Genomic DNA, 115343 nt, shown 5'->3' with positions numbered 1-115343 from the left:
AGGGACAACAATTGATAATTTTTTCATAATATTACTTCTTATTCTTAACTTTAAAAACTAATTTTCGAACCCAGTAAATAATTAGTATTAGCCAACTTATTATAGTCAACCCAAATAATACTTTAAAATTTACTGGCCACTTAAAACTTAAAATTGCGACATTATTACCGACTTTTTGATTAACAGTTGGAGCGCAAATTATACTATACTTAACTGGTTTTGTTATTTTTCCATTTAAAACAAGCTGAGACTCTTTGTACATAACAATCGGCAGCCGTAAATTTTTACTATCTTTTGCCTTCCAACTAATTTGTAAACTACCATTTGATAAAACTTTTTTATTAAATTGTTCATTCTTATCAATAATTTGTTTCTCAAAAGCATAATTAACCTTACTATAATCTACGTGAGCTTTAGAAACTGGTAAATAATCAGGATTTACTTTAATAATTAAATTAAACAAATTTCCTTTATACGCTCTTTTTCTTATTGCCTTTTTTAAGGAATAAAAATCATTTGAATTACGGTAAAAGGTATTATCAGTTGTAAACGTACGCATGTAATGATAACCCACATTAGAAGGTTTCATTCCTTGGATATGATATGTTTTTCCAATCCCTTTAATATATTGATAATAGTTTTTACGTTCTTCATCACTAATTGCTGTATAGTATTTTTTATTAGTAATTTTATAAATAGGCATATAATTATTACTTGAAATTTCAAACAACCTAGTATAAGCAGATGTTAAGTTTTGAGCTAATACCAATCCTAAAACAATTACACCTGCATAAAAAGCAACTTTGTTAGTTTGAAGCGTAACTTTTCTTAAAGATATTCCTACTCCCAACAATAAAAGACAATATGCAACTACGGTAAAACGATAAGGAAACTGTAAATAGTTACGTAAGAATGGTAATTGGCCCTGTATCATAGACCATGGTAAAAAATCACTGCTAATTAATAAAAAACATGCCCCTACCAATGTAACAATATCATTAAGTATAGATTTTTTTAAAGTAAATAACACATAAATAATCTGAGCTATAAATACTATCACTACTAACATTAACACAGAATCACGAATAGTTTCTATATTACTTACACTAATAGCATTAGAAGCTAAATTGTGCTGCCTAATGGGCGCAATTTTATTAGTTGATGAAATAGTTAAAAGTGCTCCCCAAACATTAGCAGTAAGACATAGACAACCAGCAATAGCTTTGAGCAAATCAAAAATCATTTGCTTCTTAAATTTAGTTCTAATGAATCCTACAATTGCAAAAGGAACTAAAGCAAGAACAATAATTACAGTTGTTAGCACATGCGTTTGAGCAATTATAGCCATAATTAACATTAACTTGATCCAACGGATCGGCTTTTTAGGATCTTGAACCATATTAACTGCTTCAATAAAAGCAAATGGTGCCAACGCTGCACCCCATCCAGCAAAGTTACTATGATCTAGCCATCCCTGAATAGGACTGATATTAATATAAATGGCAGCTAAAAAGACACTCCAAATTTGTGAAATATTAACCTTTTTAGCTAACCTATACATCCCAATTCCACCCAATAGGGAAATGATAAAGTAGGTAGTGATTTGAAAACTATACCAAGTTCCTGTTATTAAAACCAATAATCCCATAAAATAAGCAAATAAAGGACCATAGAATGCATTAATAATCCGTCCACTTTGGCTAAAACTATAGTTCATTTGAAAATAATTAAATGAATGATTTCTTATCTGCTGACTAATATCATAGAAGCGGTCATAATGAAACCAGGTATCTATACTCATTACAAATCCATGATGTCCCAATTGACCTTGAATCATCACATATGTCATTAATAAAAGAACTAAATAAGGCCAAAATTTAATAAAAAATTTTTCAAACTGTGACTTAAATTTATTTTTTATAATCTTCATTAGTACTATTTTTTAAAAGTAATAACTTTATTCACCACAAATTGAATTAATGTAGCTATCAGCGTAGCTACAACTTTAACAATAATCTGATTTTGATGTAATTGATTAACAAAAATAAATAAGCAGACAGTTGTAAACAATGTAGTAATCTGTCCAATTAGGTAGTACTCTATAAATCTTTTTAATAAATGATCATGAACTTTAAAATTCGCATAACTATTCCAAAAAAAGTTATTAATTAACCCACAGGTGGAAGAAATAAAATTAGCTAATTCTGCATTCCAATGTAAAAAAACACTTAAAAATGTGAATATGCCAAAATCAACTACCAACCCCAAAATACCAATCAATCCATACTTGATTAATTGAATAAAAGCTTCTTGTTTTACAAGCTGTCCCAAATTTCTTCTATTCATTATTACCTCATGCATCATAACTTGCTAACTTTTAATATATTAACAAATTTTCTAGTATTATTTTTTAATCACAAAAGGGAAAAGATATAGAAATCTTTTCCCTTTTAATTATATCTTATATATTTCTAAATTAATCAGTTAATGGACTGCTTTCTAATAATTCAGGTCTTTGTGCTAAGTTGACATATAAGCGGTTATTAGAAACAGAAATTCCCTCAATTTCACGTCCTGTATTAAAAGTATATGATGTCTTGTAGGTACCATCACGTCCTACTTTAACAATTAAATCATTAAACGCAATATAGAAGTTTTGATGTTTAGAATCATATGCAAAACCTTGTACTGGAGCATCTCCGCTTACAAAATTACCATCAGTAGCACCTATTTCGGTTGGATACCAATTAGATCCTGTACGCTTAAACATCCAATATTCGTATGTCTTGTTTTTAGTATTATGATACAAAGCATACATAGTATTATCATCTACAATAACTGCATTATGGAAATAGCGTGGATTACTACTATCTCCAACCCAAGCTTTAAAAGTCCAAATTTTATTAATCGTTAAATCACTTTTATTAATTTGAACCAAAGTTTCAGAATCAGCTGGATCATACCGACCGTGTTCATTTGCTACAACATAAATATACTTATCACTTGCTCCCATACCTTGACCGTGTCCAGTATAAATGTATGGGCTAACTTTCATATTTTTAACATAACTAGTAAAGCTCTTCGTAGTTAAATCAGCTAAACTTTGACTAGCATATGGATCTGTTAATTCATTTAAATTATATGCAACAATATGACCAGATGTTGAATTACTATGAGCAAGTAAACTTGTGTAAAGCCACCCATCACTCATCACCATACCTTCTGGAATATGACCGACTGCATTAATTTGTGGAGTATCAGTTTCCGGCTCTTGATTTAAGTAAAGGGGTTGATAGAATTTAGTATTAAAAGTTAAGCCGTTGGTGTTATAGATATGTACATCAGTTTCTGGCGCATAGGTAGTGTAATCTACATAGTTTTCTGAATGACCATAGTGCTTACTCCAACTAGTCAAGCTATTCGTACCAGGCATTATAGGCGCATTAGCTTCAGTAATTCCTTCTTTATTACTCTTTCTAATTTTGAAAGTCACAGTCGCCTTGGCTGTCTTGCCTACAGTATAAGTAACTTTCTTAGTACCTGAATTAGTTGTATCTACATTCTGAGTGGAGACATTTACATCCCAATTACCTACAACATCACCATATTCATCAGTCGCATAAGAAATTGCATTTCTAGTATAAAAACTAGTATCAGCATTTTTCACTAAACTAACAACTTTAGGAACTTCAATCTTATTGCGTGCAAAAAAGTTTTCATTTACCCAGCCAGTACGCACACCATCTACATAAAGCAACCAGTAACGATATTTAGTACCTTGGTATATTTCAGTTGACTCTAAGTGATTGTTAGCATAGTTAATTGCATTACCAATTTTTTTGCCTAACTTACCATTTTTATCAATGGATGCATAAATTTTATAATCTTTACTTCCAGCTCTCTTCACTACAGCTTTAAAAGTTATATGACGTTCAAAGTTTTTGTTAACTGTTGTAGAAGTACTTGTCTTAGACTTTGTAGTACTAGATTTTGAAGTAGTAGTCTTCGTGTTATTATTAGTAGTTTTTTTTGGGGCAGCCTGAACAGCCTTATTTTGTTGATCTAGCTTAGCTACCGCGGTTTGAACGGATTTTAAATTATTACTATAAATATCCTCTTCATCAACACTGGCTAAGTCACTATCTTCATCCTTATTGGCTGGATCAGTGTCAGTAACTACATTGCTACTAGATGATGAAGAAGATGAAGTGGTAGCTTCAGTCTTAGCAGTACTTGCAGAAGTAGCACTGTCAGTACTTTTCGCGCTAGTAGAAGTAGTAGTTTGATTATCTTTAGTTTGTTGATTAGCAGTATCATTTTCTTGTGATGAAGAAACTGCAGTACTAGAACTTTGAGTAGTATTAACAGTTTGATTTTGAGATGAAACTTCATCAGCCTTTACAGGATTGGAAATTAAAACAAATCCCAAAGCGGCAGCTGATACAAATGATACTAATACTTTAGCGTGTTGGTTTCTATTATTTTTCAAAATAACCCTTCTTCTAAATAATAAATAATATTTTCACTGTGTGTTTGATAACATCTATGTATTATTCTAACTGATTAAAAAATTTTTTAAAGTCTTTTGAGCTTCTTTGTTTGACAGTTTTATTAATACGTGTTTTAATTAGCACTGTGCATTATAGAGTGCTAATTTTTATAAGGAGGTAAGATTAATGCTCGTACCTACAGTTATTGAACAAACTGCACGTGGTGAACGTGCATACGACATTTATTCTCGACTATTAAAAGACCGTATTATTATGCTTAGTGGTGAAATTAATGACCAAATGGCTAATAGTATTATTGCTCAACTTTTATTTTTAGATGCTCAAGATAATACTAAAGACATTTCCTTGTACATCAATTCACCTGGTGGTGTTATTACCTCTGGTTTAGCAATTATGGATACTATGAACTTCATTAAATCTGATGTTTCTACTATTGCGATTGGTATGGCAGCATCTATGGCTTCTATTCTTTTAACTAGTGGTACCAAGGGTAAGCGTTTTGCTCTTCCTAACTCCACTGTGTTGATTCACCAACCTTTGGGTGGTGCACAAGGTCAACAAACTGAAATTGAAATTGCTGCTAAAGAAATTTTAAAGAGTCGTAAGAAATTAAATAATATCTTACACGAAACTACTGGTCAATCTCTTGAAAAGATTCAAAAAGATACTGAGCGTGATAACTACCTAACTGCTCAAGAAGCCAAAGATTATGGTCTAATTGATGAAATCTTAGTTAACAAGCAAAAATAATTTTATAAAAAAAGAGGTGTTGTGATATCAACACCTCTTTTTTTATGCATTATTTCTAATCTTTTCAGCAAACTCATGTATCTTATGAAATCGATGATTTACTCCTGATTTAGACAATGGACCATCAGGAACTTTGGCCGCTACTTCTTTTAAAGATAGTTCTGGATTTTCTAATCGAAAACGTGCCAAAACCGAAAGCTTTTCTGGTAAGTCATCTAATCCTACATTTGACTTAATCAACTGAATATCTTCAACCTGCTTTGCAGCTGCATTCGCAGTCTTTCTAAGATTTGCTGTATCACAATTTACTAAGCGGTTAACTGAATTACGCATATCACGCATAATTCGCAAGTCTTCAAAAGAAAGCATAGCATTAACAGCTCCTACAATATGTAAAAAGTCACCAATTTTTTCAGCTTCTTTTAAATAAACAATATATCCATTACGCCGCTTGGTTTTTTTAGCATTTAAATAAAAATATTTATTCATTAACTCAGCTAATTCATCATTATGATTTTGATAAAGTGAATAAATTTCTAGGTGATAACGGCTAGTTTCAGGATTATTCACACTACCAGCTGCTAGAAAAGCTCCACGTAAATATGACATAGCTCTTTGACGAGAATTCATAATTTTTTCTGGAATGCCTGTTATAAATCCTTTTTCCTTATTAAATACATTTAAGTCTTCTAAAATTTCATAAATATCTTTTTGAAGTCGCACTAAATACTGATAGTTCTTCTTCAATTTCATCTTTTTAGAAACAATTAGTAATGGTTCAATATTATAAGCTGTTTTAATTAGAGAAAAAATTCGCCGCGCAATTGCTGGATTTTCAGTTGTAATATCCAAACTAAACTGTTTATTATGTAAACTTAAAACACCATTCATACGTAAAAAAGCAGCCAACTCTGCCTTAGCATGCTCTGGATGCACTGGCAAACTAGTTAGCTCCTTTTTTACCTCACTTGCATAAGACCCCATTTAATCCTCCTGCTGACGACGAGCATAAGCTTCAAAGGCAATGTTTAAAATTTCCTTAGCTACTTTTTTACCATCATGGAAAACTAAACCGCTGCGTTGGTCAATGAAATCATCAGTAATTACGCGACAATCTTGCTCTTTTAAGCCTTTAAAATCACTTCTTACCGGAACAAGATATTCATCATAATCTTCAGGATGAAACTTATCCATGTCAATTTTAGCTCCATTAACCAAAGCTGTATCTACATAATGTCCGCCTAAATGATCATTAATAACTTTAACGTGATCTGCCGCAGAAAAATTATCTGTTTCACCACGTTGAGTCATAATATTACAAATATAGATAACTTCAGCCTTAGTTTTGCGAACAGCTTCTCCTAAGTTAGAAATCATCAAATTAGGTAAAATAGAAGTAAATAAACTACCTGGTCCCAAAACAACTGCATCAGCCTGCATAATTGCAGCTAAAACAGGCATAACTGCTTGAGGTTCTTCATTTGAATCACTATCAGTTACCCAAACTCGTTTGATCCGCTTGTTTTTTGAAGTAATCTCCGTTTCACCAGATTCTACCGTTCCATCTATAAATTCCGCATTTAAAGTTAAAGGTTCATTGGATGCAGGAAAAATATGCCCATCAACTTTCATCATTTTTGATAATGATTGGACTGCATCAAATATATTTCCCTTCATTTCATCTAAAGCCGCAATTATTAAATTACCGATTGCGTGTCCAGCAAAAAACGAATCCTTTGAATCAAAGCGATACTGGAAGATATCTTTTTCTTGTTTAGGGATATCTGAAAGAGAAACCAAAACATTTCGGATATCTCCTGGTGGAACGACATTTATATAATCTCTAATTACACCAGATGATCCACCATCATCTGCAACAGTTACAATAGCAGTAATGTCCGCATTTTGCTCTTTTAATGCACTTAAAATAACTGGCAGCCCTGTTCCTCCACCAATCACTGCGATTTTAGGGCGGCGGCCTTTAATTACGCGCACAATACGGTTTTCTCCGTAGGCCATAACCTCTTCCTCTCTACTTACGAATATAGCGACTAATTTCACGGTGAGAAATATCTATCGGATACTTCTTTGCTAAATCAACCGCTAATTGTCGTGCAATGGATACACTACGATGCTGTCCACCAGTACAACCAATTGCAATTGTTAATTTTTCTTTACCTTCTTTAATATAACCAGGAATAGCTACTTCAAGCATATCTAAAAATTTAGAATAAAATACTTTAGTCTCTTCTTTACTCATTACATACTCAAAAACCTTACGGTCTAATCCCGTAAATGGTTTTAATTGAGGTATATAAAATGGATTAGGTAAAAACCGAACATCCATGACGATATCCGCATCAATCGGAATACCATATTTAAAACCAAAACTCATAACTTCAATTGAAAATTGAGTAGTATGATTATCACTAAATTTATCTACTAATTTTGCTTTTAACTCTTTTGTAGAAAGATTCGAAGTATCAATAATTATATTAGATACATTCTTAACACTACCAAGAATTGCCCTTTCCTGCTGAATACCATCTAATAATCTTCCCTTATTTGCTAAAGGAGGAAGACGTCTAGTCTCTTTATAGCGAGATACTAGAGCATCATCAGATGCATCAAGAAAGACAACAGTTGACTGAACATTTTGACTATCTTCAAGTGAATTTATTTCATCCACTAAATCTTTATAAAAACTCTTAACTCTTAAATCTATTACTACAGCAGCTTTAGTAAAGTCATCAGAATTATTAATCAATTCCCAAAAGCTTCCAAGTAATTCCGGAGGTAAGTTATCTACTACGAGATACCCCATATCTTCTAGCGATTTAATGGCAACTGTTTTGCCAGCACCACTCATACCAGTTACTATTAAAAGTTGTTTTTTTTGATCAGCCATTTGTACTGCCTCCTTAATCTACATCATTATAACATACCGGGTGTTCCATTTTGAGAGCAAAAAAATAGCAACCTTTTGTAAGGTTGCTATTTTTAAATATTAACGGTGCATAAATGCTACAAAGATTTCATTGAAACCAAATACCATTAACCAAAATGCTACAAGGTAAACTAAAGTAATTGCAGCCAATACAGGGTTAAACATCAACGCAATGGCAATTAATAAACTGATAATATTCAAAATTAAACTTAAAATAAAGTAACCAGTTGAATAATCACGTAAGTGCCATGAGAAGATAATTCCTACTACAGAATCAACAAAGAACCAAACAGCAAATAAAATTGCAATGGTAATACCACCAATTTCATGTGAAAGTAAGAAAAGTATACCAACAATAATATCTAAAATACCAGAAACTAAAGTTACCCAACTACGTGCAAAGAATTCACGGAACTTAGAGTACATATAAATCCAAATGATACCTTGCATAATAGATAAGATACCAAAAATAAATACAAATGCTGTTAATCCTTTTCCTGGATATCTTAATAAAATAAATGAAGCGATTACTAATAAGACGCCACCTAAAAGTGCGCCCCAATCAAATCCATGTGGACGATCGGAATTTGAAAAATTATTCATATTGTATCCTCCCTTAGTCCTATTTTACATGTAACTAAAAGAGATTCAAAGATATTTCTTTACAAAAACTTAAAGAACTATTGTTTTTCTTTAGAAAGTTGTTGATGCGTTATTTTAGTATCACGTTCTAAAACAGGCTTTAGATATTTTCCAGTATAACTTTTTTCAACTTTGGTAACCTCCTCAGGGGTACCAGTAGCAACTACTTGTCCTCCACCTTCACCACCTTCAGGGCCTAGGTCAATTAACCAATCAGCGCTCTTAATTACATCTAGATTATGCTCAATAATCAATACAGTATTGCCTTCATCGACTAAACGCTGTAAAACTTCCAAAAGACGTTTAATATCGTCAGTATGAAGACCAGTAGTTGGCTCATCAAGAATATAGAAATTATTACCCGTAGAAATTTTCTGTAATTCAGCAGCTAATTTCATTCTCTGAGCTTCTCCACCAGAAAGTGTAGTTGCTGATTGACCTAATTTTACATAGCCTAGACCTACATCAACAATTGTTTGTAACTTGCGGTGAATTTTAGGAATATTTTCAAAAAATTGGCAAGCATCATTAATTGTCATATCTAGAACTTGCGCAATATTTTTACCACGATAAGTAACTTCTAGAGTTTCTGAATTATACCGCTTACCATGGCATACTTCACATGGCACATAAACATCTGGTAAAAAATTCATCTCAATTTTAATAATTCCATCGCCATGACAAGCTTCACACCGACCACCTTTAACATTAAAGGAAAAACGTGCTTTAGTATAACCCCGCATTTTTGCTTCATTTGTTTGAGCAAATAAAGTTCTTATATCATCAAACACACTAGTATAAGTAGCTGGATTACTCCGAGGGGTTCTGCCGATTGGACTTTGATCAATATCAATTACTTTATCAATATTTTTATAACCAACAATTGATTTATATTTACCAGGTTTAGCTGAATTATGGTTTAATTTCTGTGCTAAAGCACGCTTTAAAATCATATTAACTAAAGTAGACTTACCAGAACCAGAAACACCTGATACAACTACAAATTTTCCTAATGGAAAATCAACATTGATATCCTTTAAATTATTTTCACTCGCTCCTTTAATAGTAATCTTTTTACCATTACCTTTACGTCTAGTTAAAGGAACAGGAATTAATTTTTTACCAGCTAGATATTGACCAGTTAATGACTTAGGATTTTTCATTACTTCGTCTGGTGTCCCTGCAGCCATTACTTCTCCACCATAACTTCCGGCACCTGGTCCCATATCAATTAAATAATCTGCCTGACGCATCGTTTCATCATCATGTTCAACAACAATCAAAGAATTACCTAAGTCTCGCATTCTCTTTAAAGAAGAAATTAATCGATCATTATCTCTTTGATGAAGACCAATTGAAGGTTCATCCAAAATATACATGACACCAGAAAGATTTGAACCAATTTGAGTAGCTAAACGAATGCGCTGCGCTTCACCACCAGATAAAGTTCCAGCAGAACGAGAAAGACTTAGATAATCAAGCCCGACATTGATTAAAAAGGTTAATCTATCACGTACTTCTTTCAAGATTGGCTTAGCAATTATAGATTTTTGTTCATTCAACTTAATTGAATTAAAGAAATCAAGTGATTTACCAATTGCTAAATCTGAAGCTTCTGCAATATCTTTTCCATTAACTTTAACAGACAAAGCTTTTTCATTAAGACGTTTGCCGTGGCAAGTGGTACACATTAATTCAGTCATGTACTTGCCCATTGCATCCCTCATAAATTTAGACATTGGATGATGATAACGGCGATCAATATTATTAATAACCCCCTCAAATTCTTGAACAGTGTCATTAACTCCAAAATCTCCTTCTAAATGGAACTTTATTTTCTTTCCCTTCGATCCATATAGAATTATCTCCTGTTGACGTTTAGTAAGTTTTTTAAATGGTTTATCCATTGGAATCTTTAATGCCTCACACGCTTGCTGAAGCATTGCTGAATAATACTTTGAATTATTCCAAGGCACAAGTGCCCCCTCTGCAAGACTTTTATCTCGATCCGGAATAACTAAGTCTACATCTACTGCTAATTTCATCCCTAAACCATCACAATCAGGGCAAGCACCAAACGGCGCATTAAATGAAAATAAACGCGGTTCCATTTCTCCTACTGTAAAGCCACAAATTGGACACGCATAGTACTCAGAAAAATTTAGTTCTTCCCCACCAATGACATCTACATTCATATAACCTTCAGATAACCGTAGAGCAGCTTCAATAGAATCAAATAAACGACTCTTGATGCTATCTTTAACCACTAATCGGTCAACTACAATATCAATGGAATGACGTTTATTTTTATCAAGATTAAAGTCATCTGTAACATCGTGCATCTCACCATCTACAATTACACGAACATAACCTGCTCTTTGGATTCGTTTAAATACTTCCTTATGTTCACCACGTTTTTGACGAATAATTGGTGAAAGAATTTGAATCTTAGTTCTCTCTGGAAGAGACATAATTCGCTCCCCCATTTGATCAACACTTTGTCTCTCAATTACAGTCCCGTCATTAGGACAAATAGGTTGCCCAACACGCGCCCAAAGTAAACGTAAATAATCATTAATTTCTGTTACAGTTCCCACTGTCGAACGTGGATTATGAGAAGTAGTCTTTTGGTCAATAGAAATTGCTGGGTTAAGACCATCAATAGAATCAACATCAGCTTTATCCATCTGACCTAAAAATTGTCTTGCATAACTGGATAAAGATTCTACATATCTTCTACGTCCTTCAGCATATAAAGTATCAAAAGCTAACGAACTCTTTCCGGACCCCGATAATCCTGTAACAACAACCAACTGATCTTTAGGAATTGTTAAATCAATATCTTTTAAATTATGTTCACGTGCACCGTGAATAATAATTTTATTGCTTGCCATATTTTCCTCCCTAAGCATGGATTTGCTTTTGTAAATCCATGATTGCATCCCTCAAACTAGCGGCTTCTTCAAAATCTAACTTTTTGGCTGCCTCTTGCATTTGAGATGTTAAATTCTTAATCATATTCTTCTTTTGCTTAATGGTTAGTTCATCAAAATTAAGATCTGCAAAACTCTCATTCTCTTCGGTCTCATTACTTTCCTTAGTAACAGAAATTACATCTCTAATCGGCTTTATAATTGTCTTTGGAGTGACACCGTGTTCTTTATTGAAGTCCATTTGTAAATGACGTCGACGCTCAGTAGCATCAATTGCTTCACGCATTGAATCTGTAATTCGATCAGCATACATAATTACTTCACCATGAGAATTTCTAGCAGCTCGTCCAATTGTTTGAACTAAAGGTCTAGTTGAACGTAAAAAACCTTCTTTATCCGCATCTAAAATTGCTACTAACGAAACTTCAGGAACATCGATACCTTCACGCAAAAGATTAATACCAATTAAAACATCAAATTTACCTAAACGTAAATCACGGATAATCTGCATTCTTTCTAATGTTTTAATATCAGAATGTAAATAACGAACTTTGATTCCTAAATCTTTTAGGTAATCAGTTAAATCTTCTGCCATCTTTTTAGTCAAGGTGGTGACAAATACACGTTCATCTCGCTCAATACGAGCATTAATCTCTCCTACTAAATCATCAATTTGACCATCAATTGGTCTAACATCAATTTTAGGATCAAGCAAACCAGTAGGACGAATAATTTGCTCTACCTTATTATCAGTACGATTTAATTCATAATCTCCAGGCGTTGCGGAAACATACATAATTTGATTAACATGTTTTTCAAATTCATCAATTTTTAGAGGACGATTATCCAAAGCTGATGGTAACCTAAATCCATAATCAATGAGAGTTTCTTTACGTTTACGATCACCATTATACATTGCTTTAAGTTCTGGCATTGTAGCATGGGATTCATCAATTAAAATCAAAAAATCATCCGGAAAGAAATCTAATAAAGTATATGGTGGCTGGCCTGGCTTTCTACCATCCATATGACGCGAATAATTTTCAATCCCATTTGTATAACCAACTTCGCTCATCATTTCAATATCGTAATTAGTTCTTTGTTTGATACGTTGAGCTTCAAGTAATTTTCCTTTCCCTTCAAATTCTTTAACTTGAATATTAAGCTCATCTTTAATTGAACCTAGTGCTTTTTGAAGTTGTTCTTCATTAGTCATAAAGTGGGTTGCCGGAAAAAGAGATACTTGTTCTCGTTCACCAATTACTTCTCCAGTAAGAGAATCTACTTCTACAATCCTATCTATTTCATCCCCAAAGAATTCTACTCGATATGCATGATCCGAATTTCCTGCCGGAAAGATTTCAACAATATCTCCTCTTACCCTAAAACGTCCACGTTGAAAGTCGATATCATTACGATCATATTGAATATTTACTAAATCCCGTAATAAAACATCGCGCCCATATTCTTGTCCTTCTCTCAAAGAAATTACACTTTTAGCATATTCCTTCGGATCACCTAATCCAAAAATACAAGAAACTGATGCCACCACAATTACATCGTTTCTTTCCATTAAAGCAGAGGTTGCTGCATGACGAAGTTGATCAATTTCGTCATTAATAGAGGCATCCTTTTCAATATAGGTATCAGAGCTAGGGACATATGCTTCAGGTTGATAATAATCATAATATGAAACAAAATACTCCACAGCATTTTTAGGAAAAAATTGTTTAAATTCCCCATACAGCTGTCCTACTAAAGTTTTATTATGAGAAATAACTAAAGTTGGCTTATTTAACTTAGCAATAACATTAGCCATTGTAAAAGTTTTACCTGTACCAGTAGCACCCTCTAAAATTTGTTCTTTATCACCATTTTTAAAGCCGGCAGTTAACTTATCAATCGCTTGTTGTTGATCCCCTGCTGGCTTAAAGTCAGAAACTAATTCAAATTTTCGATCTTTTTGTCTTCTAATCATATTCTCACTCTTATCTTTAGCATTTTTCTCCGGCAAAAAAAGTTGGACAAAATGCCCAACTTTTATTTAACATATAAATTCTACTACAGCCTTAAAAATTTCTCACGAATATTGCTCTACTTCAACAATTTGGCTAATGCATCTTGATACTCTTCAGCAGATTTTTCAGCAGTTTCAATATCCGGTTTATTAACTCCTACATATGCCTTAATAACAGGTTCAGTACCTGAAGGACGTAAAGCTACCCAAGTTTCATCTGCTAATAAATACTTCAAAACATTCGATTTTGGAAAACCAGTTAATGGTTTCTTTTCGCCATCTTTAATAAATTCTTGAGTTTCAAAATCTTGAATTTCAATGACTTTTTCATCGTTGATTTCAGTTAGGTGGTCATTACGTAACTTAGTCATTAATTCCGCCATTTTCTTTTGACCACCAATACCTGGCATTTCAATTGCTCGTGTAATTTCATAAGAAACACCATATTTTTGCCAAATTTCCTTTAATCCATCAAAGACTGTCATATTCTTTGAAGCATAATAAGCTGCAACTTCAGCAAACATAATAGCTCCTTGCATGGCATCCTTATCACGGGCAAATGGCTTGAAAAGATAACCGTAACTTTCTTCAAAGCCCATCAAGAATTTACCATCATTCTCCTTATTCATACGGTCAACTTCTTCACCGATATACTTAAAACCAGTCAATACATGTTTAGTTTTAATACCAAAATCCTTAGCAATCTTAAATGGTAAAGCACTAGAAACAACTGAAGTTACAATTTCGTAATCTGGCGTTAACTTACCAGAATCCTTTAGGTTTTGAAGTAAATAATAAGCCATTAAAGTGGCAATTTGATTACCAGTTAAAACTTGAAAATCACCATTTTCAGTTCTAACTGCAGCTCCCATTCGGTCTGCATCAGGATCCGTAGCAACAATTAAATCAGCGTTTTCTTTATTAGCTAATTCAATACCGGGAATAAACACATCACGATACTCAGGATTGGGTTTGATAGTAGTAGGAAATTCTGGATCAATAATCGATTGACTAGGAACCGGAATAACATTAGTAAACCCACCTTGACGAAAGGCACGATCGTATAGCATTTTACCAGTACCATGCAAAGGAGTATAGATAATCTTTAACTTATCAGCATTCTGTTTGACCATCTCTCGGTTAACAGTTACCTTAGAAAGTTCTGATAAATAAGCTTCATCAACATCTTCACCAATTAATTGTAAAGTATTAGTGGCACGTAACTTTTCTACAGGAGCAACTGGAACACTAAAAATATTATTTACTTTCTGAGCAAAAGCAAATAAACGATCGGCATTCTCTGGTGCCATTTGAGCACCATCTTCTCCATAAATCTTATAACCATTATATTGTTTAGCATTGTGAGAAGCAGTAATGTTAATACCAGCATAAGTATGTAAATGTCTTACAGCATAAGAAAGTTCTGGAGTAGGTCTTAAATCATCAAATAAGTAAACATGAATTCCATGAGCACCTAAAATTCGAGCCGCATGTTTAGCAAAATCACGTGAATGATATCTAGAATCATATGAAATAACTACACCACGGTCTTTAGCTTCCTGGCCCTCTTCTTCAATCAAACGAGCTAAACCCTCGGTTACTCGTCCAATAGTAAATAAATTAATTCTATTAGTACCTGGTTCAAGCTTACCTCTCATCCCAGCAGTACCAAAATTAATATCTTGACCAAAAGCATCTTCAATCCATTTAGGATTTTCTCCTAAAGTATCTAATTGTTCTTGTAAATAATCAGGTAAATTTTTAGCATTTTTCCATTGTTCAAAAATTTCTTCTGCGTTCATAAAAACCTCTGTAAATTCTTTCTTTAGCTTCCTAAATTACACTTAAAATATATCTTACTGTTCTTAACAAAAATCTTTACTGTATTTCCGTTAAATACTTTACTTTTTGATTATACCAAATATCTTCCCACTGTTATCTAAGTTGTCTTGTGCTTATTATAACTCATATTCAGTAATTATTTATATCTTCAAAGAAAAAACGTTTACCGAAAATTATTCGATAAACGTCTAAGATATCTCATTAATCATTTAAACTTTGGATGTAGTTAAATGCTTCTTGACCTGCAATACTACCTTCGCCTACAGCTGTAGCAATTTGACGTAAGTCTTTTTGACGAACATCCCCTAAAGCTAAAATTCCAGGAATTTTAGTCTTCATATGATCATCAGTAATGATCCAGCCATATTCATCAGTAATTCCTAAATCTTTAAATACTTCGGTCTGTGGTTGAACCCCCACGTAAATAAACACACCAGCCACAGATAAAATTTTTTCTTCACCCGTTACTTTATTTTTATACTTAACACCAGTTATTTTATTTCCATTACCAATTATTTCTTCAGTTTGCGCATCCCAGATAAAATCAATTTTATTATTTGCAAAGGCACGCTTTTGAAGAAGAGGTTGAGCACGTAATTCATCGCGACGATGAATGATAGTTACCTTTTTAGCAGTTTGTGCTAAGTAAATCCCCTCTTCCACCGCAGAGTCTCCTCCACCAATGACGGCAATGTTTTCATCTTTAAAAAATGCTGCATCACATACAGCACAATATGAAACACCTCTACCTTGATACTCTTCTTCGCCTGGTACTCCTAAATGTTTATGCTCTGCACCAGTAGCAATTAAAACAACGGATGCAACATATTCATCATTATCAGTAACCACAATTCTGTCTTTACCATCAAGTCTAATTTCTTTAACTTCACCATATGCAAATTTTGGTCCAAATTTCATGGTTCCTTGATACATTTTTTCACTTAATTCAGGCCCAGTAACATCTGGTAAACCAGGATAATTATCAATTGCACCTGTATTATTCATTTGACCACCATAAATGCCACGATCTAGCATCAAAACAGACAAGTTAGCTCTTGCAGCATATAAAGCAGCCGTCATCCCACCAGGACCAGCACCAATTATAATCACATCGTATCTTTCCGCCATAGTCAATTCCTCATCTTATTTTTATCAGTTATATTAATTCTACAATGTATTTATTTTTGCTACAAACTGTTTGTTTAGCAAAAAAAGATGTAAGTTTAAACTCACATCTTTTAATAATTTATAAACTAATTTCAGGTTTAGGTTCACGACCCATCATTTGTTTGATTTCTTCATCAACATCTACATTTTCGTACATTACACGATAAACAGCTTCACTAATTGGCATATCAATGTTCTTTTCTTGCGCTAATTCATGAACAGCTTTAACAGTAGTTGCTCCTTCGACAGTTTGTCCCATATTGTCGATAATATAATCTAAACTCTTTCCTTCACCTAATTGCTTACCTGCACGCCAATTCCGTGAGTTGACTGATGTACAAGTAACAATTAAATCACCAATTCCAGCTAAACCACTAAAGGTCATTGGTTCTGCACCAAAGTAATTGACACCTAAACGAGTAATTTCTGCTAAACCTCTTGTCATTAAAGCAGCCTTAGCATCGTCACCATATTTTTTACCTGCTAAAATACCAGCCGCAATGGCAATAACATTCTTAACTGCACCTCCGACTTCAACACCAGCCACATCAGAGTTAGTGTACAAACGTAGATAACTATTTGAAAAAAGCTTTTGTACCTTTTTGGCATTTTCTTCATCAGTTGATGCACAAGCAATTGCAGTTAAATCTTTTTGAGCAACATTTTCTGCATGACTTGGTCCAGAAATTGCTACAATCTTATCTTGATCTTCAGGATAAATTTCTTCAGCCAAAATTTCAGTAGTTAATTTCTTAGTACCGGGTTCAATACCTTTAGTAGCAGTGATTAATAAAGGCTTAATACCGGTTTTATCTAAAACCTTACGAACATTTTTAGAAACAATTCTAAAGGCCTTAGTTGGTAAAACAAATAAGACTACATCTACTCCTTCAAGAGCCTCTTCTAAATTCCCTGTTGCTGGAACGTTAGGATTGACTTTCCAATCCTTGATATAGTGAGAATTAGTATGGTACTTGTTAATTTCTTCATTAACACTTTCGATGTTTCCATAGAGAACTACATCATTACCATTATCGGCTAATAATGATCCTAATACTGACCCCCATGAGCCATTACCTAAAACTGCAATTTTTGTCATTTTTCTACTCAAACTTTCTATTAGAATAAAATTCTATCAATTTCTATTATACGGGTATTTTAGTCCACTACCAGCTAAATACCACTTTGGTTTTACAACTTTTCGTCGGTAAATCCATAAAACAATTGCACCAATAAACAAAATCAAGCTTAAAGCTTGTGATACGCGAATTGTATTAGCAATATATAGACTATCTGTTCTCATTCCTTCAACAAAAAACCTAACTGCAGAATACCAAATTACGTAAGACAAAAAAACTTCACCTTGTTTAAATAAATGTTTTTTATGTCGTAAAGATAAAATCAATATCAAACCAATTAAATTTCCCAATGATTCATAAAGATAAGTTGGTTGATAATACGCACCATTAATATACATCTGTTGAATTATAAAATTCGGTAAATGTAAACTTTGTAAAAAAGCTAGTGTTGTCTTTGCGCCGTGAGCTTCTTGATTCATAAAATTACCCCAACGTGCAATAACTTGAGCAGCCATCACTCCTGGGGCAATGATATCAAGCATTAGAAAAGGCGGTAACATACGTCTATGACAAAATACTAACAATACAGCTAAACCTGCTAATAATCCACCATAAATAGCTATTCCACCATTCCAAATTGCTATTATTTGATCGGGATGCTGAGAAAAATACCCCCATTCAAATATAACATAATAAATTCTAGCACCAATAAACCCAATTGGAACAGCCCAAAGTAAGAAATCAATAAAATCGTCTGGCATAATCTGACGTTTTTTTCCTTCTTCAATAGCCATTAAAGTCGCAACTAACACGCCCGTTGCCATTAAAATACCATACCATCTAACAGACAAGCCTCCAATTTTAAAAGCAATTGGACTCAATGATAGATACATTAGTTCTTCTCCTCCTTATCAGAGGATAATTTTGAATTATCAGAAATTAATTCAGTTAAGTTATGTTCAAACTTTTTACTAGCATCATAACCCATCTTCTTAGCTCTGAAGTTCATCGCTGCTACTTCAATAATAATAGCTAAGTTACGCCCCACTTTCACGGGAACAGTAATTTGAGGAACCTCTACTTCAAAAATTTGACGAGTATCTTCTTCAAATCCTAACCGATCATAATTGGCATCTGGATTCCAATTTTGTAATTTAATAATTAATTGAATCTCTGAGCTATCTTTTACTGCACCAGCCCCAAATAAATTCATTACATCAATAATACCAATACCACGAATTTCCATTAGATGCTTCAAAATTTTAGGTGCTTCACCAATAACTGTTGATTCATCTTGTTGATAGACATCTACACGATCATCTGCAATTAATCGGTGACCACGTTTAATCAAGTCTAACGCTGTTTCCGACTTTCCTACACCAGAACTACCAATAAGCAGTACGCCCATACCATAAATTTCTACCAATACTCCATGAATACTCTTTCTTGGAGCTAATTTCTCATCTAAATATTGCATCAACACACTCGAAAGATGTGTTGTTGCCATGTCACTGGTAAGGACAGGAATATGGGCTTTTTCAGCAGCTGCAATTAACTCTTTAGGAATTGGTAAACCTCTAGAAACAATAAAGCAGGGGGTTTCAGGAGTACACATTCTGGTAAAGACACGCTTTCTTAAATCATGATCAAGCCGTGCACTATAAGAAATTTCTGTTCTCCCAAATAACTGAATTCTTTCTTTAGGATAAAAATCAAAATATCCCGTTAATTCTACTCCTGGTCGTGAAATATCAGAAACAGAGATAGAGCGTTTATCTAGAAATTCTTCACCTTCTACTACTCTTAAGGAAGGAATATCTTTGACTAATTGACTAACTTTAACTGCATCAACCATTGTCTTTTCCTCTTTTATCTTCTTTTTTATCTACATCTTTAACTGTAACATTCTTGGCTCTCTTACGCTTCATCTGACTTTCAGAGTTATTAGGAGGATTATTATTCGATTTTGGATAACTACTTCTCCCACTCGTATTTGGAGTATTAAATTTATAAATAAGCCATATAATCAATGCAACAACAATTGCGGTAGGTAACAGTGCAATAAAAAATTTAAATATTGCAAATAGTATACTCAAAATTACCAAAGCAATGATCACTAAAACTAAAATAGTTCCTAAATCCATTTCTATACCTCATATTAATCAGGATTTTTTTGACTCAATAACCATTGTAAGTAGGCATAGATAAAGTCATCTAACTTACCATCTATTACACCATTTACATCGCTAGTCTCATGGCTCGTACGATGATCCTTTACCATATTATAGGGATGAAAAACATATGATCTGATTTGTGAACCAAATCCTATTTCCTTTTGATTTCCCTTCAAAGCTTCTGTTTGCTTACGCTTCTTTTCCTCCTCTAACTGAAAAAGCTTAGCACGCAACATATTCATGGCAGTTTCTCTATTTTGAATTTGAGATCTCTGGGCTTGTGAAGATGTAACTATTCCAGTCGGTAAATGAGTAATTCGAACTGCACTAGATGTTTTATTAATGTGCTGGCCACCTGCACCACTAGAACGAAAAACATCAATACGCAAATCATCAGGATTAATATCAACATTAATACTTTGATCAATTTCTGGAATAACTTCTACAGATGCAAATGAGGTATGTCGCCGTTTAGCTGAATCAAATGGTGATATTCTAACTAATCGATGAACACCATTTTCTGATTTTAAAAGACCAAAAGCATTTTTTCCTTGAATACGAATACTTACACTCTTTACTCCAGCTTCATCACCGGGTTCATAGTCTTCAATCTCAAATTTAAAACCGCGACTATCACTATAACGTTGATACATTCTTAAAAGCATATCGGCCCAATCCATAGCTTCAGTACCACCGGCGCCCGGATGAATTTCCATTAAGGCATTATGATCATCATATTTCTCAGACAAGAGCAATGATAATTCATAATTATTAAAACTTTCACTCAACTCAGTGATTTGTTGATCAAGCTCTCTTTGTAAATCTAAATCAAAATCCTCTCTTAACAGCTCTAAAGCAGTTTGAGTATCATCAAAATCATTTACAAGTTTTTTAAAGTTTTCACTTTTTTCTTTAAGTATATTTGTTTGACTAATTAAATTTTGAGCATCATTTTGATTATCCCAAAATCCAGGTTCAGCCATTTTTTGCTCGTTGATAGCAATTGCTTCATTCAATGAATCAAAGTCAAAGAGACCTCCTAAAGTGAGCTAATTTCACTTCTAATTCATCAAGTTTATTTTGAATTTCACTAATTTCCATTTTTACCTCATCATGAACAAAAAAAGGAAGGCTTATGCCTCCCTTTTTAATTAACGACTAAGATTTTGTCTAATTTGAGCTTTCATAAACAAACGGGTGGCATCATATTCGATGTTGCTTACCATTTCCTCAAACATACGGTACCCTGCTTCTTGATATTCAACAAGTGGATTCAATTGTCCGTAACCACGAAGACTGATAGATTGACGCAATTGATCCATTGCATCAATATGATCAGTCCAACGATCATCCACTACTCGCAAAATAACTACTTTTTCAAATTCAAGCATTTCGGCAGGATCTGCAAGCTGCTTTTTCTTTTCATCAAAGTTTGCTTGGGCAATTTCATGAAGTTTTTTCTTCAAATCATCAGCCGTTAGATTTTTCAAATCAATTTTTTTAGCAGTCTCTTCATCAGTTAAGCAAGAAGTAATAAAATCACGCAATTGATCATTACGCCAGTCTTTCTTTTCTCCTTGAGTATACATATCAACTTGGTGATCAATAGTACGTTGAATCATTGGCTTAAGTACATAATCTAATGAATGATCCTCGGAGATAACCTGCATTCTTTCACCATAGATAATCTCACGTTGTGTACGCATAACATCATCATATTGTAAAGTTTGCTTACGAGTATCATAGTTGTTACCTTCAACACGCTTTTGAGCAGATTCAACTTGCTTAGTAATCATCTTACTTTCAATAACTTTATCATCATCATTATCAGAAACACGATCCAAAAAGGCCTTTACTCTTTCTGAACCAAAACGTTTCATCAAATCATCTTCAAGCGAGAGATAGAAACGAGTTACACCAGGGTCTCCTTGTCTACCAGAACGACCACGTAGCTGGTTATCAATACGACGGGATTCATGACGTTCCGTACCAATAACTGCCAAACCACCTAATTCTTTTACACCAGGTCCAAGCTTAATATCTGTACCACGACCGGCCATATTAGTAGCAATTGTTACTGCGCCACGTTGACCAGCATTCATAACAATTTCAGCTTCCTTAGCATGGTTTTTAGCATTCAAGACAGCATGTGGAATCCCAGCTTTATCAAGCATATGACTTAATCTTTCAGAACTTTCAATCGCTACAGTACCTACTAAAACGGGTTGTCCTTTTGCATGACGTTGTTTAATATCTTCAACGACAGCTTCAAATTTAGAATCTAAAGATGGATAAAGCAAATCAGCTTTATCTACTCTAGCTTTAGGACGATTAGTAGGTATCGTGATAACTTGCATGTTATAAATTTCACGAAACTCTTCTTCTTCTGTCTTTGCAGTACCTGTCATCCCAGAAAGCTTTTTATACATTCTAAAGAAATTCTGGTAAGTAATCGTAGCCTGTGTCTTAGATTCTTCTTGAATCTTAACACCTTCTTTAGCTTCGATAGCCTGATGTAAACCATCAGAGTAACGTCTACCATCCATTACACGTCCCGTAAAGGAATCAACAATCATAACTTCACCATCTTGAACAACATAGTCAATGTCTTTCAACATAATGTAGTTAGCACGTAAAGATTGATCAATATGGTGGACTAGTACCTGATTATCAATATCATATAAGTTCTTTAAACCAAAATGTTTACATGCCTTTTGAATACCTTGATTAGTTAAGCTAATTGTCTTAGTTGGCCAGTCGATCTTGTAATCACCATGATCTTCATTATCATCCACATCATCATCACTTTTATCTTCAACTAAAGTTTTTACAAAGCGATCCGCACGAATGTACTCACTATTAGCTTGTTGAGCTTGACCAGAAATAATTAAAGGAGTTCTTGCTTCATCAATTAAGATTGAGTCAACCTCATCAATAATTGCATAGTTCAATGGTCTTTGTACCATTTGATCTTTATATACAACCATATTATCTCTCAAATAGTCAAAACCAAGCTCTGAGTTAGTGGAATAAGTAACATCACAGTTATAGGCTTCGCGTTTTTCATCAGCTGATAGTGAATTCAAATTCAATCCCACAGTCAAACCTAACCACTTATATAACTGGCCCATTTCACTTTCATCACGACTAGAAAGATACTCGTTAACAGTAATAACATGAACACCATCACCAGTTAAGGCATTTAAATATACAGGCATTGTAGCTGTCAACGTTTTACCTTCACCAGTCATCATTTCAGCAATGTTACCAAAGTGAAGCGCAATACCACCAATAATTTGTACTCGATAAGGATATAAACCTAAAACACGCTTTGCTCCTTCACGAGCAGTAGCAAACGCTTCAGGTAAAAGATCATCCAAATTTTCATTATTGGCTAGGCGTTTCCGGAATTCCGGTGTTTTTGCCTTAAGCTCTTCATCACTTAACTTACTATACTCATCAGATAAAGCTTCTACTTTATCTGCTAATTTTTCAAATTGTTTTAATTCACGTTTATCGTTATCATAAAGTTTTTTCAGAATATTTGCCATTAAATAATCGGTCCTTAAGTTTAAATTTTGTGCACAAATCTAAAGATACTAAGTAATTTTACCATTATTTTGCAAAAATTAGAAATTACTTGAATACAAAAAATACCCTCCCCATGCATAACATTAGGAGGGAAAAGGTTAAAAATAAATTATTCGTTAGTTTCAATCAAGCCATAGCGACCATCATTTCTCTTGTAAACGATGCTAGTTCCATTAGTGTCAGCATCTTCAAAAATAAAGAAATCATGACCTAAAAGATCCATTTGCAAAACAGCTTCCTCTGCGTTCATTGGTTTTAAGTCTAAGTGCTTATTACGAACGATATCAAACTTCTTTGGTGCTTCCTCAACAGTTTCTTCTTCAAAGAAGTAATCCTTCAAGCCTTTTTCACGGTTTCTACGGTTGATACGTGTCTTGTACTTTCTAATTTGACGTTCCAATTTTTCAGAAACAAAGTCGATACTCTTATACATATCATCAGTAGTATCTTCTGCACGTAACAAGAGGTAAGGAAGTGGAATAGTAACTTCTACTTTTGAGCTTTCATCCTTGTAGACTTTCAAGTTTACGTGTGCAATAACGTCAGAATCCATTTCAAAGTACTTTTCAAGCTTTGATAGTCTCTTTTCAACGTAGCTTCTTAAAGCATCAGTAACTTCAATATTTTCTCCGCGAACATTGTATTTTAACATAAAAGATTCTCCTTTCAACGTTGTTACTCAACGTCTTTATTTACAATATATAGTATAGCAGATATGTAAGCGCTTAGTCCACTAATTTACCTAGCAATTGTAAAACTTTTTATAGATGCATCGGGACATACTGCAGCCAAGGCATCCCGGGCATGATACAAGGTACGTCCAGTAGTATAAATATCATCTAAAATTAAAATATTTCCTTTTAAATTTAGCTTTTCATTTACATAAAAACTTTGTAGGGTTTCTAATCTCTGTTGCCGATTCTTTTCACCTTGAGCTAGACCATCATCATGTTTTTCTAAAACTTGTATTAAGGGTACCAAAGACTTATAAATTTCACTAACGGTATCAAACTGCCGCCTTTTAAAATGTGATTCTGAGGTTGGAACTGGTACATAATAATCGGCTAATGGTAGACTTTCCCGAATTAATTCCACCAAAACTTGATACAAAATGTAATCACCATATCTTTTATAATTGACCATTACATCATGTAATGCTTGATTATACTTAAAAAGAGAGCGATTTTCTAATAATTCGCCCTTATATTCTCTTTTCCACCGCTGACAATCAACACATAAATCCACTTTTTTACCGGGGCGACTACAATTAAAACAACAATTAACTGTAATTTTTTCGAAAGTGTTCAAACAATTTGGACATACTACTTTATCATTTTGCTTTTTCATTAAAAAAAGCTTTTCAAAATTTAATTTGGGTTTGTAATTAGTATTACACAACAAACAATAACTCATTTATTCATCATTCTAATTTGCTTTTTAGCTTCTTTAATTTCTGGAGTATAGTGATGATAACAAAATATTACTTTACCTGTTTGATCATCTTGACTGCGTCCTACACGTCCAGCAATTTGTACAAGACTAGGAGTACTATAAATTTGATCATCTGCCGCTACTACAATTACTTGAACATGCTTAAAAGTTACTCCTCTTTCTAAAATTGTCGTTGTTAATAATATTTCAAATTCATTATTTCTAAAAGCTAAGACTTTTTCTTGACGATAAGAATCCTGGGCATGAACTGAAGCTATTTTTAAATTTGGAAAATATTTTTCAATAGCTTTTTGATAAAGCTCTAGTTCAAGAATTTTAGGAATAAAAATTAAAAGTGGTTTATTACTAACAATAATCTTTCTAATTTCTCTTAACAATTTTGGATGTAATTTTCCCTTTTTTAAAAAAGGACGTGTAAACATCAACTCTTGTGGTACCGGTAATAAACCACCATGAAAACGACGATTGAGAATCGAATAATCAATTATCTTCTTTTTAGCATCATTAACTAAATCTTCATCTGGGGTAGCTGATAAGTAAAAGATTGACCCATCTTCCTTAACAGCATTTTGAACTCCATAATTTAAAACCGGATTATCCCTAAAAGGAAAAGAATCTACCTCGTCAATTACTAATAAATCAAAAGCCCTAAAAAATTTAAGTAATTGATGTGTGGTACAAATTATTAATTGTTCATCTTTTGGTTCAGAATATTCACGGCCATGGTACTTACCAATTTCTACATTACCAAAAGCTATTTGTAATCTTGGAAAAAGTTCATCAACTACATCAATTCGTGGAGTAGCAATACAACATCGCCTTCCTTGTGCAAGACATTTTGCAACGACTTGAAACAACATTTCTGTTTTACCTGCCCCAGTTACAGCATGAACAAGGTGATTTCTTTTTTTCAAAAAGGATTCTATTAAATTATCAGCTACCTTTTGCTGATCTGGAGTGAGGTGTCCATTCCAAGTTAGACCCCCATCTTTAATCTTGGCATATTTTACATTTTCACAACTACGTATCAGTTCATCTCCTTCACAAATTCTGCCTAGCCCAATACAAAAACGACAGTATTTTTTACCATTAGGTAATTTATAAGTTACTAAGCTATTACATCTTACACAACGCCCCTTTTTTATGGCAGTAACTTTTTTCACTTTCAACTTTGTGGTATCGTTATTTTGATTTAGGAGCCATTGACGACCACATAATTTAATATCGTTCAATCCTCTCACCTCAATCATTAATACGCCAAGGAGGTAATTTTTTGTCAGAAAAAAAAGAATATTTAACTCTTAAAGAAAATGGTGACCATGAATTAATCATAAAAAAAAGTCGTTTCATTTGTACCATGAAACGAACCGAAAGCATTGAAGAAGCTCAAAACTTTATTACCGAAATTAGCAAGAAATACCGCGATGCTACTCACAATACATTTGCTTATACTATCGGCTTAAATGATGATCAAGTAAAAGCCAGCGACAATGGTGAACCATCTGGAACAGCTGGTATTCCTGAATTAAAAGCATTACAATTAATGAACCTCAAAAACGTCACAGCAGTTGTAACTCGCTATTTTGGGGGCATCAAACTAGGTGCTGGTGGTTTAATTCGAGCATATTCTAATTCGGTTACTGAAGCTGCTGAAGCAATTGGCGTTGTACGTTGTGTACTTCAACAAGATGTTAGCTTCGATATCCCTTATAACCGCATCGATGAAATTCATCACTATTTAGAAACTAATAATATCTTTGTCGCTAGTCAAGATTATACAACTGCTGTTACAATCACCGTTTCATTAGATTTAGGTGATATTAAAAATTTCGAACAAGATTTAACTAATTTATTAGCAGGACAAATCCAATTTACTCATGGCAAAAAACATTTTAATGAAATTCCAGTTAATACATTTAATTTTCACGAACAATGAAAAAGGAAAGTCACATTAACACGACTTTCCTTTTTATTTATCTTTTTTATTTTTATCTTTACTTTCATCACTTAAATGATGAACCTCAACCTTAGGATCCTCCTGCCCCATCTTATTAATCATCTTTTGGAAAAAGTGCATCAATGGTTTATATCTTTCACCTAATAAACCGATTGTCTCAACAAAAAGTTCTAAACCCAAAAATAACCCTAACATTAAGGGTATAATACCCCATTTAGGAGCTAAAATTGATAATAATGATACAAAAGAAAAAATTAATGATAGACCATATATCGCTAAAACAGTTTGTCGATGACTCAATCCCATCTTCATTAACTGATGGTGTAAGTGATGTTTATCAGCTTCTGAAATTGGTTGTTTATTCAATCTTCGGCGAATCATAGCATATATGGTATCTGTAATTGGTACACCCAATATTATAATTGGTACTAAAAGTGAAATAAAGGTAACGTCCTTTAGTCCTTTTAAAGAAAGTATGGCAATCATAAAGCCAATGTACAATGCACCTGTATCGCCTAAGAATATCTTAGCCGGATGAAAATTATAAGGTAAAAAACCAATTAAACATGCTGCGAGCATAATGCACATTATAGGTACATAATGTTGCCACGTATATAAAAAGAAAAAACCAACAATTCCCATCGTAATTAAGGAAATAATCGACACACCTGTTGCTAACCCATCCAAGCCATCAATTAAATTAATCGCATTGGTTAAAGCCAATATCCAAAAGATAGTAATTGGGAAGCTCCACCAGCCTAACTGAATAGTCCCTAGCCATGGAAGAGTAACTTCACTCATTTTTATTCCCGCTAAGAAATAAATTACTAAAGATGCAATGAAAATACCAAACATCTTTTGCCGAGGCTTTAATTCTAAAATATCATCGATTAAACCTGTTAAAATGATAACGCTCGAAGCTAATAAAACAGAAAATAGTTCGTGCGTAGGAAATTCATCTCTTAATAAAACAAACTGACCAATGCTAAAGGAAACAAAAATTCCCAAGCCACCAATCGTGGGCATTGGCTTTTTATTAACTCTACGTGCATTAGGATTGTCAACTGCACCTAATACAAAAGCTAATCTTCTAATAAATGGCGTAATTGCCGCAGATATTATTACTAATAAAAATATCTTTACTATTATTTGAAACATATAAAGCTACTTTCTTAATCTTCTGCTTTCAATTATACAAATAGCTTTCCGTAAAGACAATTAGACTTTTTAACTTATCATTTTTTTATAAAAAAAAGCTAGATTTCTTAGTCAACGTCTCACTTAAAGACATTAACTTTTAATCTAGCTTTTTGTTATTTAGCAATTGCAACTGCACGCTTTTCACGAATTACAGTTACCTTGATGTTACCTGGATATTCCATATCATCTTCAATTTGATTTTTGATATCACGAGCCAGAATAACAGTTCGATCATCAGAAATCTTATTAGGTTCAACCATAACTCTAATTTCACGCCCCGCTTGAATTGCATATGCTTGTGCCACTCCCTGATGACTCTTAGCGATTGTTTCTAATTGTTCTAATCGTCTAATATAATTCTCCAGTGATTCACTACGAGCACCTGGACGAGCTGAAGAAATAGTATCTGCAGCCACAACCAATTCCGCAATGAATGATAACTTAGGGACATCATCATGGTGAGCAGCGATTGCATTAACAACAATATCAGGTTCATGATACTTGCGTGCGAGTTCAACACCAATCTCAACATGGGAGCCTTCAATTTCATGATCGATAGCTTTCCCAATATCGTGTAATAATCCCGCGCGTACCGCTATTTTTTCATCTAAACCGAGCTCAGCAGCCATAACACCTGTTAATTTTCCAACTTCAATTGAGTGAGCCAAAACATTTTGCCCATACGAAGTACGATATTTTAGACGGCCAAGAATTTTAACCAATTCTGGATGCATCTTATGAATTCCAAGTTCCATCAAGGCACTCTCCCCAGCTTCATAAATATCATCATTTACTTCTTTACGTGCTTTATCAACTAACTCTTCAATTCTAGCAGGGTGAATTCGACCATCCTTAATTAAACGTTCTAAGGCTCTTTTAGCCACTTCACGCCTAATCGGATCAAATCCACTTAAAACTACTACATCAGGAGTATCATCAATAATTACATCTACACCAGTTAAAGCTTCAAACGAACGAATATTACGTCCCTCACGGCCGATAATTCGTCCTTTCATATCATCACTAGGCAAATTAACAACAGAAACTGTCTTTTCAGCAACAGTATCTGCTGCACTGCTTTGAATTGCATCAACAATAACTTGGCGCGCAAAATAATCTGCCTTGGCCTGAACTTGCTCATTACTTTCTCTAATTAAAGTAGCTCTCTCAGAAACCAATTCATCTGATAATTTATCTAGAACAATTTTTTTAGCAGCTTCTGGTTCTAATTGAGAAACTTCATAAAGTTTTTGTTCACGTTGAGCAATTAGTTCATCTGCTTTTTGATTCTTTTGCTCGACTTGAGATTGTAGTTGCTTTACACGGTTTTCCTTTTGCGTGATTTGAGCATCTTTTTTATCCAACAAATCATCTTTATGGTCAATGGCATCTTCTCTTTGTAACAAACGATTTTCTTGCCGAGAAAGCTCCTGGCGACGTTGATTTAATTCATCTTCTATTCTTTCACGATAATGATGAATTTCTTCTTGTGCCTCTAAAATTTTCTCTTTTTTAGTATCTGCAGCTTTTTTCTTCAAGTCCTCAATTGCACTTCTTTCCTTGGCAATTTCTAACTTAACTGCTTCAGCTTTATCATTAGCATCCTTTAAAATGTGCTGTGCATCATTAGCTGCATTCTTTGCCTGCTTTTCCCATTTGTTTTTACGGATTGAATAACCACCATAACCACCGATAAGAAGAGAAACAATAGCGATAGTAGCAGGAATTAAAATTGTATTTATCATTTACTATCGCCTTTTTTATAGAATTATTTACACATTAATAATAATAAAAGTATACCGTAACTATGTCAATCAAACAAAAAAGCCTAAGTTTAAAAACTGAGGCCTAATTGATTATTTTTTTGGTTTATCTTTAGTTTCTTTTTTATCTGTAGAATTTTCTTTAGTTTCTTTTATTTTTTCAGGATTTTCTCGTTCTTCAATGGAGTCTTCATCAATCCCATATGCTTTACGAACACGTACTTTAATTTCTTCATAAATATCAGGATGTTCTTCAAGATATTGTTTAGCATTCTCACGACCTTGACCAATTCGATCTTCACCATAAGAATACCAAGCACCGGCTTTGTCAACAATATCTTTTTCAACTGCCATATCGAGTAATTCACCAGTTTGGGAAATTCCTTTCCCATACATAATATCAACTTCAGCTACTCTAAATGGAGGAGCAACTTTATTCTTAACCACTTTTAATTTCGCACGATTACCAACTACTTCACTACTTTGTTTAATTTGTTCAGCACGACGAACCTCTAAGCGAATAGTTGAATAAAACTTTAAGGCACGACCTCCAGGAGTAGTCTCAGGATTACCAAACATTACTCCTACTTTTTCACGAATTTGATTAATAAAAAGTGCAATTGTCTTAGTTTTAGAAATAGTACCAGATAATTTACGTAAAGCTTGACTCATTAAACGAGCTTGCAACCCAACATGGGAATCACCCATATCTCCTTCAATTTCAGCACGAGGTACTAACGCAGCTACTGAATCCACTACAACAATATCAATAGCTCCACTAGAAATTAAAGTATCTGCAATTTGCAAACCTTCTTCACCTGTATTAGGCTGAGACAAGATTAGCGCATCAATATCTACACCTAATGCTTGAGCATAAGCAGGATCCATTGCATTTTCTGCATCAATATAAGCAGCAGTACCACCACGCTTTTGAACTTCAGCTACCGCATGAAGAGCAACTGTCGTTTTACCTGAACTTTCAGGACCATATATTTCAATAATTCTACCACGAGGATACCCACCCACACCTAAAGCGGCATCTAAAGCTAATGATCCAGTAGGAACAGTTGAAATCTGGGTATCTACTTTATCACCCATACGCATAACTGCACCCTTACCAAAGTTTTTCTCAATTTTTTTTAGCGCAGCATCCAAAGCTGCCTTTTTTTCGTCTTTAGCCACAGCAATACCTCCTTAAAAATCACCTAACAATTATACTTTGTCTAACTAGCAAAAAGCAAGAAAGGCAAATATAACTTTTGCCTTCATTTTTATATACGCATTTTAATTACCCATTCATTAAAAAAAGAGACGAAAATTTTCGCCTCTTTTAAAGCTTTACATTGAACCTTTAAACACACTCCAGGAGCCACGGAAATAATCAACTCCAGAATATACTGCAAAAATTAATGCAATATAAAGCAAAACAGTTCCAATGTAGAATGGATCACCTAAAAGTAAAAAGATAATCGACAACATTTGTGCTGTGGTTTTAATTTTACCAGGCATCTTTGCCGCAATAACTTCCCCATCATTTTCAACTACGATTAAACGTAATCCAGTAACAGCAAGTTCACGACAAACAATAATTGCAACAACCCAAGCTGGAGCTAACTTAAGACTAACTAGGAAAATAAAGGCAGTCATAGTTAACATCTTATCAGCAAGAGGATCAGCGAATTTACCGAAATTAGTAACTAATCCATTGGCACGAGCAATATGGCCATCAAGCCAATCAGTAGCAGAAGCCACTGCAAAGACAACCACAGCAGTTACTTGTAGCCACGAAATAGTTGTTCCTTGAACTATTCCTACTGGCGCAACATAGCCTCCAGTAGCACTTCTAAAAATAAGAAGTAGCATAAATACAGGAATCATAAAGATTCTGAACATTGTTAATTTATTTGGTAAATTCATTATTGGTTACTTTGACCTCCGTTAGTTTGAGAACTCGTACCAGTCTGAGTTCCAGATTGGGTGGTAGTTACCTGACTACTTTGTTGAACTTGATTGTTACTACTTTGAGTGGCAGATGATTGGCTTGTTGAAGTAGCGCTAGATGATTGCGTAGTGCTACTACTTGAACTAGCTGTAGTACTCTTAGCATTACCAAAAGCTAATTGGAGTGTTACTGGTGATGATGACTTAGCAGTAGGCACTTTTTTACCTGCAATTGTCACTGTAGTAGTTTGAGTATTACCCAATTGAAGACTCACAGTCTTTACATTTTTAGGTAACTTAATCTGATGATTCTTGTTTGCTTGTAAAGTGCCTTGCCATGATGTTTGACCATCAACATTAATTAAAGCCCACACAGTAGTTGTACCAGTACTTAACTTTAAAGTACGATTAGTTGTTAATCCAGTGATTCTAAAGGAATTAGTAGCCAACTTCTTAACTTTAACAGCACTAGTATTAGTGGCTGTCTTAGTTGAGGACTTTTTAGCAGCACTACTCTTTTTAGAACTAGAAGAAGTAACATGTGACGACACTGTTACACTTTCTGATTCACTTGCAGATTGCTGATTTGATCCTGAAAAGAAATGAGCATATACAAGATACACTACTAAAATCACAAGTAAGATACCTACTACCGTTGCAGCCTTAGGAAGATAACTCTTCCATAGTCCTTTCTTGCTATTAGTAGCCTTTTTAATCTCCTCACTCTTATTATCAATTGAATTTTCAACGTACTCCTCAGGCTTGGCCTCAGGTACTTCTGATTGAAAATCTTCTAATAATTCTTTTCCATCAAGACCTACAACATCTGCGTATTGTCTGATGAAAGCACGTACATAAAAATCGCCTGGCAGTTGATCAAATTCATCATTTTCGATAGCTGCAAGATAACGTCTTTGAATCTTGGTTATCTTTTCGACATCCTCGATCGACATACCTTTTGCTTTTCTGGCACTACGTAATTTATCTCCAATATCTGCCATAATAACCTCTCATTTTTTTCATATTCAAATATGAGTATACCAAAACTAACAGTAGTTAAACAAGCCACCCACCATCAACATATATTGTTTGCCCAGTTAAGTAATCAGCTTGGGGTGCTAATAGATTTTTTACCCAAAAAGAAATATCTTCTGGTTCAGCTAACCTACCTGCAGGAATCTCACCTTTTACTTGTTCCAAAGTCTCTTGTGAAAAAATAGCATTCATCTGTGTTGCTACTGCCCCTGGAGCAATAACATTTACTGTTAACTGGCTGGATGCAACTTCTCTACCGTACCCCTGTGCAAAACTTGTTAATCCACCTTTAGTTGCACTATAAATTGTTTCCATTGCACTAGCCTGTTCCCCATATACCGAGCCAAGAAAAATAATTCTTCCATGATCTGCTTTTAATAGCATTGGCTCAAGTAAAGATACTATCTTCAATGGCGTAGTTAAATTAACTTTTATTACTTGGTCAATTGTACTCAAATCTTGACTTCCTAAAAAGTTAAAATTAGTTATTCCATGTGCAAATATAACAGCATTAACAGGTAATAAACTGCTAATTAGTTTTTTTAAATGTTCATCACTACTACAAAAATCAAGCTTTAAAGTTAGAAAATCCTGCTTAGGATATTTATGAATTAACTCCTCACTTAAGTGAAAAACTTTTTGATGATGTTTAAAATAATGTAAATACAGTGACCAACCATCTGCAGCTAATTCATTAGCAATTGCTTGTCCAATTCCGCCAGTAGCTCCAAAAATTATTGCTCTTTTCACTTATCCGTATCCTTATCATCTAAACTATCTTCATCTGCAAAAAAATCTTTCCATAAAGATCCACTAACTGAATCTGAGGTAGGACTTGTTAGAGTCGATGTAAATATATCACTTTTAGAAATTATTTTTTTGTAGTAGTTACAAAATTCATTAAAACTTAAATTTTGAAAACGTCTTACAACTGAATCTAATCTTTCATGTTCTAACATCATTTCTCCAGCTTCAATAGCCAAATCGCTGATACTATCACGTTCACGAATCATATCGGCAAGATACTCTTTCTTTTGTAAAGTAAAAAGTTGTTCATTGCCATGAGCATTCTTAATTTGTCCTTTAATAGATTCAATTAACTTTTGATAATCAGGAGCAAAACCTGCTATAGTGGCAAAATTTCCTTGACGAGTATAGGAAACAGAAATATCCAAAGGACTTGTTACTAAGTTATCCATCTGTGCTTTTTTGAACCAATCACTCATTGTACCCAAGTTTTCTTCAAGCATGGATTCTACAACTGATTGCATTAGATTTTTACTTCTATCAAATTGCTTAAAATCAGGTAACTTAATTCCAACTATTACACGACTTGTTTCCACATCACCAGCAATAACTGCATCATGTTTTTGCTCAGGTAAAGAATTAATTTCACCTTCTGTATTTTTTTGTCCATCAGAAATATATTTATTCTCAAGTTTTCCAACTTCACGTAAAATTTCTTTAGCTTGATTTTGACTAAAACCACCACAAGCAATGAACTTCATATTTTTTGCAAAATAATTAGCATGATAAATTTCTTCTAAGCTTTCTGGTGTCATCGTCAAGATTGAAGTATGAGTACCAGCTAAGTCAACAGCTAAATTACTATTAGGAAACATCATTTCTAACAATTTATGGCGCGCTTCCCATAAAACATCATCTTGATACATACTTAGTTCCTGATTAATAATATGTGCCTCCTTAGCAATATTTTTTTCAGTAAAACCTGTTATACCAACTAATTTAAAAAGCAATGGTATTACTTTACGCCAATGATCAGTCATTTCTGCATAAAACATTGTTTCATTTTCAGATGTAAAAGCATTAGTTACCGCTCCCACTTCTTCAAATTGATGTGCAATATCATTATCTTTTTTATTAAACAACATATGCTCTAAAAAATGTGCACCACCAGGTACTTTTTGCGGATCGGCTCCACCAAAATCCACAATAATTCCCATAAATTGCTTGAAAAACTGTGGACGGATAATGATTTGTGCCTCAAATCCCGAAGGATAAGTTCTTTTTAAAATATCTAATTCTCTCATAGTAAGCAGTATCTTTCATTTAAAAATAATTCTTGACTAAATTTCACCATATCATCTATGGTAAATTTTTTAACATAATTTATTCTTTTTTCGAATGTCATATCGCGACCACGCAAATTATTAGCTAACATTTGAATCAGATCAACACTTTGGTCATCTTGAGAGATTTGATATTGTCGCACCAAGCTGCGCTTAGCTCGCTTAAATAAATCTGTATCCACTTTACCATTTTGTAAATTTTCAATTGAATGAGTAATAATTTTATTTACTTGGTTAATTTTTGATTTATCCACGGCAGTACTAATAACAAACATAGAATTATTAAGATAATCATCTGCAGCAACTGAATAAGCAGCCCCTAAATCTTCTCTTATTTTTCTAAAAAGTTCTGAATATTCATCTCCTGCTAAATAATTGCTTAATATTAATCCACCAAACTGATTCAAGACAATTGATTTATTAATATCAAATCCATATCCGGTTATAATATGAGCTTGTAAATTATCAAAATTTTCTGTATTTTTATGAAAATCTTTTACTGCTGGAATAGCAACTTGCTTAACTTCAAATTCCTGTGAAAAGCCAGTCCAGTCAAGATAAGGCTGAACTAAATCCGTTAAAGTATCTGCATCCCTAGCCTGCCCCAAGCAAATTGCGGGGCTATGAGTTAATTCCTTATAAAATTGACGAATATCATCTAACTGAGCGCCAATAAATTCTTCTTCATCCCCCCACATCATATCCTTAAAGTCAGGCTCATTACGATACCAATTCGAAAGAAAATGTTGCATCGCCATTCGTCCTGGTAAATCATAATATCTTTCCATCATGTTATGAAGTCTACTCTTTGAAATTTCGAGGAGTCGTTCTTCAAAAAGTGGTTTTTTTACAATATCAAAAAATGTATCAATTATCTTTCCATAGGTATAATCGGGATTCAGAATCTCCCTTGGCTCAATAAAATTTGCCACATAAGACATCACAATTTGATTACCAAACACCTCAGGCATAATATCTAAACTCATATCATATAAGTTAGATAATGAACGAGACTGCATTTCAACAGAAGGATAAGTTCTAGTAGCACTACTTTGCATTGTAGCTAAAATATTTGCTAAAGCTAAATTTTTAGGAGTTAGTGGTATACGCAAAAAACAGCCCAAAGAGGCTGTTGTAAATTTTAAATTGTATTCAATTTCAAGATTTGTCATTATTAATTATCCTCATCTTTTTTAGGAGGTGGAACTAACACCTGTCGGGGCTTAGAGCCTTCTGATGGTCCCACTATTCCCTTTGATTCCATTTCGTCTACAATTCTAGCAGCACGATTATAACCAATTCTAAAACGTCTCTGCAGCATTGATACACTAGCTGATTGCTGCCGCCGAACTAAATCAACTGCTTGACTATAAAATTCATCTTCAGGCTCATCATCTGATAGTGCGGTACTTTCGTCATCCTTTTTTGAAGGAATCATATCTTCATTATACTGCGCTTCTTGTTGATTTTTGACCCATTCAACTACCTTTTCCACTTCATCAACTGAAATGTAGGCCCCTTGAACACGCTCCGGCTTAGGAGCTCCAATTGGTAAAAAGAGCATATCTCCTCGACCAAGTAACTTTTCCGCTCCTACTTGATCTAAAATAGTTCTTGAATCTACCCCACTAGAAACTGTAAATGAGATTCTAGAAGGAACATTAGCTTTAATCAAACCAGTAATAACGTCTACACTCGGGCGCTGAGTAGCTAAAATCATATGAATCCCTGCTGCACGAGCCATTTGGGCTAAACGTACAATTGCATCTTCTACTTCACGTCCGGCTACCATCATTAAATCACTTAACTCATCAACGATCACCACAATATACGGTAACTTTTCCATAACTGAATTTTCAGTATTAGCGTTATTCTCGGCAACCTTTTGATTATATTCTGTGATATTTCTAACGCCCCCAGCTGCAAAAAGTTTATATCTTCTTTCCATTTCTTTAACAGTTTTTCTAAGAGCATTAGCAGCTAATTTCGCATCTGTCACTACAGGTATCAGTAAGTGAGGTACACCATTATACACAGAAAGTTCTACCATTTTAGGATCTATTAAAACAAGCTTAACATCTTCTGGACGAGACTTCATCAAAATACTGGTAATAATTGTATTGATAGCAACCGACTTACCAGAGCCAGTAGAACCTGCAATTAAGAGGTGTGGCATTTTACGTAAATCGGCTGAAATAGTTAGTCCCTCCACATCTTTACCTAAAGGCACCGACAAAGATATTTCTTTTGATTTTTTATCCTGATGAAGCATAACATCTTTAAATGCTACTGCCGAAGTTGAACGATTTGGAACTTCTATACCCACTAGAGGTTTGCCTGGAATCGGTGCTTCAATTCTAATATCTTTTGCAGCTAAAGCCAAAGCTAGGTCATCTGCTAAATTAACAATTTTACTTACTTTTACACCTACTGCAGGTTGTACTTCATAACGTGTAACTGTTGGACCTAGCACAGCTTTCTTAACAATTACTTTTACACCAAAACTTTTAAAAGTTGATTCTAAAATTTGTGTATTTTTCTGTATTAATTCCTTATCTTGAGTCTGATCAATTGGTTTTATTGGACTTAATAAACTCAAGGGTGGCATAACGTAGTTTTTGCTAGGAGCATGAGAAGATTTAACACTATCAGAGGTAGCTGTTTCAACGTCTTTCTTCTTGGCTTCAAAATCAATTTTTTTATCTTCTTCTATGTGTCCATGAGAAGGAGGTAAATTATTACTTTCATCATCTAAATGAGTGATGATTGGCGTTGTTTCGATAGCCTCCGTCTCAGGAGTTTGATTTTCTTGAGCTATCTCAATTTTAGGTTCTACTATTTCATCCTTTAAATTTTGTGATTTATCCTCCTGAATCGGATCATTAGGGGAAAAATCACTTAAGTCTGGAAAAGTATCATCATGATTATTAATTGGATCTTTTAATTTTTCACGATTATCCGGTTCTGCTCTCATTTCTCGCTTTTTATCAACGAAATCGACATATTTATTTTTTATCTTATCCCCAGCATCTTTATTCTTTTCAATCAATAATTGTGAAGAATTTTGAAAACTGTGTAATAAGCTTAAAAACTTAACATTAAAAATCATTAAAATGCCAATTAACATTGCTAAGAATGCAATAACTTTGCTTCCAATATCTCCAAATAGCGGAAATAATCCTTGATAAATAAAGGCGCCAACAAGTCCTCCTCCAACACTAGTAGTATTTTGACCTCGAGAAAATTCATTTCCTATATCATGTAAAAAAGTGTTGATAAATCCATGATTAACCATTAAATTTTCAAAATAAATACTGCTTTGGAAAAAAGTTAAACCTAAATAAAATAAAATCAAACCATAAGTCTTACGCTTACCCCACTTAGGTGGTTTATTGTAAATAATCATTACTAAACCAAAAATCCCCATAATCAGACTAGCTAAATAATGACTATCTCCCACAAAAAAACGCAAGCAATTTGTTAATTGTCGACTAAAAAGTCCAAAATGAACACAACTTAAGATTGCAATTAAAAGTAAGACTATTCCAGTAAAAGCCCAGGTATAATCTTGCTTTTTTTGTTTTTTAGGACGTTTAGAAATTTTCTTTTTGGTGCGCTTATTTTTTTGCGCCATTATACATCTTCCTAATCGTTGTCAGTTTTCAAATTATCGTCATCTTTCACATCAATAGTACTGATAGAATCATTTTCTTTATCAAAATTAGATTCAAAACTTAAATTTACTGGCTGCTCCATAGTTACTTGAGTTACCTCGTAAGTTAAAGTTTCAATTTCTTCAACTAAAGGACGAGATATTAATTGATATTCTTGTGGACTCAAATCAGTTCCATCACCAAAGTAGCCTTCAAATTGTACAATTCTAGTGATTAAACCACTAACAGTAAATTGTCCAGGCGCTGGTGCTACTTCAAAGGGAACAGCAATTTCAAAATATCTACCATCTTTTCCTTCATCTTGTGTACCATCATCTCGAGTTTGTACTACTTGCCGTAAAGATACATTAACTTCATTTTTCACCACTGGTTCTTCATTAATATCGTAGTGAAAATTACGCACTAAAACTGGGGTCATATTCTTAAATTCCATTATTTATCTTCTCCTAAATTTCTTTCATATCTTTCGGGACGACTGTAACTGTCCTTTAATTTATCATTTTCATAATGGTGACTTTTTTCCATATTTGGAAAGCCTTGCTGACGCAATGCCTCAAGTAAAACCATCGCTACTGAGTTAGATAAATTATAACACCGAATATTATCAGACATCGGTATTCTTAAATTACGATCGTAATATTCTCTCATAAAAGTTTCTGGTAAACCCGTAGTTTCTTTACCAAAAACAAAATAATAATCTTTATCAGGATCAGTATAATCAACTTGGGCATAATTTTTAGATGAAAACTTTGAAATTAAATACATTTCATCTTTTGGACCTAAACTTTCTAAAAAAGTATTCAAGTCATCATGCCGGCGAATATCAACTTTATCCCAATAATCTAAACCTGCACGTTTCATCTTTTTATCATCAAGTTGAAAACCTAAAGGTTCAATCAAATCTAAAACAGTATTTGTACCCGCACATGTACGAGCAATATTTCCTGTATTAGCTGGCATTACTGGTTCATATAATACAACATGATTAGTCATTATTACGTCTCCTTAAAAAAAACGTAGCACCCATTGAAATCTAAGTACCACGTTAAAACTACAATTTTTATTTTACTATTTACTTGTTAGCTTATCATCATTCTTTACTACTTTTTTTGGTGCAGGTTCTACTTCATCGTACAAACTAGACACTTGCTTATAGTAGTTAAAAAGACGGGTAACGATAATTTTTACAACTGCATAAATAGGAATAGCGAAAATAACCCCTCCTAGTCCAGCCACTGCACTAGCACCAATTAATAAAAGAATAGTTGTAACAGGATTCATATCCATTTTACTTCCCATTACTAATGGCGAAATGACACGGCCTTCAATAGTCTGTTCAATTGCAAAAACAATGATAACCTTGACCAACATCATTGGTGAATTCATAATTCCCAAAATTAAAGCTGGAATAATAGCAATAAAAGTTCCAAAATATGGAATCATATTCAAAATACCCGCTGCAATTGCCAATACTACTCCATATTGGAGACCAATAACTGAATAACCAATTGCAAACATTACCCCTACCCAGAAAGCTACCGTAATTTGTCCTCGAATATACGAAGAAATAGCTTGGTTAATATCATGCAATAATTCACTAAAGCTTGCTTGCATTTTCTTTGGAGCAACCCGAGCAATGTATGGCTTCAAATTATGACCGTCTTTTAGCATAAAGAATAATACAAACGGAGCTGTTAACACCGTCATGAAAATCATTGTTAAGACGTTCACAGCCGAAGAAATATTATTAATAGCAATTGTTATACTTTGCTGCCCCGCCTTAATTATCTTATCTTGAGCATTAGAAATAGATTTATTAATATTTCCTCTTACTTCACTTAAACGGGGATCATGTAATGCAGATTCAACTGTTTTTTGTGCATCATTCCAGTATTTTGGCCAATTTTTTATTAATGAATTAGTTTGTTGTTGAAGCACCGGAACAATTGAAACAATTATCCAAATGAATAGAATAACTACAATAACATATAAGATTGCGATGCTTAAAATACGAGGAAAATGAGCTTTTTTTTCTAAAAAATCAACCACTGGATTCATTAAATAATACTGAACCATGGCTAACAAGACAGGTGGCAAGATAGCATTAAAAAATGTCCAAAACGGATTTAAAACAAATGAAATCTTGTTGAATACAAAAATTATCAAGAAAAAAAGCAATAAATTTAATAAAACAACACTAAATTTATTATCTAAAAACCAACGTATAAAAACATCGTTTTTACGTTTTTCATGGTTTTCCATAAAAATTACATCCTTAACTTTCTATTCTTACAGTAAAATATTTTATCTATGTTCATAACTAATCCAGTCTCCAACTGCTACCATTGGTAGTGGATCTTCTTCATCTTTTTCAAGATAAATAGCGTTTTTAAGTGGTTTTTTTGGAACTTCATCAGTAAAAACTAATGTTGCATGACCAATAGCCTTTATATTCATTTCAACCATTAGCCCTACATATAAAATCAAAAACGTTTTACCATCAATTGTAATAGTATCATCTTTTTTCAAAATAAAGTTGTTCGGTGCACTAGCTTTATCAAATTTCTGAATAACAGATACTCTCTTTAAATTATCAGTTGCTGTCTCATTAAATAAAATAATTATATTTTCATTAGGACTAATGGCTTCAGGCCCAACTGCTTCAATCGTTGAATTCCACTTCATCATTCTCCTCCTTACATTAAGATTTTATCATAACTTCTTCTTCAAAAAAGCCTTATCTACTGCACCAAAGTAAGTCTTTTCATGATATACTCAAAATCGGTCATAATAAAAGGAGGAATTAAATTATGAAGATTTGGTTCGGTGGCTATACAAGTCACGATTCAAAAGGTATTTATCAAGGCCAAGTCAAATCTACTGACTCAGATGTTAAAATTGAAAACATTAAAAATGTCATTCAAACTAGAAAACCATCTTATTTTCAAATTAATGACAAATTAATTTTCACTATTGCTCAAGAAATTGACAATCAAGCTGGAATAGCCAGTTATTCAAGAGATTTTTCTCAACTAGATAGCTATATACATCCTGGTGCTGCTCCATGTTACATAGGCATTAATAACAAAAAGAAATTGCTTTATACGGCTAACTATCATCTAGCTACACTTAATGTTTTTTCTTTCAATTCAAACGGAAAAATTACTTTAGTAGCTTCAACTAAACATGATGGTTCTGGTCCACGTCCGGAACAGGATTCTGCTCATCCTCATTTTTTTGATGAAACTCCAGCAGGCAATTTAGTTTCCTGTGATTTAGGAACAGATAGCGTAGACTTTTATAAGTTGGAAAATAACAAGCTAATTCATCTAGCTCAATATCAAATGGAAAAAGGCTTCGGTACTCGTCATATTACCTTTTCTCCAGATGGTAAAATGATGTATATTGTTGGAGAGTTATCTAGCCAAGTGAACGTTGCATCCCTTAATGAAAATACTTGGGAATTTAAAAACTTAGGTACTTATAAAACTATTCCTGAAGATTTTGAAAATTATAATGGTGCGGCTGCAATTCGTCTCTCTAAAGATGGAAAGTTTTTATATATTTCTAATCGTGGTGACGATTCACTTGTTGTTTTTAAAGTCTTAGATAATGGCCACTTAGAAAAGATTCAGCGAATTTCTACCTTTGGCTCATTTCCACGCGACTTTAACTGGGATGAAAATCAAGAGTACTTAGTAGCTGCTAACCAAAATACTAATAATGCAACTCTATATCGTCGTAATCCTCGTAGTGGTACCCTTACTCCTATTCAAAAAGATATTTCTGCTCCAGAAGCTACTCGAGTTTTATTTACTAATAATTAACTTAGAAAGGAAAAACAATGCTCGAATTTTTAAAAGCAATTATTTTAGGAATTATTGAAGGGGTTACAGAATTCCTTCCTATTTCCTCAACCGGTCACCTTTACCTAGCTAACTACTTTATTCATTTAGACCAGCCAAAAGCTTTCATTGATATGTTTATGGTAGTTATCCAACTAGGTGCCATTCTTAGTGTTATTGTCCTATACTTTAAAAAACTGAATCCTTTTTCACCCTCTAAAACGCCTGTCGAACGTAAAAACACGTGGACTCTATGGTTTAAAGTTATTGTAGCCGTGATTCCATCAATTATTGTTGGCTTGCCATTAGATGATTGGTTAGACGCTCATATGACTACTTGGCAAGTAATTTCTGCTACTTTGATTATTTATGGTATTTTATTCATTGTCTTAGAAAACTATTACGAAAAAAAGAAACCTACTACTACAACATTAGGTGAATTAAGTTATCAAATGGCTTTAATTATCGGTTGTTTCCAGGTTCTTTCTTTAATTCCTGGTACATCTCGCTCTGGTGCAACAATTCTAGGTGCAATGCTCATTGGAGCTTCTCGTTATGTAGCAACTGAATTTTCATTCTTCTTGGGAATTCCAACAATGTTTGGTGCTTCAATTTTGAAAATCTTTAAATATTTCCATGAAGGAAATGTATTTGTTGGTAATCAGTTAGCCGTCTTACTTATCGGAATGATTGTCTCATTTATTGTTGCTTACCTTTCAATCAAGTTCTTACTTAACTATGTCAAGACTCATAACTTTAAACCATTTGGTTGGTACAGAATTGCTTTAGGTATTATAATCATTATTGTCGGTACTCTCTTTGCAAGATAACAAAAAAGATTACGATTAAATTCGTAATCTTTTTTTATGCATTTTTATCCAAAGATTTTTTTCTGGCTAAATAAGTTTTTCTAATATATTTTCCAGCCTGAGAGAGATCCTTAGTAGTCCAGTTTGAGGTTTGCGTAGTAGATGAATTAAGCAAAGCTGACGTTTCATTCTTATTACTCAAACTCCAGCAGAAGTAACTAATATCGTACTTATTCAATAACTTCATCCACTTGTTAGCTTGAGTAGTATTAATTGTGCCATTCCCGCTAGCTGGAGAAAGGCCAAATTCAGAAACGATTACCGGCAATTTTTTCTTTCTAGCATAAACTAACTTAGCAGGTAAATATTGATTATGACTTGCTTCACCAGCATAAAAATGTAAAGCATACATCAAATTCTTATAGCCTTTAATTGGACTATTGGCAACCTCATTAGAAGTTCCAGTGGTCCCTAATTGTGACCAAGTCGGTGTACCGACAATAATAATTGAGTTTTTATTATACTTACGAATGGTTTTTATAATTGTTTTTGAGTATGATTTAATGCTGCTCCAACTACAATTATTTGGCTCATTACAAATTTCATAAATTACATGATTATTATTTTTGTATTTTTTAGCCATCGTAGTAAAAAACTTCTTGGCCTGACTCCCACAATTATTAGGATTTTGATTAAGAACGTGCCAATCAATGACGACATACATCCCTAAATTAGTAGCTGCACTAACACCTTTGTAAACTAAAGAACGTAATTGAGCTTGATTACCACCAGTACAATAACCATTATATTGATCTGGATATAAGGCCAATCTAACCGCATTTACACCCCAGTTATCACGTATAGTCTTAAAAGCAGCTTGATTGAGATAAGAATAACCAACATCCCAATTAATTCCGTGAGTACTTATACCACGTAATTGGAACTTTTTGCCGCGTTTGTCAACTAAATCTGCTCCCCTCACCTGCAAGCGACCATGCTCTGAATATGGCGTTGTTGCTTGAACTAAATTAGGAGTTTTGAAATAAACTATACTAATACAGGTGATTAAAGCTATTAAAAGAAGTTTTATCTTTTTATTCTTCATTCTCCCCATCTTTTCTTACAACTATGGTTACAGATTTTTCCATAAATTATTCATATCAGTTGGATCTGAGATAGTTATCTTTTTATTTTTTTTAGTAAAAGGATCTTCATACTCTAATAACCAGCAATTTAATGCTTGTCTACCAAATTCATCGTCTAAACCGTATAGAGGATCACCATATAAGGGATGACCAATTGATTGCATGTGTACCCTTATTTGATGCGTCCGACCTGTAAGTAGTCTTAATTCAACTAAAGCTGCATCATCTTTTTGATCGATTACACGATAATCAGTAATTGATTTTTGCCCTCCAGAAATAATATAACGTTTCACAGTATCATCTTTTTTACCAATCGGTTTATCAATTCTGCCCTGCAATTTATCTTTAGAAAAATTACCATGAACTATTGCATGATACTTTTTTACCATATTGTCTTTTCCCAGACTACTAAATCTTGCTTGTGCAACTGGGTTTTTGCCAATCAAGACCAAGCCAGAAGTATCTCGATCTAGACGAGTGATAATATGTGGCTTTAAATCATTAAAATTTTGCTTTCTAAAATAATATAAGACCCTATTAACTAACGCATCATTATCTTCATAACGTGATGGAATTGATAACACACCCGCTGACTTATTTACTATTAAATAGTCATGCTCCTCTAAAATTATATCAATCGGTCTACTAGAAGGCTTTAACCATTGATTTTCTTTTTCTTTTCCGAGTAAAAATATCACTTCGTCATTTTTATGTAAAGTATAACTAGTATAACGGCGCTTATGATTAACTAAAATCATCCCACCATGATGATTGCTATTGGTAATTACTCTTTTTGAAAAACCGTTCTTCAATAAAAAACGCCCCAATTTTTGGGGAGTTGTATTAGTAAACTTAAGCTTAAAATATTGCATCATACTTCTTTATCGTGGCCAATGAAGGCATCTTCTACTCTATTCCAAAAGTGAGTGTGTTGATATTTATCAAACCTAATTACATGTTGAGAAATACGATACTCAATTTTTTGAATATGCTTATGATTAAATTTATAACCATCATAAGTTACAACATAATGACCGCCAGCTTCAGGTTTGAGAGTAATCCATTCATCTGGTGCAATTACAATCGGTGAAGAAAGTGTTCTAAATACACGATTATTAATCGACGCAATTTCAGTCATTTGAAGTGCTTTTAATCTAGGATGAATAACAGCTCCACCTAAAGATTTACTATAGGCTGTTGAACCTGTCGGAGTTGAAACACATAATCCATCTCCTTTAAAACTTTCAAAAAATTGATCTCTAATATATACATCAGCTGTTAAAGTTTTAGAGACTCGCTTAATTGTAGCCTCATTTAGAGCCAAAAATTTTGTCTTTTCTCCATCACCAGTGGTAATCATTAATTCCAACAACGGATAAGAAGCCGTAGAGGGTTGCTTTTTAGTTAAATTATCTACTAATTTACCAATTTCAAAATTACGCCAATCTGTATAAAAACCTAAGTGTCCAGTGTGAACTCCTAAAAATCTTACTTTATCTACAATATTTACATATTTATGAAAAGCTGATAATAATGTACCATCACCACCAACAGTAATTACAACATCTGGATTTTCTGGATCAATTTCAATTTTTTTAGCAGCAAGCATCTTTTCTAAATTTTTAACTACTGCTTGAGTCTCTACTCGATCATTAGCAACAATTGCTACTTTCATTGTTCTTTTCCTTTTGTCTTAGTAAAAATTTTTTGTGCTTCTTGAACTTCATCTTTAATTGACGACATTTCTTCATCTAACTTATAAGCTGCTTCAGCTGTAGATTTTAAACGTTTAGAAATATCATCGGGATACTTACCTTGATATTTATAATTCAAGGTATGTTCAACCGTGGCCCAAAAATTCATTGCCAATGTCCTAATTTGAATTTCTGCAATAATTTTTTTAGGACCTTCAGGTAGAAAAATAGAATATTCAATTACCATGTGGTAAGAACGATAACCTGACGGCTTAGCATTTTTTATATAATCACGTTCTTCAACTACTTGCATATCCTGTCTTTCATGAATCAAGTCAACAACTCTATAAATATCATCAACAAATTGACACATGATTCGAATACCAGCTATGTCTTGCATATCTACTTCGATTACTTCTGGTGCAATGACACGTCTTTGCATTTTTTCTTGAATTGAATCAACAGTTTTTACTCGTCCAACTACAAATTCAATTGGAGAGTGCTCACCCTTATTCAAAAAACTTTGTCTTAAAGAGCGAAATTTAACTTTTAGCTCTGAAACCGCTTGTTGATAAGGCCATAAAAATAAATCCCAATCTTGCATCAATTTTTCCTTTCCGTTTTAAACAAAATTATTCTAACATATAATATGGATAAGACGATTATAAGGAGGACAAAATTATGTCAAAAAATGTCGAAATTGAATCCAAAACTCTACTAGACAGAGAAACTTATGAAAAAATGAGTGCAGCTTTTACAGCAATCTCTGACTACAATCAACAAAACTTTTACTTTGATACCCCTGATCTTGATTTAGCAAATAATGAATCTAGTGTCAGAATTAGAGTATTCGTTGAAAGAGCTGAACAAACTCTTAAAACCAAGGATCAAAATCCTAAACAAGATACTTATCATGAAGTTGTTGAAATTAATGACTTGCTTTCATTAGCACAAGCTGAACAAATGGTACATGCTGCACAAGCTGGCGAACATTTCAGTTTTGGTGGTGACGTTGGTGAATATCTAGAAAAACACTTCGATAAGAGAATTGCGGATACCTTAGAGCTAAAGACTTGGAGCAAAACCCATCGTTTAATCATCCGTGGACCAAAAGAATGTGAATTAACTTTAGATGTTACTTTATATGAAGATGGCTTAGCAGATTATGAATTAGAAATTGAAAATGACAATCCTGCTTTGATTAAAGAAGTGTTGGCAGAATTAGAAAAGCAATTTAACTTTAAATCTACTAAAGAAAATACTAATCAAAATAAAGTTCAACGCGCTTTTGAACATAGAAAATAATAAACTATGAAGCATATCCTTTCTCATTCTTTAGCAATTTTGATACAGTAGGGTTGAAATTACAGAGGAGGACGAAGAATATGTATGAGGTTTTTTTCTTTGTAAATCCTATCGGAATTAATTGTTATGAAAGTGAACAAGAAATTATTGCAGCTATTAATGAATCTAAAAATAAAGTTGTTTATCATTTTGTTCCAATGGCAAATTTACATACAATTCGCAATGATATACGTGCAAGAAACCTAGGAACTAAAAATTTAGATTTATTCAATAGATTCAGCTCACATACTTTTAATGCAATTAAAGATTATCATGCTTTAAAATTAATTAAGGGTAATAAAATAGCGCGCCAATTTTTATTGCAACTTCAAAAAGCAATTAATGATGATAAACAGAATTATTCTTTGGAAATAGTAAAAAATATTTTAAGTAATTTAAATATTTCAGTTGATAAATTTTTGGAAACACGTAAAAGTGCTTATACCCAACTTTCTATTGACAAAGACTTAAAACTCGCTAAAGAATTACAGGTTGAAACTACACCCACTACCTTTGTCTTTAATTATGACTGCGATAACTGCGGCTTAATGATTGAGGGCAATATTACTCGTGATAAAATGGCTACGGCTTTAGCAAATACATCAGACACTTCAGACAAAAAGTGTAATCACGGTGGGTTACATCTAATTTAAAAATATAAAGGGGATACATTAACTTGTATCCCTTTTATTTTGTAAAAATTTTATAACCGTTAACTTTTCATTAGGTAATCTTACCTGATCAAAAACTTGCGATGGAAAATCATCAATTGTTACATGCGACTCATACATTAATGTAGCAATTTTTCTTCCTAAGTTAGTTTTTTGTCGTAATTGACGAATCAAGTAATTTCTCTGCTTTTGACCATCAACATAAGTAATAACTGTACCATTTCCACGAAAACTAAATAATTCTTTGAGGCCATTTTCACTTAGTGAAAAAGTTTTTTTACGATACATCACATTATCCCTTAACGGCTCCAGACGAATTTGATATTTTAAATAAATTTCCTCTTTAAATGGATCAATTTCTAAGTAGTACCAATCCCATATTTTGCTATATCTTAAAAAAATTCGCTGTGATTTTCTAAGTTTCTTTTTAAGGTAGTGTCGCTGACCTACAATCCAAACATCTTTGACTTTAATTTTTTTATAAATTGAATGGCGATGCTGAAATTCTTCTTTACTTAATGGTGCACATTGAACTTCAAAGGCTAAATTAGGAAAAGCCATTATATCAGCTCGTAACTGTTGGTTAGCTAAAGGTACTTCCATTTCAGCTTTTATCCCATTAGCAACTAAACTTGCACACAATAATTGTTTAGCTTGTTGATGCTCATCTTTTTCTCCCTCTCCTTTTATTAATCTGATATGTTTAAAAAAAGGCATCTTTTCTTGAGAAATAACCAGCATCACTCTTTTTTTACAATTAGGACAATAATATTTTTCACAATTTAATATCTTAGTCCCTTCATAAATTAAATTAGCTTCACTGATTGCCAATACTAATCTCTTCTTTAATAATGCTGCATACATTTTTTCACCCAGTATACAGTACGAAAAAAAGAGTAAGTTTTTACTTACTCTTTTAATTAATTAGTCAAAATAATGTCTTAAATTACCTAATGCATCTTGCATAATTAAACATTTAGCTTGATTTTTGATTCTACGAAATTTTTTTTCAGTCATCCCAGTACCAAATTCATTAGCAATTACCCAAGCATCACTTGGCGTCATTTCTACTAAACCATGGTCTAAAAATGCTAAATCCAAATAGTAATTATGCCGATATACATATAAACTAGATGCTAAACCATCTACCTTCAAACTATCAGCCAATCCAATAACCAAATCAATATTTTTAATCTTAAAAATTCTACGGCTATCTATGACCTCTTCAGTTGAATTCTTAGGTTGTTGGTTATTTATTTCATCATTCGATGCATCTTGACCTAAGCCTTCTAACAATTGCCGTAATTGATCTTGTTGAGAATTATCTCCCTCATCTTGATCATCTGGAACTTTAGAAATCAGTAATTCTAAACCCGAGCTACTTGGCATCACCTGAAACGTTACTGGATCATTTTTAGCAAAAGTATGGTCGGTATCGACTTCGCCTAAAATATCATAGAAGAAATGCTGAATTTGACTTTTATTACCAAGTAAATCCAACATAGTAATTCCACGTTCTTTTAATTCATCAGCATCCATAGTTACCCGGATAGTATTCTTACTAATACGATGTACTTGCATTTCATTCACCTCGAAGTCTTTAATATTATCTCTATTGTACCTTATTTATAAAAATAAACAAAAACGTCAGTCACTAAGACTAACGTTTTTGACAAAATAATTACTAGCTTACATGCTTATCATTGCTTGTGCTTGTTCTAATTCTAAACGACGAACTTTTCTAGGTAAGAATCTTCTAATTTCATCTTCATTGTAACCTACTTGAAGACGACGATCATCCATCATAATAGGACGACGAAGTAAACTAGGATTCTTTTCAACAAGGTCTAAAAGTTGATCAATTGATAAGTCATCTAAATTAATTTTTAAACTTTGGAAAGTACGTGATCTCGTAGAAATAATTTCTTCAGTACCATTTTCAGTCATTCGAAGAATTTGTAGAATTTCATCTTTTGATAGTGGATTTGCAAAAATATTTCTTTCCTTGAAAGGAATATCGTGCTCATTCAACCAAGCTTTTGCCTTACGACATGAAGTACAACTAGGTGATGTATATAAATTTACCAATGAAATCCAGCTCCTTTTATTTATAGCTATTAACTACATAATATAAATCTATTATATACTTACTTAAAATAAGTTCAATATATTTTTTCTTTTATTTCTTAACTATCTATACTTTAACAGCCAATCATGAATAAACTGTGAATTTTTGGAAATAATTTATAAATAATTACAAAAAAAGAGAACACCCACGTGCTCTCTTTTTAGAACTAAGCTTCAATACCAAGCTTCTTCAAAGTTTCTTTAACAAGCTTTTCATTATCTTCAAAAGTTTCAGAAACATAACATGCTTCATTAGCTAATTCTTTGATAGCTTTGGTATTGATCTTCTTCATCAAACTTCTGATACGTAAAATTGAAGTTGCACTCATTGAATATTCATCAAGTCCCATTGAAAGTAAAATTGGGAACATGATATCATCACCAGCAGCTTCACCACACATACCAACCCAAATTCCATTTTCATGGGCACCGTCAATAGTATGCTTAATTAAGCGTAATACGGATGGGTTATATGGTTGATAAAGGTAAGAAAGACCATCATTACCACGGTCAGCAGCCATAGTATATTGAATTAAGTCGTTAGTACCAATTGAGAAGAAGTCAACTTCTTTAGCAAATTGATCAGCAAGTACTGCAGCTGCAGGTACTTCAATCATCATACCAACTTGTAAATCTTCACCAATCTTAACGCCTTTTTCGGTTAATTCTGCCTTTTCTTCTGCTAAAATTTTCTTTGCCTTACGTAATTCACCCAGAGTACCAATCATTGGGAACATAATTCCAAGTGGACCATAAGCAGAGGCACGTAGAAGTGCTCTTAACTGTGTACGGAAAATTTCTTTATTTTGAAGTGAAAGACGGATAGCACGAACACCTAAAAATGGATTCATTTCATCAGGTAATTCCCAATAATCAAGGTGTTTATCCCCACCGATATCCATAGTTCTGATGATAGTTTGCTTACCATCCATGCCTTCGATAACTTCCTTATAAGCCTTAAATTGTTCATCTTCGGTTGGGAAGTCAGAAGAATCCATGTATAAGAACTCAGTTCTGTAAAGACCTATAGCTTCAGCACCGTTTTCCTTTACACCTGTCATATCACTTGGAGTACCAATATTAGCTGCAATAGTAAAGTGCTTACCGTCAGCAGTCACTGAAGGTTCATTCTTTAACTTTTGCCATTCAGCCTTTTGCTTAGCAAAGGCTTCTCCCTTTTCATTGTACTCCTTAATTTGAGCTTCAGTCGGTTCAATAATTACATTACCGTCTAATCCATCAGCAATAACCATTTGTCCTGCTGCAATATCTTCAGTAATTGTATTAGTACCAACAACTGCAGGAATTTCTAAGGAGCGAGCCATAATTGCTGAGTGAGCAGTTCTACCACCAATATCAGTAATAAAACCCTTAACATACTTTTTATTAAGTTGAGCAGTATCACTAGGAGTTAAATCATGAGCAATTACAACAACTTCATGATCAATAGTAGCTGGGTCTGGAAGAGATACACCAAGTAAGTGTGCCATAATACGTTTAGAAACATCACGCACATCGGCAGCACGTTCTTGCATGTATGCATTATCAGTCATACCTTCAAAAATAGCAATATACTTTTGAGCAGTTTCATCTAATGCAGCTTCAGCATTAATTTTTTGATCTTTGATTTCTTGTTCAATAGCCCCAGTAAATTCTGGGTCGCTTAAGAATAAAAGGTGAGCATCGAAGACTTGTGCTTCATCCTCACCTAAATTTTCCTTAGCTTTATCACGAACTTGTTCAAGTTCTTTAGTTGATTCTTCAACTGCCTTCTTAAAACGAGCAACTTCTGAATCAACATCGCTAACTGAATCTTTTGAAAACGAAAGGTCAGGTTCTACCAAAAGGTAGGCTGGTGCAACAGCAATACCGTCGCTGGCTGCAATACCTTTTAAAGTTTTCGTCATTATTCAGCTAAGCCTTCCTTTTTCATTGTATCAGCAATTGCTTCAATTGCTTCCTTTTCGTCATCACCTTCAGCAGTGATAGTTACATCAGCACCTTGGCCAACACCTAAAGACATAACACCCATGATTGACTTCAAGTTTACAGACTTGCCATTGTATTCCAAGTTAACGTCTGAACCGAACTTTGAAGCAGCTTGTACTAATAAAGTTGCTGGACGTGCATGGATACCAGTTTCTGCAATAATATGAAATTCACGTTTTTCCATTTTTGGATCTCCTTTAAAATCAAAATTAACTGGGAGCTAAATCCCATTCGTTTATTAGATTATCATTTTTTTGATGTTAAAACAACAGTAATGTAATGGTTTTCAAAAATTATAAAATTATTTGTCACCGCCCACTACTTTATATATTATACTACCACCTCTTTGAGCTACACCGGTAATATCTTGTCTTTTACCAAATTGACGTAATGCTTTTTGAAACTCAAAAGCATTTGTTGTATCAACTTTGTATTCTTTAATTTTTCCTTCTACCAAATCATTCAGTATTTGTTCGTAATCCATTATTTTACCTTTCAAAATTTATTTCACTACTCATTCTAAAAATTTAATGATTTATTTGCAAAAAAATTAAGTTTTTCTTACGAAAAGTAAGTTTTAATCTTTAGCACTTGACTATATTGAGTGCTAACTATTACAATAGTCTCAGTATTTATTAATCTCATTATAGGGGAAACGGAGGTCTTCCAAATGCTATGTGATAACTGTCATGAGCGGCCTGCTTCCATTCATTTACATACTAATATTAATGGACAAACCCGCGAAATTTCTTTATGTCAAAATTGCTATCAAGAATTACAAAATTTACAAGGACAAAATAATATGAATAATAATGAATTTTTTGGTAACTTTGATGATTTGTTTAATGCCTTTAATTCCAGCAATCAAAATTCAGATAACCAAAATCAAAATCCTAGAATGAATATGGGTGGTGGTCGTCGTGGTGGTGGTCGCCATAAGAGACCATCTTTATTAGATCAATATGGGACTGATTTAACTGATCTAGCTAAAAAAGGAAAGATTGACCCAGTAATTGGTCGTGATAAAGAAATTGCTCGTGTAATCGAAATTTTAAACCGAAGAACAAAAAATAATCCAGTCTTAATCGGTGAAGCTGGGGTCGGTAAAACTGCTGTTGCTGAAGGTTTAGCTCAACAAATCGTAGATGGCTCAGTTCCAGCTAAATTACAAGATAAACGGATCATTTCTTTAAATATGGTATCTCTAGTTCAAGGAACTGGCGTTCGGGGTCAATTTGAACAAAGAATGGAACAATTAATTAAAGAACTAGAAAGTAATGATAATATCATCCTTTTCATTGATGAAATTCATGAAATTGTTGGTGCAGGGAATGCCGAAGGTGGTATGGATGCTGGTAATATCATTAAGCCTGCTTTAGCACGTGGAGAATTCCAATTAATCGGTGCTACTACTATTAAAGAGTATCGTAATATTGAAAAGGATTCTGCTTTAGCTCGACGTTTCCAACCAGTTCAAGTTAAAGAACCTTCTATTGAAGAAACAATTAAAATTTTACAAGGTATTAAACGTCGTTATGAAGATTACCACCATGTAAATTATAACGATGAAGCCATTGATGCGGCAGTAAAACTATCTTCTCGTTACATTCAGGATCGTTTTTTACCAGATAAAGCTATTGATTTATTAGATGAAGCTGGTTCACGAATGAATTTAACTATCCCTTACGTGGATAGCGAAAAACTTAAAGAAAGAATGGACGCTGCCGAACAACTTAAGCAAGATGCCTTAAAAAATGAAGATTACGAAAAAGCAGCTTACTATCGTGATCAAATTGAGAAGTATGATAAATTAAAAGATCAAAAAGTTGATCCAGATAAAACGCCTGTAATCACTGATAAAATTATGAATAAAATTGTTGAAGAAAAAACAGGTATTCCTGTTGGTGATTTACAGAAACAAGAACAAACTCAATTAAAGAACTTAGCTCATGACCTACAAGAAAACGTTATCGGTCAAGATGAAGCTGTTAAAACTGTTGCCCGTGCCATTCGTCGCAATCGTGTTGGTTTCAACAAATCTGGTCGACCAATTGGTTCATTTCTATTTGTCGGCCCAACCGGTGTGGGTAAAACTGAACTAGCTAAGCAACTTGCTAAGCAAATCTTCGGCACTGAGGATGCTATGATTCGCTTTGATATGAGTGAATATATGGAACAATATTCCGTATCTAAATTAATTGGTTCAGCTCCTGGCTATGTTGGTTACGAAGAAGCTGGTCAATTAACAGAAAGAGTTCGTCATAATCCATACAGTTTGATTTTATTCGATGAAATTGAAAAAGCCCACCCAGACGTTCTCCATCTTTTCTTACAAATTTTAGATGACGGTCGTCTAACTGATTCTCAAGGTCACACAGTTTCATTTAAAGATACAATTATCATTATGACTTCTAATGCTGGTCAAGGTATCAAAGAAGCAAGTGTTGGATTTGCAGCACAAAGCAGTAAACAAGAACAATTCAAGCGTGTAATGGGCCAGTACTTCAAACCTGAATTTTTAAACCGGTTGGATGATATTGTTGAGTTTAAATCCCTTGAAAAAGAAAACTTAGTTAAAATTGTTGACTTAATGCTTCAAGACACTAATGAAATGGTCAAGGATGAAGGCTTACATATCACAGTAAACCCAGATGTTAAAGAAATTTTAGTTGATAAAGGGTACGATCCAGCAATGGGAGCACGACCACTTCGTCGTGTAATTCAAGAGCAAATTGAAGATAAAGTTGCCGATTATAAACTTGATCATCCAGAAGCTAAAGAATTATTTGCCTCAACTCAAGACAACGAAGTTAAAATCAGTGAAAACATCTAATCATCAGTAGTTCACAACTAAAATTTTCTTCTATTCTCCACAAAAAGCGTATACTATAAAGAGAATACATGATAATAAAGGATGTGAAATTATGCATTTAATTGATGTAACCAATACATACAGAGATTTAGTAGAGAAGCAACTTGCTGCTACCAATAGTCAATACGTAAAAGTTTATTCATTAGGTAATACTACTGTAGTATACAGTGAAACAACTGATAAAATTGAAATCGTAATGGAAAATCATAAGCGTGCAATCCGTCAAGATGAAATTGAATTCGTGATTGACCGACTAATCCATGAAGATAAGATTTACGATATCACAATTGATAAAAGTAGAAAGATTATTTCTATTACTTGTGAGAAATAAAAAAACTAGAGCGTCAAAGCGCTCTAGTTTTTTTATTTTATAATCTTGAAGTTAATTCAACATCAGGATACTTGTCTTTAAACCATCTCTCAGCAAAAGCATTTTCAAATAAGAATAATGGTTCATCTTCACGGTCCTTAACAAGCAAGTTACGTGATGAAGACATTTTAGTATCAAGTTGATCTGGATTAATCCAACGTGCTACACGGTTACCCAAACTATGAAGTTCTACCTCCGAATTATATTCATTCTTCATTCGATAAGCAAACACTTCAAATTGCAACTGACCTACAGCCCCCAAAATATAATCATCAGTAGTATAACCACGATAAAGTTGAATTGCACCTTCTTGGACTAATTGCGTCATTCCCTTGTGGAATGATTTTTGCTTCATCACATTTTTAGCTGTTACACGCATAAAGATTTCTGGTGTAAACTGTGGTAATTCAGGATAAACTATTTTCTTTTTACCCGCATAGATGCTATCACCAATTTGGAAGTTACCTGTATCATATAAACCAACGATGTCACCCGCAACAGCTTCAGAAACTTGGACACGTGCACTAGACATAAATTCAGTTGCACCATTTAAACGAACGGGCTTGTTAGTCCTAGCTAAGGTAACATCCATTCCCTTTTTAAATTCTCCAGAACCAATACGCACGAAAGCAATACGATCACGGTGGTTAGGATTCATGTTAGCTTGAATTTTAAATACAAAGCCAGAGAATTCAGAATTATCCGGTTCTAATTTTTCATTTTCATTAACCTCATGATCTTGAGGTGCAGGAGCTAATTGTACAAAACTATCTAAGAAAGTCTCTACTCCAAAATTAGTTAAAGCTGATCCAAAGAATACAGGAGTTTGGTCACCCTTTAGGATTTTTTCTTTATCAAACTGATTACCTGCTTCTTTAAGAAGATCAATGTCACCTAAAGTACTTTCAAATAAACTATCTTGAGCAAGAGGTTGACTAGGATCTAATTTACCATCTTTATCTAAAGGAATAAAACGCTCTTCATCATCTTTACGATATAGTTCTACCCGATTATTGGCAATATCATACAGACCCTTTAGTTGCTTGCCCATACCAATTGGCCAGTTCATAGCTACGCCTTCAACACCAAGTAAATCTTCTAATTCAGCAATCAAATCAAGTGGTTCACGTCCATCACGATCAAGCTTGTTCATAAAAGTAAAAATTGGGATACCACGTTGTTTTACAACTTTGAACAATTTTTTAGTTTGAGGTTCAATACCCTTAGCTGAATCGATAACCATTACAGCAGCATCAACAGCCATCAAAGTACGATATGTATCTTCCGAAAAATCTTGGTGTCCCGGTGTATCCAAAATATTAATCCGTTTACCTTGATATTCAAATTGCATTACAGAACTAGTAACTGAGATACCACGCTTTTTTTCAATATCCATCCAGTCACTGGTAGCGTAGTGACCTGTTTTTCTTGCCTTAACGGTACCAGCACTGCGAATTACACCACCAAATAAAAGCATCTGCTCAGTAATTGTCGTCTTACCAGCATCTGGGTGGGAAATAATAGCGAATGTACGACGCTTATTTACTTCATCTGTTAACTTTGTCATTTATTCTCCTACCTTATCATCTTTAGTCATTATCTTTTCATCTGGAATAGAAAGAAGAAGCGTCAATAATCTTGATCCTTTCATTCTCCGCGTAGTTAGTGTCATACCATTAGCTAACTTTACGCTTAGTTTTTCACCCTTAGCTGGAATTAAGCCCAACCTAGTGATAACATACCCCGCAATTGTATCAACATCTTCCATCTCTAAATCAGTACCAAATTCTTCATTAAAATCAGTTAATAACATCTTGCCATAGATAATATAATGTTGGTCGTCAACTTTTCTAAATAAAACTTGTGCATGATCAGCTTCATCATCAATATCACCAACAATTTCTTCAATTAAGTCTTCGATGGTAGTTAGTCCGACAACACCACCAAACTCATCAGTTAAAATCACTAATTGTCGTTGGGTCTGCTGTATTTCAACCAATAATTCTCCTAAATCAATTGTTTCAGGGGCAAATAAAGGTTCAAACATTACATCTTCATAATTTATTTTATCAAAACCGTTTTCCCAAGCTTTACGTAAAACAGTTCTAATATGAATTACACCCACAATTTTATCTCTTTCACCGTCATAAACGGGAATTCGAGAATATGGCTTTTTAAGAATTTCGGCAAGGTTCTTTTTAAACTCTTTATTGATATCAACCATGAAGGCATCTGTTCGTGGAACCATTACTTCACGAGCCATCTTGGTTTGAAAATTGATAATTCCCTCCATCATGCCATATTCATGATCATTAAGCAGATGGTTTTTATGCAAAGTAGCAATTTCTTTAGCTAGTCGGTCAGGAGCATCTAACTTTTCTTCATTACGAAAACGTGCTTTTAATCGACTAAATAAGTCACCCGCATTAGGGTCAGTACTCATAGTTGCTTCTCACTTTCTATTTGGTATTATTCAATTCTGTCGCTATGCTTTCTATGATAGAATAAAAAGCAAGAAATGAGGTCAAATTATGAAAAGAGAACGAATCTATTTAGTTTTTATCTTTTTACTTTTAATTCCCTATCTTTGTAGTTTAACAATCGTTGGTATTTGCTATAATGCGCTAGTACGCCATTCAAGCAATGTATGGCGTACCCTAGTAGGAGCCTTCGTAGGAGCTTTAATTATGTTTGCTATTAAAGCAACTATTCAAAGACCGCTAGATTTACTCTCGGAACAAATCCCTTACAGTTTTTTTAAACAATTACTTCGTTTTTTTAGTATCAGACGACGTAAACTATTTCTAGTAGGAAATTTTATATTAGATTTTATTCTATGCACAGTTGCAACAATTTTAGTAAGACAATTTTTATCACTAAAAATTATTGTCGGCACAGCCGTTGGTTGGACATTACTAGTAATGCTCATTTCCACATGCATTGGTGCCTACCTAGAATACGACAATCTTTCAATTGACCCACAACAACACTAATTAATTTTTACTGGCTCTAATGTAATAAATTTGAGTCAGTTTTTTTGTAGATAAATTCAAATCAGATAAAATATATGGTGTTTCACTATCACCCATATTTTCATAAATAGTTACATTTTCTTTGGTCAATTTATCTAAAAATGTTGGTACAGTGATATTGACCGGTTGACTAAAGTAAATCAGTCCCATATTATCAGTTTCAACCTCTGCAACCTCAGCTTCTGGTAGTTGATATCGATTTAAACCAGTAGGAGCAGCTACATTAGCATCAGTTAGAACACCATAAACAAACATGAAAGTACCTTCACCAAAAACAATTAAGCCTGCACGATCATTAGTATAACCATTTTTTTCAATAAACTTTTTAAACTTTGGGTCATTTTCCGTTGCTTGTACCGAAGCAGCAAATGTTCTTCTTTCATCAATTTGACTAGGCATAAAAATCTTACCGATCACGTTCTTTGCTGAAATAATTTCTTTCTTCATTTTCTCTTCCTTTAAAATAACCATATTTTTCATCTGGACGAAGTTGATTGTACCGTTCATACCATATTTTGGCAAAATTATCGGCAAAAGGTCCAGTTTTATTATCAATCCACTTTAATAATTCTAAACTAGAATAGCGTAAAATCGTATCTATTTTTTCACCATACTGCCAATACTTTTTATGCATCGCATATTCATCCACATCTAGCAGCCTTTTTTCACCATCAGGAAAAACTTTAATATCTAAATCATAATCAATATACTTCAAAGCTTCTCTATCTAAAACAAAAGGACTCGCTAAATTACTATAATATGCAATTCCATCTGGTCGCATCATTACAATGACATTAAACCAATATTTAGTATGAAAATAAACAATCGCTGGTTCACGACTATACCACTTACGTCCATCACTTTCAGTGATTAAAGTACGATCATTAACACCAATCAAAATATTTTGCTCAGTTTTAACAACCATTGTGTCGCGCCATGTGCGGTGTAGCGTGCCATTATGTTTATAACTTTTAATAGCAATATAGTCGCCTTCCTTTGGTGCTATCAAATAATCACCTTCTCACAAAAACATCACTATTATTATAACAGCTTATTAATAATCATTAAGTTCTTCTAAATCACACACGTCACCATTTAAGAAAGAATTAACTTCATCACTAGAGAAGCCATGTTGTAAAAGATAGCGTCGCACTTTTTGTCTTCTCGAAAAATCATCCTGATTCCGATACCGACGATAAGCTTTAATACCTTGCGTTCTTAAAGCTTCAAGTTGTTCATCTTCATCTTCAGACAAGTTCAGATTTTCAATTATCATATCTGCAATTTCACCCATAAAACCATGGCTCATTAATTTTGTCTTTGCCTTACGTTTAATTTCCTTTAAAGAAAGTTTACCAGACTGATATACAAGCGAATGGACCACTCGTAAGCCAGGATCTTGCCACTCCTCTATTTCAACCTCAGCTAAGCTTTGCATAATAATTTGAGAGTCAACACCTTTTTGAGCAAGTTTTCTCTCTAAAGTTCTAGGACCATCCTTGCCAACTCGAATATTATTTTTAATAAAAAGTTCAACAAATTTTTTATCATCCAAGTACCCTAAATCAGTAAGTTGAGTAATTGCATTTTGAGCAGCTATCTCACTAACTTCATGCTTTTTTAAGTACCGTAAAACTTCATAAATACTACGAGGTTGATAACTCAAATAATTTATTGCTATCTCAACAGCCTTAGCATCTGATTCAAAGTTCTTTATTTCTCTAATCTGTTCTGTAGTTAATTCATTACCGGGCAATAAACGAAAATTTGCTAAAGTTCTTTCACTAACCCCAAACGCAAACTCTCCATCTAAGTAAATATTATAGTACCCTTTTCTTTTTTGGGTTGTAACCTTAGTAATTACTGACAATTGTATCCCTCTTTTCTTTATAATAATAAATACGTAATTAATTTGCTTGTGCTAAAAATAAATAGCGCTTATGATAATTGTGACACTTTTTTTAGGTTTAATCGAAATGAGGACTTAATTTTGACAAAATTTACAAAAAATAAAACTGAAAAAGACATCATTGTTACTATTAAACGTTTAGGCATCAATGGTGAAGGCATTGGCTATTACAAAAAGAAAATTATTTTTATTCCTGGTGCTTTACCTGATGAAGTTGTAGTAGCTAAAATTACTAAACGCTTCCCACACTATCTTGAAGGAGAATTAGTAAGAATTAAAGAAAAATCTCCCGACCGAGTTACTTTTCCAAAAGGTGTTGACCCTCGCGTAGGTGGATTAGAACTCGCTCACTTATCTTATCCTAAACAACTTGAATTTAAAAAACATTTGATACTAGAATCCTTGCGTAAATTTCATCCACGTAACTACCAAAAAATTAAAGTTAAAAATACTCTCCCAGCCCCAGAAGAATGGCACTACCGCAATAAGGCACAATACCAAATTGAATTTTTGAAGGGCAAAAGTAAGCTTGGTTTATACGCACCAAATTCACGTGATTTGATAGATTTACCAGAAATGCCTACCCAATCTAAAGCTACGCAAAAAACTGAGCGGGATATTAAAAAGTTAATTTCTAAATTTAGAGTTCCTGTTGCAAACTATCGTAGAAAATCTGATGGTATTAAAACAATTGTAGTAAGAGAATCCTTTTCTACTAAGGAAATTCAAGTAACTTTAATTACAATTGGTAAAAAAATAAAAAATCTAATTCCTTTAGCTAAAGAAATTATGAAACTTCCTAATGTAGTTAGCGTTTTTCAAAATGAAACTCAATGGAATAATCCACAAGTTTGGGGTAATAAAACAACTAAGCTATTTGGTAAAAACGAAATTACTGAAGAAATCTTAGGCAAAAAATTTAAGCTTTCTCCTCGCGCTTTCTTCCAATTAAATCCTAAACAAACCACAAACCTTTATAGCGAAGCATTAAAATATCTTGATTTAACTCCAGATCAGGTCCTAATTGATGCTTATAGTGGTGTTGGAACTTTAGGTATTTTAGCAAGTGACCGTGCTCATCAAGTTATCGGAATCGAGAGCATCCCTGAAGCAGTAACTGATGCACAACATAATACGGAATTAAATCATATTAAGAATGCAGAATATATTCAGGGTAATGTCGAAAAAGTACTACCTGACCTTAAAAAACAAGGTGTACCAATTGATGCTGTTATTGTTGATCCTCCAAGAACCGGTTTAAACAAGAAACTAATTAAGACACTTCTTGAAGTTAAACCAGAAACTTTTGTTTATATCTCATGTAATCCTTCAACCCTAGCAAAAGATCTGATTTTACTTAGTGAAGCATATGACGTTCGGGTAATTAAACCAGTAGATATGATGCCTCAAACTCCACGTTGGGAAGGTATCGCAAAGCTTGTTTTAAGAAAAGATAAATAGTTTTAAAAGCAACTCAATTGAGTTGCTTTTTTTATAAATAAAAACAGACTGACTAGAACAGTCAGTCTGCGCGGGTGGTTAAGGTAATTTAACTATCTAGCGCTGTAAGCAAAGAGAAGCTCAAAAACAGCTTACAGCATAATCAACATCACTTATCATTGTGAATTGAATAACGACTATTGATTTACTAAAAGAATCTGTCTTTAAAATACTACGATCTGGAGATAAAAATTAATTATATATTACCTCATCCACACTTCTTATTATATCAGTATTTGAAAACGATTTCAAAATTATTGCACTTCTCTATATTGTCGAATATCATTTTTAACACCTGCAAAGTACCAAGTGCCAGTTTTTTCATCACTAGAAAATTCTACACCATCTTCTGGATCTTCCAATGCTTCAGTAAAAATTTTTTCATATTCATTAATTGAGAGTTTTTGTCGGTTATTAATTAAAGCTTCATCATTGATTTTATCTAATTGCTTCTCATAACCATCAACAACATTGCCTGAGTAAAATTCAGCCATTGCGCCCGAACCATAAGAAAATAATCCTACAAGATCACCAGCTTGAAGATTACCATTTTCAAGTAAACTTAATAAACTTAAGTATAAAGATCCAGTATAAATATTTCCTACCAAACTACTCCATTTTTTTGCAGCTTCAAACTTATTCATTAAGCGCTGACTAGTTTCTTCATTTTGATTTTCAACAGCAATACGATTAGCCTTAAGTGCCATCTTAGTGAAAGGCATATGATAAGTAATTGCTGTAAAGTCTTGATTATCAAGGCCCTTTTGCTTTTTATAATCTTCAAAAGTCTTGGTAAAGAAATCTAAATATACTTGCGTAGAATATTTACCATCCACTTTAGCTAACTTAGAATTATTAGGTCGCCAAAAATCATTAATATCTTCACTGTAGTCACTATGACCATCATTTAATTCTAAAATACTTGGGTTACTCTTAACAAGCAAACTAATACTCCCCGCACCCTGAGTAACTTCTCCAGCAGTATTAATACCGTACCGTGCAATATCACTACCAATTACAATTGCGGTTTTATCTGGATGAGCGCGAACAAAATCACGTGCCATCATTAAACCAGCAGTCAAACCAAAGCAAGCTTCTTTTACTTCAAATGCACGCATACTAGGAGGTAGTTTTAATGCATTTTTTACAAAAAGTGATGCTGACTTAGATTGATCAACACTACTTTCAGTACCAAAAATTAATAAACCAACTTTATCTTTATCAATTTCATCCAAATAACGCAAAGTTGCATTAATTCCCATGGATACTGCATCTTGAGTCTTATCAGCTACACTCATTGTAGTTTGACCGATACCGATTAAGAACTTATTAGGATCCTGATTTCTTGCATGAGCTAAGTCAACCATATCTACATACTTATTTGGCGTAAAAAATCCTATCTTATCAATTCCGATACTCATTATATTCCTCTTCTTTTCTTAATTTTAATAATAGCTCTTGGGCACTGCTTTGAGAAAATTCCTTGCTAGTAATCATTTCAGTCAAAACTTTTTCTCGCTCGATATCCGTAGCGTTTAAAGTTGCAACAATATTTCTAGCCTGTAACTTCATGTGGCCAGCTTGAATACCCTTAGTAGAAATTGCCAGTAAAGCTGCGAAATTATTAGCTAGTCCAATTGCAGTTATAATATTAGCTAATTCGGTACTATTAACATTTTTTAAAATTGAAAAGCTTTGTTGGATATCTTCCCTTACAGAAATTGATCCACCAACAGTACCAATAGCTAAAGGTAAAGTTAATTTACCAAGTAAATAACTTCCCTCCACTTTCCAAGAACTTAAACTACGATACTGTCCTGATTGGCTAGCTAAAACAGCTGTAGCTGCTTCAACACCACGGTAATCATTTCCTGTAGCAATCAGTACACTGTCTACCCCATTCATAATACCTTTATTATTCGTAGCAGCTCTATAAGGATCATCATAACCAATCTTTGCCAGTAAAGCGATTTTTTTAGCCACTTCAAGGCCACCAATCGTATCAACAGATAATTTAACTTTAGCTGTTGTTAATTGGCTAGGATAGTTAGACAGAATTGCAAATAATTTTTCTTCTACACCTGCTAACTTAGTCATTTTTTGACTTAAAAACTCTAAGATACTATTAGTCTTATTAGCTCCCATTGCTTCCGCCGGATCAACTAGAACTTTTAAATATACTAAATTTTCTTTTTGACTAGCTTCAATACTTCTCACACCACCACCATGATGGACTAAACTAGCAAATTCATTATTAGCTAAAGCAATATATTCAGAAAAATTGTCATTTAATTCATTAAGTGAAAAACTATTATTTACCCTTAAAACAATCTGACCATAGATGCCATCTCGCTGACTATCAGCCACTACACCACTATTTTGAGCAAAAATACTAGCTCCATGATTAGCAGCCGCCACTACTGATGGTTCTTCAACAGACATTGGGACCCAATAACTTTTTCCATTAACAATTAAATTTTCAACTACTCCTAGAGGTAAACTAACCTGACCAACTACATTTTCACTAAGATTATTTAATTTAGCCAATTCTTTTTCATTAATATCTGCTAAATTAATATTTTCTTCAGCTAAGACTTCTCGACGTTGTTGCGGAGTTAATTTATAAAACTTCATTAGAAATTCCGCTCAATTTCATAAGCAATTGCCTGTCCACCACCAATACATAATGATACAATTGCCCGTTTACCATTAATTTTTTCTAAACTATTGATTGCACCCATTACTAAACGTGAACCAGTTGCTCCTAGCGGATGTCCTAGACTAATTGCACCACCAGCGATATTCAATTTAGACTGAGGGATATTTAAATCACGTGCTACTGCATAAGCCTGAGCTGCAAAAGCTTCATTAATTTCCACTAAGTCATAATCATCAATAGTTGTATTACGCTTTTCCAAAAGCTTCTTAATTGCAAAGTAAGGTGCATAACCCATGTAAGCTGGATCAAACCCTACTTCACTAAAATCTCCTAAACGAGCAAGTGGTTGTAAATTTAACTCTTCTACTTTTTCTTCCGTAGCAATCAAAAGCATACTTGCTCCATCATTTAATGGGGAAGAATTACCTGCAGTAACAAGTCCGTCTTCTTTAAAAACAGGTTTTAAGTTACTTAGAGCTTCAACACTAGTATCAGGACGAATGGACTCATCTGTAGATAAAGTTTGGCCAGCAATTGTAACTGGAATAATTTCTTTTTCAAACCAGTTATTTTTTACTGCCGCATAAGCTTTTTCATGAGACTTGTAGGCAAATTCATCCATTTCTTTGCGTGTTACTTTATACTTAGTAGCAACATTTTCAGCAGTTAATCCCATTGGCTTTTGTGAATATGCATCCCCAATTCCATCAATTTGTAAACTATCACGGAAATGTTGATTATCACTATGCTTTTCACTTTTATCTAAAAGTAATGGTGCATTGGTCATACTTTCTGTACCACCAACTACAGCAAGCCCTAAGTCATTCATTTCCATTTGTCCCTGCGCAAACCGTAATGCCTTTAAACTAGAACCACATACATCATCAACTACACTAGCAACAATCTTTTCAGGTAAGCCAGCTCCTAAGGCAATTTGGCGTGCAATATTTTGACCCAAGCCTGCACTCAAAACATTTCCAATTAAGACTCCATCGATTTGGTCTGGGGACACCTTACTTTCAGCCAGCAATCCCTTTAATGCTATAACACCCAAGTCGACTGCAGACTTGTCCTTGAAAAATCCACGATATTTACCAAATGGAGTTCTTTTAGCTCCAACAACATAAATATTTTTCATTTTTTACTTCCTTAAACTTAGTCTTTAATAAAATAATACCTGAAACACAAACAGAAAACACTTTTTCAACTCTATATTAAAAAAAAAAGCAAAAAATGCCAGCTCACGCTGACATTTTCTAAACATATTTATTCAAAAATTGGCCAATTTTCTTTTGATATTCTTTAGGATTAGTTTGAAATGACTTAGCATGTTTAGCCCCCTTAACAATCCAAAGCTCTTTCGGCCCTTTAGTAGCCTTATAGTTTTCATAAACCATTGAAGTTGGCACAAATGTGTCTTCCGAGCCATGAATAAACATCATTGGTCGCTTATTTTTAGCTAATTGCTTAACTGAACTTGCATCTCCTAAGAAATATCCTGCACGCACACGTGTAATACCACTTAAAATTTCTACTAATGGAAATCTTGGAAATGCTGGCATATTGTATAAATCTTGTGCTTCGTGTTCAATCTCTGCTTTAGCATTTGTATAACCACAATCTTCAACAAATGCCTTTACTTGACTTGGTAGTTTAAGCCCACTAGTCATCATTGTGGTTGCTCCACCCATGCTAACGCCAAAAATCACAATTTTACTATCTTTCCCATTATGTTGAATAACCTTTTGGACCCATTTTCTAACGTCAACTTTTTCACGCCACCCATAACCAACATAATTTCCTTGACTATCACCATGACCGCGCGCATCTGGCAGTAAAGTATTATAACCTAATTGATGAAACATGGCTGCATATGGTCCCATAGTATCTTTATTATTCATATAACCATGTAAGATGATGACAGTCTTTTTCGAATGACCAGCTGGTATATAATTTGCATCAAGTTTCAAATTATCATCAGCAGATGTCATAGTCCATTTTTGTTTTTTAACGTTTTGATACCATTTAGTTTGTGCATAGAGTGGATCAGTTTTTGTTAAATTCTTTTTCTGGCTAAGAAAACTCTTTTGTCCTGGAACAATTGCTACATTGTAAAAGTACATGCCTGCCCCAACAAAAATTGCCCCTACAACTGCTATAATAGATATAATTATTATCCAAGCTTTTTTATGTTTTTTGAACATTATTATCCTTCTTTTTATAAAGTATAATAACTATATTAATTCTATTTTTTATAGTATTCAACATTATTTTTATAGATATGCAATTAAATTTATTCTTACAATTAACTAAAGATTTAAATCCCAATTATTCTCTTTATTATCGCCCATCCAAAAAAGGAAAATCTTATCCAATTACCAAAGCTACCATTTCTGGTCAAGAATGTATCTTTGAAACTAAAAATAGCTATGCAAAAACATTAGCTGATATTCAAAAAATTCTTCACCATATTCATCAAACTAACATTAATTTGTTAATTGATTACAAAAAAGAAAAAAGTACTATCTATGGTATTCAAATCGATTTAAGCAAAAATATAATTTACTTGCTATGAAGCAGAAAAAAAGAGAGACAAATGTCTCTCTTTTTTGAGCTAAAACTCAATTATTTATTTTGTTTTTTGTTTTTAATATCTTCTTGAGATAATTGTTGCCCTAAATTAATGATATATTGACGCAATTCATCCTTTGTTTCTGGGTGGGTAAGACCATATTCAATTGATGTTTCAAGATAACCTTCCTTGTTACCTACATCATGACGTGCACCCTTAAATTCATGAGCAAAAACTCGTTGAGTTTTGTTCATAGTATCAATTGCATCAGTTAATTGAATTTCGCCACCACGACCAGGTTTTTGACTTGCTAAAATATCAAAAATTTCTGGAGTAAGTAAGTAACGACCAATAATAGCTAAGTCACTAGGAGCATCTTCAACTGCTGGTTTTTCAACAAATGATTCAACATTAATTAAACCTGGTTCAATTTCACCAGCTGGCTTAATTACACCATACTTAGAAACTTCTTCATGTGGCACTTGCATAACCGCAATAGTTGATGCATGAGTCTTATCATAGCGATTAATTAATTGTTTTGTCAATGGAGTTTTGTCAACCATTAAGTCATCACCAAGCATAACAACAAATGGTTCATTACCAACAAAACTACGGGCACGAGAAATTGCATCTCCCAAACCTGCTGGATGGGGTTGACGAGTATAGTATAAGTTAACACCCAAGTCTGTAATTGATTGAGTTAACTTTAATAACTTATTCTTATGCTTTTCTTCCAAGTCTTGTTCCAATTCAGGATTAGCATCAAAATGATCTTCAATCGAACGTTTATTTTTACCAGTAACAATTAAAATATCTTCGATACCAGACTTTTTAGCCTCTTCAACTATAAATTGAATAGTTGGCTTATCAACAATAGGTAACATTTCTTTAGGCATGGCCTTAGTAGCAGGTAAAAATCTTGTACCTAAACCTGCAGCAGGAATAACTGCTTTTCTTACTTTCATTATCTTTATCTCTTTCCTCAAAAAATAAAATCTTCCCTTAACTTTTATATTATCAAAAAGAACACCTTAAGTCATTCTTAATATATTATTTATTTCTTTGCCTTTGACGTAATGCCGATAATACCGATGCCTTAGTATAATGGGCTGTTCCATATTTAATTGTGTTTAGGCTAGAATTAATACAAATACCAATTAAAAAAATAAGTGAACTAATATTCATCCAGAGCATAAATACAATAAAAGTTCCAACGATACCATAGTTTTGCCACTTTGTACCAAAGGATTTTAAATATAAACCAAAGAAATAAGATAATGCACTCCAACCTATTGTAGTCCAAATTGCCCCTGGAAAAACAACTCGCTTAACACCACTAATATTTGGCAAAAAATAATTTAAATATATATTAACAATTAGCATCATTGTAATAATTAATGGCCATTTATAACTCTCAATTTTATAGATCCAATCTAAATGTAATTGAAAAATTGGCGCTAAAAATTCTACTATTTGACGTCCAAAAGTTAAAACTAAAGTTAACAGGGTCCACAAAAAAATCATTAAAGCCGTGATCGCTAATGTAAGTATCCGACTTACAATTGCATTCCACCAAGGTTCATGCTTTTCTTGTAAATGAACACCATAAATTTTATTCATTGCAATTCTAACAGAGTTGATCAAGCCAGAAAAAGACCAAATCGCTACAATAATACCAAACGACAAAATGCCACCTGAATGTTTACTCAACAAACTACTGATCATTGGCATTAAAAATTGTGATACCTGACTAGGTAAAATTAAACTTAAATAATCAGCAATTGGTCCAGTATCAATTTGGAATAAAGGCAAAATATTTCCAACAATAATAATGATTGGAAATATACTAAATAGCACATAATAAGCAATAATAATTGAGTGCTGGGTAATTTCTCCACTTGAGACTGCTTTTGAAAAACCTTTTATAAAAGGATTTATCTGAGCTCTCATCTCAGAGAATACATGCTTCATAATAATTAATTATTCTTCATCAAAGTGAGGGATGTATTTTTCTAAGCCATCATAAGGTTCTTGTAAAGTAAAAATCTTAGGACCATCCTTAGTAATTGCAAATGTATGTTCAAATTGAGCCGCCTTAGAACCATCTGGAGTTGCGTAGTAAATCCAATCATCATTAGGATCAGAAACAGTATGCTGGGTAATTCTCCAATCCCCTCCAGCTTCAACCATTGGTTCAACAGTAATAGTCATCCCTTCGCGTAAACGTAAACCATGACCAGCCTTACCATAGTGAGGAACTTCTGGATCTTCATGGATAGTAGGCTGAATACCATGTCCTACTAATTCACGAACGTCACCAAAACCATTTTCATCTTCAACATAATTTTGAATAACACTACCGATATCTCCAATACGATTACCTACTACAGCTTGGTCAATCCCCATGTACATTGCTTTTTCAGTAACGTCTAATAGTTTTTGATCTTCTTCAGAAATTTTACCTACTGCATAAGTAGTACATGAATCAGTTTCATAACCATCTAAGTTGCAAGTTACGTCAACACTAACTAAATCGCCTTCTTGCAAAATTTTATTCTTTCTAGGAATGGCGTGAGCAATTTCATCGTTCACAGAAATACAAGTACCATACTTGTAACCTTCAAAACCTTGTTCAGATAAGCGCCCACCACGACTCTTAACAAACTTTTGAGCAAATTTTTCAATTTCCCAAGTAGAAATACCTGGCTTAATAACGTCACGTAAGCCTTCAAACATAGAAGCTAGTAAACGTCCTGACTTTTGCATACCTTCTAATTCACGCTTGGATTTGATTGTAATCAATTTAATAATTCTCCTTTATTTTTAGAATTAAAATTATCTTCTCTATTATAAAGCTTTTTTAAAAGATTTTCTTCTTCTGTTTACACAATCTTAGAATGCTTTAGTATAATAATAGAAAAAATAATGAATGAAAGAAGCAATTCAAATGAAAGCACAAATTGTTTTTGCTAGCATGACTGGCAATAACGAAGATATGGCTGACATCTTGGAAGAAAATCTTCAAGATGCCGGTTTTGATGTGGAATCAACTGATGTAAGTTTTGCAGATGCTAGTAACTACTTAGACAGTGACCTCTGCATTATGGTTACTTACACCTACGGTGAAGGGGTAATGACTGACGAATTAAAAGATTTTTATGACCAATTAATCGGACTAAATCTTACTGGTAAAAAGTTTGCAGTAATGGGATCAGGAGATAAAACTTATAAAGAACATTATTGTGAAAATGTTGATGATTTTGAAAAAGCATTCAAAAATTGCGGTGCAATCGAAGTTGCTGACCCAGTAAAAATTGAAAATGCAGTAGATGATGATGATATTGTATTAATTGATCAAGCAGCGACGCAAATGATTGAGGCATTCAATGACTAAAAAACATCAAAGAGACAATCAAAAAGTCACAAAAGCACAATTACGAAAGTTAGGTTCACGATTAGTAGCCAGACACAGAAGTTTTTATGCTTATACAATTTTTGGCTTTTTGGCTGCTTTGATTAATATCGTAACTTTTATGATTTTTCATAATTGGTGGAAGATACCTTTAATTTATGCAAATACGGTAGCCTTTATTATTTCTAATTTAGCCTCGTTCTTTTTTAACAAACATGGAGTTTTTATTGAAAATGTTGATAAAAAACATGGCACCCTCTATCAATTAGGACTATTCTTTGTTTATCGTATTATAAGTCTAATTCCAGATAACTTAATTATGTTAATTGGCCTTTCTTGGCTTCATTGGAATACATTATTTGTAAAAATACTAGATCAAATTCTTGTTGGTATTTTCAACTATCTTACTACTAAGTCGATTTTTTCAGATACGAGTAGTAAATTCGCAGAAAAATTAAAAAGTCATTTTGATAATAAAAAAAAATCCTAAGCTTCTTAGCCTAGGATTTTAATTTACCCAAATTTCTTTTGAACCGGATTTGGCAACTAAAACATTTTTACTTTTTGCATTCTTTGTATATGACGTTGCACTAGCTTCATCTTTAACTTGAATTTGTCCATCATTAGTCGTCAATTTATAACCAGTGAATTTAGTATTACGAACTTTAATGCTTCCTGTAGTTGACTTTAAATTCATTCCATTAACTGATTTACTATTGGAAATAATAATATCCCCACTATCTGTCGAAATAACCCCTCGCTTTAAATTCAAGTTATTAATTCTTACATCAGCACTTCCATTATTTATTGTTACCTTATTTAATTTAGCTTTTTTAGGAACAGTTATGATAATCATCGGCAAACGCATAAGACCGAGGGAATGCTGAGCTTTAACTTGGTTAACAGTTAACTTACTCTTACCTTGCTTAACTATAGGTATAGTAGTGTTCTTGCCCTGATAAGTTACCTTATAACTTTTACCCGTTTCAAGTACTATATCTATATTTTGACTAATAATTTTTAAGTTAGAAAACTTTTTGCTTGTTAAAACCTTAGTTACATGTTTTGATTCTTGCTTGGGAGTACTTTGAGTAGTTACTTTTGAACTTTTTTGAGTAGCATTTTTACTACATCCAGTAATTAAAGTAAAAATCACTAATATCCCTAAAAAAGAAAATATTTTGGGGACTATTTTTTTCATTCTTCTTCCGCCATTCTAGAAATCTTGAGGTTTATCCAAGTTTTCTTTATCAAAGTAATAAGCAATTGCATCCATAATTCTGTCACTAGCGTGACCATCACCATAAGGGTTCTTAGCATTAGCCATAGCATTATAAGCAGCTTGATCTTCAAGCAGACGTGTCATTTCTTCTCTAACTGTATCAACTTGAGTACCAACTAATTTTAAAGTACCAGCTTCTACACCTTCTGGTCTTTCAGTAGTATCTCGTAAAACAAGAACTGGTTTTCCAAGACTTGGTGCTTCTTCTTGGACACCACCTGAATCAGTCATAATGAAATAGCTCCGCTTGGCCAAATTATGAAAATCAACCACATCAAGTGGATCAATCAAGTGAATACGTGAATCGCCACCTAAGACACGCTTAGCAACTTCTTGCACTCTTGGTGACAAATGCACTGGGTAGATGATTTCAACATCATCATGATTATCCACTACTTGCTTCATTACCTTGAAGACGCGTTCCATTGGTTCGCCCTGGTTTTCACGACGGTGCATGGTTACCAAGATAACACGGTTACTTGGAGTAATTTTATCAAGTACATCATGGTGATAATCCTTTTGTACTGTTTGTTGCAAAGCATCAATTGCAGTATTACCAGTTACAAAAATATTGTCCGCAGGATGGTTTTCTTTAATTAAATTAGCCTTACTTAATTCAGTTGGAGCAAAATATAAATCTGCTAAATCATCCGTCATTTGGCGGTTCATTTCTTCAGGAAAAGGTGAATACTTCTCCCACGTCCGCAAACCCGCTTCTACATGTCCCAATGTTGTTTGTTGATAAAAAGTAGCTAATCCTGCTGCAAAGCTAGTTGTAGTATCACCGTGAACTAACACAATATCAGGCTTTTCTTTCTTAATAACTTTGGACAAATCAATCATAACTTTAGAGGTGATTTCTTCTAAAGTTTGATTTTTATGCATAATATCAAAGTCATAGTCGGGTTTAATTTTAAAAATTTTTAATACTTGGTCAAGCATTTCACGATGCTGTGCAGTAACCACAGTAATTTCTTCAAAACGATCATCATTTTTTAATTTTAAAACAAGTGGTGCCATCTTAATCGCTTCTGGTCGTGTACCAAAAACAGTCATTACCTTGATTTTGTCCATAGAAACCTCCATTTGTTAAATTAACTATAACCTAAAATAGTCAAATTATGAACTATAATCGGGAAGAAATTACCAAATTTTCACCAACTTGTAAGATTATAAAAAGACTGCTAGCGCTAAAGCACTAGCAGTCTTTAACTTAACTATGACCCCGGTGAGATTCGAACTCACCTCTACGGTTTAGGAGACCATTGTTCTATCCAGATGAACTACGGGGTCATGACCAGTTTTAACTTTACCATAAAACTAATCATTTACCTAATATTTTTTCTAATATTGTTTCATATAAAAACTACGTTGATTATTATCTTGCGCAATTTTATCCGCAGCGAAAACAAATGGCATCCAAATAAACAAAGCAATCACTATATTTACTAGAGTTAAGACAATTGCCCGCCAATCATAATTACATGCTAAAAATGAATTTAAAAACGGAGGCATTACCCCAGGAACAAAAATTTGCACAGGATTTACTAACCCCATTTTAGTTACCCAATATGCTAATGAAACATTAACCATAGGTGCTAAAACAAAGGGAATCAAATATACCGGATTAAAGACAACCGGTAATCCAAATAAAATTGGTTCATTAATATTAAATACAGCAGGCGCTAATGCCATTTTAGCAATAGTTCTTAAATCTGTCCTTTTTGAAAAAATTAAAATTGCAATAACTAAAGCTAAAGTACCACCTGCTCCACCAAACCAAGCAAATACACTAAATGAATCACGTACCCAAATATAAGGGACTGTACCCCCATTTCTGACAGCTGTTACATTTATATTTTCTGGAGTAAGCCAAAGAGAATCAATCACCGGAGTTAATACACCAATTCCATTTATACCAAAAAACCAAAAAATTTGAACTAAAAATGTAATCAGCAATACAACTCCAAACCCTTGTCCCATTCTTACTAATGGTGATTGAATACTAGTCAAAAGCCAATTACCAAAGTAAGTACCGGCCACTTCTTGAAAAAGACAATTAAGAGCAGCTACCGCAAAAACTGCAATCAATGATGGAATTAATGTACTAAAAGCTACCCACTCAGAATGTGGCATACTATTCGTCGAAAATTTTAAGGTTAATCTTGCCCGATATGCCAAAATAAAAATTACAGTTCCTAACAAGCCAAAGATAATTGCCGTAAATAATCCTGAAGTAGAAAATTGACTCGTATCTACTGCATTTTTAATATCAATGACATCCCCATCTATTTTTAGCTTAACCATGTCACTAATACTCATCGTAAAAGAAACAAGTGCAATGATTGAACCAGCAAAACGGTTTACTTCATAGGTTTTAGCTAAATGATAGCCCCAAGACATAGCAAAATAAATGGCAAATAAAGCAAAAGTACCATTCCAGACAATATTGTCCATCAATAGTAAAGGCTTCATTACATGATAAAAATTATTCCAGCCTAATTGGATTTTAGCAGCTTTAATTAAACTACTAAATAACATTGCCAAAGAACCAGCCATTGTTATTGGCAAAAGCGAGACAAATGTATCTCTTAGGGCTACTAGCCAACGAATTTGGCCTAATTTAGTAGCGACGGGTAGGACATACGTTTCTAACCATTTTACAAGTCGCGACATTACTTACCTTCTTTTCTTCTTTTATGAGGATGATAGCCTTTATTTTTCTTATTACGCCATCTCTTCTTTTTATGCTTAGTAATTGGCTTAGAGGTAGCTACTTCTTGTTTTTCTTCAGTTTTAGGCTTTGATTTATCAGGCTTTTCACTAGTTAAATGGTAACCAGCAAAGTACACACGACTTACTTTATAAGTACCGTCTAATAACTTTCGCAAATTTCTAAAGTCATGATCATCGCCCAAAGTTACAACTTGCCCTTCTTTATTCATTCGTCCTGTACGACCACTCCGATGCATGTATGTATTTACTTCACTAGGAATTTCAAAATTAATAACATAAGTCACATCAGGAATATCCAAGCCACGAGCTGCTAAATCTGTTGCAAATAAAAGCTTACTTCTACCTGCTTTAAATTGACTAAGAATCTTCTCTCTTTCTTGCTTATTAGTTTGACTACTCAACACAGAAAATGGAGTCTTGCTATGCGCAAAAATTCGTGCAAACTTCATTTCAGTTTCTGTAGAATCAAAAAATAAAATTCCTTTAAACTTATCTAATTTAGCAAGTCTTTGTAAAAATTGTATCTTATATTGATTAGAGACTTGTAGAAATTCATGTTTTACTACTGATTTTTGATCAGGACGAACATCGATCAATAAAAAATTACGATCAAATAATTTTTCTGAATCTTGCGTAATTGAAGATTCAGAAGCACCAAATAAAAGAATTTGAGCCTGTGGCTCAAGATTTTGGCCTAATGAAGAAAGCAAATCTATCTTAGCAAATTCTAAAATGTCATCAGCCTCGTCAATTACTAAAGAAGTAATTTTATCGAACTTAATTCTATTTTCTGATAAAAAGTCAAAAAAACGTCCAGGTGTACAAATTAAAACTTGGGGCTTTTCTTTTCTTAATCGTTCTAATTGACGTTTACGATTACCTGCACCTACTAATGCCATAGCCTGTAAACCCATTGCTTTTACATAAGGTAAAAGCGCATTACGGGTTTGAACAGCTAATTCAGTAGTCGGTTCTAAAATTACCGCTAAGCCATTAATTTCTGCTGTTCTAACAATTGTAGGCAATCCATACGCCAAAGTTTTACCTGTTCCCGTCTTTGCTAAACCAATAATACTAGCCCCAGAGACAACAGCATCATAGGTTTTTTCTTGAATTAAGGTTGGATGATTTTTCTGTTCTTTATCTAATACTTGTTGAACTTGTTTTGGATACATTTTTTCTCTCTTTCTTATTGGGTTAAACTAGAACCATATAATTGTTGATAACTTGACATACTTCCGATAAAGGCAAACATTGTCGTGCCTTTTTTTAGATAATCAATATTCTTAACTCGACCATTTTGGGTATAACACCAAAATGAATAATCCTTACGATTTTTCAAACTAGCACCTGTATACAAAAATTGTGTCTGAGGTAAAAATAACTTTTGCCAATGGTGGTTATCGGCAACTAAAACTTTTTTACCCGCTGCTTGTAAATATTGAGCAAAATTTGCCATAGATTGCCAATATTTTTTACTTTGACTTTCAACAGCTGGCACAATCATTACAGGAAGATTACCACTATTTTGTCCAACTTTTTTCATAAAATATCGATATTGTTGTAATGCTGTACTTTCATTACTATAAGTTACAATCGAGCCCCATGATAAACGAGTTCCTTGCAATTGATCGCGATAAAGCAAGAAATTATCATCAAAGTATGTTTTACCCTGTGTTGAACGTAAATAAACAAAAGAAATGCCATTTTTTTGTATCTTTTGTAAATCGATATCATTTTTAGTCTGATCTAACTCAATTCCTAAAACACTCATGTTAGATCCACGCGGCACAGTAGTACTCGTAGTTTTTTGTAAATTATAAAAGCTTAATAATAGAGCGGCAACTGCAATAACAAGTAAAATAATAATCGATGGTAATGTATATTTATGATGATACCTATGACGATAGCGATGCAAAATAAAATCCTCCTAATGGATATTTTAGCCTAAGAATATAATATCTTACCAGCTATACTTAATGTATTAATTGTATAATTAATCTTGTGACTAGTTAAGAAAGAAGAAGGTGAACTCATGAAAAGACAGATTAGTTTTACTCAAGCACTAGCAACAGTTATTGGAACAGTAATTGGTGGCGGAGTATTTTTTAAAATTGGTACAATTACTCAAAAAACTCAAAGTACTTCACTTACCATTTTTGTCTGGATTATAGCAGGAATAGTTTCGATTGCATCAGGACTAACCGTCTCAGAAATTGCAGCTGCTCTTCCAGTAACTGGAGGCAGTATCAAGTATATCGAATATACCTATGGAAAAACATGGGGATTCTTATTTGGCTGGGCCCAAATGTTAGTCTACTTTCCCGCTAACATTGGTGCTTTAAGTGTAATTTTTGGTCAACAATTTGTAGTACTATTTAATTGGCCAACTAAATATGCTACAGCAGTAGCATTATTTCTAGCTATATTTTTAATGGGATTAAATTTTATTTCCACTAAATTTTCAAGTAAGATGCAATCCTTTACTACAATCTTAAAGATAGTTCCGCTCGCTTTAATTGTTGTCTTTGGTCTATTCAATCAAGAAAAAATACATGTACAACTTTTACCACTTCAGTCAGGCGCAAATCAACCATTTTGGAGTGCTTTTAGTGGAGGTCTACTTGCAGCCTTATTTGCTTATGATGGTTGGATTAACGTAACTAATCTTGCAGGAGAAGTAAAACATCCAGACAAAGACTTATCTCGTGCTATTATTTTAGGATTATCACTAATTACTTTAATTTATGTATTAATTAACTATACCTTTATGTCAGTACTGCCTTTTAAAGAAATTGTTGGCAACCAAAATACTGCCTATCTTACTTCTTTGAAATTATTCGGTAATTTAGGAGGTAAATTAGTTACAATTGGTATCTTAATTTCAGTTTACGGAGCAATTAATGGTTTTATGCTCACAGGGATGCGAATTCCTTATACACTGGCTAAAGAAAAAATGCTACCTTTCTCTAATAAAATTGGTAAAGTTAACGTTAATACAGGAGTTCCTACTGTTAGTGCATTAATTATTTTAGTGGTGTCCCTAGTAATGATTCTATTAGGAACATTTGATTTATTAACTAATATGCTAGTATTTGTTATGTGGACTTTTACAACACTTATTTCAATTGCTGTTATTATTCTTCGATTGCGCGAACCTAAACTTCAGCGTCCATATATTGTTCCCTGGTATCCAATTGTACCTATAATTTCAATCGGTGGCGGTCTCTTTATTATTATTTCAACTATTATTAATGAATTTTGGTTATCAATGACGGGAATTGGGTTAACACTTATTGGATTACCAGTTTACTACTACATGAAATATAAACTAAAAACAGAGAATTAATTAAAAAGCCGGTTTCAGCTTGTCAATCAGTTGCCAAGTTTTCACCAGCTTGTAATATTATAAAAGAAAAGATAGGATTTCAAATTTGATTTCCTATCTTTTTAATTCAATTATTTATTAGAATTAGAATCAATAACTTCTTGCTTCAACACACCAATATAAGGAATATTACGATACTTATTTAAATAATCCAAGCCATAACCCACTACAAATTCATTTTCAACATTAGCACCATAATAATCAACTGTTACATCATCAACTCGACGAGCAGTCTTATTAAGTAAAGCACAGCATTTAACGCTCTTAGCACCACGTTTAGTCAATAAATCTTCCATAAATTTCAAAGTATGACCAGTATCAACAATATCCTCTACCAATAGGACATCACGTCCCTTGACATCAGCTTGAACATCAATGTCTAATCTTACTTTACCAGTAGATTCAAAGCCATCTCCATAACTAGAAACGTCCATGAAGTCATTTTGCATCACAACGTCCATTTCTCTCACAAGATCAGTCATAAAAAAGACAGCACCTTTTAAAACACCAATAACAATGGGGTTTTTACCAGCATAGTCTTCAGTTAATTGTTTACCCAAACGTTTACACATTGCTTGAATATCTTCTTGACTGTATAAAACATGGTCAATAATGTCTGTAATATTGTCACTTTTAGTCATATTTATTCCCCTGTATTCCTATAAAAAGCTTTAACCGATAGTAGAATTATAACATTTTGTTACACAAAAAAGCACCGCTTACGGGTGCTTTTTGCTACTTTTTATTATCTTCTGTAGTTTTTTCTTCTTTTTCATTCGGAATTTCAGAAACCAAGAACCAACGCATAAATCCCTGCTCAAGGTTTACTAGCTTGAATTTAAAACCTTCAAACTCTACTGATTGATCCTTTTCTAAATTTGGATAATGTTCCATCATATAGCCACCAATAGTGATAATATCACTATCTTCAAAACTCTTAATCTTTTTGTGGAAATACCGTTCAAAATCATAAAGAGTAGTTTTACCTGAAACATGAATTTGACCATGATCATCTTTAACGATATATTCATCTGAAACATCATCAATTTCATCTTTAATTGAACCAAAAAGTTCTTCATAAATATCTTTATCAGTTACTATCCCGCTAGTACCACCGTACTCATCTACAACCAATACAATCGGAGTATGTTTTTTAATCATTAATTTCAAAATATCTTGAATAAGCATTGACTCCGGAACAGTAATAATTGCCCTGATAATTCTTGTAATTGGTACATTGGGATTTTCTTGAGCTTGAGAAACAATATCATAAGCATAGACATAACCAACCACATCGTCTTTATTGTTATCTCGAACAACAGGAAATCTACTAAAACCATCTTGAATGTACTTTTTAAGTGCCGTCTTTACATCATCCTTATAATTAAGAACCTCTAATTGCGTTCTATCAGTCATGATGTCTTTAGCAACTTTATCGTTTAACTCAAAAGCACGTTCCATATAAAGCAGATCATCTTTATCCAATGATCCACCAGTTACGGCATTTCTTGATAACCGTAAAATTTCTGATTGAGAGTATACTTCATTTTCTTCATCAGCTGATTGCATCCCCATTAAATGAAGCAAGCCATTAGCACTATGGTTAAGCAACCAAACAAATGGGTATACAATCGTATGGAACGCTGTTAATGGATTTACAACAGCCATTAAACATTTTACTGGCATATCAATAGCCACATTTTTAGGAACAATTTCTGTAACAACAACCTCTAGATAAGTTAAAAGAATAACACCAACTGTTGCCCCTAAAAATCCGCTAGTTTTTTCACCTAAAAGATGTGTCATACCAAATAAATTAGTTAGCAATTGTTCAATAGTACCTTGACCAACCCAACCTAAAATAACACCAACTAAAGTTGTTCCTACTTGTGTGGTGGACAAGGATTCATTTAGGTTATGAATCATATGCAAGGCACGTTTTAACTTTTTAGGATTTCCTTGACCATTGGCCTCCATATCTTCAAGCTGGCTAGCCCTTGTTTGAACCAATGCAAACTCTGCAACTACAAAGAATATCGCAATTGCAAAAGTAATAACAATAATTATTAAATTAGTAGTTATATCTTTCGAAGACAATTGATTTCACCTTTTTATATATATAAAATAATCCACCTATATTTTAGCATTTCTTACGCAAAAAACAGGTTCTAACTCTAGATAAATCAAGAATTCACTTAATTTTTATAAAATTTGACTAATTTAATTATACTTTTCTTTTTTATTCATGACTAAAAAAGAGACTAACAAAACATTAATCTCTAATTATTTTCTTGCACTAATAATTTACCTATAACTTTAGCAATCCTTACCTTCATTAAAAAAAGGAGAGCAATATCTCTCCTTAAAAATTATTTAGTAATTGTTAAGATAGAATCTACTGGTAAACGTTTAGCACGATAACCATTAATAGAGGCCTTTTTATCGCGATAGCCTAAACCTATTCCCATCCCAATGGATTCTTCATCAGGAATTGGGACATACTTTCTAATAACATCTGGGAATTTAACAATTGCATGGGCTGGCATAGTATTAATTCCACGTGATTGTGCCGAAAGCATTAAAGTTTGAGAAAAAGAACCTAAGTCAAAGATTGACCATGCTGGAGACTTTTTAGGAATAGTCATAAATACCAGAGTTGGTGCATTAAAAAGATTTACTTGTGCTTCAGAAAACTGTTCTAATTCTCCACGTAAAAAATAATTCAATGTATCACTCATTGTAGCCATATTTTTACTTGGGAATGTATCCCACTCGACATTCATTATCTTTGAAAAATCTTCACGAGGTTGTTCGCCAGCTTCAATCATTTTTTTGAACTCTGCTCTAATCTTTTTAACAGCTTCACCCTGGACTACATATACGCGCCATGGTTGTGAATTTAAAAGTGATGGTGAGCGTTGGGCATCAGTAATTATTGCTCTAATTTCCTCTTCAGTGATTTCTTCATCAGTAAATCTTCTAGTAGCTCTTTCTTGATCAAGAGTATCCTTAAAATCCATATTATCGTCTCCACTCAATCCCTAATAATTAATTACATTTATCCAATTTTTAATAATATAACATCATTTTACCAGTTAATCTAACCTACATCAAAAAAAGACAAAGAATAATTTATTTTCCTTGTCTCTTTCTGAATTTGTTATTTTAAAAACTTACTTTAAACCTTCCCATTTCCATTCGGTAACTTCAGGAATATCCTTACCATTATCACGAATATATTGGTGATGCTTTGCAAGCAAGTCATCCATTTCACTAATGAAGTCCATATTCTTTTCTGCTAATGATGGTACAGATTGAACCACATCCTTAGCTAGGTTAAATCTATCCATGTGGTTAAGTACACGCATATCAAATGGAGTAGTGATATCACCATTTTCTTCATAGCCATGAATATGGACATCATCTTTACCACGACCTCTATCAAACCAAATGGATTCCATCATTGGTTTAAAGCCATGCCATGCAAAGATAACTGGAGTATCCTTAGGAAAGAGTCTGTTGAACTCTTTATCACTGATAGCATTTGGATTCTTTTCTGGGCTCATTAACTTCATTACATCAATGACATTAATGTAGCGAATCTTTAACTCCGGAAACTTCTTATGAAGTAAATCAATTGCAGCTAATGATTCAATAGTTGGTTCAGTACCAGTGGAGGCAAAGATAACATCTGGCTTATCACCTTGGTCAGTTGAAGCCCAGTCAATATAACCTAAACCTTTATCAACTAATTTCTTAGCTTCTTCAATTGAGAACCATTGTGGACGAGGTTGCTTAGAAGTTACCAACACATTAATACATTCACGATCTCTAAATGCCTTATCAGAGACTGCCAATAACGAATTAGTATCAGCTGGTAAGTATTCATGAATCAAATCTGGACGATTCTTTTCATATAGGTGGGTAAGCATACCTGGATCTTGGTGCGTATAACCATTATGATCTTGTTGGAAAACAGTAGAAGTATCTACTAAATTCAATGATGGATAATCATGACGCCAAGTTTGTTCCTTAGCCTTACGCAACCATTTCATATGTTGAGTAAGCATTGAATCAACTACACGACCAAATGCTTCATAAGTAGCAAAGAAGCCATGACGACCAGTTAAGACATATCCTTCAAGCCATCCTTCATCTTGATGTTCAGATAATTGTGAATCAATCAATCGTCCTTCATGATTCAAGTTTTCATCATTTGGAGTATGGATACTTTCCATCCATTGACGTTTTTGACCATCAAGTAATTTAAACAAACGATTTGACTTAGATTCATCTGGACCAAAACCACGGAAGTTATTTGGATTTAGTTCAGCCATCTTATCTAAGTATTTAGCCCATTCAGCCATATCTTGCTTTTCAACTGAACCTGGCTTATCGAACTTAATTGCAAAGTCTCTGTATTCTGGCATATCTAAACTCTTTGGATCAATACCGCCATTAGTTACAGGATTCATTGCCATTCTTTGATCACCATCAAGAGTATTTTCTAATACAATTTCTGTTGGTGAACCATCTTCATTAAATAATTCTTCAGGTTTATAACTTTCCATCCAATCAGTAAGCATTTCTTTATGAGTCATATCATCTTGAGCAACTGGAATTGGAATTTGGTGAGCACGGAAGCTATTTTCAATTGGATTACCATCTAAATCAAATTTAGGACCAGTCCAACCCTTAGGTACTCTGAAGACAATCATTGGCCATTGTACTTGAGAACTATCATTATTTTCACGAGCATTTTTTTGGATAGCCTTGATATCTTCAACAACCTTATCCATAGTCTTTGCCATTTCTTCGTGTACTTCCATATGGTCCTTATAACCATCAAATTCTCCACCAGCATAGGCAGACACAAAGTAAGGCTTCCAACCCATACCTTCAAAATACTTAGTTAATTCGTCATCACTCATTCTTGAAACGATAGTTGGGTTAGAAATTTTGTAACCGTTAATTTGTAAAATAGGAATAACGGCACCATCTTTAATTGGATTGATAAATTTACTTGAGAACCAACTGGCAGCCAATGGACCTGTTTCTGATTCACCATCACCAATTTCAACAGCAGCAATTACATCAGGATTATCTAAAATTGCACCGACACCATGAGAAAGTGAGTAACCCAATTCTCCACCTTCATGAATTGAACCTGGAGTTTCAGGGGCAGCGTGACTTGCTACACCACCTGGGAAACTAAATTGCTTAAATAGCTTAGCCATTCCTTTTTCATCTTGAGTAATTTCTGGATATCTTTCAGTATAAGAGCCATCAAGATAGGAGTTAGAAACCATCACTTGACCACCATGACCCGAACCTTCAATATAGAACATATTCAAATCATACTTTTTAATTGCACGATTTAAGTGAGCATAAATGAAATTCTGCGGTACAATTGTGCCCCAGTGACCAATTGGCTTAGGCTTAACATCTTCAGATTTTAATTCACGCTTTAAAAGTGGATTGTTCATCAAGAATAACTGACCAACAGATAAGTAATTTGCAGCGCGCCAGTAAGCGTCAACACTCTTTAAGTAATCTTTAGTATCGTAATTTACTGCCATAATTTTTTCTCCTCGAATTAATCTTGTTATCTATAATTTTAAAGCAGACGGAGTACAAATTCAACCATTTAAATTATTGGACCGTTCCAATTTTTGGCAATAAGATAAAAAAACAAGCATACCCTTTACTGTATGCTTGTTTTCCTTACTCTTGACTCAAATTTACAAAAGTATTGTATTTCATATATTTATAATGAATTCTCATATTTGAAACTTCAAATGGCGTTCCATCATCCAAGAAAAAGATTCCTGACATAATCCCTACAGGTTCATTAGGTGCTAAAACTAATTTTGATTGATCATCCAAAGTAGAAGGCTCAACTGTAATTGTTAAAAATGATCTTGTAACAGTCTTACCTTGAGCATCTTCTAAATAATTAAAAAGAGAACTCTTCAAAATATTTGGATTAAGTTCTGGAGCAATCTTAATTGGAATATATCCTGTTTCAATCAAAAATGGTTGATCGTCTAGTAAACGCAACCGTTTAATTTTATAAACAAAATCAGAATCTTTCAAAAATAAATCTTGTTTTAATTCTTCATCAGCCTTAACTACCTGATAATCAAGTAATTCAATGCTCTGTTTTTTGCCTGGCATCTTAAACGAATCTGTAATTCCCAAATTAGAACCCTCATACTTAAACAAAGACTGATTTTTTAAGTACAAAGGATTAATAAAGGTACCACTTCCACGTTTTTTAAAAATAATTCCCTGTTGAGCAAGCAAACCCAACGCACGTTTCATTGAGGAACGACTTACTTGATATTGTTCACTTAAACTACGTTCATCAGGTAAACGCATCTCGGGATATTCATTATTTAAAATCTTCTTCTTAATATCGTGCATTACTACCCGATAAACTAAATCTGCCATTACTTTCTTCCTTTATCAGCTGCCTTAATTGCTTCAATGAACCAATCTGCAAACTTAGTAGTGTCGACTTCCGTTGCAATCTCTGCATTTGGCTGATCACTTAAAAAGTCCATTGCACTAGCACCCGCAGTAAATTTACCAGCTAATTCAATTTCTACATATGCGGGCTTAAAGGTATATAACTCTGGACGTACCAAAATACCCACAGCAGTTGGATCATAAATTTTAATTTGATCACTACCATCAGTTTCATGGATATTAGAAAACATACTGTAGAGCATGTTACCCACTTCCCCACATGCTTTGATTCTTTTCATTTGATCAGCAGTCATGTGAGCTTGATTACCAATTTCAAGAGGGGCTACTTGAATTGGAAGTCCGGATTGAAAAACTACTTGAGCAGCTTCTGGATCTCCAGCAATATTGTATTCTGCAAAAGGACTGTGATTACCATGACCGATATTTCCACCCATGATAATAACCTTCTCAATTTTTTCTAAATCTTCTGGATACTGCTTAAATAATAAAGCAAAATCTGTTAATGGACCTACTCCCATTAAAATCATTTTTTCTTTACTATTTTGAATTTCTTCATGCATTAAAGTTGCTGCCAAACCAGGTTTAAGCAAGCTTTCATCAATTTCTGAAAATTCAAAGCCTGCAATACCTGTTTTGCCGTGCACACTTGCAGCACTAATAGCAGGACGCACTAATGGTTGATTAGCTCCCTTTACTACAGGAACTTTAGTATGTAAAAAAGTTTCAAGACCTAAAGTATTTTTTAAAGTATACTCTAATCCAACATTACCCCAGGTTGCAACAATCATTCTTAAATCGATTTCCTTATCGAATAAGCTAATAGTCATTGCAGCTACATCATCAATGCCTGGATCGGTACTAAAAATTACGGGCTTCTTTGACATAAAATTATATTTCCTTTCTTCACATAAACGTTTAATTTTATTATGAACTATCTTTTACAACAAAAAAAGACTTGAAAGAATTTCCCAAGTCTTTTTATTATTTATTTACGTTTTTTATCTTCAATCGTACCATTACTATGAGCAATAATCACTTCATCACACATATTTAAAAACAAACCATGTTCAACCACACCAACAGTATGATCAAGATAGTCAGCTAAGCCCTCCGGAATTGGCACAGGATCAACATATAAATCAATAATATAATTACCATAATGAGTTACATAACGTTTACCATTACTATCAAGTCTAAACTTTGGTTTTAGACCTTGTTCTTGGAATTTTTTGAAATTTTGTTCACAAGAAATTGGTAAAACTTCAACGGGTAATGGAAAGTTACCAAGGCGATTAACTAACTTACTTTCATCAACTATCCAAATAATCTTTTTAGAATTAATAGCAACGTTTTTTTCTAAAGTTAATGCACCTCCGCCACCTTTGATACCATCTAAATGATCATCAACACGGTCAGCACCATCAACCGTTAAATCTACTTCATCAACGTCAGCTAATTCATCAACTTTAAATCCCAAACTTTCAAGCTGTTGTTTGCTACGGTTTGATGTAGTTACAATATACTTTAAAGAAAAATTTTCTTCACTTTTTCTTTTACCTAATGCATCAATAAAAAATGCTACTGTTGACCCAGTACCAACCCCTAAGATTGAATTTGGTTCAACCATCATTGCTGCTTGGGTTGCAGCTTCTCTTTTTAATTGATCTTGTTGTTTCTTATCCATTATTTTGACCCTTTAATGATTCTTCTACAACACTACGCTTAGGAATTGATGGAAAGGCACCCAGCTTTTGGACAGTGAATGACGAGGACTTAGAAGCATAAACTACGCTATCTCTTAAATTGCTCAAATCACTGTTTAATTCACTAGTTAGAGCACCAAGGAAAGTATCACCTGCTGCAGTGGTATCAATTGCTTCCACTTTAAATGCTGGAACAATTTCATTTAACTCACCCATTGAAACATAAGATCCATGTGAACCAATAGTAATAATTACACCTTTTACACCAAGATTGTGGAAGTAATCAGCGCTCTTCTTCATTGATTCTTCATCAGTTATTTCAATGCCAGTAATTCCCTGACTTTCGGTTTCATTAGGAGTAATTAAATCAGTTAATTCTAATAATTTTTCTGGAATTTCTTTCATTGCTGGGGCAGGATTCAAAACAGTTTTTTTACCAGCGGCACGAGCAATTTTAAAAGCTTCAATAGTTGCTTCTACTGGAGTTTCAAACTGTGCTACCACAAAATCACTGGAGGCAATTTCATCTTTAGCATTTCTAACATCATCTGCCGTTACATCAAAGTTAGCCCCATGTTGAATAATAATTGAATTTTGACCACTTTCTTGAAGCAAAATATAAGCCTGACCAGTTTGTTGATTTGGAGTTACAGTCACATAAGTCGTATCAATATTATTATCTTTAAATTCTTTAAGCATAAAACGCCCATGATCATCATCACCAACGCGGCCAACAAATACTACTTTACTACCCGCACGCGCACCAGCTACCGCTTGGTTTGCTCCCTTACCACCAGCAGCTTTTGAAAACTTAGACATAGCAATTGTTTCACCAGGGTGGGGTAAATTTTTAATATGTAAAATACTGTCAACATTAATAGAGCCAACAATAGTAATTTTATTCATAATTAATACCTCTCTATAGCGTTTTCATTAAACAAGTTCATTATATCAAAAAAGCACCCACTAAATGGATGCTTTGCATAATTATTAACAAAAATTTTATTCACAACTAAGTAAACAGTTAAAAGCTTCTTACATTCAACAACCAAAATTCAAAATTAAGCTTATGTTTTTATTCAAAATCAAAATTACGACGAGTATTATTTAAGTCTACTAACTCACCACTAGTTTTATAAACTACCCATTGGGCTAAATTAACAATATGATCACCGATTCTCTCAAGCAAACGGATAATCATAAAGTAACTTGCAGAAGCAACTGCTGCCTCTGGATCTTTTTGAACACCTTCAATTGCAGCAGTTTTTGCTTTAACAAAATCGGCGTCCACTTCATCATCTTTCTTAGCCACGTCACGAGCTAGTTTTTCATCATCTTGAACATAAGCCTTCAAAATTTGGTCAAGCATAAAGTTAACCTTTTTAGACATACTTGTAATTATTTCTTCAACTTCAGGAATACGACGATTTCCTTTTACTCGAATAGTTTCCCACGCAATCGACATTGAATTTTCACCAATACGTTCAAGATCACTAGTTGCTTCTAAAATGCTAATCACAGTTCTAAAATCAGTAGCTACTGGCTGCTGTAAGGCCATTAATTTTAAAGTACGTTTTTCTACTTTTAAAGCGGTATTAGAGAACTTTTTATCATCTGAAACTAATTCTTGGGCTAATTTTTTATCATGGTCAATGTAAGCCTGCGTTGCTTCATCAATTTGTTCACTCACATCGATACCTAAATTCATAAAACGCGTGTTTAATTTTTTTAATTCATCAAGAAAGACTTCATGCATTTTAAAATTCTCCTTTTATTATCCGAACCGTCCATTAAGATAATCACTAGTTATTTGTTTTTTAGGATTCATAAACATTTCTTCTGTTGATCCATATTCAATCAAGTTACCATTCATCAAAAAAGCTGTTTTATCTGAAATTCTACTTGCTTGCTGCAAATTATGTGTAACCATAATAAAAGTAAATTCATGCTTAAGATGCAAAAGGGTTTCTTCAATTTCTGAACTAGAAATTGGATCAAGAGCACTAGTAGGTTCATCCAGTAACACCACTTTGGGATGAACTGCTAAAGCACGTGCAATACAAATTCTTTGCTGCTGGCCACCCGAAAGTGCTTGAGCATTTTTATTTAAATCGTCTTTTACTTCATTCCAAATTGCAGCTTGCTTTAAGCTTTCCTCAACTCGTTGATCAATCAATTCCTTATCTTTTATACCAGCCAAACGCAAACCATAAGCAATATTATTATAAATAGAAAAAGGAAATGGTGTGGGCTGTTGAAAAACCATCCCAACTTCTTTTCTCAACTTAACTAAATCCATTTTAGGACTGTAGATATCTTCATCTTCAAAAGTAATTATCCCAGTAATTTTGATGTTATCAATATCATCATTCATGCGGTTCAAACAACGTAAAAATGTGGATTTACCACAACCAGATGGTCCTAAAAGAGCTGTCAACTCTTTTTCTTGAAAATCCATACTAATACCGTGTAAAGCTTCAACGGGTCCATAACTTAAATGAACATCGTTAGCGGTCATAATATTTGTCAACAGAGGATCCCCCTATCCAAAACTACCACGAATATAATCTTCTGTAATTTTACCTTGTGGGTTAGTAAAAATATTTTCTGTTTTATCATATTCAAGCACATGGCCTAAATGAAAGAACGCAGTATAATCGCTGATACGCGAAGCCTGCTGCATATTGTGTGTAACCATAATCATTGTATAATCACTGCGCAACTGCTTTAGCGTATCTTCAAGCTTAGATGTTGATACTGGATCCAAAGCACTTGCTGGCTCATCTAACAAAATTACTTCTGGCTTAAGAGCTAAAGCCCTTGCTATACATAATCTTTGTTGCTGACCACCTGACAGTGCCAAGGCACTTTTATCCAAATCATCCTTTACTTCATCCCAGAGAGCTGCAGCACGCAAACTCTCTTCAACAATTTTATCAAGCTCTTTTTTATCCTTTTCACCATTAGCTTTTAAGGCATAAACAATATTTTCTCTAATTGATTTTGGAAATGGATTAGGTTTTTGAAAAACCATTCCAATATTCTTTCTTAACTCATAAACATTAATATTGTTTTTATTAATATCCAAGCCGTGGTACCAAATTTCTCCAGTTACTTTAGCAACTTTGTCATTCATACGATTAATTGAACGTAGAAAAGTAGACTTACCTGAACCAGACCCACCTATTAAGGCAGTAATTGAATTTTTTTTAAATTGGAGACTCGCATTAAATAACTTTTGAATTGTTCCACCATAAAAAACGCTCAAATCTTTTGTAGAAAGAATTTCATCATCAGGATCAAATGTTTTAATATGGGTTTTTGCTTCACTTACATCTTGCATCAAAAATTCTCCTTAAGATTTAGCTGCAGTTAACTTACGGTATAAGTGATTACCTAAAGCACGAGCACCTAAATTGAATAAAATTACTACAATAATCAACAAAGCCGAAGTTGCAGCTGAAACTATATCAGCATCAGGAATAATACCTTCAGTATTAACTTTCCAAATATGAACAGCTAAAGTTTCTGCTGGACGCATCACATTCAAAAAACTAGTCGGACTCAATGGATTCCAATTACTATAATCAATTGTCGAACCACTTTGACCTGCTGTATAAATTAGAGCAGCTGCTTCACCAAAAATTCGTCCAGCGCTTAGAATTATTCCTGTTAAAATTCCTGGAAGTGCTGCAGGAAGTACAATTCCTCGAATAGTCTTCCAATTAGAAAGGCCCAGGGCCAAGCCAGCATCATGTTGAGCTTGTGGTACACCTTTGATTGCTTGTTCAATATTACTTGTTAAAGTTGGTAAATTAAAAAAAGTTAAAGCTAAGGCACCTGAAATAATAGAAAAGCCAAAGCCAAATTGAACAACAAATAGTAAATATCCGAATAAACCCACAACAATGGATGGTAATGAACTTAATATTTCAATTGTAGTTCTAATTAGGTTAGTAAACCAATTATCTTTTGCATATTCTGCCAAATAAATTGCGGCACCTAATGCAATTGGTAAAGATATAATCATAGTTAAAACTAACAAATACAATGAGTTAAAAAGTTGATCTCTTACCCCTCCACCGGCTTGATAAGAAGAAGCTTCCGATGTCAAAAAATGCCATGATAAGTGCGGTACACCTGAAACTAAAATATTGCCAACAATTCCAACAAGAATAACCACAACAATGCTCACTAAAGCATAAATAACCGCAGTAGCTACTTTGTCTTTTGCTTTTGCATTCATATTATTTCTGTCCTTTCTTACCAATCAAGCGGACTAAGAAGTTAAAGAATAATGCCATAATCAGTAACAATAATGCAAGTGACCACAAAGCATTATTAGGTAAAGTACCCATAACTGTATTTCCCATTTGGCTCGTTAATTGACTTGTCAAAGTTGCTGATGGACTGACTAAATTATATGGCATAAGTACTGCATTACCAATGACCATTTGTACAGCTAACGCTTCCCCAAAAGCTCTTGCCATACCAAAGATGACTGCTGTCATAATTCTAGGAGCAGCCACACGTAAAACCACTTTATAAATAGTTTGCCAATGAGTAGCACCTAAAGCTGCAGAAGCTTTACGATAATGGTTAGGTACAGCCTTTAAACTATCAACAGTTAATGAAGTTATAGTTGGTAAAACCATCACAAACAAAACTAAAGTAGCTGCTAAAATACCAAAACCAGTACCACCAAAGATATTTCTAATAAAAGGTACAATAATTGTTAATCCTAAAAAACCATAAACAACTGAAGGAATACCCACTAATAACTCCATAACTGATTGGAGGAAGCGTCCACCTTTTTTACTTGAATATTCAGTCATGAATAAAGCAACTGCAATAGCAAACGGAGTTGCTACTAAAGCTGCTAGAATAGTTACAGCAAAGGAGGTTACAATCATTGCAGCGGCCCCAACATGATTCTTACCATCACCTGGATTCCAATCTGTTGAAGTCAAAAAGTGAAGAACATTAACATGATCTTGGAAAAATGTCGCTAAACCATGTACAGCAATAAAACCAATAATAGAAACTACCAATATAATGATTAGGATAATTGCTGCATAAGTTAAACCTTTACCCCAATATTCTTGATGGGTTTCCTTAGAAGGTTTGGTCAGCTTATCAACATCGACCTTATCAGCTCCTATTTTCTTCAGCTTAACATGTGGTACTTTTTGCTCTGCTAAAGCTTGATTTACCACTTGCTTTAAATCTTTTTTATTATTCATTTAAAAGCTATCCTATTCTTTTACTACCTTATTGTCACTATCTCTGACAATTTTCATATCATCAATACTGATATAGCCTAACTTTGGTACTAAATCTTTTTGAACTTTAGAAGAAAGCATATATTTGATGAAATCTTTAACATACTTTGGTGCATCTTTTTGAACATACATGTGTTCATAAGACCAAAGTTGCCACTTATTAGTAGTAACATTTGCATTAGTTGGTGCAACACCATTTAAACTTAATTTTTGAATATTTTTGTCACTAGCATATGGGAAGGAAATATAAGATATTGTTCCTGGTGTTGAACTTACAATCTTTCTTACAGTACCATTAGAATCTTGCTCTTGAGCCTTAATTGGAGTAGCTCCTTTTAAGACAATACTTTCAAAAGTAGAACGTGTACCACTACCTTTAGAACGATTAATTACTGTAATTGCTAAATCTTTACCGCCAACTTCTTTCCAATTTTTAATTTTACCAGTAAAAATATCTTTTAATTGTTGGGTGGTTAAATTTTTGACTCCAACGTTTTTATTAACAATTGGTACAATTCCGACCACAGCAATTTTATAATCTGTTAATTTATGTGCACTGATTCCCTTTTGAGTTTCTGCAAAAACATCAGAAGTTCCAATTTCAACAGCTCCAGCTTGAACTTGGCTTAATCCTGTACCAGATCCACCACCTTGAACAACGATGTTACTATCCGTGTGAGTTAAGCGGTAATCGTTACCGGCCTGTTCTGCTAAAAGTTGCATCGCACTTGAACCGACAATGGTTATCTTCTTATCATTATTTCTCGCACATCCCGTTATGACAAAAGCCATTAAGATTGAAACAAAGAAAATAATAAATTTGCGTAATCTTTGTTTAGTCATTTGATTCTCCAAGATAAATTTATAAAAATAATCATTTTTATTCTATCATATAAACCGCCTCCAACAATACCCTGAGGCGAACAAACAAAAAAGAGATTTTTAAATCTCTTTTTTGTGATAAATGAAATATAAGATTAGTATAACTTCTATTTAAGAACCTTAGATAAAAAATCTTTAGCCCGATTGGATTGTGGATTATCAAAAATTTCCTCAGGAGTTCCAGTTTCTTGAAGATACCCGTCAGCCATAAACCAGACAACATCAGAAACTTCTTTAGCAAATCCCATTTCATGAGTAACAATGACCATTGTCATCCCAGAATCTGCTAAATCTTGCATAGTTTTTAAAACTTCCCCAACCATTTCCGGATCAAGAGCACTCGTTGGTTCATCAAACAACATTACTTCTGGCTTCATTGCCAATGCTCTTGCAATAGCAACACGTTGTTGTTGTCCTCCTGAAAGACTCGCCGGTGATTGAGTAGCACGATCCTTTAATCCTACTTTCTCAAGTAAATCTAAAGCTATCTTTTCAGCTTCTCCATCACTCATTCCTTTAACCTTCATTGGTGCTAACTTTACATTTTCAACTACGTTCATATTTGGGAAAAGATTAAAATTTTGAAATACCATTCCCATTTTTTCGCGTAATTGATCTAGTTCTTTTTCATCAATATGCGTTAGATCTTTACCATCAAAAATTACTTTACCAGAAGTTGGCTGTTCTAACACATTTAAACAGCGAAGTAAGGTACTTTTCCCAGAACCAGAGGGGCCAATAATTGTAATAACTTGTCCTTTCTTCACACTAGCTGAGATATCTTTAAGAACCTCATTTTTACCAAAATTTTTCTTTAAGTGTTGTATATCGAGTATTTTAGTCATTCTTCATCCGTCTTTCAAAGTAATTCAATAATCTAGTTAATGAAAATGTCATGATGAAATAAATAATCATAGCAATAAATAATGGCAACACACCACGATAAGTTGATGTTTGAACTAATTGCGTTTGATACATTAATTCAGAAACCCCAATAACCGAAACTAACGAGCTATCTTTCAATAACGTAATAAACTCATTACCTAATGCTGGCCAAATATTTCTAATTGCCTGGGGAATAATTACATAACGGTATGCCTTAGCTTGACTAAGTCCAAGTGAACGCGCTGCTTCAATCTGCCCTTTAGGAAGAGAATCAATTCCTGACCGAATATCTTCAGCTACATAAGCTCCAGAATTAAGTCCGATTGCGATAATACCAGCCACAATAGCAGAAAGATTAGAAATCAGATAACCTATTCCAAAATAAACAAACAAAATTTGTACCATTTGTGGCGTACCACGAATAAATTCAATGTAAGCTACAGCAATCCAATGAATAACCTTATTCTTAGATAAACGCATTAAAGCTAAAATAACACCTAAAATGATACCAATTACTACTGAAAAAATAGTAATAACAATAGTGTACCAAATACCCTTAACAAAATAGCTCCAGTACTGGCTCATCTTATTAGTCTTGCTTGCTGTCTTCATATATTTAGCAGCTTCTGGCAAGTATTTTTTATTAACTAAATCTTCTTTTTTAACTTTATCAACAGTTTTATTAACTGCTGCTACTAAATCTGATTGACCTTTAGCAATAGCAATCGCGTTTCCAGAAGCATTATCTTTAATGTCAGCTTTAACTGCCTTTAAACTTTTGTTATTTTCTGCATAAGCTTTAGCAGTTAATTCTTCCATCAATACTGCAGAAACTTTACCAGTTTGGAGGGCTAAAACCAAGTTATTAAGCTTGCCTAAACCCTTAACAGTTGATCCTTTCATTTGTGATTTAACTTCACTGTATTGAATACTACCAGTTTGAGCACCTACAGTTTTTCCTTTAAGGCTCTTCACACTTGTATACTTGGTAGCATCTTTTTTATTAATTAAGAAATATTCACCACTTGGCTTGTAATAAATTTTAGAAAAATCAACACTTTGTTTACGCTCTGGCGTTGGCGTCATTGCAGAAATAACCATATCAATCTTGCCAGTTTCCAAAGCAACCAATAATGAGTCAAAACTCATATTTTTAATTACAAGCTTTACTCCCATGCCCTTAGCAATTTCTTTAGCTAATTCGATATCAATCCCAACATATTTAGTTTTACCATTAATATTTGTTGTAAATTCAAGGGGTGGATAGTCTGCAGAAGTACCTACCACTAATTCTTTTTTTGCCTTGATTTTCTTTAAAACAGATCCTCTAGCCACTTTTTTAGTGGTCTTTGTTTGACTAGAGCTAGCTGCATAACTAGGAGCTGCGGTTGAAAAACACATTGCAAACACTGCTATAATTACTAACAAGCATTTAAATAGCTTTCCTTTTTCCATTAATAAATTCCTCTCATGAATAAAAATGCATAATAATACAAAAAAATCGGTGATGTTACTGAGTTCAGGGTTAGACATCATCGATTTTTTAGAAAAGATATTTAAAGCTTCAGTTGCTGAAGTTTGATTATTTAAATTTTAAGCAATGGAATCAGGAAGAGACCATGCCAAAATCTTTACCAAATAAATCTGATGACATGTAACCCATGATTCGTCGTAGTTGATCAATAGTTAATAAAGATTTGAACATGATTTCCCCTTCCTTTCGTTCAGTTAAATTTAAGCTACGCTTAATGTTACATTACTATTTTTTAAATTGCAACATTATTTAGTAACTTTTGCAACATATCTGATAATTATCCTAGATAGGATAGCTTCCTTCTCAACAAACTAATTTTATAGATTCTTCTAATTTATAAGTATTTATTTTTAAATTTTTAAAGAAAAATTTTTTATTAACGCGATTTTATTGAAATAATAGGGTATCATGGTAATAGTTAAAAAAAGGAGCTTCCCAATGCAAACAAATAAACGTCCCATTATTATTGGTATTGCCGGTGGTTCTGGTAGTGGTAAAACTACTATTGCCCATGAAATTTATGAAACCTTACACCAAGATGATCATATTTTGATTGTTACGCAAGATTCTTATTATAAGAATAATGACCATCTACCAATGTCAGAACGTCAAAAAATTAATTATGATCACCCTGATGCCTTCGACATGCCTTTATTGATTAATCAATTAAGTCAATTAATGAATCGGCAATCTATAGAAATGCCAGTTTATGATTTTACAGCTCATACTCGTAGTGATGAAACAATTCATACTGAGCCTGCCGATATTATCTTATTAGAAGGAATTTTAGTTCTTTCTGATGAAAAATTACGCGACCTGATGAGCATCAAAGTATTCGTTGACACAGATGATGACATTCGTTTTATCAGACGTCTTGAACGTGATACTGAAGAACGTGGTCGTTCAGTAAACTCAGTAATTAAACAATACTTAGCTACTGTTAAACCAATGTATCATCAATTTATCGAACCTACTAAGCGTTATGCTGATATCATTGTGCCAGAAGGTGGAGAAAATGATGTTGCCATTGATATGCTTACTACCAAGATTCGTTCAGTTTTAGCTTAATAAAAGTAAAAAGAGACCTCGTTATGAAAAACATAACTGGGTCTCTTTTTATTTAATAATTAATTAAATTTCTTTTGTAGATGACTTGCTACCATAGAAAGTGAAAAACATACTACAAAATACATTACAGAAATTATTAAGTACATTGGAATCAAGTAGGTTGAATTTTGACTATAAATAATTTGCGCATGGAACAACAATTCCGGTAAAACGATAATTGTAGCCAAAGAAGTATCCTTAATTAATGAGACAAATTGTGATAATAAGGCAGGAATCATCTTGTGAAGTGCTTGTGGTAAGATAACATGAATCATAGCTTGCATGTAAGTCATACCATTTGAACGAGCACCTTCCATTTGGCCTTTTGGCACAGCATTGATCCCACTACGAACAATTTCTGCTAACATGGCACCTTCAAATACTACCAGGGCAATAATTGAAGCAACTGTTGGATTAGTAACTATTCCTAATTCTGGTAAACCAAAATAAGTAAAGAAGATAATCAAAAGCAATGGTAAATTTCTGATAATATCAATACAAAAACCAACAATGGCAGAGACATACTTGATTTTCATATTTCTAATAAAACCAAAGACTAGTCCAACTACAAAACTTAAAGCAATTGAAATCAAAGACACATAGATTGTCACCCAAAGTCCTTGTAAGAGGAAGCGAATATCAACCCATGAATATGCTTGAGCAAAATTTCCCATCTATTCTTCCTCCTTCTAATTCAATTTCTTTTCAAGATAACGCATATAGTAACTAAGTGGCAAAGTCAAAATCAAATAAAATACCCCAACAATTATATACGTATTAATTGTTTGGAAGGAAGATAATGCTACCACATCAGCTTGATACATTAAATCAAATCCAGCAACAAAGGCTAAAACTGATGAATTTTTTATCAAGTTAACAAATTGGTTACCTAATGGTGGAATGACAATTTTCATAGCTTGAGGCAAAACAACGTATCTCATTGCTTGGGTATAAGTCATACCATTGGAGAGAGCCCCTTCCATTTGTCCTTCACCAACGGAGTTAATGCCGGCACGAATATTTTCAGCAATAAAAGCTGATGTATATAAGCTCAAACCAATTGTACCGGCAACAAATCCAGAAATTTTAAAGAAAAATTGCGGAATAACTAGGTAAAATACCATTGTAATAACTAGTAACGGAATATTACGAAACAGTTCAATATAAATCTTAGCAATTACGCGCAAAAATTTAATTGGAGAAACTTCCAATAATGCAAAGCCAATCCCCAAAACTAAACTAAAAAATAAGGCAATTAAACTACATAAAATTGTATTTCCAAACCCAGTAATGAATTCAGACCAGTGACTAGTTAAAATCCCTATCATTCATTTTCAACCTCCTTAAAACCTGGTACTCCACCAAACCATTTTTGTATAAGCTTATGATACGTACCATTTTTCTTAATTTGTGCTAAAGCCTGATTGATTTTCTTAAGCATCTCTGTTTGACCTTTATTTACAGCGATCCCATATGGTTCTTTAGTAAATGTTCCGCCAACAAGCTTATAGCCATGATTCTCATTAGCAATGCCTGCTAAAACACCATTATCTGTAGTCATTGCTTGACCTTGACCTGCTTTTAAAGCAGTAAAAGCTTGACCATAATCATCATATTCAAGAACTTTGGCTTTTGGAGCAAACTTGGCGATATTATCAACCGCTGTAGTTCCTTTAACTGCTAAAACGGTTTTTCCATTTAAATCTTTTACACTTTTTATTTTTGAATTATCTGGCACTAAAAGTGACTGACCTGATGGAAAATAAGATTCAGTAAAATCTACTTGCTTTGCACGCTCTGGTGTAATTGTCATTGTAGCTAAAATAGCATCAATGTTACCATTTTTTAAAAGTGGAATTCTTGTCTTAGGAGTAGTCTGAACAAACTTAGCTTTTGCATTTTTACCTAACATCTGTTTGGTTAAAGCCTTTGCTAAATCAATCTCAAAGCCTTCAATTTGACCGTTATTAACACTCATTAACCCAAATAAACGTGTATCTGCTCGTACGCCCCAAACAATTGTCTTAGATTGCTTGACTTCTTGATACACATTTTTAGAACTCTTCTTTCCACATCCCGCTAAAGTAAGAATTAATGCTAAAACTAGCGGCACTAGCAAAATCCTACGATATTTTTTCATAGTAACCACCTAGTCAGTAATAACTTTACTTAAGAATTGACGTGCTCGTTCACTTTTTGGATGATCAAAAAATTCATCAGGATTTTCGTCTTCAATAACTTCACCTTTATCAAAGAAGATCACCCGATCACCAACTTCACGTGCAAAACCCATTTCATGAGTCACAACAACCATAGTTAATCCTTCCTCAGCAACAAGCTTCATGACGTTCAATACATCTTGAATCATTTCAGGATCAAGTGCACTAGTTGGTTCATCAAATAAAATTGCCTTTGGTTTCATAGCAAGTGACCTTGCAATTGCTACACGTTGCTTTTGACCACCAGAAAGTTGGCGTGGATAATAATCAGCTTTATCAGATAATCCTACCTTTTTTAAAAGATCCATTGCAATTTGATGATTTTCTTTATCATCACGATGTAAGACAATTTTAGGAGCTAAGGTAATATTTTCAAGCACAGTGTGATTTTCATATAAATTAAAGTGCTGGAATACCATACCAACATTCTTGCGAATTTTATTCAAATCAGTCTTCTTATCAGCAATATCATATCCAGTAACAATTAGTTGACCTGAATTAATCTTTTCAAGTCCATTCATTGTTCTAATTAAAGTACTTTTACCTGAACCGGATGGCCCAATAATACTTACAACTTGTCCTTCTTCAATGGACAAGTTAATATTTTTTAAAGCATGAAGTTTTCCATAATATTTATTAACATCTTTAAATTCAATAATCGCAGCCATGCTTATTCCCCTCTCTTTTGTTTTCACGTTTCCTATTTTACCCTATGTTTAACATTTTGGCTTTAAAAATCATGAAATTAATACAATAAGTTTGAGATTTTAATTAAAAAAGGAACAAATTTCTTCAGTTAAGAAATAAATGTTCCCTTTTTATTATTCCTTTTCGGCGTATTTAACATCAAAACCTGGAATATTACCAAACCATTTTTTCACAAGTTTATTATAAGTACCATTTTTTCTCAAACGAGTTAAAGCTTTATTTAATGCAGAAGCAAATTTTGTTTGCCCTTTATTAACGGCAATTCCATACGGATCACTAGTAAAGTTTCCACCAACTAACTTATAACCTTTGCTTTCTTTAGCTAGACCAGCCAAAATACCACTATCCGTAGTTAGAGCTTCACCTTGATGAGCCTTTAATGCCGTAAAAGCTTGACCATAATCATCATACTCAAGCGTCTTAGCTTTTGGTGCAAACTTTTTAATATTGGCTACAGCAGTTGTTCCTTTAACAGCCAAAACAACCATTCCCTTTTTATTTAAGTCTTTGATTGACTTAATTTTAGAATTTTTATGTACTAAGAGCGACTGACCAGCATTAAAGTATGGATTTGTAAACAACACTTCTTTTTTTCGTTCTGGTGTAATAGTCATTGCTGCTAGAACTGCATCAATATTACCATTTTTTAGTAATGGAATTTTTGATTTAGTAGTTGTTTGAACAAAATCAGCCTGACCATTTTTTCCTAAAATTTCTTTCGTTAATGCATTAGCTAAATCAATTTCAAAGCCTTCAATTTTACCTGTTTTAATACTCATTAAACCAAATAAACGAGTATCGGCTTTTACACCCCAAACAATTTTTTTAGATTGTTTAATTTCTTCATACGCATTTCGATTACTTGCTTTACCACAAGCTGTGAGAGTAAAGAAAAACAAACCAATTAAAACTAATAAAAATGCTTTGACTTTTTTTCTCGGCATTACTCCACCTCCGCAGTATTTTTAGTTATAACAATTAAATGAACTTCCTTAATATAGTTATAGCACTTATAACGCTCACTAATTATTCAAATGCCATTTGATTAGTATAAAGTCCATAATAAAAGCCCTTTTTCTTCAAAAGTTGTTGATGATTACCCTCTTCAATCACATTTCCATCTTTCAATACAACAATTTTATCTGAATTTAAAATTGTCTTCAATCTATGGGCAATGATAAAACTTGTTCTTCCTGCAATAACTGCATCCATTGCTCTTTGAATCTTTTCTTCAGTAACAGTATCCACATTAGAAGTAGCCTCATCTAAAATTAAAAATTCTGGATCAATCAAAATTGTTCGTGCAATTGAAATTAACTGTTTTTGACCAGTTGAAAAAATCGAATTTTCTTCTGACACATGCGTATCATATCCATCAGGCAAAGTCATAATAAAATCATGAATATTTGCTTCCTTAGCGGCAGCAATTACTTCCTCGCGACTAGCATTAGGCTTACCATATTTGATATTATCTTCGATCGTTCCAGTAAATAAAACTGATTCTTGCAAAACAATACCAACATTATTTCGAAGTGATTCTAAAGTAATATCTCTGATATCTACATCATCAAAAGTTATTCTTCCTGAATTTACATCATAAAACCGATTAACCAAGTTCATGATTGTTGTTTTCCCAGAACCCGTTGGACCAACTACAGCAACTGATTTTTCTCTATCAACGTCAATACTTACGCCATGCAAGACTTCTTTTCCAGGGACATAACCAAAATGAACATCTTCAAGTTTAACGCCTTTTTCAATCCCTTTTAAAACCTTACCGTTAGGTACAGTGTCTTCTTCATCTTGTTCTTCAACTTTAGCTAATCTCTTACCACCAGTTAAAGCTAATTGGATCATTGAATAAATTGAAGTTAATTGGGTCAACGGTTGGAAATAAGTTTGAGAATATTCTACAAAGGCAACAATCAATCCTAAGCCTACAGCACTAGAAACTTGGCCGCTCATAATTAACCAAGCTCCCCCAGCAATTACAATTGCCAAATTCAAAAGTGATAATCCTTGAAGTAATGGAAAAAGCATCCCCGAATAAAATTGCCCTTTGAACATAGTCCTACGAACACTATTGTTATACTTTCTAAAAACAGCAACTGATTCTTTTTGCAAACCATTAGTAATTATTACTTTTTGCCCATTGATCTGCTCATTGACATAACCATTCAAATCACCGATTTTATCTTGTTGCTTATCTAGGTAAAAGCGCGCTTTTTTCATAATAATCAAACTAATAATTATGATAAATGGCGTCGTAACTACCGTGAAAAAAGCCATCTTCACATTAATCACAAACATCATGATGATTGTTCCAATAAATAAAGTACCCTGAGAAATCACTTCAAAGACGGCGTTATTCATAGCGTTAAAAATATTATCTAAATCTGAGTTAAATAGTGACAACAACTTACCATCTTGATGGGTGTCAAAATATCGAATTAGCATTCTTTGAAACTTAGAAAACAAATTTTCACGCATATCATTAGTTGCATCAGCGTTAAATTTGGACATTACCATCCAAGCAATAAATATTGCAATTATTCCTAACGCGTAGGAACCTAACATGTAAGCTAACGCACTATAGAACTTATTTAACGAATAATTACCACTACCTAAGTGAGTCACAGCATTGGTTAAGTCACGTACTGCATTACCTAAAAATAGTGGTCCAATCACTTGCGAAAGAGTTGAAACAAGTGATAACACAATCACAATTGTGATGCCTTTCCAGTATTTTTTCAGATAGCGAGCAAAATAGGCCAATGCTTTTTTAGTATCAGTCATTCAATTCACCTCTGTTTTCTTTAGCCTTTTGAGTCTTATAAATATCTTGATAAATCGGTGAAGTTTTCAATAACTCTTCATGAGTTCCTTGAGCGACTAATTTTCCATCATCTAGAACTAAAATTTTATCTGCATGCATCACTGAAACGATTTTTTCCGCAATAATCATCGTTGTCGTTTCTTTTAGATCATGCTCTAGTGCTTCTTGAACTAACTTTTCTGACTTAGCATCCAAAGCTGAAGTCGAATCATCTAAAATCAAAATTGGCGGTTGACTAATAACTCCACGCGCAATTGAAAGTCGCTGCTTTTGACCACCAGAAAAGTTTGCTGATCTCTCTTCAACTTCATGATCAAACTCATCAGGATATTGACCAACGAATTCTTGAGCTTGTGCTATCTCAGAAGCACGTTTTAGTTCATAATTAGTCGCATCTTCTTTACCTTGACGGAGATTAGAAGCAATCGTACCTGAAAATAGAATTGCTTTTTGTAAGACCATTGAAACAGTCTTTCTCAGTGACTTTTCACCAATATCTTTTAAATTTTTACCGCCAATCTTGATTGTACCTGTAGTTGGATCATATAAACGAGGGATTAGTTGAGCTAAGGTACTCTTACCAGATCCTGTCGCCCCAACTATACCAACCATTTGTCCAGGTTCAGCCTTAAAAGAAATATCCGTTAAAGTTGGTTGATTATTTCCCGGGTAAGTAAAAGATACGTGGTCAAACTCAATGCTGCCTTTTACTGGCTTGTCGGAATCACTTTTTACAAATTTAACATCAGGTTCTGTATCCAATACTTCCTTGATACGTCCTAAAGAAATCATCCCACGAGAAAAACTCATCATCATCATTCCACCATTTAAAATGGCAAATAATAAAGTCAAAATATAGGAAACATATGGCGACACCACTGCTACATCACTTGGATGAGCCATGATGCTTTTCCCAACTAAAAATATAACCAGGGAAATAATGATATAAGCAATCAACATAAAAGCGGGCATGATTGCTGAGAACCAGTAACCAATCTGAATATTAACATCATTTAACTTATCAGAAGTATGATTAAATTTATTAATTTCACTACTTTCTTGGTTAAATGACTTCACAACCCGCATACCCTGGAGGTCCTCTTTAACGCTAGTTGAGATACGATCCATATATTTCTGCATTTTATCAAAAAGGCTATTCATTCTTTTTAAAACAAAATAGCCTACAACAACCATTCCTACCAGCATAACAATTGGAGCCCACCAATAACGAGGAATAGTTACAATCGCTAAAACTAATGAACCGCCCAGAATAAGAGGCAATCGTAATAACTGCATGAAGAAAATAATAATCATATTCATGATTTGGTTCATGTCGTTAATTAAACGTACCACTAATGAACCGCTAGAAAATTTTTCAATATTGCCAAATGAAAAACTTTGAATTTTAGCATAAGTTTGTTCACGTAAATCTGAAGTCACACCTTGCGCGAGCTTAGCAGCAAAATAAATATTAAAAATCCCCGCTCCAATAGCCAAGATAGCTAGAACTACTAAGCCAATACCATCACGCAAAATACTATTATGCTTATCAGCCAAAATAGCTTTTTGAATATCTTCAAGTAAGCGTGGTTGCCATAAGGTCGCAAATGCAGAAATCAAAACGGAGACTATCGCACCAACAATTTCTTTTTTATAATTTTTTAAATGCGGTACTAAAATCTTCATCCATTACTTCCTTTCTTTCATTAATTTCCAAAAAGTATCGCTCCATTCAGTCATCAAAAGTGTTAATTGTTCCATTTTTTCTTTGCCCATCTTTTCAGCGGTTTTTTCTTCCAATTCCATTAATGGAGTCATCACGCGCTTAGCATAATCTTTCCCTTCTGCGGTTAGTTCACAATATTTAACACGATTATCTTTCTCAGACGGCGTCAAATTAATGAAACCTTGCTCATATAAAAGATGAATTCCCTTATTAATTGATTGTTTAGGTAAATCAGACAATTTAGTCAGTTCTTTTTGAGATAATTTTGGACGAATTAATAACTCATAAAGGATGACTGATAAATAATTCGAAAGGTTAGCTTTTTCAGACCAATAGTCATAAGCCTTATTCCCGCGAATTATTGCTAAATTTAATTCTTCTGTGTCACTTACTTCCATGATTGTTCTAGCCTTTCTAAAAATAGTCTACCTGTGTACTTTTATAATATTAGTATACAAGTGGACTAATTGTCAAATTGAGAATCAAAAATACACTCAAATGAATAGCTTTGACAACTGTTGTGTTCTTGTTAAATTAATCAATAAATTAGAAAAATAAGATAAAACAAAAATAACCCAGGTACTCTTACTTGTACCTAGGTTATTTTTTAATTTCTATTCAACAAGAATTCTCTGGGAATTATTTGATAATTACTATTTGGATCGTAAATTGTATCTAAACCTACTCCAGGATATTCACCATAGTCACCCCAGTAGATTAGTTGGTTTTTCTTACCTGAAACTTGGAAGTATAATTGGGGATCTTCGCCACTTCTATCAATGACTGACTTAGACACTTTTACTTTTTGACCACGCTTGTAAACAGTTTTATTTTGCTTGAAGTTTTCATCATAGCCATATACATCTGTTTCTAAAGTTACATAAGTTGGCTTATTAGTATACATTACATGTCCGTTAATCGTATTAACGTTAGCTGCTTTAATATAACCACCATTACCAATTGCATAGTATTCTTGGCCTTTAATGGTTTTGATAGTTGAAGTTTTAGCAGTCCCGTCGTCACTAGTATTGTAGAAATAATATGATGAACTATTCGTTGCATTAGTTATCTTGCCAGTATAGCTAACAATACTACCAGCTTTTAAAACCACATTCTTTTGACCATTAAAATTATTTAATCGTTTACCATTCTTATCATAAATATAAGAATTATGACTTAATCCCAACAAACCTTTACCATTATATTCAGTCACATAAGCAGCACGAACATATTCGCCTTTCCCAACTTCAAAGTAAGTTTGAGGAATATAGTAAGTTCGCTTTTGCTTAGAAGTAATCTTAGTCCCAGCTTTAATATAGGCCTTTCCACCACGATAAGTCTTCAATCTTTGGCCATTTTTATCATAAACATAGGAATTACGTGAAATAGTAATTACACCAGTTTTTTCATTACTAGTGCCCATATTTCTAGATTTGATGTAACCATTATCGCCTAACCAAACATAGGTGTTTTCTTTGATAATGGCTACAGATGGGAACCATCCACTATAATATTTCTCACCATTAAGAAGGACGGGTTCACCGATAATCTTAATCGTTTTACCAACTTCTAATTTAGTAGTGGGCTTTGAAATTTTCTTTCCATTTTTATCATAAACAGGAATACTTACACCATTAAGGTTATTCGTTAATTTAATTGTATTTACTTGCTTTTCGCTAGATTTAGTTGCTGCTTGAACAGTAATATTATTTTCTACTAAACCTAAAACACTGGGACTTACTGTTAACAAAGCAGCAATTGAAACTGCTGCAATTTTCTTGTTAAACTTCATTTTTCAACCTCAGAAATTAATTTCTAGTTAATAAAAATTCTCTTGGGACTGCACTATAAATTGCATTGAAGTTTGGATCATAAGTAGCACTTGCGCCTGGATATTCACCATAATCGCCCCAGTAGATCAATTTGTTCTTCTTACCAGCAACTTGGAAGTACAATTGTGGATCTTCACCACTAGTATCAATTACTGATTTAGAAATCTTGACCTTTTGACCACGTTTATAGACAACTTTATTTTGCTTAAAGTTTTCGTCGTAGCCATAAGTATCAGACTTAAGAGTTACATAAGTTGATTTAGTAGTAAAAATTGTTCGACCATTGATCATATTTACATTAGCTACCTTGATGTAGCCACCATTACCAATTGCATAGTATTCTTGGCCTTTAATTGTCTTGGTAGTTAAGGTCTTAACCGTCTTTTCATCATTATCACTATAGAAGTAATACAATGAGCTATCTGTAGCATCCTTTATTGTGCCAGAGTAGCTGACAATACCGTTAGCCTTCAAAACAACATTCTTTTGACCGTTATAGTTCTTAAGACGCTTACCATTTTTGTCGTAAACGTAAGAGTTATGATTCAAACCTAACAAACTCTTACCGTTATATTCGGTTACATAACTAGCACGAATGTAGTGACCATCACCAATGTTGAAATAAGTTTGTGGCAAGTAATATACTCTGCTTTCTTTAGAAGTAATCTTAGTACCTGCTTTGATATAAGCTTTGCCTCCGCGATAAGTGCTCAATCTCTTGCCATTCTTATCGTAAACATAAGAATTGCGTGAAATACCAATGACACCAGTTTTTTCGTTACTTGTACCCATATTTTTGGCTTTAATGTAGCCATTATCGCCGAGCCATACATAACGTGTATCCTTAATAATCGTTAAAGTTGGAAATTGTTGGCTATAGTATTTTTGCCCCTTGATAATTACAGGGTCGCCATAAGTCTTGATGGTTGTACCTGGGTCTACCTTAAAAGTAGAACTAGAAATCTTTTTGCCATTTTTGTCATAAACTGGAAAATTTTCACTACTAATTCCGCTAACTAACTTAATTGTTCCTTCTTGAGTTGAAGTTGATTTAGTTGCAGCTTGGACAGTTACAATATTGTTCTCCACCAATCCCAACACGCTAGGGCTGATTGCTAATAACGCAGCTGCAGACGCTGCTAAAAATTTTTTGTTAAATTTCATTTTCCTAACCTCGATAATATCAATTATACTAACTTAATTTTACTCGGTTATTTTTATAAGAGCTATCTTTTAACCTACTACAAATTATTATTTGTTGTCAGTCCTAAATTAGTAAGCTATAATTTCAATTATTAGATACCTAACAATCAAGGAGAAAAATCATGACAACTAAATCTCAAAAATTTGATCAAATGAATCAACAATTACGCCTTTATATGAAAAATTCTCAACGTTTGTTTGCCGAAAGTACAGCTTCTTTACATCTTACTCCACAACAAGCACGCACACTTGGTTTTATTAAGCGAAACCCTGGAATTATTCAACGTGAATTAGCTGATAATTTTCATTTACGTGGAGCTAGTATTGCTAATATGGTCAAAAACTTGGAACGCGATGGCCTTATTATTAGAAAGAGTGATCCGAATTCTGCTCGTATTAAACGTATCTACATTACAGAAAAAGGAGCAGAAAAAGTAAACGAAGTCTATAAAGTTTTCAAAATTACTGCTGAAAAAATTACTCACGATCTTCCTACAGACATAATCGAACAATTGACTAACCTACTCTCTGATTTAAATGACTATTTAGAAAAAATAAATAGTTGACAGTTAGATATCTATCTGTTTTAATGTTATCCATCAACTAATTAGTTAGATATCTAATTGTTATTTGGAGGTTACAAAATGGATAGACCAAGATCATTTTCATCTGTTGAAAATTCAAAAGAGAAATTTAAGTTCTCTAGCTTTTTTAATTTAGTTGGTCAAACTCATCCGCACTATTGGCAACTAATTTTAGGGACAATTTTAGGACTCATTGCTACAGCCGCTAACCTATTTGTTCCCCAGCTAGCTCAAAAATTAATCAATAATTTCAAAAATATTAGTTCTACTTTAATAGTTATTGCAATTATTGTTTTTATTGGTGGATTATTAATTAGCGCTTTATCAGGTTTAATTTTAGGTATTTTTGGAGAAAATGTTGTTGCCAATTTAAGAAAAAAATTATGGCAAAAGTTACTTCATCTACCTGTCTCCTATTTTGATAATACTAAGACTGGTGAAATTTCTTCTAGATTAGTTAACGATACTTCACAAGTTAAAAACTTACTTGCCAATACCTTACCCAACGCCATGACCAGTTTACTTCAATTCTTTGGGGCACTCGTCATTATGCTTACAATGGATTGGCAAATGACTTTAATTATGTTTATTGCTGTTCCGATAGTCTTACTGGCAATGCTCCCTATTATGCGTCAGTCACGAAGCATTGGTAGAAAACGTCAAGATGAATTAGCTAATTTTTCCAGTGACTCAACAAGTACACTGAGTGAAATTCGATTAGTCAAATCTTCAAATGCTGAAAACAAAGAATTAAATACGGGATACTATAGAATCAATTCCTTGTTCAACATTGGAAAAAAAGAAGCCTTAATCAACTCTTTAACTCAACCATTAACTAATATGTTAATGATGATCCTTTTCTTAGGAATTTTAGGCTACGGTGCTATAAGAGTTATGAACGGCAGCTTAACTATGGGGGCACTAATTTCATTTTTAATGTATCTTTTCCAAATTATGTCACCTGTTTTGATTATTAGTCAGTTCTTCACCGAGTTATCAAAAACTAGCGGCTCTACGCAAAGAATTAAGCAAATACTTGACGAGCCTGAGGAATTTTCTCAAGATAACAAAACTGATGATCTTTCTAGTCAAGAATTGACTTTAAATCACATCAACTTTTCTTACGAAGATGGTAAGCAAATCTTACACAATGTTAATGTTACAGCAAAGCCCAATACCATTGTTGCATTTGCTGGTCCATCTGGCGGCGGCAAATCTACTATCTTCTCGTTAATCGAACGTTTCTACAAACCTACTTCCGGTAAAATTAAAATTGGTGATGAAAACATTGAAAATATTGATTTAGCGTACTGGCGTAAACAAATCGGTCTTGTTGGGCAAAATTCAGCTGTAATGCCAGGAAGTATACGTGAAAATTTAATCTATGGTCTCGATAAAGAGTTTACTGATGATGAATTATGGCATGTTCTTAAAATGGCTTATGCTGATAAATTTGTTAAAGAAATGGAGGATGGACTTGATACTCAAATTGGTGAACGCGGTATTAAACTTTCTGGTGGTCAAAGACAGCGTATTGCTATTGCTCGAGCATTTTTACGTAATCCAAAAATACTAATGCTTGATGAAGCAACAGCTAGTCTTGATTCCGAATCTGAAGCAATGGTCCAAAAAGCTTTAACTGATTTAATGAAAAATAGAATGACTTTAGTAATTGCTCACCGTCTTTCAACTATAGTTGACGCAGATAAAATTTATTTTATTGACCATGGAACCGTTTCAGGCTCTGGTACTCATCAAGAATTAATCAAGTCAACTCCTCTTTATGCCGAATATGTAAAAAATCAATTTAAAGAGTAAAAAAACGTTAAGGAATAATTTTAATTCCTTAACGTTTTTTATAATTAATTTTTCCAATATTTTTTTATAAATTCAGCCCGTCCACCTGATTCTTCAATTGCATACCGAAACGGATCTTTTTTATAAAAATGTTGATGATACTCTTCAGCAGGATAAAATGGTTGAGCCGGCTCGATTTTAGTAACAATTGGTTTGTCAAACCTACCACTAGCTTCTAATTCTTGCTTAGATTTCTCAGCAAGTATTTTTTGTTCAGGAGAATTATAGTAAATTATTGGACGATATTGGTCACCTCGATCTTGAAATTGCCCCATTGCATCCGTTGGATCAGTTACTTGCCAGTAATATTGTAATAACTTTTTATACGGCATTTGTTCCGGATCATAAGTAATTTCAACCGCTTCAGTGTGCCCAGTCGTTCCTGTACAAACATCTTGATAAGTGGGATTAACAAGATGTCCACCAGTATAACCACTAACTACTTTTTCTACACCCTTCAAAGTATCAAAAGGCTCCACCATACACCAAAAGCATCCCCCAGCAAAAATTGCGGTATCATATCTCTTTTTACTTTTTACCATAATCGCACCCTCTGCCTAAAATAATTTTTTATATTCACCGTAGCCTTTTTCATCTAATTCATCATAAGGAATAAAATCTAAAGCTGCTGAATTGATGCAATATCTTAATCCTCCCTTATCTTGGGGGCCATCAGTAAACACATGTCCTAAATGGGAATTAGCCTGCGGACTCCTAACCTCTGTTCTTTCCATATTGTGACTAGTATCACGGCGATATTTTAACTTTTCAATCGGTTTGGTAAACGAAGGCCAACCACACCCAGCATCATATTTATCTGCACTAGAAAACAGTGGTTCACCTGACACTACATCAATGTAGATTCCCTTTTGATAAAAATTATCATACTTACCAGTAAACGGTATTTCAGTCGCCCCATGTTGAGTTACTTCATATTGTTCAGGAGTTAATTTATCAAGATTTCTTTCATTCATCTAAAAGCCTCCCTAATCTAGGTATTCTAATTACGTTAACCATAGTCTTACACTAACCAATATTCAATTTTTTTGCTTACAAAAAAGAGGACTATCATCCGTTCAATAGCAAGTATTTTTTGTTATATCTTGCTCTTAAATCTTAGAAATAATAAAACTTTTACATCTTTTTGAATCCATCCATATTATGGTCCAAAATTTTTACATCCTGTCCAGCTTGTTGCTTTCTAATTACTCGATTTTCTCCCCATTCAGACATTGCCAATAAAATATCTCTTAAACTTTTTCCTTCATTTGTTAGATAATACTCAACTTTAGGAGGAATTTGATTATAAACTTTCCGTTCTATAATTCCATCATGCTCCAGTTCTCTTAATTGTTGAGTCAAAACTTTTTGAGAAATATTAGGAATTAATTTCTTCAATTCTCCATTTCGTAGCTTACTACCTCCTAAATGACATAGAATAATAGGCTTCCATTTACCTCCAATTACATCAAGAGTAGCTTCAACTGCTAGATGATAAATTTTTTTAGTCATTAAAACCTTGTTCCTTTCAAATTATTACTTTCAAGTACCTATATTACTCTTAAGTGCCTACTTACTTTTTGTTAGTTTGATAGATAAAATAATTTTTGTTGATTAAACGGAGGTATTTTATGTCTAACAAAAAAATAAAAATTGCTTTATTTGCACTGTCTGTTACATTTTTTGCCGTTGGGGTGACAGAGTTTATTAGTGTGGGGGTACTTCCCTCAGTAGCACATGAGTTCCATATTTCAACTTCAACAGCAGGTTTAATTACTACTATCTATGCGCTAGGAGTTGCTTTAGGTGCTCCTATTCTAACATTAGTGACTGTTAACCTAGTCAAAAAAAGAGTAATTTCAGGTGGCCTAATAATTTTTGTAATAGGACACCTCTTGATTACATTTGCACCTAATTTTAATACAATCTTAATTGGCCGATTTATTGCTGGATCGGCACATGGCCTACTATTTGCGCTTAGTTCAACAATAGCTGCTGAATTAGTTGGAGAATCTAAGCAAGCAAGTGCAATTGCCTTTATCTTTTCGGGATTCACAATTGCCACTGCTATTGGTGCTCCACTTGGTACGTCAGTTAGTGTCTACTTTGGCTGGAGGATTCCCTTCTTTATAATAGCAATTTTAGGATTTATTGCTTTTATTCTCAATACGATGATATTACCAATCACCCAACCTTCTTTTAAAAAAATTAACTTATTGTCCCAATTAAAGTTAGTTATCCATCCCCACATCATACTTACGCTTTTAATAACAATCCTTGGCTACGGTGGAACTTTTGCAGCATTTACCTATCTTTCTCCAATTTTAGAAAAAATAACTCATATTCAAGTTAACTATATTAGCTTTATTTTAGTTATTTATGGAATTGCAATTGCAGTTGGTAACAGCCTGGGCGGAAAACTTGGCAATAATAACCCTATAAAAATTTTACTTATCATATTTATTATTCAAGCTATTGCTCTCTTTACCTTCTTTTTTACTGAGACTAATGCTACTTTAGCAATTATCAATATTATAGTTTTAGGATTAGTTGCATTTATGAGTGTTCCTGTTTTACAATCTTATGTTCTTTCTTTAGCAAAAAGTTATCAACCTGACGCTGTTGAGATAGCATCATCACTTAATATTTCTTCCTTTAGTTTTGGAATAGTTCTTGGTTCATTTATAGGAGGTAAAGTTATTTCAAATATTGATCTGGCCCATACTACAATCGCTGCTGGGATATTAGTAACTCTAGCCATCTTACTTATTTACTTTGAAATAAAAATGGAGAATAGACGCATAAACATTAAACTTTAGACTTTCTAAATAATTTCTTATTATTTTTTATAAAAATTGCTTACTGTTATTTAAAAAAACGAGTGTATTCTTATAGTCAAGAGCAAGATAATCAAACTCTTACTTTATTTGTTACTTTCCCCCATTGATAAATAAAATACACATTAGCACATCTCTCTTCCCCAACCTAGAGATGTGCTTTTATTTTTGCTAAAACTAGTTGTGCTTAAAACTAGTTTGACTTATAGTAATCTCTGTCGTTATAGAAAATGTAGATTATATTCCTACAAAATATTCTATTAAATAATTGTCATAAACGAAGGGAAGAAAAGATGAGTGAACAAGGAAAACCTGAACTTTGGAAAAGAAATTTAAGAGTCCTCTCTGTTGCAGTTTTTATTGCAGGGATTGCCTTTTCAGAAGTTATGCCTTTTTTATCACTTTATATCGATACTTTAGGTAAATTTACACATGCACAACTAAACTTTTGGTCAGGATTTGTTTTTTCAGGAATTTATTTTGTTTCTGCAATTGTCTCACCTTGGTGGGGTAAACTAGCTGATAAAAAAGGACGTAAATTAATGATTTTACGAGCATCCTTGGGAATGTCAATTGTATTAGCTGCTATGGGATTAGTTACAAATGTTTGGCAATTGTTTTTTCTAAGAATGACTCAGGGATTTTTTGCTGGATTTGTTTCCAACTCTAATGCCTTAATTGCTACAGAAACGCCTAAAGAAAAATCCGGTCAGGCTTTAGGAACAATGGCTTCTGCATTTACTGCAGGTAACTTACTAGGACCATTCGTAGGTGGTGCTTTAGCTTCTGCATTTAGTTACAGAATCACCTTCTTTATTACCGGCGCATTATTATTGATTGCTTTCTTCTTATCATTATTTTTTGTTCATGAAGATGATTTCAAACCTATCACTGAAAAGAAACTTGAAAGTACTAAGGGAGTTATTTCATCCCTACGCTCACCCATGTTAATTTTTGGACTTTTATTGACTACTCTTATTATTCAGGCAGCTAATAATTCTATCAACCCTATCGTTTCCTTATACGTGCAGCAATTAATGCATAATCAAGGTAACGTCGTTTTTGTCTCAGGTGTCATCGCAGCCATGCCAGGGATTGCTACTTTCTTAGCTGCTTCCCGTTTTGGTGCTTTAGGCGATAAAATCGGAACTCATAAAATTATTATTGGTGGATTTATCGGAGCAACTATTCTTTTCTTTTTAACTGCATTTGTTCAAAATACTTGGCAACTTGGAATTTTACGTTTTCTTGTTGGCTTTACCGATGCCTGTCTTTTTCCTCAAGTTCAGACTCTTCTTACTAAAAATTCTCCAGCACAAGTAACCGGACGTATCTTTTCTTGGAATCAAAGTGCCATGTATATTGGGAATATTGTCGGTCCGCTTTTAGGTTCAACCGTTGCTGGACTTTCTAGTTATAGCATGGTCTTTATTGTTACTGCTATAATTGTGGTGATAAACTTAATTTTATTTAGAGCTAATGTTGTAAAAAACTTAAACTAACAAAAGTTGCTAATTTTCATGATTTCTTGCTTTAACTTGACTTCATTTTTAAAAAATTGTTAAATATAAGACAAGTAAATAAGTGATGACCTTTAATGTTAGTCCCGTGAGGCTAAGAAGGAAGTCTGCGTTAGCTACACAATTCTTTTTTGTGCAAGCCTAAATACAGGAAGACTATCTTAGACTCTATCGTCAGATAGTCTTTTTCTTTTGGTCATCCATAGAAAGGAATTTTTATGAAAAATCAGGATAATTTTCGCAATCCCGATGCTATTTTAGATGTTTATGAAAAACCGGGTCCTAGCCAAGGAATTCTATTAGCACTCCAGCACTTGTTTGCAATGTTTGGTTCAACCGTTTTAGTACCAATCTTAGTTGGTATTAGTCCAAGTATTGCTCTACTTTCTTCGGGGATCGGTACATTAGTGCACATGGTATTGACTCGATTTAAGATCCCGGCATATTTAGGATCAAGTTTTGCATTCGTTGCAACTATGCAAGCCCTAATGAAGCAAGATGGCTATCCCGCAATTGGTCAAGGTGCGATTGCTGCTGGACTTGTTTACGTAATTGTGGCTTTAGTCGTAGCTAAAATTGGCTCAGCCTGGGTGGATAAAGTTCTGCCACCAATTGTTGTTGGACCTGTGATCATCGTTATTGGTTTATCATTAGCAACAACTGCCGCAAATGACGCCATGATGAATAATTCCAAATACGATTTAAAATTTTTTGGAATTGCCATTTTTACTCTAGCAATTACCCTATTTTTCCAAATGTTCTTCAAAGGCTTTACATCCCTAGTGTCCATTCTTTTAGGAATTGTATGTGGTTACATCCTTTCATGCTTCTTAGGAGTTGTTGATTTCTCATCAGTTGCCAAAGCCGCTTGGTTCTCTTGGCCAGCACTTGATGTGCCCGGTATTTCTTACAAATTAAAATTCTACCCTGCCGCAATTCTAACAATGGCGCCAATTGCCTTTGTGACCATGTCAGAACATATGGGCCACATCATGGTACTTAACTCTCTGACTAAACGTGATTACTTTAAAAATCCTGGTCTTCATAGAACTCTAATGGGTGACGGTCTTTCAACAATTATCGCTGGATTTATCGGTGGACCTCCAACTACCTCCTACGGTGAAAATATTGGTGTTTTAGCTATGACTAAAGTTCATTCCGTTTGGGTTTTAGCTGGTGCAGCAGTATTTGCAATTATTTTCTCCTTTATCGGGAAAGTTGCTGCTATTATCGATTCAATTCCAATGCCAGTTATCGGAGGAATCTCTTTTCTTCTTTTTGGTACAATTGCTTCAAGTGGCTTGAAAATTTTGGTAGATAATAAAATAAACTTTGATGAAAAAAGAAATATGTTGATTGCTTCAGTTATCTTAGTTATCGGAATTGGTGGGGCATATCTTCAACTTGGTAACTTTCAGTTAACTTCTGTTGCCCTTTGTACTATCATGGGAATGCTTTTAAACTGGATTTTACCCCAACATGCAGCTAGCGAAGTAAGTCATCAAAAAGAACTAGAGCAAAATAAGAAAAAATAAATTTTTACTAAAAAAAGCATCCCTGACAGGATGCTTTTTTATTTCAAAATTTTATAATATTACGAGCTGGTGAAAACTCGGTAATTCATTGCCGAGATGAAACCAGCTTTTTCGGTGATTTTCTATTTTATTTAGTATATTTTTGAATTTGCTATAATTTTTGCTACGAGGAGGTGAAAAAATGTTAGCTGGAATTAAATTAAGACTCTATCCCAATCAAATTCAAAAAGATAAATTAGCCCAAATGTTTGGTAATGATAGATTCGTTTGGAACCAAATGTTAGCGATGATGAATGAAAGGTATAAAAATAATCATCACTTGCCATTTCTAGGAAAGTATAAGTTAAACTATCTTTTGCCATCGATGAAATTAGAATTTCCATTTTTGAAGAATAGTGATTCCTCAAGTTTGCAAGTTATAAATGAGACTTTGAATAATTCTTGGAAGAAATTCTTTCAACATAAAGGTGGTAGACCCCA

At 33.5% G+C, this 115343-nt stretch carries 111 protein-coding genes and 1 tRNA gene (1 of these 112 running past the window's edge); 21 read left to right on the top strand and 91 right to left on the bottom strand.

Features of this window, described 5'->3' with window-relative positions; translation table 11 throughout:
* The 4 genes from HDR40_RS07395 to HDR40_RS07380 all read right to left on the bottom strand — a co-directional run.
* A protein-coding gene (locus tag HDR40_RS07395; RefSeq protein WP_290627948.1) for a glycosyltransferase family 2 protein crosses the window boundary here: on the bottom strand, positions 1–27 show its 5' end (the start). The gene continues 909 nt to the left of window position 1, outside the view; only the first 27 of its 936 coding nucleotides appear in the window; the start codon lies at positions 25–27; the stop codon falls past the left edge of the window.
* A gap of 4 nt (positions 28–31) precedes the next feature.
* Complete coding sequence (locus HDR40_RS07390; RefSeq protein WP_290627947.1) at positions 32–1930, bottom strand: 6-pyruvoyl-tetrahydropterin synthase-related protein; 1899 nt, start codon at positions 1928–1930, stop codon at positions 32–34.
* Between the two features lie 5 nt (positions 1931–1935).
* A complete protein-coding gene (locus HDR40_RS07385) occupies positions 1936–2346 on the bottom strand; it encodes a GtrA family protein (protein ID WP_290627946.1) in 411 nt (136 codons plus the stop codon).
* 130 nt (positions 2347–2476) lie between these two features.
* On the bottom strand, positions 2477–4489 hold the full coding sequence (locus HDR40_RS07380) for a hypothetical protein (RefSeq protein WP_290627945.1): 2013 nt from the start codon (positions 4487–4489) through the stop codon (positions 2477–2479).
* Positions 4490–4676: 187 nt separating this feature from the next.
* Here HDR40_RS07380 and clpP point away from each other — a divergent pair, with 187 nt between their 5' ends.
* Entirely contained in the window at positions 4677–5261 is a 585-nt protein-coding gene (clpP, locus tag HDR40_RS07375) for an ATP-dependent Clp endopeptidase proteolytic subunit ClpP (RefSeq protein WP_290627944.1), read from the top strand.
* A 42-nt stretch (positions 5262–5303) separates the two neighbouring features.
* Here clpP and whiA read toward each other — a convergent pair whose 3' ends face one another.
* The 17 genes from whiA to HDR40_RS07290 all read right to left on the bottom strand — a co-directional run bounded on the left by whiA (position 5304) and on the right by HDR40_RS07290 (position 26337).
* Complete coding sequence (gene whiA, locus HDR40_RS07370; protein WP_290627943.1) at positions 5304–6245, bottom strand: DNA-binding protein WhiA; 942 nt, start codon at positions 6243–6245, stop codon at positions 5304–5306.
* Positions 6246–7280, bottom strand: coding sequence for a uridine diphosphate-N-acetylglucosamine-binding protein YvcK (yvcK, locus tag HDR40_RS07365; protein WP_290627942.1), 1035 nt, complete (start codon positions 7278–7280; stop codon positions 6246–6248).
* A 13-nt stretch (positions 7281–7293) separates the two neighbouring features.
* Positions 7294–8169, bottom strand: a complete 876-nt coding sequence (gene rapZ / locus HDR40_RS07360) for an RNase adapter RapZ (RefSeq protein WP_290627941.1) — start codon at positions 8167–8169, stop codon at positions 7294–7296.
* Positions 8170–8268: 99 nt separating this feature from the next.
* Complete coding sequence (locus HDR40_RS07355; RefSeq protein ID WP_290627940.1) at positions 8269–8811, bottom strand: DUF308 domain-containing protein; 543 nt, start codon at positions 8809–8811, stop codon at positions 8269–8271.
* A gap of 77 nt (positions 8812–8888) precedes the next feature.
* Positions 8889–11744, bottom strand: a complete 2856-nt coding sequence (gene uvrA / locus HDR40_RS07350; protein ID WP_290627939.1) for an excinuclease ABC subunit UvrA — start codon at positions 11742–11744, stop codon at positions 8889–8891.
* Between the two features lie 10 nt (positions 11745–11754).
* On the bottom strand, positions 11755–13761 hold the full coding sequence (uvrB, locus tag HDR40_RS07345) for an excinuclease ABC subunit UvrB (protein WP_290627938.1): 2007 nt from the start codon (positions 13759–13761) through the stop codon (positions 11755–11757).
* 116 nt (positions 13762–13877) lie between these two features.
* A complete protein-coding gene (locus HDR40_RS07340) occupies positions 13878–15602 on the bottom strand; it encodes a phospho-sugar mutase (RefSeq protein WP_290627937.1) in 1725 nt (574 codons plus the stop codon).
* A 241-nt stretch (positions 15603–15843) separates the two neighbouring features.
* Complete coding sequence (trxB, locus tag HDR40_RS07335) at positions 15844–16770, bottom strand: thioredoxin-disulfide reductase (protein WP_290627936.1); 927 nt, start codon at positions 16768–16770, stop codon at positions 15844–15846.
* Between the two features lie 118 nt (positions 16771–16888).
* Positions 16889–17908, bottom strand: coding sequence for an NAD(P)H-dependent glycerol-3-phosphate dehydrogenase (locus tag HDR40_RS07330; RefSeq protein ID WP_290627935.1), 1020 nt, complete (start codon positions 17906–17908; stop codon positions 16889–16891).
* 36 nt (positions 17909–17944) lie between these two features.
* Positions 17945–18781, bottom strand: a complete 837-nt coding sequence (lgt, locus tag HDR40_RS07325) for a prolipoprotein diacylglyceryl transferase (RefSeq protein WP_290627934.1) — start codon at positions 18779–18781, stop codon at positions 17945–17947.
* Positions 18781–19743: an HPr(Ser) kinase/phosphatase gene (gene hprK, locus HDR40_RS07320; protein ID WP_290627932.1), complete on the bottom strand. Its 963-nt coding sequence runs from the start codon at positions 19741–19743 to the stop codon at positions 18781–18783. The genes lgt and hprK overlap by 1 nt, the downstream gene beginning before the upstream one ends.
* Complete coding sequence (locus HDR40_RS07315; protein ID WP_290627930.1) at positions 19736–20032, bottom strand: hypothetical protein; 297 nt, start codon at positions 20030–20032, stop codon at positions 19736–19738. Before HDR40_RS07315 ends, hprK begins: the two co-directional genes overlap by 8 nt.
* Before the next feature lie 14 nt (positions 20033–20046).
* A protein-coding gene (prfB, locus tag HDR40_RS07310; RefSeq protein WP_290627928.1) for a peptide chain release factor 2 occupies positions 20047–21163 on the bottom strand; the annotation gives its coding sequence in 2 pieces (ribosomal slippage) (positions 20047–21090 and positions 21092–21163; 1116 coding nt in all).
* Positions 21164–21213: 50 nt separating this feature from the next.
* Positions 21214–23613, bottom strand: a complete 2400-nt coding sequence (gene secA / locus HDR40_RS07305; RefSeq protein ID WP_290627926.1) for a preprotein translocase subunit SecA — start codon at positions 23611–23613, stop codon at positions 21214–21216.
* A gap of 149 nt (positions 23614–23762) precedes the next feature.
* Positions 23763–24305, bottom strand: a complete 543-nt coding sequence (gene raiA, locus HDR40_RS07300; RefSeq protein ID WP_290627924.1) for a ribosome-associated translation inhibitor RaiA — start codon at positions 24303–24305, stop codon at positions 23763–23765.
* A gap of 86 nt (positions 24306–24391) precedes the next feature.
* A complete protein-coding gene (locus tag HDR40_RS07295; protein WP_290627922.1) occupies positions 24392–25000 on the bottom strand; it encodes a ComF family protein in 609 nt (202 codons plus the stop codon).
* Between the two features lie 62 nt (positions 25001–25062).
* Positions 25063–26337: a helicase-related protein gene (locus tag HDR40_RS07290; RefSeq protein ID WP_290627920.1), complete on the bottom strand. Its 1275-nt coding sequence runs from the start codon at positions 26335–26337 to the stop codon at positions 25063–25065.
* 41 nt (positions 26338–26378) lie between these two features.
* On the opposite strand from HDR40_RS07290, the gene HDR40_RS07285 reads away from it, so the two are divergent.
* Complete coding sequence (locus tag HDR40_RS07285) at positions 26379–27041, top strand: YigZ family protein (RefSeq protein WP_290627918.1); 663 nt, start codon at positions 26379–26381, stop codon at positions 27039–27041.
* A gap of 33 nt (positions 27042–27074) precedes the next feature.
* Here HDR40_RS07285 and HDR40_RS07280 read toward each other — a convergent pair whose 3' ends face one another.
* From HDR40_RS07280 to HDR40_RS07220, 13 genes are all read right to left on the bottom strand, one after another.
* Entirely contained in the window at positions 27075–28220 is a 1146-nt protein-coding gene (locus HDR40_RS07280; RefSeq protein WP_290627916.1) for an MraY family glycosyltransferase, read from the bottom strand.
* A 155-nt stretch (positions 28221–28375) separates the two neighbouring features.
* A complete protein-coding gene (gene rny / locus HDR40_RS07275) occupies positions 28376–30007 on the bottom strand; it encodes a ribonuclease Y (RefSeq protein ID WP_290627914.1) in 1632 nt (543 codons plus the stop codon).
* A gap of 111 nt (positions 30008–30118) precedes the next feature.
* Complete coding sequence (gene recA, locus HDR40_RS07270) at positions 30119–31207, bottom strand: recombinase RecA (RefSeq protein WP_290627912.1); 1089 nt, start codon at positions 31205–31207, stop codon at positions 30119–30121.
* A 156-nt stretch (positions 31208–31363) separates the two neighbouring features.
* The gene (pgsA, locus tag HDR40_RS07265; RefSeq protein WP_290627910.1) at positions 31364–31942 is read right to left on the bottom strand and encodes a CDP-diacylglycerol--glycerol-3-phosphate 3-phosphatidyltransferase; all 579 of its coding nucleotides are present in this window, start codon (positions 31940–31942) and stop codon (positions 31364–31366) included.
* Complete coding sequence (locus tag HDR40_RS07260) at positions 31942–32967, bottom strand: RodZ domain-containing protein (RefSeq protein ID WP_290627908.1); 1026 nt, start codon at positions 32965–32967, stop codon at positions 31942–31944. The genes pgsA and HDR40_RS07260 overlap by 1 nt, the downstream gene beginning before the upstream one ends.
* 55 nt (positions 32968–33022) lie before the next feature.
* On the bottom strand, positions 33023–33751 hold the full coding sequence (locus HDR40_RS07255) for an SDR family oxidoreductase (RefSeq protein WP_290627906.1): 729 nt from the start codon (positions 33749–33751) through the stop codon (positions 33023–33025).
* On the bottom strand, positions 33748–35052 hold the full coding sequence (locus tag HDR40_RS07250) for a pitrilysin family protein (RefSeq protein ID WP_290627904.1): 1305 nt from the start codon (positions 35050–35052) through the stop codon (positions 33748–33750). Before HDR40_RS07250 ends, HDR40_RS07255 begins: the two co-directional genes overlap by 4 nt.
* Positions 35049–36263: an insulinase family protein gene (locus tag HDR40_RS07245; RefSeq protein ID WP_290627902.1), complete on the bottom strand. Its 1215-nt coding sequence runs from the start codon at positions 36261–36263 to the stop codon at positions 35049–35051. The genes HDR40_RS07250 and HDR40_RS07245 overlap by 4 nt, the downstream gene beginning before the upstream one ends.
* 2 nt (positions 36264–36265) lie before the next feature.
* Positions 36266–38725 carry a DNA translocase FtsK gene (locus HDR40_RS07240; protein WP_290627900.1) on the bottom strand — a complete coding sequence of 820 codons (2460 nt, stop codon included), beginning with the start codon at positions 38723–38725 and terminating at the stop codon, positions 36266–36268.
* 11 nt (positions 38726–38736) lie between these two features.
* Entirely contained in the window at positions 38737–39198 is a 462-nt protein-coding gene (locus HDR40_RS07235; protein ID WP_290627898.1) for a DUF1149 family protein, read from the bottom strand.
* Complete coding sequence (gene trmL, locus HDR40_RS07230; RefSeq protein ID WP_290627896.1) at positions 39198–39758, bottom strand: tRNA (uridine(34)/cytosine(34)/5-carboxymethylaminomethyluridine(34)-2'-O)-methyltransferase TrmL; 561 nt, start codon at positions 39756–39758, stop codon at positions 39198–39200. Before trmL ends, HDR40_RS07235 begins: the two co-directional genes overlap by 1 nt.
* A 75-nt stretch (positions 39759–39833) precedes the next feature.
* Positions 39834–41027: an AI-2E family transporter gene (locus HDR40_RS07225; RefSeq protein ID WP_290627894.1), complete on the bottom strand. Its 1194-nt coding sequence runs from the start codon at positions 41025–41027 to the stop codon at positions 39834–39836.
* Positions 41028–41069: 42 nt separating this feature from the next.
* The gene (locus HDR40_RS07220) at positions 41070–41450 is read right to left on the bottom strand and encodes a PTS glucitol/sorbitol transporter subunit IIA (RefSeq protein ID WP_290627892.1); all 381 of its coding nucleotides are present in this window, start codon (positions 41448–41450) and stop codon (positions 41070–41072) included.
* A 125-nt stretch (positions 41451–41575) separates the two neighbouring features.
* Here HDR40_RS07220 and HDR40_RS07215 point away from each other — a divergent pair, with 125 nt between their 5' ends.
* Both HDR40_RS07215 and HDR40_RS07210 read left to right on the top strand, forming a co-directional pair.
* A complete protein-coding gene (locus tag HDR40_RS07215) occupies positions 41576–42592 on the top strand; it encodes a lactonase family protein (protein WP_290627890.1) in 1017 nt (338 codons plus the stop codon).
* Between the two features lie 17 nt (positions 42593–42609).
* A complete protein-coding gene (locus HDR40_RS07210) occupies positions 42610–43440 on the top strand; it encodes an undecaprenyl-diphosphate phosphatase (RefSeq protein ID WP_290627888.1) in 831 nt (276 codons plus the stop codon).
* Between the two features lie 34 nt (positions 43441–43474).
* On the opposite strand, the gene HDR40_RS07205 is transcribed toward HDR40_RS07210, so the two are convergent.
* From HDR40_RS07205 to HDR40_RS07190, 4 genes are read right to left on the bottom strand one after another with little or no spacing between them, the layout of a single operon-like run.
* Entirely contained in the window at positions 43475–44524 is a 1050-nt protein-coding gene (locus HDR40_RS07205) for a glycoside hydrolase family 5 protein (RefSeq protein ID WP_290627871.1), read from the bottom strand.
* Between the two features lie 27 nt (positions 44525–44551).
* Positions 44552–45436 carry an RluA family pseudouridine synthase gene (locus HDR40_RS07200; RefSeq protein ID WP_290628051.1) on the bottom strand — a complete coding sequence of 295 codons (885 nt, stop codon included), beginning with the start codon at positions 45434–45436 and terminating at the stop codon, positions 44552–44554.
* On the bottom strand, positions 45436–46239 hold the full coding sequence (locus HDR40_RS07195; protein ID WP_290627869.1) for an NAD kinase: 804 nt from the start codon (positions 46237–46239) through the stop codon (positions 45436–45438). Before HDR40_RS07195 ends, HDR40_RS07200 begins: the two co-directional genes overlap by 1 nt.
* Positions 46236–46862, bottom strand: a complete 627-nt coding sequence (locus tag HDR40_RS07190) for a GTP pyrophosphokinase family protein (protein ID WP_290627867.1) — start codon at positions 46860–46862, stop codon at positions 46236–46238. Before HDR40_RS07190 ends, HDR40_RS07195 begins: the two co-directional genes overlap by 4 nt.
* A 77-nt stretch (positions 46863–46939) precedes the next feature.
* On the opposite strand from HDR40_RS07190, the gene HDR40_RS07185 reads away from it, so the two are divergent.
* Complete coding sequence (locus tag HDR40_RS07185) at positions 46940–47563, top strand: CYTH domain-containing protein (protein ID WP_290627865.1); 624 nt, start codon at positions 46940–46942, stop codon at positions 47561–47563.
* An 80-nt stretch (positions 47564–47643) separates the two neighbouring features.
* Positions 47644–48255 carry a DsbA family protein gene (locus HDR40_RS07180; RefSeq protein WP_290627863.1) on the top strand — a complete coding sequence of 204 codons (612 nt, stop codon included), beginning with the start codon at positions 47644–47646 and terminating at the stop codon, positions 48253–48255.
* Positions 48256–48273: 18 nt separating this feature from the next.
* Here the strand turns inward: HDR40_RS07180 and HDR40_RS07175 are convergent, their stop codons facing one another.
* The 6 genes from HDR40_RS07175 to HDR40_RS07150 form a co-directional block, all read right to left on the bottom strand.
* On the bottom strand, positions 48274–49137 hold the full coding sequence (locus HDR40_RS07175) for a competence protein CoiA family protein (protein WP_290627861.1): 864 nt from the start codon (positions 49135–49137) through the stop codon (positions 48274–48276).
* Between the two features lie 60 nt (positions 49138–49197).
* Entirely contained in the window at positions 49198–49854 is a 657-nt protein-coding gene (locus HDR40_RS07170) for an adaptor protein MecA (RefSeq protein WP_290627859.1), read from the bottom strand.
* 108 nt (positions 49855–49962) lie between these two features.
* On the bottom strand, positions 49963–50361 hold the full coding sequence (gene spxA / locus HDR40_RS07165; RefSeq protein ID WP_290627857.1) for a transcriptional regulator SpxA: 399 nt from the start codon (positions 50359–50361) through the stop codon (positions 49963–49965).
* Between the two features lie 206 nt (positions 50362–50567).
* Positions 50568–52307 (bottom strand): phosphoenolpyruvate--protein phosphotransferase, encoded by a 1740-nt coding sequence (gene ptsP, locus HDR40_RS07160; RefSeq protein ID WP_290627855.1) that lies wholly within the window; start codon positions 52305–52307, stop codon positions 50568–50570.
* Positions 52307–52573 carry a phosphocarrier protein HPr gene (locus tag HDR40_RS07155; RefSeq protein ID WP_290627853.1) on the bottom strand — a complete coding sequence of 89 codons (267 nt, stop codon included), beginning with the start codon at positions 52571–52573 and terminating at the stop codon, positions 52307–52309. The genes ptsP and HDR40_RS07155 overlap by 1 nt, the downstream gene beginning before the upstream one ends.
* 117 nt (positions 52574–52690) lie before the next feature.
* Positions 52691–52873, bottom strand: a complete 183-nt coding sequence (locus tag HDR40_RS07150; RefSeq protein ID WP_290627851.1) for a hypothetical protein — start codon at positions 52871–52873, stop codon at positions 52691–52693.
* 186 nt (positions 52874–53059) lie between these two features.
* Between HDR40_RS07150 and HDR40_RS07145 the strand changes: the two genes are divergently transcribed.
* Together HDR40_RS07145 and HDR40_RS07140 are read left to right on the top strand one after the other, a co-directional pair.
* A complete protein-coding gene (locus HDR40_RS07145; protein ID WP_290627849.1) occupies positions 53060–55222 on the top strand; it encodes an ATP-dependent Clp protease ATP-binding subunit in 2163 nt (720 codons plus the stop codon).
* A gap of 91 nt (positions 55223–55313) precedes the next feature.
* A complete protein-coding gene (locus HDR40_RS07140; protein WP_290627847.1) occupies positions 55314–55592 on the top strand; it encodes a DUF1827 family protein in 279 nt (92 codons plus the stop codon).
* Positions 55593–55629: 37 nt separating this feature from the next.
* Here HDR40_RS07140 and HDR40_RS07135 read toward each other — a convergent pair whose 3' ends face one another.
* Together HDR40_RS07135 and HDR40_RS07130 are read right to left on the bottom strand one after the other, a co-directional pair.
* Complete coding sequence (locus tag HDR40_RS07135) at positions 55630–57198, bottom strand: peptide chain release factor 3 (RefSeq protein ID WP_290627845.1); 1569 nt, start codon at positions 57196–57198, stop codon at positions 55630–55632.
* Positions 57199–58074, bottom strand: coding sequence for a hemolysin family protein (locus HDR40_RS07130; RefSeq protein WP_290627843.1), 876 nt, complete (start codon positions 58072–58074; stop codon positions 57199–57201). It abuts the gene before it with no gap.
* A gap of 88 nt (positions 58075–58162) precedes the next feature.
* On the opposite strand from HDR40_RS07130, the gene HDR40_RS07125 reads away from it, so the two are divergent.
* Entirely contained in the window at positions 58163–58624 is a 462-nt protein-coding gene (locus HDR40_RS07125; RefSeq protein ID WP_290627841.1) for a hypothetical protein, read from the top strand.
* Here HDR40_RS07125 and HDR40_RS07120 read toward each other — a convergent pair whose 3' ends face one another.
* Genes HDR40_RS07120 through recX form a run of 3 tightly spaced genes read right to left on the bottom strand, consistent with a single transcriptional unit; the run spans position 58625 to position 60533 of the window.
* Positions 58625–59110, bottom strand: a complete 486-nt coding sequence (locus HDR40_RS07120) for a hypothetical protein (protein ID WP_290627839.1) — start codon at positions 59108–59110, stop codon at positions 58625–58627.
* A complete protein-coding gene (locus tag HDR40_RS07115) occupies positions 59070–59672 on the bottom strand; it encodes a DUF402 domain-containing protein (RefSeq protein ID WP_290627837.1) in 603 nt (200 codons plus the stop codon). Before HDR40_RS07115 ends, HDR40_RS07120 begins: the two co-directional genes overlap by 41 nt.
* A gap of 45 nt (positions 59673–59717) precedes the next feature.
* Positions 59718–60533: a recombination regulator RecX gene (recX, locus tag HDR40_RS07110; RefSeq protein ID WP_290627835.1), complete on the bottom strand. Its 816-nt coding sequence runs from the start codon at positions 60531–60533 to the stop codon at positions 59718–59720.
* A 120-nt stretch (positions 60534–60653) separates the two neighbouring features.
* Between recX and rlmD the strand changes: the two genes are divergently transcribed.
* Entirely contained in the window at positions 60654–62033 is a 1380-nt protein-coding gene (gene rlmD, locus HDR40_RS07105; protein ID WP_290627833.1) for a 23S rRNA (uracil(1939)-C(5))-methyltransferase RlmD, read from the top strand.
* Positions 62034–62326: 293 nt separating this feature from the next.
* On the opposite strand, the gene HDR40_RS07100 is transcribed toward rlmD, so the two are convergent.
* From HDR40_RS07100 to HDR40_RS07085, 4 genes are all read right to left on the bottom strand, one after another.
* Positions 62327–63493, bottom strand: a complete 1167-nt coding sequence (locus tag HDR40_RS07100) for a hydroxymethylglutaryl-CoA synthase (RefSeq protein ID WP_290627831.1) — start codon at positions 63491–63493, stop codon at positions 62327–62329.
* Positions 63477–64706, bottom strand: a complete 1230-nt coding sequence (locus HDR40_RS07095) for a hydroxymethylglutaryl-CoA reductase, degradative (RefSeq protein WP_290627829.1) — start codon at positions 64704–64706, stop codon at positions 63477–63479. The genes HDR40_RS07100 and HDR40_RS07095 overlap by 17 nt, the downstream gene beginning before the upstream one ends.
* Positions 64706–65869 (bottom strand): thiolase family protein, encoded by a 1164-nt coding sequence (locus HDR40_RS07090; RefSeq protein ID WP_290627827.1) that lies wholly within the window; start codon positions 65867–65869, stop codon positions 64706–64708. The genes HDR40_RS07095 and HDR40_RS07090 overlap by 1 nt, the downstream gene beginning before the upstream one ends.
* A 118-nt stretch (positions 65870–65987) precedes the next feature.
* A complete protein-coding gene (locus HDR40_RS07085) occupies positions 65988–66935 on the bottom strand; it encodes an alpha/beta hydrolase (RefSeq protein WP_290627825.1) in 948 nt (315 codons plus the stop codon).
* 77 nt (positions 66936–67012) lie between these two features.
* On the opposite strand from HDR40_RS07085, the gene HDR40_RS07080 reads away from it, so the two are divergent.
* Positions 67013–67306, top strand: a complete 294-nt coding sequence (locus tag HDR40_RS07080) for a hypothetical protein (protein WP_290627823.1) — start codon at positions 67013–67015, stop codon at positions 67304–67306.
* Between the two features lie 50 nt (positions 67307–67356).
* Here the strand turns inward: HDR40_RS07080 and galU are convergent, their stop codons facing one another.
* From galU to map, 3 genes are all read right to left on the bottom strand, one after another.
* Positions 67357–68268 (bottom strand): UTP--glucose-1-phosphate uridylyltransferase GalU, encoded by a 912-nt coding sequence (galU, locus tag HDR40_RS07075; RefSeq protein WP_290627821.1) that lies wholly within the window; start codon positions 68266–68268, stop codon positions 67357–67359.
* Positions 68269–68353: 85 nt separating this feature from the next.
* Positions 68354–69274, bottom strand: coding sequence for a YihY/virulence factor BrkB family protein (locus tag HDR40_RS07070; RefSeq protein ID WP_290627819.1), 921 nt, complete (start codon positions 69272–69274; stop codon positions 68354–68356).
* A 9-nt stretch (positions 69275–69283) separates the two neighbouring features.
* Positions 69284–70105 (bottom strand): type I methionyl aminopeptidase, encoded by an 822-nt coding sequence (map, locus tag HDR40_RS07065; protein ID WP_290627817.1) that lies wholly within the window; start codon positions 70103–70105, stop codon positions 69284–69286.
* 145 nt (positions 70106–70250) lie between these two features.
* Here map and HDR40_RS07060 point away from each other — a divergent pair, with 145 nt between their 5' ends.
* Positions 70251–70697: a flavodoxin gene (locus HDR40_RS07060; RefSeq protein ID WP_290628049.1), complete on the top strand. Its 447-nt coding sequence runs from the start codon at positions 70251–70253 to the stop codon at positions 70695–70697.
* Positions 70690–71205 (top strand): GtrA family protein, encoded by a 516-nt coding sequence (locus HDR40_RS07055; RefSeq protein WP_290627815.1) that lies wholly within the window; start codon positions 70690–70692, stop codon positions 71203–71205. Before HDR40_RS07060 ends, HDR40_RS07055 begins: the two co-directional genes overlap by 8 nt.
* An 18-nt stretch (positions 71206–71223) precedes the next feature.
* On the opposite strand, the gene HDR40_RS07050 is transcribed toward HDR40_RS07055, so the two are convergent.
* The 6 genes from HDR40_RS07050 to HDR40_RS07025 form a co-directional block, all read right to left on the bottom strand.
* Complete coding sequence (locus HDR40_RS07050; protein WP_290627813.1) at positions 71224–71916, bottom strand: DUF4097 family beta strand repeat-containing protein; 693 nt, start codon at positions 71914–71916, stop codon at positions 71224–71226.
* Positions 71917–71931: 15 nt separating this feature from the next.
* Entirely contained in the window at positions 71932–73071 is a 1140-nt protein-coding gene (gene wecB / locus HDR40_RS07045) for a UDP-N-acetylglucosamine 2-epimerase (non-hydrolyzing) (protein ID WP_290627811.1), read from the bottom strand.
* Positions 73072–73217: 146 nt separating this feature from the next.
* A tRNA-Arg gene (locus HDR40_RS07040) sits at positions 73218–73290 on the bottom strand.
* Positions 73291–73341: 51 nt separating this feature from the next.
* Positions 73342–74673 carry a PTS transporter subunit EIIC gene (locus HDR40_RS07035; RefSeq protein ID WP_290627809.1) on the bottom strand — a complete coding sequence of 444 codons (1332 nt, stop codon included), beginning with the start codon at positions 74671–74673 and terminating at the stop codon, positions 73342–73344.
* A complete protein-coding gene (locus HDR40_RS07030) occupies positions 74673–75908 on the bottom strand; it encodes a DEAD/DEAH box helicase (protein WP_290627808.1) in 1236 nt (411 codons plus the stop codon). Before HDR40_RS07030 ends, HDR40_RS07035 begins: the two co-directional genes overlap by 1 nt.
* A 14-nt stretch (positions 75909–75922) precedes the next feature.
* Positions 75923–76654 carry a GH25 family lysozyme gene (locus HDR40_RS07025; RefSeq protein ID WP_290628047.1) on the bottom strand — a complete coding sequence of 244 codons (732 nt, stop codon included), beginning with the start codon at positions 76652–76654 and terminating at the stop codon, positions 75923–75925.
* A gap of 114 nt (positions 76655–76768) precedes the next feature.
* On the opposite strand from HDR40_RS07025, the gene HDR40_RS07020 reads away from it, so the two are divergent.
* Positions 76769–78082 (top strand): amino acid permease, encoded by a 1314-nt coding sequence (locus HDR40_RS07020; RefSeq protein WP_290627807.1) that lies wholly within the window; start codon positions 76769–76771, stop codon positions 78080–78082.
* Positions 78083–78192: 110 nt separating this feature from the next.
* On the opposite strand, the gene hpt is transcribed toward HDR40_RS07020, so the two are convergent.
* The 16 genes from hpt to HDR40_RS06940 all read right to left on the bottom strand — a co-directional run bounded on the left by hpt (position 78193) and on the right by HDR40_RS06940 (position 94766).
* A complete protein-coding gene (gene hpt / locus HDR40_RS07015; RefSeq protein WP_290627805.1) occupies positions 78193–78762 on the bottom strand; it encodes a hypoxanthine phosphoribosyltransferase in 570 nt (189 codons plus the stop codon).
* Positions 78763–78856: 94 nt separating this feature from the next.
* A complete protein-coding gene (locus tag HDR40_RS07010) occupies positions 78857–80218 on the bottom strand; it encodes a hemolysin family protein (RefSeq protein WP_290627803.1) in 1362 nt (453 codons plus the stop codon).
* A 272-nt stretch (positions 80219–80490) separates the two neighbouring features.
* On the bottom strand, positions 80491–81141 hold the full coding sequence (locus tag HDR40_RS07005; RefSeq protein ID WP_290627801.1) for a nitroreductase: 651 nt from the start codon (positions 81139–81141) through the stop codon (positions 80491–80493).
* Positions 81142–81294: 153 nt separating this feature from the next.
* The gene (locus HDR40_RS07000; RefSeq protein WP_290627799.1) at positions 81295–83700 is read right to left on the bottom strand and encodes a phosphoketolase family protein; all 2406 of its coding nucleotides are present in this window, start codon (positions 83698–83700) and stop codon (positions 81295–81297) included.
* 145 nt (positions 83701–83845) lie between these two features.
* On the bottom strand, positions 83846–84574 hold the full coding sequence (locus HDR40_RS06995) for a GntR family transcriptional regulator (RefSeq protein WP_290627797.1): 729 nt from the start codon (positions 84572–84574) through the stop codon (positions 83846–83848).
* On the bottom strand, positions 84574–85497 hold the full coding sequence (locus HDR40_RS06990) for a nucleoside hydrolase (RefSeq protein WP_290627795.1): 924 nt from the start codon (positions 85495–85497) through the stop codon (positions 84574–84576). The genes HDR40_RS06995 and HDR40_RS06990 overlap by 1 nt, the downstream gene beginning before the upstream one ends.
* A gap of 101 nt (positions 85498–85598) precedes the next feature.
* Entirely contained in the window at positions 85599–86297 is a 699-nt protein-coding gene (gene rpiA / locus HDR40_RS06985) for a ribose-5-phosphate isomerase RpiA (protein WP_290627793.1), read from the bottom strand.
* Positions 86290–87222, bottom strand: a complete 933-nt coding sequence (gene rbsK / locus HDR40_RS06980; RefSeq protein WP_290627791.1) for a ribokinase — start codon at positions 87220–87222, stop codon at positions 86290–86292. The genes rpiA and rbsK overlap by 8 nt, the downstream gene beginning before the upstream one ends.
* Before the next feature lie 169 nt (positions 87223–87391).
* Positions 87392–88072 (bottom strand): phosphate signaling complex protein PhoU, encoded by a 681-nt coding sequence (phoU, locus tag HDR40_RS06975; RefSeq protein WP_290627789.1) that lies wholly within the window; start codon positions 88070–88072, stop codon positions 87392–87394.
* 18 nt (positions 88073–88090) lie between these two features.
* Entirely contained in the window at positions 88091–88846 is a 756-nt protein-coding gene (gene pstB / locus HDR40_RS06970; protein WP_290627787.1) for a phosphate ABC transporter ATP-binding protein PstB, read from the bottom strand.
* Positions 88847–88858: 12 nt separating this feature from the next.
* Positions 88859–89659: a phosphate ABC transporter ATP-binding protein PstB gene (gene pstB / locus HDR40_RS06965; RefSeq protein ID WP_290627785.1), complete on the bottom strand. Its 801-nt coding sequence runs from the start codon at positions 89657–89659 to the stop codon at positions 88859–88861.
* Positions 89660–89671: 12 nt separating this feature from the next.
* On the bottom strand, positions 89672–90562 hold the full coding sequence (pstA, locus tag HDR40_RS06960; RefSeq protein WP_290627783.1) for a phosphate ABC transporter permease PstA: 891 nt from the start codon (positions 90560–90562) through the stop codon (positions 89672–89674).
* A 1-nt stretch (position 90563) separates the two neighbouring features.
* The gene (gene pstC / locus HDR40_RS06955; protein WP_290627781.1) at positions 90564–91559 is read right to left on the bottom strand and encodes a phosphate ABC transporter permease subunit PstC; all 996 of its coding nucleotides are present in this window, start codon (positions 91557–91559) and stop codon (positions 90564–90566) included.
* A gap of 12 nt (positions 91560–91571) precedes the next feature.
* Positions 91572–92441 carry a phosphate ABC transporter substrate-binding protein gene (locus tag HDR40_RS06950; RefSeq protein ID WP_290627779.1) on the bottom strand — a complete coding sequence of 290 codons (870 nt, stop codon included), beginning with the start codon at positions 92439–92441 and terminating at the stop codon, positions 91572–91574.
* Positions 92442–92587: 146 nt separating this feature from the next.
* The gene (locus HDR40_RS06945) at positions 92588–93325 is read right to left on the bottom strand and encodes an amino acid ABC transporter ATP-binding protein (RefSeq protein WP_290627777.1); all 738 of its coding nucleotides are present in this window, start codon (positions 93323–93325) and stop codon (positions 92588–92590) included.
* Entirely contained in the window at positions 93318–94766 is a 1449-nt protein-coding gene (locus tag HDR40_RS06940) for an ABC transporter substrate-binding protein/permease (RefSeq protein ID WP_290628045.1), read from the bottom strand. Before HDR40_RS06940 ends, HDR40_RS06945 begins: the two co-directional genes overlap by 8 nt.
* 571 nt (positions 94767–95337) lie before the next feature.
* Here HDR40_RS06940 and udk point away from each other — a divergent pair.
* Positions 95338–95967 (top strand): uridine kinase, encoded by a 630-nt coding sequence (gene udk / locus HDR40_RS06935; protein WP_365936790.1) that lies wholly within the window; start codon positions 95338–95340, stop codon positions 95965–95967.
* A gap of 59 nt (positions 95968–96026) precedes the next feature.
* Here the strand turns inward: udk and HDR40_RS06930 are convergent, their stop codons facing one another.
* The 10 genes from HDR40_RS06930 to HDR40_RS06885 form a co-directional block, all read right to left on the bottom strand.
* Positions 96027–96680, bottom strand: a complete 654-nt coding sequence (locus HDR40_RS06930; RefSeq protein ID WP_290627773.1) for an amino acid ABC transporter permease — start codon at positions 96678–96680, stop codon at positions 96027–96029.
* A gap of 15 nt (positions 96681–96695) precedes the next feature.
* Positions 96696–97334, bottom strand: a complete 639-nt coding sequence (locus HDR40_RS06925; protein WP_290627771.1) for an amino acid ABC transporter permease — start codon at positions 97332–97334, stop codon at positions 96696–96698.
* A complete protein-coding gene (locus HDR40_RS06920) occupies positions 97331–98146 on the bottom strand; it encodes a transporter substrate-binding domain-containing protein (protein ID WP_290627769.1) in 816 nt (271 codons plus the stop codon). Before HDR40_RS06920 ends, HDR40_RS06925 begins: the two co-directional genes overlap by 4 nt.
* Positions 98147–98155: 9 nt before the next feature.
* Entirely contained in the window at positions 98156–98893 is a 738-nt protein-coding gene (locus HDR40_RS06915; protein WP_290627768.1) for an amino acid ABC transporter ATP-binding protein, read from the bottom strand.
* Between the two features lie 153 nt (positions 98894–99046).
* Positions 99047–99877 carry a glutamate ABC transporter substrate-binding protein gene (locus HDR40_RS06910; RefSeq protein ID WP_290627766.1) on the bottom strand — a complete coding sequence of 277 codons (831 nt, stop codon included), beginning with the start codon at positions 99875–99877 and terminating at the stop codon, positions 99047–99049.
* An 82-nt stretch (positions 99878–99959) separates the two neighbouring features.
* The gene (locus tag HDR40_RS06905) at positions 99960–101729 is read right to left on the bottom strand and encodes an ABC transporter ATP-binding protein (RefSeq protein WP_290627764.1); all 1770 of its coding nucleotides are present in this window, start codon (positions 101727–101729) and stop codon (positions 99960–99962) included.
* Positions 101722–103455 (bottom strand): ABC transporter ATP-binding protein, encoded by a 1734-nt coding sequence (locus tag HDR40_RS06900; protein ID WP_290627762.1) that lies wholly within the window; start codon positions 103453–103455, stop codon positions 101722–101724. Before HDR40_RS06900 ends, HDR40_RS06905 begins: the two co-directional genes overlap by 8 nt.
* Positions 103456–103458: 3 nt before the next feature.
* The gene (locus tag HDR40_RS06895) at positions 103459–103893 is read right to left on the bottom strand and encodes a helix-turn-helix domain-containing protein (RefSeq protein WP_290627760.1); all 435 of its coding nucleotides are present in this window, start codon (positions 103891–103893) and stop codon (positions 103459–103461) included.
* A gap of 209 nt (positions 103894–104102) precedes the next feature.
* Positions 104103–105287: an SLAP domain-containing protein gene (locus HDR40_RS06890; protein ID WP_290627758.1), complete on the bottom strand. Its 1185-nt coding sequence runs from the start codon at positions 105285–105287 to the stop codon at positions 104103–104105.
* Positions 105288–105303: 16 nt separating this feature from the next.
* Positions 105304–106491, bottom strand: a complete 1188-nt coding sequence (locus tag HDR40_RS06885; RefSeq protein WP_290627756.1) for an SLAP domain-containing protein — start codon at positions 106489–106491, stop codon at positions 105304–105306.
* Positions 106492–106652: 161 nt separating this feature from the next.
* On the opposite strand from HDR40_RS06885, the gene HDR40_RS06880 reads away from it, so the two are divergent.
* Positions 106653–107096, top strand: a complete 444-nt coding sequence (locus tag HDR40_RS06880; protein WP_290627754.1) for a MarR family transcriptional regulator — start codon at positions 106653–106655, stop codon at positions 107094–107096.
* Positions 107097–107174: 78 nt separating this feature from the next.
* Complete coding sequence (locus tag HDR40_RS06875; protein WP_290627752.1) at positions 107175–108932, top strand: ABC transporter ATP-binding protein; 1758 nt, start codon at positions 107175–107177, stop codon at positions 108930–108932.
* Positions 108933–108976: 44 nt separating this feature from the next.
* Here HDR40_RS06875 and msrA read toward each other — a convergent pair whose 3' ends face one another.
* The 3 genes from msrA to HDR40_RS06860 form a co-directional block, all read right to left on the bottom strand.
* Positions 108977–109513 (bottom strand): peptide-methionine (S)-S-oxide reductase MsrA, encoded by a 537-nt coding sequence (gene msrA, locus HDR40_RS06870; RefSeq protein WP_290627751.1) that lies wholly within the window; start codon positions 109511–109513, stop codon positions 108977–108979.
* Between the two features lie 15 nt (positions 109514–109528).
* Positions 109529–109945: a peptide-methionine (R)-S-oxide reductase MsrB gene (gene msrB, locus HDR40_RS06865; protein ID WP_290627749.1), complete on the bottom strand. Its 417-nt coding sequence runs from the start codon at positions 109943–109945 to the stop codon at positions 109529–109531.
* A 160-nt stretch (positions 109946–110105) separates the two neighbouring features.
* Entirely contained in the window at positions 110106–110483 is a 378-nt protein-coding gene (locus tag HDR40_RS06860) for a helix-turn-helix domain-containing protein (RefSeq protein ID WP_290627747.1), read from the bottom strand.
* A gap of 119 nt (positions 110484–110602) precedes the next feature.
* Between HDR40_RS06860 and HDR40_RS06855 the strand changes: the two genes are divergently transcribed.
* The 4 genes from HDR40_RS06855 to HDR40_RS06840 all read left to right on the top strand — a co-directional run.
* Positions 110603–111790, top strand: coding sequence for an MFS transporter (locus HDR40_RS06855; RefSeq protein ID WP_290627745.1), 1188 nt, complete (start codon positions 110603–110605; stop codon positions 111788–111790).
* Positions 111791–112062: 272 nt separating this feature from the next.
* Positions 112063–113310, top strand: coding sequence for a multidrug efflux MFS transporter (locus HDR40_RS06850; RefSeq protein WP_290628043.1), 1248 nt, complete (start codon positions 112063–112065; stop codon positions 113308–113310).
* Between the two features lie 236 nt (positions 113311–113546).
* Positions 113547–114863 (top strand): solute carrier family 23 protein, encoded by a 1317-nt coding sequence (locus tag HDR40_RS06845; RefSeq protein WP_290627743.1) that lies wholly within the window; start codon positions 113547–113549, stop codon positions 114861–114863.
* A gap of 181 nt (positions 114864–115044) precedes the next feature.
* Positions 115045–115343, top strand: a 299-nt coding sequence (locus tag HDR40_RS06840) for a transposase (RefSeq protein ID WP_290627741.1), incomplete at its 3' end; no start/stop codon positions are given.

This window comes from Lactobacillus sp. (genome assembly GCF_014803895.1).
This window is presented reverse-complemented; position numbering and strand designations above follow the sequence as displayed.

Excerpts from the sequence above, each read along its gene's own strand:
- HDR40_RS07330 (WP_290627935.1), bottom strand. The coding sequence starts at position 17,908 with ATGACAAAAATTGCAGTTTTAGGTAATGGCTCATGGGGGTCAGTATTA.
- HDR40_RS07175 (WP_290627861.1), bottom strand. The coding sequence starts at position 49,137 with ATGTATGCAGCATTATTAAAGAAGAGATTAGTATTGGCAATCAGTGAA.
- HDR40_RS06915 (WP_290627768.1), bottom strand. The coding sequence starts at position 98,893 with ATGGCTGCGATTATTGAATTTAAAGATGTTAATAAATATTATGGAAAA.
- clpP (WP_290627944.1), top strand. The coding sequence starts at position 4,677 with ATGCTCGTACCTACAGTTATTGAACAAACTGCACGTGGTGAACGTGCA.
- HDR40_RS06875 (WP_290627752.1), top strand. The coding sequence starts at position 107,175 with ATGGATAGACCAAGATCATTTTCATCTGTTGAAAATTCAAAAGAGAAA.
- hpt (WP_290627805.1), bottom strand. The coding sequence starts at position 78,762 with ATGACTAAAAGTGACAATATTACAGACATTATTGACCATGTTTTATAC.
- secA (WP_290627926.1), bottom strand. The coding sequence starts at position 23,613 with ATGGCAAATATTCTGAAAAAACTTTATGATAACGATAAACGTGAATTA.
- yvcK (WP_290627942.1), bottom strand. The coding sequence starts at position 7,280 with ATGGCCTACGGAGAAAACCGTATTGTGCGCGTAATTAAAGGCCGCCGC.
- HDR40_RS06995 (WP_290627797.1), bottom strand. The coding sequence starts at position 84,574 with ATGGCAGATTTAGTTTATCGGGTAGTAATGCACGATATTAAGAAGAAG.
- HDR40_RS06905 (WP_290627764.1), bottom strand. The coding sequence starts at position 101,729 with ATGACTGATACTAAAAAAGCATTGGCCTATTTTGCTCGCTATCTGAAA.
- HDR40_RS07090 (WP_290627827.1), bottom strand. The coding sequence starts at position 65,869 with ATGAAAAATATTTATGTTGTTGGAGCTAAAAGAACTCCATTTGGTAAA.
- HDR40_RS07030 (WP_290627808.1), bottom strand. The coding sequence starts at position 75,908 with ATGTATCCAAAACAAGTTCAACAAGTATTAGATAAAGAACAGAAAAAT.
- HDR40_RS06845 (WP_290627743.1), top strand. The coding sequence starts at position 113,547 with ATGAAAAATCAGGATAATTTTCGCAATCCCGATGCTATTTTAGATGTT.
- HDR40_RS06945 (WP_290627777.1), bottom strand. The coding sequence starts at position 93,325 with ATGACTAAAATACTCGATATACAACACTTAAAGAAAAATTTTGGTAAA.
- HDR40_RS07170 (WP_290627859.1), bottom strand. The coding sequence starts at position 49,854 with ATGCAAGTACATCGTATTAGTAAGAATACTATCCGGGTAACTATGGAT.
- HDR40_RS07130 (WP_290627843.1), bottom strand. The coding sequence starts at position 58,074 with ATGAGTACTGACCCTAATGCGGGTGACTTATTTAGTCGATTAAAAGCA.
- ptsP (WP_290627855.1), bottom strand. The coding sequence starts at position 52,307 with ATGACGAAAACTTTAAAAGGTATTGCAGCCAGCGACGGTATTGCTGTT.
- HDR40_RS07240 (WP_290627900.1), bottom strand. The coding sequence starts at position 38,725 with ATGGCGCAAAAAAATAAGCGCACCAAAAAGAAAATTTCTAAACGTCCT.
- HDR40_RS07020 (WP_290627807.1), top strand. The coding sequence starts at position 76,769 with ATGAAAAGACAGATTAGTTTTACTCAAGCACTAGCAACAGTTATTGGA.
- HDR40_RS07250 (WP_290627904.1), bottom strand. The coding sequence starts at position 35,052 with ATGAGAGAATTAGATATTTTAAAAAGAACTTATCCTTCGGGATTTGAG.
- HDR40_RS06920 (WP_290627769.1), bottom strand. The coding sequence starts at position 98,146 with ATGAAAAAATATCGTAGGATTTTGCTAGTGCCGCTAGTTTTAGCATTA.
- HDR40_RS07355 (WP_290627940.1), bottom strand. The coding sequence starts at position 8,811 with ATGAATAATTTTTCAAATTCCGATCGTCCACATGGATTTGATTGGGGC.
- HDR40_RS07155 (WP_290627853.1), bottom strand. The coding sequence starts at position 52,573 with ATGGAAAAACGTGAATTTCATATTATTGCAGAAACTGGTATCCATGCA.
- trmL (WP_290627896.1), bottom strand. The coding sequence starts at position 39,758 with ATGACTAATCATGTTGTATTATATGAACCAGTAATGCCAGCTAATACA.
- rny (WP_290627914.1), bottom strand. The coding sequence starts at position 30,007 with ATGATAAATACAATTTTAATTCCTGCTACTATCGCTATTGTTTCTCTT.
- HDR40_RS07185 (WP_290627865.1), top strand. The coding sequence starts at position 46,940 with ATGTCAAAAAATGTCGAAATTGAATCCAAAACTCTACTAGACAGAGAA.
- phoU (WP_290627789.1), bottom strand. The coding sequence starts at position 88,072 with ATGCATGAAGTCTTTCTTGATGAATTAAAAAAATTAAACACGCGTTTT.
- HDR40_RS06990 (WP_290627795.1), bottom strand. The coding sequence starts at position 85,497 with ATGTCAAAGAAGCCCGTAATTTTTAGTACCGATCCAGGCATTGATGAT.
- HDR40_RS07200 (WP_290628051.1), bottom strand. The coding sequence starts at position 45,436 with ATGCAATATTTTAAGCTTAAGTTTACTAATACAACTCCCCAAAAATTG.
- uvrA (WP_290627939.1), bottom strand. The coding sequence starts at position 11,744 with ATGGCAAGCAATAAAATTATTATTCACGGTGCACGTGAACATAATTTA.
- rpiA (WP_290627793.1), bottom strand. The coding sequence starts at position 86,297 with ATGGATAAGAAACAACAAGATCAATTAAAAAGAGAAGCTGCAACCCAA.
- HDR40_RS07195 (WP_290627869.1), bottom strand. The coding sequence starts at position 46,239 with ATGAAAGTAGCAATTGTTGCTAATGATCGAGTAGAGACTCAAGCAGTA.
- HDR40_RS07120 (WP_290627839.1), bottom strand. The coding sequence starts at position 59,110 with ATGAAGAAAGAAATTATTTCAGCAAAGAACGTGATCGGTAAGATTTTT.
- raiA (WP_290627924.1), bottom strand. The coding sequence starts at position 24,305 with ATGTTAAAATACAATGTTCGCGGAGAAAATATTGAAGTTACTGATGCT.
- galU (WP_290627821.1), bottom strand. The coding sequence starts at position 68,268 with ATGAAAGTAAGAAAAGCAGTTATTCCTGCTGCAGGTTTAGGTACAAGA.
- HDR40_RS07225 (WP_290627894.1), bottom strand. The coding sequence starts at position 41,027 with ATGGAAAACCATGAAAAACGTAAAAACGATGTTTTTATACGTTGGTTT.
- msrB (WP_290627749.1), bottom strand. The coding sequence starts at position 109,945 with ATGAATGAAAGAAATCTTGATAAATTAACTCCTGAACAATATGAAGTA.
- HDR40_RS06950 (WP_290627779.1), bottom strand. The coding sequence starts at position 92,441 with ATGACTAAACAAAGATTACGCAAATTTATTATTTTCTTTGTTTCAATC.
- HDR40_RS07205 (WP_290627871.1), bottom strand. The coding sequence starts at position 44,524 with ATGAAGAATAAAAAGATAAAACTTCTTTTAATAGCTTTAATCACCTGT.
- HDR40_RS06890 (WP_290627758.1), bottom strand. The coding sequence starts at position 105,287 with ATGAAGTTTAACAAGAAAATTGCAGCAGTTTCAATTGCTGCTTTGTTA.
- wecB (WP_290627811.1), bottom strand. The coding sequence starts at position 73,071 with ATGGACAAAATCAAGGTAATGACTGTTTTTGGTACACGACCAGAAGCG.
- HDR40_RS07085 (WP_290627825.1), bottom strand. The coding sequence starts at position 66,935 with ATGTTCAAAAAACATAAAAAAGCTTGGATAATAATTATATCTATTATA.
- HDR40_RS07390 (WP_290627947.1), bottom strand. The coding sequence starts at position 1,930 with ATGAAGATTATAAAAAATAAATTTAAGTCACAGTTTGAAAAATTTTTT.
- uvrB (WP_290627938.1), bottom strand. The coding sequence starts at position 13,761 with ATGATTAGAAGACAAAAAGATCGAAAATTTGAATTAGTTTCTGACTTT.
- HDR40_RS07050 (WP_290627813.1), bottom strand. The coding sequence starts at position 71,916 with ATGAAAAAAATAGTCCCCAAAATATTTTCTTTTTTAGGGATATTAGTG.
- HDR40_RS07095 (WP_290627829.1), bottom strand. The coding sequence starts at position 64,706 with ATGAAGTTTTATAAATTAACTCCGCAACAACGTCGAGAAGTCTTAGCT.
- HDR40_RS06930 (WP_290627773.1), bottom strand. The coding sequence starts at position 96,680 with ATGGGAAATTTTGCTCAAGCATATTCATGGGTTGATATTCGCTTCCTC.
- rapZ (WP_290627941.1), bottom strand. The coding sequence starts at position 8,169 with ATGGCTGATCAAAAAAAACAACTTTTAATAGTAACTGGTATGAGTGGT.
- HDR40_RS07150 (WP_290627851.1), bottom strand. The coding sequence starts at position 52,873 with ATGGATTACGAACAAATACTGAATGATTTGGTAGAAGGAAAAATTAAA.
- HDR40_RS07005 (WP_290627801.1), bottom strand. The coding sequence starts at position 81,141 with ATGGATTTTAAGGATACTCTTGATCAAGAAAGAGCTACTAGAAGATTT.
- HDR40_RS07385 (WP_290627946.1), bottom strand. The coding sequence starts at position 2,346 with ATGAATAGAAGAAATTTGGGACAGCTTGTAAAACAAGAAGCTTTTATT.
- HDR40_RS07280 (WP_290627916.1), bottom strand. The coding sequence starts at position 28,220 with ATGTTTCAAATAATAGTAAAGATATTTTTATTAGTAATAATATCTGCG.
- HDR40_RS07260 (WP_290627908.1), bottom strand. The coding sequence starts at position 32,967 with ATGGCAGATATTGGAGATAAATTACGTAGTGCCAGAAAAGCAAAAGGT.
- HDR40_RS06940 (WP_290628045.1), bottom strand. The coding sequence starts at position 94,766 with ATGTGTTTTTCAACCGCAGCTCCTAGTTATGCAGCTAGCTCTAGTCAA.
- HDR40_RS06855 (WP_290627745.1), top strand. The coding sequence starts at position 110,603 with ATGTCTAACAAAAAAATAAAAATTGCTTTATTTGCACTGTCTGTTACA.
- HDR40_RS06900 (WP_290627762.1), bottom strand. The coding sequence starts at position 103,455 with ATGAAGATTTTAGTACCGCATTTAAAAAATTATAAAAAAGAAATTGTT.
- rbsK (WP_290627791.1), bottom strand. The coding sequence starts at position 87,222 with ATGAATAAAATTACTATTGTTGGCTCTATTAATGTTGACAGTATTTTA.
- HDR40_RS07235 (WP_290627898.1), bottom strand. The coding sequence starts at position 39,198 with ATGGAATTTAAGAATATGACCCCAGTTTTAGTGCGTAATTTTCACTAC.
- udk (WP_365936790.1), top strand. The coding sequence starts at position 95,338 with ATGCAAACAAATAAACGTCCCATTATTATTGGTATTGCCGGTGGTTCT.
- pstA (WP_290627783.1), bottom strand. The coding sequence starts at position 90,562 with ATGAATGCAAAAGCAAAAGACAAAGTAGCTACTGCGGTTATTTATGCT.
- HDR40_RS07245 (WP_290627902.1), bottom strand. The coding sequence starts at position 36,263 with ATGACAAATCTTGAAATTGAATACAATTTAAAATTTACAACAGCCTCT.
- HDR40_RS06860 (WP_290627747.1), bottom strand. The coding sequence starts at position 110,483 with ATGACTAAAAAAATTTATCATCTAGCAGTTGAAGCTACTCTTGATGTA.
- HDR40_RS07080 (WP_290627823.1), top strand. The coding sequence starts at position 67,013 with ATGCAATTAAATTTATTCTTACAATTAACTAAAGATTTAAATCCCAAT.
- HDR40_RS06925 (WP_290627771.1), bottom strand. The coding sequence starts at position 97,334 with ATGATAGGGATTTTAACTAGTCACTGGTCTGAATTCATTACTGGGTTT.
- HDR40_RS07000 (WP_290627799.1), bottom strand. The coding sequence starts at position 83,700 with ATGGCAGTAAATTACGATACTAAAGATTACTTAAAGAGTGTTGACGCT.
- pstC (WP_290627781.1), bottom strand. The coding sequence starts at position 91,559 with ATGAATAATAAAAAAGATTTAAAGCAAGTGGTAAATCAAGCTTTAGCA.
- HDR40_RS07145 (WP_290627849.1), top strand. The coding sequence starts at position 53,060 with ATGCTATGTGATAACTGTCATGAGCGGCCTGCTTCCATTCATTTACAT.
- HDR40_RS07100 (WP_290627831.1), bottom strand. The coding sequence starts at position 63,493 with ATGAGTATCGGAATTGATAAGATAGGATTTTTTACGCCAAATAAGTAT.
- HDR40_RS07340 (WP_290627937.1), bottom strand. The coding sequence starts at position 15,602 with ATGAACGCAGAAGAAATTTTTGAACAATGGAAAAATGCTAAAAATTTA.
- trxB (WP_290627936.1), bottom strand. The coding sequence starts at position 16,770 with ATGGCGGAAAGATACGATGTGATTATAATTGGTGCTGGTCCTGGTGGG.
- HDR40_RS07215 (WP_290627890.1), top strand. The coding sequence starts at position 41,576 with ATGAAGATTTGGTTCGGTGGCTATACAAGTCACGATTCAAAAGGTATT.
- HDR40_RS07190 (WP_290627867.1), bottom strand. The coding sequence starts at position 46,862 with ATGCAAGATTGGGATTTATTTTTATGGCCTTATCAACAAGCGGTTTCA.
- HDR40_RS06885 (WP_290627756.1), bottom strand. The coding sequence starts at position 106,491 with ATGAAATTTAACAAAAAATTTTTAGCAGCGTCTGCAGCTGCGTTATTA.
- HDR40_RS07125 (WP_290627841.1), top strand. The coding sequence starts at position 58,163 with ATGAAAAGAGAACGAATCTATTTAGTTTTTATCTTTTTACTTTTAATT.
- HDR40_RS07070 (WP_290627819.1), bottom strand. The coding sequence starts at position 69,274 with ATGAAGCATGTATTCTCTGAGATGAGAGCTCAGATAAATCCTTTTATA.
- HDR40_RS06910 (WP_290627766.1), bottom strand. The coding sequence starts at position 99,877 with ATGCCGAGAAAAAAAGTCAAAGCATTTTTATTAGTTTTAATTGGTTTG.
- pgsA (WP_290627910.1), bottom strand. The coding sequence starts at position 31,942 with ATGAATTTACCAAATAAATTAACAATGTTCAGAATCTTTATGATTCCT.
- HDR40_RS07210 (WP_290627888.1), top strand. The coding sequence starts at position 42,610 with ATGCTCGAATTTTTAAAAGCAATTATTTTAGGAATTATTGAAGGGGTT.
- HDR40_RS07180 (WP_290627863.1), top strand. The coding sequence starts at position 47,644 with ATGTATGAGGTTTTTTTCTTTGTAAATCCTATCGGAATTAATTGTTAT.
- hprK (WP_290627932.1), bottom strand. The coding sequence starts at position 19,743 with ATGGTTGATGCAGTTAAAGTTAGTCAATTAGTCAAAGATATTCCTTCC.
- HDR40_RS07055 (WP_290627815.1), top strand. The coding sequence starts at position 70,690 with ATGACTAAAAAACATCAAAGAGACAATCAAAAAGTCACAAAAGCACAA.
- HDR40_RS07220 (WP_290627892.1), bottom strand. The coding sequence starts at position 41,450 with ATGAAGTGGAATTCAACGATTGAAGCAGTTGGGCCTGAAGCCATTAGT.
- pstB (WP_290627785.1), bottom strand. The coding sequence starts at position 89,659 with ATGCAAGATGTAAGTGAAGCAAAAACCCATATTAAAACATTTGATCCT.
- whiA (WP_290627943.1), bottom strand. The coding sequence starts at position 6,245 with ATGGGGTCTTATGCAAGTGAGGTAAAAAAGGAGCTAACTAGTTTGCCA.
- lgt (WP_290627934.1), bottom strand. The coding sequence starts at position 18,781 with ATGTATCTATCATTGAGTCCAATTGCTTTTAAAATTGGAGGCTTGTCT.
- HDR40_RS06895 (WP_290627760.1), bottom strand. The coding sequence starts at position 103,893 with ATGGAAGTAAGTGACACAGAAGAATTAAATTTAGCAATAATTCGCGGG.
- HDR40_RS07135 (WP_290627845.1), bottom strand. The coding sequence starts at position 57,198 with ATGACAAAGTTAACAGATGAAGTAAATAAGCGTCGTACATTCGCTATT.
- HDR40_RS07060 (WP_290628049.1), top strand. The coding sequence starts at position 70,251 with ATGAAAGCACAAATTGTTTTTGCTAGCATGACTGGCAATAACGAAGAT.
- HDR40_RS07140 (WP_290627847.1), top strand. The coding sequence starts at position 55,314 with ATGCATTTAATTGATGTAACCAATACATACAGAGATTTAGTAGAGAAG.
- msrA (WP_290627751.1), bottom strand. The coding sequence starts at position 109,513 with ATGGTAAAAAGTAAAAAGAGATATGATACCGCAATTTTTGCTGGGGGA.
- HDR40_RS07315 (WP_290627930.1), bottom strand. The coding sequence starts at position 20,032 with ATGGATTTAGGAACTATTTTAGTTTTAGTGATCATTGCTTTGGTAATT.
- HDR40_RS06880 (WP_290627754.1), top strand. The coding sequence starts at position 106,653 with ATGACAACTAAATCTCAAAAATTTGATCAAATGAATCAACAATTACGC.
- HDR40_RS07035 (WP_290627809.1), bottom strand. The coding sequence starts at position 74,673 with ATGTCGCGACTTGTAAAATGGTTAGAAACGTATGTCCTACCCGTCGCT.
- HDR40_RS07295 (WP_290627922.1), bottom strand. The coding sequence starts at position 25,000 with ATGAAAAAGCAAAATGATAAAGTAGTATGTCCAAATTGTTTGAACACT.